Source organism: Acinetobacter halotolerans, assembly GCF_004208515.1.
GTDB lineage: Bacteria > Pseudomonadota > Gammaproteobacteria > Pseudomonadales > Moraxellaceae > Acinetobacter > Acinetobacter halotolerans.
The window spans coordinates 57,672-147,171 of record NZ_SGIM01000010.1 but is presented as its reverse complement, the minus strand read 5'-3'; the positions used below and the strand labels follow the sequence as shown (position 1 = coordinate 147,171).

General features: G+C 40.2%; 79 protein-coding genes, 1 tRNA gene and 1 riboswitch (1 of these 81 running past the window's edge). Of the genes, 42 read left to right on the top strand and 38 right to left on the bottom strand.

Translation table 11 applies throughout. The annotated features are described in order from the left end of the window. Positions 1-855: OmpA family protein (locus EXE30_RS12475; protein WP_130162666.1), on the bottom strand; the 855-nt coding region annotated here is incomplete at its 3' end. Between the two features lie 389 nt (positions 856-1,244). On the opposite strand from EXE30_RS12475, the gene EXE30_RS12470 reads away from it, so the two are divergent. From EXE30_RS12470 to EXE30_RS12460, 3 genes are all read left to right on the top strand, one after another. Next, a complete protein-coding gene (locus tag EXE30_RS12470; RefSeq protein WP_171457370.1) occupies positions 1,245-1,757 on the top strand; it encodes a GspH/FimT family pseudopilin in 513 nt (170 codons plus the stop codon). A 129-nt stretch (positions 1,758-1,886) separates the two neighbouring features. After that, positions 1,887-3,062, top strand: a complete 1,176-nt coding sequence (locus tag EXE30_RS12465) for a thiolase family protein (RefSeq protein ID WP_130162664.1) — start codon at positions 1,887-1,889, stop codon at positions 3,060-3,062. A gap of 135 nt (positions 3,063-3,197) precedes the next feature. Then, positions 3,198-3,644, top strand: a complete 447-nt coding sequence (locus EXE30_RS12460) for a VOC family protein (protein ID WP_130162663.1) — start codon at positions 3,198-3,200, stop codon at positions 3,642-3,644. 81 nt (positions 3,645-3,725) lie between these two features. On the opposite strand, the gene EXE30_RS12455 is transcribed toward EXE30_RS12460, so the two are convergent. The 5 genes from EXE30_RS12455 to EXE30_RS12435 all read right to left on the bottom strand — a co-directional run bounded on the left by EXE30_RS12455 (position 3,726) and on the right by EXE30_RS12435 (position 11,051). Further along, positions 3,726-4,211 carry a DUF934 domain-containing protein gene (locus EXE30_RS12455; protein ID WP_130162662.1) on the bottom strand — a complete coding sequence of 162 codons (486 nt, stop codon included), beginning with the start codon at positions 4,209-4,211 and terminating at the stop codon, positions 3,726-3,728. Further along, positions 4,204-5,847 carry a nitrite/sulfite reductase gene (locus tag EXE30_RS12450; protein WP_130162661.1) on the bottom strand — a complete coding sequence of 548 codons (1,644 nt, stop codon included), beginning with the start codon at positions 5,845-5,847 and terminating at the stop codon, positions 4,204-4,206. Before EXE30_RS12450 ends, EXE30_RS12455 begins: the two co-directional genes overlap by 8 nt. A 170-nt stretch (positions 5,848-6,017) precedes the next feature. After that, positions 6,018-8,423 (bottom strand): glucose/quinate/shikimate family membrane-bound PQQ-dependent dehydrogenase, encoded by a 2,406-nt coding sequence (locus EXE30_RS12445; RefSeq protein ID WP_130162660.1) that lies wholly within the window; start codon positions 8,421-8,423, stop codon positions 6,018-6,020. Between the two features lie 144 nt (positions 8,424-8,567). Further along, entirely contained in the window at positions 8,568-9,788 is a 1,221-nt protein-coding gene (locus EXE30_RS12440; protein WP_171457372.1) for a carbohydrate porin, read from the bottom strand. Between the two features lie 144 nt (positions 9,789-9,932). Further along, positions 9,933-11,051 (bottom strand): CaiB/BaiF CoA transferase family protein, encoded by a 1,119-nt coding sequence (locus tag EXE30_RS12435; RefSeq protein WP_130162658.1) that lies wholly within the window; start codon positions 11,049-11,051, stop codon positions 9,933-9,935. 213 nt (positions 11,052-11,264) lie between these two features. Between EXE30_RS12435 and EXE30_RS12430 the strand changes: the two genes are divergently transcribed. Then, positions 11,265-12,278 carry an AraC family transcriptional regulator gene (locus EXE30_RS12430; RefSeq protein ID WP_004669483.1) on the top strand — a complete coding sequence of 338 codons (1,014 nt, stop codon included), beginning with the start codon at positions 11,265-11,267 and terminating at the stop codon, positions 12,276-12,278. Positions 12,279-12,365: 87 nt separating this feature from the next. On the opposite strand, the gene EXE30_RS12425 is transcribed toward EXE30_RS12430, so the two are convergent. Beyond that, a complete protein-coding gene (locus EXE30_RS12425) occupies positions 12,366-12,914 on the bottom strand; it encodes a P-loop NTPase family protein (protein ID WP_130162657.1) in 549 nt (182 codons plus the stop codon). 173 nt (positions 12,915-13,087) lie between these two features. Here EXE30_RS12425 and EXE30_RS12420 point away from each other — a divergent pair, with 173 nt between their 5' ends. The 5 genes from EXE30_RS12420 (at position 13,088) to EXE30_RS12400 (ending at position 18,381) form a co-directional block, all read left to right on the top strand. Further along, positions 13,088-14,293 (top strand): acetyl-CoA C-acetyltransferase, encoded by a 1,206-nt coding sequence (locus EXE30_RS12420; protein WP_130162656.1) that lies wholly within the window; start codon positions 13,088-13,090, stop codon positions 14,291-14,293. A 146-nt stretch (positions 14,294-14,439) separates the two neighbouring features. Next, the gene (locus EXE30_RS12415) at positions 14,440-16,575 is read left to right on the top strand and encodes a 3-hydroxyacyl-CoA dehydrogenase NAD-binding domain-containing protein (RefSeq protein WP_130162655.1); all 2,136 of its coding nucleotides are present in this window, start codon (positions 14,440-14,442) and stop codon (positions 16,573-16,575) included. Between the two features lie 164 nt (positions 16,576-16,739). After that, positions 16,740-17,003, top strand: coding sequence for a hypothetical protein (locus EXE30_RS12410; protein WP_130162654.1), 264 nt, complete (start codon positions 16,740-16,742; stop codon positions 17,001-17,003). Between the two features lie 66 nt (positions 17,004-17,069). Further along, positions 17,070-17,924 carry a patatin-like phospholipase family protein gene (locus tag EXE30_RS12405; RefSeq protein ID WP_130162653.1) on the top strand — a complete coding sequence of 285 codons (855 nt, stop codon included), beginning with the start codon at positions 17,070-17,072 and terminating at the stop codon, positions 17,922-17,924. Positions 17,925-18,150: 226 nt separating this feature from the next. Further along, positions 18,151-18,381: a hypothetical protein gene (locus EXE30_RS12400; protein ID WP_130162652.1), complete on the top strand. Its 231-nt coding sequence runs from the start codon at positions 18,151-18,153 to the stop codon at positions 18,379-18,381. A 28-nt stretch (positions 18,382-18,409) separates the two neighbouring features. Here EXE30_RS12400 and EXE30_RS12395 read toward each other — a convergent pair whose 3' ends face one another. Both EXE30_RS12395 and EXE30_RS12390 read right to left on the bottom strand, forming a co-directional pair. Next, positions 18,410-18,850, bottom strand: coding sequence for a GNAT family N-acetyltransferase (locus EXE30_RS12395; RefSeq protein ID WP_130162651.1), 441 nt, complete (start codon positions 18,848-18,850; stop codon positions 18,410-18,412). Between the two features lie 11 nt (positions 18,851-18,861). Continuing rightward, positions 18,862-20,079, bottom strand: coding sequence for a class I SAM-dependent methyltransferase (locus tag EXE30_RS12390; RefSeq protein WP_130162650.1), 1,218 nt, complete (start codon positions 20,077-20,079; stop codon positions 18,862-18,864). Between the two features lie 100 nt (positions 20,080-20,179). Between EXE30_RS12390 and trhA the strand changes: the two genes are divergently transcribed. The 3 genes from trhA to lpxO all read left to right on the top strand — a co-directional run bounded on the left by trhA (position 20,180) and on the right by lpxO (position 23,339). Then, entirely contained in the window at positions 20,180-20,821 is a 642-nt protein-coding gene (gene trhA, locus EXE30_RS12385) for a PAQR family membrane homeostasis protein TrhA (RefSeq protein WP_130162649.1), read from the top strand. A gap of 122 nt (positions 20,822-20,943) precedes the next feature. Beyond that, positions 20,944-22,254, top strand: a complete 1,311-nt coding sequence (locus EXE30_RS12380; RefSeq protein WP_130162648.1) for an MFS transporter — start codon at positions 20,944-20,946, stop codon at positions 22,252-22,254. 179 nt (positions 22,255-22,433) lie between these two features. Next, on the top strand, positions 22,434-23,339 hold the full coding sequence (lpxO, locus tag EXE30_RS12375; RefSeq protein WP_130162647.1) for a lipid A hydroxylase LpxO: 906 nt from the start codon (positions 22,434-22,436) through the stop codon (positions 23,337-23,339). 59 nt (positions 23,340-23,398) lie between these two features. Here lpxO and EXE30_RS12370 read toward each other — a convergent pair whose 3' ends face one another. Then, on the bottom strand, positions 23,399-23,824 hold the full coding sequence (locus EXE30_RS12370) for a hypothetical protein (protein ID WP_130162646.1): 426 nt from the start codon (positions 23,822-23,824) through the stop codon (positions 23,399-23,401). A 144-nt stretch (positions 23,825-23,968) separates the two neighbouring features. Then, positions 23,969-26,698 carry a preprotein translocase subunit SecA gene (secA, locus tag EXE30_RS12365; RefSeq protein ID WP_130162645.1) on the bottom strand — a complete coding sequence of 910 codons (2,730 nt, stop codon included), beginning with the start codon at positions 26,696-26,698 and terminating at the stop codon, positions 23,969-23,971. A gap of 340 nt (positions 26,699-27,038) precedes the next feature. Between secA and EXE30_RS12360 the strand changes: the two genes are divergently transcribed. Together EXE30_RS12360 and EXE30_RS12350 are read left to right on the top strand one after the other, a co-directional pair. Next, positions 27,039-27,674: a peroxiredoxin gene (locus EXE30_RS12360; RefSeq protein ID WP_130162644.1), complete on the top strand. Its 636-nt coding sequence runs from the start codon at positions 27,039-27,041 to the stop codon at positions 27,672-27,674. Positions 27,675-27,920: 246 nt separating this feature from the next. Continuing rightward, a complete protein-coding gene (locus EXE30_RS12350; protein ID WP_130162642.1) occupies positions 27,921-28,490 on the top strand; it encodes a dual specificity protein phosphatase family protein in 570 nt (189 codons plus the stop codon). A gap of 32 nt (positions 28,491-28,522) precedes the next feature. On the opposite strand, the gene EXE30_RS12345 is transcribed toward EXE30_RS12350, so the two are convergent. The 4 genes from EXE30_RS12345 to trpA are packed head-to-tail and all read right to left on the bottom strand — an operon-like array spanning position 28,523 to position 32,539. Then, a complete protein-coding gene (locus EXE30_RS12345) occupies positions 28,523-29,563 on the bottom strand; it encodes an SPOR domain-containing protein (protein ID WP_130162641.1) in 1,041 nt (346 codons plus the stop codon). Continuing rightward, on the bottom strand, positions 29,554-30,840 hold the full coding sequence (gene folC, locus EXE30_RS12340; protein ID WP_130162640.1) for a bifunctional tetrahydrofolate synthase/dihydrofolate synthase: 1,287 nt from the start codon (positions 30,838-30,840) through the stop codon (positions 29,554-29,556). The genes EXE30_RS12345 and folC overlap by 10 nt, the downstream gene beginning before the upstream one ends. Beyond that, the gene (gene accD, locus EXE30_RS12335; RefSeq protein WP_130162639.1) at positions 30,837-31,739 is read right to left on the bottom strand and encodes an acetyl-CoA carboxylase, carboxyltransferase subunit beta; all 903 of its coding nucleotides are present in this window, start codon (positions 31,737-31,739) and stop codon (positions 30,837-30,839) included. The genes folC and accD overlap by 4 nt, the downstream gene beginning before the upstream one ends. Beyond that, positions 31,736-32,539 (bottom strand): tryptophan synthase subunit alpha, encoded by an 804-nt coding sequence (gene trpA / locus EXE30_RS12330; RefSeq protein WP_130162638.1) that lies wholly within the window; start codon positions 32,537-32,539, stop codon positions 31,736-31,738. The genes accD and trpA overlap by 4 nt, the downstream gene beginning before the upstream one ends. Positions 32,540-32,811: 272 nt before the next feature. Between trpA and EXE30_RS12325 the strand changes: the two genes are divergently transcribed. Next, the gene (locus tag EXE30_RS12325) at positions 32,812-34,143 is read left to right on the top strand and encodes a Na+/H+ antiporter NhaC family protein (RefSeq protein WP_130162637.1); all 1,332 of its coding nucleotides are present in this window, start codon (positions 32,812-32,814) and stop codon (positions 34,141-34,143) included. A 36-nt stretch (positions 34,144-34,179) separates the two neighbouring features. On the opposite strand, the gene EXE30_RS12320 is transcribed toward EXE30_RS12325, so the two are convergent. Further along, the gene (locus EXE30_RS12320; protein WP_130162636.1) at positions 34,180-35,202 is read right to left on the bottom strand and encodes an AraC family transcriptional regulator; all 1,023 of its coding nucleotides are present in this window, start codon (positions 35,200-35,202) and stop codon (positions 34,180-34,182) included. Positions 35,203-35,316: 114 nt separating this feature from the next. On the opposite strand from EXE30_RS12320, the gene EXE30_RS12315 reads away from it, so the two are divergent. Next, the gene (locus EXE30_RS12315; RefSeq protein ID WP_130162635.1) at positions 35,317-36,192 is read left to right on the top strand and encodes a metal-dependent hydrolase; all 876 of its coding nucleotides are present in this window, start codon (positions 35,317-35,319) and stop codon (positions 36,190-36,192) included. Positions 36,193-36,248: 56 nt separating this feature from the next. Here EXE30_RS12315 and EXE30_RS12310 read toward each other — a convergent pair whose 3' ends face one another. Continuing rightward, positions 36,249-37,244, bottom strand: a complete 996-nt coding sequence (locus tag EXE30_RS12310; protein ID WP_130162634.1) for a DUF2804 domain-containing protein — start codon at positions 37,242-37,244, stop codon at positions 36,249-36,251. A gap of 207 nt (positions 37,245-37,451) precedes the next feature. Here EXE30_RS12310 and EXE30_RS12305 point away from each other — a divergent pair, with 207 nt between their 5' ends. Continuing rightward, complete coding sequence (locus EXE30_RS12305; protein ID WP_130162633.1) at positions 37,452-39,227, top strand: bifunctional metallophosphatase/5'-nucleotidase; 1,776 nt, start codon at positions 37,452-37,454, stop codon at positions 39,225-39,227. Positions 39,228-39,290: 63 nt separating this feature from the next. On the opposite strand, the gene trpB is transcribed toward EXE30_RS12305, so the two are convergent. Together trpB and EXE30_RS12295 are read right to left on the bottom strand one after the other, a co-directional pair. Further along, the gene (gene trpB / locus EXE30_RS12300; RefSeq protein ID WP_130162632.1) at positions 39,291-40,535 is read right to left on the bottom strand and encodes a tryptophan synthase subunit beta; all 1,245 of its coding nucleotides are present in this window, start codon (positions 40,533-40,535) and stop codon (positions 39,291-39,293) included. Continuing rightward, the gene (locus tag EXE30_RS12295; RefSeq protein ID WP_130162631.1) at positions 40,516-41,175 is read right to left on the bottom strand and encodes a phosphoribosylanthranilate isomerase; all 660 of its coding nucleotides are present in this window, start codon (positions 41,173-41,175) and stop codon (positions 40,516-40,518) included. Before EXE30_RS12295 ends, trpB begins: the two co-directional genes overlap by 20 nt. Before the next feature lie 118 nt (positions 41,176-41,293). Next, a riboswitch (cobalamin riboswitch) is annotated at positions 41,294-41,506 on the top strand. A gap of 37 nt (positions 41,507-41,543) precedes the next feature. Between EXE30_RS12295 and EXE30_RS12290 the strand changes: the two genes are divergently transcribed. The 3 genes from EXE30_RS12290 to EXE30_RS12280 all read left to right on the top strand — a co-directional run bounded on the left by EXE30_RS12290 (position 41,544) and on the right by EXE30_RS12280 (position 44,786). Next, positions 41,544-43,367, top strand: coding sequence for a TonB-dependent receptor plug domain-containing protein (locus EXE30_RS12290; RefSeq protein ID WP_130162630.1), 1,824 nt, complete (start codon positions 41,544-41,546; stop codon positions 43,365-43,367). Positions 43,368-43,458: 91 nt separating this feature from the next. Beyond that, entirely contained in the window at positions 43,459-44,046 is a 588-nt protein-coding gene (locus tag EXE30_RS12285) for a cob(I)yrinic acid a,c-diamide adenosyltransferase (RefSeq protein WP_130162629.1), read from the top strand. 20 nt (positions 44,047-44,066) lie between these two features. Beyond that, a complete protein-coding gene (locus tag EXE30_RS12280; RefSeq protein WP_130162628.1) occupies positions 44,067-44,786 on the top strand; it encodes a glycerophosphodiester phosphodiesterase in 720 nt (239 codons plus the stop codon). A 30-nt stretch (positions 44,787-44,816) separates the two neighbouring features. Here EXE30_RS12280 and EXE30_RS12275 read toward each other — a convergent pair whose 3' ends face one another. Continuing rightward, a complete protein-coding gene (locus EXE30_RS12275) occupies positions 44,817-45,344 on the bottom strand; it encodes an META domain-containing protein (protein WP_130162627.1) in 528 nt (175 codons plus the stop codon). A 211-nt stretch (positions 45,345-45,555) separates the two neighbouring features. On the opposite strand from EXE30_RS12275, the gene EXE30_RS12270 reads away from it, so the two are divergent. The 3 genes from EXE30_RS12270 (at position 45,556) to EXE30_RS12260 (ending at position 48,991) form a co-directional block, all read left to right on the top strand. Then, positions 45,556-46,725 carry an acyl-CoA desaturase gene (locus EXE30_RS12270; protein WP_130162626.1) on the top strand — a complete coding sequence of 390 codons (1,170 nt, stop codon included), beginning with the start codon at positions 45,556-45,558 and terminating at the stop codon, positions 46,723-46,725. A gap of 146 nt (positions 46,726-46,871) precedes the next feature. Next, entirely contained in the window at positions 46,872-48,314 is a 1,443-nt protein-coding gene (locus tag EXE30_RS12265; protein WP_130162625.1) for a protein adenylyltransferase SelO, read from the top strand. A gap of 80 nt (positions 48,315-48,394) precedes the next feature. Next, complete coding sequence (locus EXE30_RS12260) at positions 48,395-48,991, top strand: L,D-transpeptidase family protein (RefSeq protein ID WP_130162624.1); 597 nt, start codon at positions 48,395-48,397, stop codon at positions 48,989-48,991. A 64-nt stretch (positions 48,992-49,055) separates the two neighbouring features. Here EXE30_RS12260 and EXE30_RS12255 read toward each other — a convergent pair whose 3' ends face one another. Both EXE30_RS12255 and baeS read right to left on the bottom strand, forming a co-directional pair. Further along, the gene (locus EXE30_RS12255) at positions 49,056-49,742 is read right to left on the bottom strand and encodes a response regulator (RefSeq protein ID WP_130162623.1); all 687 of its coding nucleotides are present in this window, start codon (positions 49,740-49,742) and stop codon (positions 49,056-49,058) included. A 46-nt stretch (positions 49,743-49,788) separates the two neighbouring features. Further along, positions 49,789-51,459, bottom strand: coding sequence for a sensor histidine kinase efflux regulator BaeS (gene baeS / locus EXE30_RS12250; RefSeq protein WP_130162622.1), 1,671 nt, complete (start codon positions 51,457-51,459; stop codon positions 49,789-49,791). A 130-nt stretch (positions 51,460-51,589) separates the two neighbouring features. Between baeS and EXE30_RS12245 the strand changes: the two genes are divergently transcribed. The 3 genes from EXE30_RS12245 (at position 51,590) to EXE30_RS12235 (ending at position 56,027) form a co-directional block, all read left to right on the top strand. After that, positions 51,590-51,958, top strand: coding sequence for a heavy-metal resistance (locus EXE30_RS12245; protein ID WP_130162621.1), 369 nt, complete (start codon positions 51,590-51,592; stop codon positions 51,956-51,958). Positions 51,959-52,282: 324 nt separating this feature from the next. Beyond that, a complete protein-coding gene (locus EXE30_RS12240) occupies positions 52,283-54,085 on the top strand; it encodes an acyl-CoA dehydrogenase C-terminal domain-containing protein (protein ID WP_130162620.1) in 1,803 nt (600 codons plus the stop codon). Between the two features lie 160 nt (positions 54,086-54,245). Beyond that, entirely contained in the window at positions 54,246-56,027 is a 1,782-nt protein-coding gene (locus EXE30_RS12235) for an acyl-CoA dehydrogenase C-terminal domain-containing protein (RefSeq protein ID WP_130162619.1), read from the top strand. Positions 56,028-56,111: 84 nt separating this feature from the next. On the opposite strand, the gene EXE30_RS12230 is transcribed toward EXE30_RS12235, so the two are convergent. Continuing rightward, positions 56,112-57,008, bottom strand: coding sequence for a LysR substrate-binding domain-containing protein (locus EXE30_RS12230; RefSeq protein WP_130162618.1), 897 nt, complete (start codon positions 57,006-57,008; stop codon positions 56,112-56,114). 105 nt (positions 57,009-57,113) lie between these two features. Here EXE30_RS12230 and EXE30_RS12225 point away from each other — a divergent pair, with 105 nt between their 5' ends. Next, positions 57,114-57,824 carry a glutathione S-transferase family protein gene (locus EXE30_RS12225; RefSeq protein ID WP_130162617.1) on the top strand — a complete coding sequence of 237 codons (711 nt, stop codon included), beginning with the start codon at positions 57,114-57,116 and terminating at the stop codon, positions 57,822-57,824. Between the two features lie 162 nt (positions 57,825-57,986). Here the strand turns inward: EXE30_RS12225 and EXE30_RS12220 are convergent, their stop codons facing one another. Together EXE30_RS12220 and EXE30_RS12215 are read right to left on the bottom strand one after the other, a co-directional pair. Continuing rightward, complete coding sequence (locus EXE30_RS12220) at positions 57,987-58,361, bottom strand: RcnB family protein (protein ID WP_130162616.1); 375 nt, start codon at positions 58,359-58,361, stop codon at positions 57,987-57,989. A gap of 152 nt (positions 58,362-58,513) precedes the next feature. After that, positions 58,514-59,005 carry an RcnB family protein gene (locus tag EXE30_RS12215; protein ID WP_130162615.1) on the bottom strand — a complete coding sequence of 164 codons (492 nt, stop codon included), beginning with the start codon at positions 59,003-59,005 and terminating at the stop codon, positions 58,514-58,516. A 229-nt stretch (positions 59,006-59,234) separates the two neighbouring features. Between EXE30_RS12215 and EXE30_RS12210 the strand changes: the two genes are divergently transcribed. Then, positions 59,235-59,681 (top strand): hypothetical protein, encoded by a 447-nt coding sequence (locus EXE30_RS12210; RefSeq protein WP_165382411.1) that lies wholly within the window; start codon positions 59,235-59,237, stop codon positions 59,679-59,681. A gap of 35 nt (positions 59,682-59,716) precedes the next feature. On the opposite strand, the gene EXE30_RS12205 is transcribed toward EXE30_RS12210, so the two are convergent. Further along, a complete protein-coding gene (locus EXE30_RS12205) occupies positions 59,717-61,180 on the bottom strand; it encodes a phospholipase D family protein (RefSeq protein ID WP_171457369.1) in 1,464 nt (487 codons plus the stop codon). 79 nt (positions 61,181-61,259) lie between these two features. Next, the gene (znuD, locus tag EXE30_RS12200; RefSeq protein ID WP_130162613.1) at positions 61,260-63,338 is read right to left on the bottom strand and encodes a zinc piracy TonB-dependent receptor ZnuD; all 2,079 of its coding nucleotides are present in this window, start codon (positions 63,336-63,338) and stop codon (positions 61,260-61,262) included. 135 nt (positions 63,339-63,473) lie between these two features. On the opposite strand from znuD, the gene EXE30_RS12195 reads away from it, so the two are divergent. The 4 genes from EXE30_RS12195 (at position 63,474) to EXE30_RS12180 (ending at position 67,353) form a co-directional block, all read left to right on the top strand. Beyond that, positions 63,474-64,241 (top strand): DUF4184 family protein, encoded by a 768-nt coding sequence (locus EXE30_RS12195; protein WP_171457368.1) that lies wholly within the window; start codon positions 63,474-63,476, stop codon positions 64,239-64,241. Positions 64,242-64,368: 127 nt separating this feature from the next. Continuing rightward, on the top strand, positions 64,369-66,147 hold the full coding sequence (gene aspS / locus EXE30_RS12190; RefSeq protein WP_130162611.1) for an aspartate--tRNA ligase: 1,779 nt from the start codon (positions 64,369-64,371) through the stop codon (positions 66,145-66,147). 106 nt (positions 66,148-66,253) lie between these two features. Continuing rightward, positions 66,254-66,475 (top strand): hypothetical protein, encoded by a 222-nt coding sequence (locus tag EXE30_RS12185; protein WP_130162610.1) that lies wholly within the window; start codon positions 66,254-66,256, stop codon positions 66,473-66,475. A gap of 5 nt (positions 66,476-66,480) precedes the next feature. After that, complete coding sequence (locus EXE30_RS12180) at positions 66,481-67,353, top strand: lysophospholipid acyltransferase family protein (RefSeq protein ID WP_130162609.1); 873 nt, start codon at positions 66,481-66,483, stop codon at positions 67,351-67,353. A 19-nt stretch (positions 67,354-67,372) separates the two neighbouring features. Here the strand turns inward: EXE30_RS12180 and EXE30_RS12175 are convergent, their stop codons facing one another. Further along, positions 67,373-68,185 carry a glycosyltransferase family 25 protein gene (locus EXE30_RS12175; protein WP_130162608.1) on the bottom strand — a complete coding sequence of 271 codons (813 nt, stop codon included), beginning with the start codon at positions 68,183-68,185 and terminating at the stop codon, positions 67,373-67,375. A gap of 283 nt (positions 68,186-68,468) precedes the next feature. Between EXE30_RS12175 and EXE30_RS12170 the strand changes: the two genes are divergently transcribed. The 3 genes from EXE30_RS12170 to EXE30_RS12160 all read left to right on the top strand — a co-directional run bounded on the left by EXE30_RS12170 (position 68,469) and on the right by EXE30_RS12160 (position 72,445). Beyond that, the gene (locus tag EXE30_RS12170; RefSeq protein ID WP_130162674.1) at positions 68,469-69,377 is read left to right on the top strand and encodes a glycosyltransferase family protein; all 909 of its coding nucleotides are present in this window, start codon (positions 68,469-68,471) and stop codon (positions 69,375-69,377) included. Between the two features lie 195 nt (positions 69,378-69,572). Continuing rightward, complete coding sequence (locus EXE30_RS12165; RefSeq protein WP_130162607.1) at positions 69,573-70,463, top strand: lipopolysaccharide biosynthesis protein; 891 nt, start codon at positions 69,573-69,575, stop codon at positions 70,461-70,463. Positions 70,464-70,519: 56 nt separating this feature from the next. After that, complete coding sequence (locus EXE30_RS12160; RefSeq protein ID WP_130162606.1) at positions 70,520-72,445, top strand: acyltransferase family protein; 1,926 nt, start codon at positions 70,520-70,522, stop codon at positions 72,443-72,445. A gap of 15 nt (positions 72,446-72,460) precedes the next feature. Here the strand turns inward: EXE30_RS12160 and EXE30_RS12155 are convergent, their stop codons facing one another. The 10 genes from EXE30_RS12155 to EXE30_RS12110 all read right to left on the bottom strand — a co-directional run bounded on the left by EXE30_RS12155 (position 72,461) and on the right by EXE30_RS12110 (position 83,624). Next, on the bottom strand, positions 72,461-73,372 hold the full coding sequence (locus tag EXE30_RS12155; protein WP_130162605.1) for a glycosyltransferase family 32 protein: 912 nt from the start codon (positions 73,370-73,372) through the stop codon (positions 72,461-72,463). 76 nt (positions 73,373-73,448) lie between these two features. Continuing rightward, positions 73,449-74,207: a glycosyltransferase family 25 protein gene (locus tag EXE30_RS12150; protein ID WP_130162604.1), complete on the bottom strand. Its 759-nt coding sequence runs from the start codon at positions 74,205-74,207 to the stop codon at positions 73,449-73,451. A gap of 14 nt (positions 74,208-74,221) precedes the next feature. After that, complete coding sequence (locus EXE30_RS12145) at positions 74,222-75,217, bottom strand: Stealth CR1 domain-containing protein (protein WP_130162603.1); 996 nt, start codon at positions 75,215-75,217, stop codon at positions 74,222-74,224. A gap of 35 nt (positions 75,218-75,252) precedes the next feature. Beyond that, positions 75,253-76,008 (bottom strand): glycosyltransferase, encoded by a 756-nt coding sequence (locus EXE30_RS12140; RefSeq protein ID WP_121928745.1) that lies wholly within the window; start codon positions 76,006-76,008, stop codon positions 75,253-75,255. A gap of 172 nt (positions 76,009-76,180) precedes the next feature. After that, on the bottom strand, positions 76,181-77,341 hold the full coding sequence (locus tag EXE30_RS12135) for a nucleotide sugar dehydrogenase (protein WP_130162602.1): 1,161 nt from the start codon (positions 77,339-77,341) through the stop codon (positions 76,181-76,183). A gap of 155 nt (positions 77,342-77,496) precedes the next feature. Then, a complete protein-coding gene (locus EXE30_RS12130) occupies positions 77,497-78,423 on the bottom strand; it encodes a branched-chain amino acid transaminase (RefSeq protein ID WP_130162601.1) in 927 nt (308 codons plus the stop codon). A 25-nt stretch (positions 78,424-78,448) separates the two neighbouring features. Next, positions 78,449-81,196 carry a bifunctional [glutamate--ammonia ligase]-adenylyl-L-tyrosine phosphorylase/[glutamate--ammonia-ligase] adenylyltransferase gene (gene glnE, locus EXE30_RS12125; RefSeq protein ID WP_130162600.1) on the bottom strand — a complete coding sequence of 916 codons (2,748 nt, stop codon included), beginning with the start codon at positions 81,194-81,196 and terminating at the stop codon, positions 78,449-78,451. A gap of 85 nt (positions 81,197-81,281) precedes the next feature. Next, positions 81,282-82,553 (bottom strand): sensor histidine kinase, encoded by a 1,272-nt coding sequence (locus EXE30_RS12120; RefSeq protein ID WP_130162599.1) that lies wholly within the window; start codon positions 82,551-82,553, stop codon positions 81,282-81,284. 347 nt (positions 82,554-82,900) lie between these two features. Further along, entirely contained in the window at positions 82,901-83,263 is a 363-nt protein-coding gene (locus tag EXE30_RS12115) for a hypothetical protein (RefSeq protein WP_130162598.1), read from the bottom strand. Between the two features lie 274 nt (positions 83,264-83,537). Beyond that, a tRNA-Leu gene (locus EXE30_RS12110) sits at positions 83,538-83,624 on the bottom strand. A gap of 180 nt (positions 83,625-83,804) precedes the next feature. Between EXE30_RS12110 and queA the strand changes: the two genes are divergently transcribed. The 7 genes from queA to secD form a co-directional block, all read left to right on the top strand. Next, the gene (gene queA / locus EXE30_RS12105; RefSeq protein WP_130162597.1) at positions 83,805-84,839 is read left to right on the top strand and encodes a tRNA preQ1(34) S-adenosylmethionine ribosyltransferase-isomerase QueA; all 1,035 of its coding nucleotides are present in this window, start codon (positions 83,805-83,807) and stop codon (positions 84,837-84,839) included. Positions 84,840-84,994: 155 nt separating this feature from the next. After that, positions 84,995-85,888, top strand: a complete 894-nt coding sequence (locus EXE30_RS12100) for a hypothetical protein (protein ID WP_228256123.1) — start codon at positions 84,995-84,997, stop codon at positions 85,886-85,888. Between the two features lie 105 nt (positions 85,889-85,993). Beyond that, positions 85,994-87,022: a hypothetical protein gene (locus EXE30_RS12095; RefSeq protein ID WP_130162595.1), complete on the top strand. Its 1,029-nt coding sequence runs from the start codon at positions 85,994-85,996 to the stop codon at positions 87,020-87,022. Positions 87,023-87,111: 89 nt separating this feature from the next. Beyond that, complete coding sequence (locus tag EXE30_RS12090; protein WP_121930655.1) at positions 87,112-87,681, top strand: LemA family protein; 570 nt, start codon at positions 87,112-87,114, stop codon at positions 87,679-87,681. A gap of 128 nt (positions 87,682-87,809) precedes the next feature. Next, positions 87,810-88,937 (top strand): tRNA guanosine(34) transglycosylase Tgt, encoded by a 1,128-nt coding sequence (tgt, locus tag EXE30_RS12085; RefSeq protein ID WP_130162594.1) that lies wholly within the window; start codon positions 87,810-87,812, stop codon positions 88,935-88,937. A 100-nt stretch (positions 88,938-89,037) separates the two neighbouring features. Continuing rightward, complete coding sequence (gene yajC, locus EXE30_RS12080; protein ID WP_005195282.1) at positions 89,038-89,367, top strand: preprotein translocase subunit YajC; 330 nt, start codon at positions 89,038-89,040, stop codon at positions 89,365-89,367. Between the two features lie 51 nt (positions 89,368-89,418). Then, positions 89,419-89,500: the start of a protein translocase subunit SecD gene (secD, locus tag EXE30_RS12075; protein WP_130162593.1), read on the top strand. The gene runs 1,820 nt beyond the window's last position; only the first 82 of its 1,902 coding nucleotides appear in the window; the start codon lies at positions 89,419-89,421; its stop codon lies beyond the right edge, outside the window.

Below are 89,500 nucleotides of genomic sequence, written 5' to 3'. Positions count from 1 at the left end.
TGATAAACGTTCGTTTAATGCACGTGGACCAGTGTTATCTGTGTGACCTTCAATACGAGCTGTCGCATTCGGGTACTCAGCTAATTTCTCTGCTACTTTCGCAATTTCAGACTTGTATTGTGGCTTGATGTCTGATTTGTTTGTATCAAAGAATACACGAAGTTCCATGTTAAGATCTTCGGTCAACTCTTGTGGCTGTGGAGCAACTGGAGTTGGTTCAACTGGAGCAACTTCTACGACTGGCGCAGCAGGCTTCAAGTGACCACCAAGAACTACGTTTAAACCAGCAAGTGCTGTATAGTTCCAGAAGTCTTCATCGATGTTATAAGTACCACGAGCTTCAGTACGAAGAGATAAAGCATCGTTCAAGCGCCAGAAAGCACCGATACCAGCATTACCCAAAGTACCTTCTTCTTTCAAACCACGACCATCACGACCTAACTGAGTGTCAGTTGCATCGGTGAACGAGTATTTGTAATGACCAGCACCTAATAAAACATAAGGTTTGATTTTGCTGTCATAGTTTTTAGTGATCAAATCAGAAGTAACATAGAAGTTACCGTTGAGTTGTTGTTGCTTATATTCAGAGTTAGCAGCAGCGCTATCAACGTCGCCTTTAACTTGGTTATATTCAACTTCAAAACCTAACCAAGGTGTTAATTCCACACCAATAGCAGCACCAACGAATAAATCGTCTTGTAATTCACCGCCGTTAGTTAAGTGCTTATCACCATTGTTGTGTTTAGTGTCTTGGAATGTGTAACCAAGCAATAATGGAGTAATTGTTACGCCCGCATTAGCAGCAGCTAAGGGAGCAGCAACAAGCATAGCAAGTGCGATACGACTCAATTTCATGGATATCCTCCAGAGATAACAATTGTTTGTTGTTCAAGCTCAGCCTATGATTTTTGGCCCCTGAGAACAAGGTATGTTCTACAGTATTTTTTTTAAGCTATTCACTTCACTTTGAATCATACAAACACTTGATGAATTTTCCAAGTGCTTGATAACCTTAACCTCGTAAATTATTGACAAATTTTCTTACAATTTCCGTTGTAGTTCAGTAATTTTTAATTCAAAGCTAAAGCCTAAATAGCTTATTGTTCACTCTTTCGATTTTAGCAGCCTTTGCTGTACGAAGTAATCATTAGTTTGTCTAAATACTAAACTTAACCGAATAAATACAAAGGTTACTTAACACTTTGTTAATAAAAAAATTACAGAAACATTATATGGGTCAAACAATGTTTAAAATTTTAGGTTTTACAATCAGTGAATTAATCACGTGTATCGCTATTCTTGCTCTTTTAGTCAGCCTTAGTCTGCCCCATTTTAATGACTTAATGATTTCAAATGAAGTTCATCAACTTAAAAGAACACTCACAATTCATATACAAAAATCAAAATCGGATGCACAAACTCTCCGAAGAAATGTGACGCTGTGCGCAAGTCAAGATTTGTTGACCTGTGATCGGGACTGGAATAAAGGATTTATAAGCTTCATAGATACAAATAACAATCGACAACGTGACCCCAGTGAAACCCTCCTCTATGCCATACCACTCAACTATAAATATGGAAGCTTAGACTGGAGAGGCACACTAAGAATCAATTCGATTACTTTCCAAGGCGATAGTGGGTTACCGAGAGGTTCAAATGGCAGTTTCTTTTATTGCGCCAATTCGCCTAAATATCATACTCGAATAAAATTAAGCCAAATGGGACACATTACCCCTGAACCTCTAGCCACGTGCTAAGAACTGTTCAGTCTAGCTTAAGCGATGTAAAACACTTTCTTCATTGCTTTTTTTTACTATACTGCATAGGTTTTGAACATTCTCTGCAAACGAATTATTTGCTACAAACTATAAGTCTGGAGACACATAATGACTGACATCGTAATTGTCAACGGCGCTCGTACAGCAATGGGCGGCTTCCAAGGTGCTTTATCAAGCGTAACTGCACCAGAATTAGGTGCAATCACAATTAAAGAAGCAATTGCTCGTTCAGGCCTACAACCAACTGATGTCGAAGAAGTCATCATGGGTTGCGTTTTACCAGCAGGCTTAAAACAAGGTCCTGCTCGCCAAGCAATGCGTAAAGCGGGTCTACCAGACTCTACAGGTGCAGTAACCATTAATAAGCTGTGTGGTTCTGGCATGAAAGCGGTTATGCAAGCAGCCGATATGATTAAAGCTGGCAGTGCAGAAATCGTGGTTGCAGGTGGTATGGAATCAATGACCAATGCACCGTATGTTTTACCGAAAGCGCGTGCGGGTTATCGCATGGGACATGGTGAAATTAAAGATCACATGTTCTTTGATGGCTTAGAAGATGCTGAAACTGGTCGTTTAATGGGATCATTTGCCCAAGATATGGCAAACCAGCGTAGTTACACTCGTGAGCAAATGGATGACTTTGCCATCCGTTCTTTGAAACGTGCTCAAAAAGCCATTACTGAAGGCTATTTCAAAGATGAAATCGTTGCCGTTACTGTATCAAGCCGCAAAGGTGATGTTGTGGTTGATCAAGATGAACAACCATTAAATGCAAAAATTGATAAAATTCCATCATTAAAACCAGCTTTTGCTAAAGACGGTACAATTACCGCTGCCAATGCTAGCTCAATTTCTGATGGCGCATCTGCTTTAGTATTAACATCAAGTGATGTTGCCGCTCAGCGTGGTTTACAACCTTTAGCAAAAATCGTAGCAACGGCTTCAAACTCTCAACATCCATCTGAATTTACCATTGCGCCAGTTGGAGCAATCGAAAAAGTCTTGAAAAAGGCAGGTTGGGATGCACAAGAAGTTGACCTTTGGGAAATCAATGAAGCGTTTGCGATGGTCACCATGTGCCCAATCGATGATTTCAAACTCGACGCAGAAAAAGTAAATATCAATGGTGGTGCATGTGCACTTGGTCACCCTGTGGGTTCTACAGGTTCGCGTATCATCCTGACACTGATCCATGCACTTAAACGCACTGGCGGTAAGAAAGGTGTTGCAGCACTTTGTATCGGTGGTGGTGAAGCAACGGCTGTAGCGATCGAATTGATCTAAGCTCTAAGCGATTCAATAAAAGATCCTGCTTAATGCAGGATCTTTTATTTTCAGAATTACAAAATAATAATCAACCAATCGTTAAATTCCCGCTATGTTATGCATTGTATAAAAAAACAACAATGGAGCTATCCCATGCAACTGAATCATTATTTAAATTTTCAAGGACAAACCGAACAAGCATTTAACTTTTACAAATCAGTTTTTGGTGGTGAATTTGCAATGATCAGCCGCTATGGTGACCTACCACCGGAAGAAGGTGTAACGTTGACTGAGGAGGAAAAAAACTCCATTCTCCATGTCTCTTTACCGATCAATGACTTTACAGTACTGATGGCTTCAGACGTCAATGATCAATTTTGTGCCCCAAATAGCGTATTCACACAAGGAAATAACCACTATATATCCATCAATTTAGATGCTGATGAAATTGATGAGGCTCAACGTTTATTTGACGCCCTGTCCGTCAATGGTCAAATTGAAATGCCATTAGAAAAGACCTTTTGGGGCGCATTGTATGGTGCTTTTACCGATCAATTTGGCGTGAAATGGATGGTGAACTGTCAACTTGATGCGGAATAACGATCCCGATCATGATGTCATTCAAATATTGCGCATAAAAAAAGCTGAACCGTAGTTCAGCTTTTTTATTTTTCAGACGACTTATGCACCAGTCTGATAACTTGCTTGTGGTACAGCCGTTGAAGCTTGATAAGGATTGGTAAAATCTTGAAGCCCAGCTGCTGCTTCATGAATATCTTTACCTTCTTTCACCACAAAGGTATCAAATCCAGAGCGTTTTAAATAATTTAAAACATCCTTAAAGATATCGCCCACCGCACGTAATTCACCTTGGTAACCTTGACGACGCAATAACGCAGCAAATGAATAACCACGACCATCGTTAAAGCCAGCAAACTCAATAAAAATGGCATCAAAATCATTTAATGGAAATTGATGCGTTTCAGGAGAATCATTCACAGTCAAATAAAGTGCTTTTTTACCTTGCACATTTTCCAATTGATCGATTTGTGCAGTTGTTACAATCACATCACCTTGAGGAATCACACCATCTTCAGTGATGACTTGATAAGTATTGTCGGCAATCGTGCCATCTTTAGAAAGCACTTGTAGCGTTGTATTAAGCATAAGCACGCTCCTTAAATGGTTGAATCCCAACACGGCGATAGGTATCGATAAAACGCTCACCTTCTGTACGTAGATCAAGATAAGTATTCAAAATCTCTTCAATCACATCAGGCACAACGTCAGCAGCGAATGATGGTCCTAAAATATCACCAATCGATGCATCATGATCCGCATGCCCACCTAAAGTGATTTGATAGAATTCTGCACCTTTTTTATCGACACCGAGGATTCCGATATTACCGACATGGTGATGACCACAGGCATTCATACAACCCGAAATATTCAGATCCAACTCACCTAAATTATAGACGGTATCTAGGTCTTCAAAACGGCGTGTGATTGCTTCTGAAATTGGAATCGATTTGGCATTAGCCAATGAACAAAAATCACCACCCGGACAGCAAATAATGTCCGTAATAAAACCAATATGCGCACGCGCCATATCGTTTTGGTCAAGTGTTTGCCACAATTCGAATAAATCTTTTTGGGGAACATCGACCAGTGAAATATTCTGTTCGTGTGTGGTACGGAACTCACCAAAAGTGTACTTATCCGCTAAATCTGCGATTAAGTTCATTTCTTCAGAAGTCACATCACCTGGTGCAATACCTGCCCGTTTCAAAGAAATCGTCACGATACGATAACCTTTAACCTTATGGGCATTGGTGTTGACGTTAAACCATTGTTTGAATTTTGGATACTCAGCAAACAATGCAGTAAAATCTTGGTCTTCTAAATCTTGATAATCAAATGGCGTAAATTCTTGATCCAATTTTTTCAAGATTTCAGGTTGAATCTTTAATGCTTCACGGGTGTGCTCAAATTCAGCTTCAACTTTTTGTGCAAATACTTCAGGCGTTAATGCTTTAACTAAGATTTTAATACGCGCTTTATACTTGTTATCACGTCGACCATGTAAGTTGTACACACGTAAGGTTGCCTCTAAATAAGCAATCAAATCTTCGCGTGGTAAAAATTCACGAATGACATTACCAATAATTGGTGTACGACCTAAACCACCACCAACCATGATTTTATAACCCATTTCGCCTGCTTCATTACGTACCAGATAAATACCAATATCGTGGAATGCAGTCGCCGCGCGATCTTTTTCTTCTAAAGCAGAAACAGCGATCTTGAATTTACGAGGTAAAAAGGCAAACTCAGGATGGAAAGTACTCCACTGGCGAATTAATTCACATGTCGGACGTGGATCAGCGACCTCACCTGCAACCACACCTGCAAATTGGTCAGTTGTGGTGTTACGGATACAGTTACCAGAGGTTTGAACAGCATGCATTTGCACAGTTGCAAGTTCAGCAAGAATATCAGGCACATTTTCTAATGCAGGCCAGTTCAACTGGATATTTTGACGTGTTGAGACGTGAGCATAACCACGATCATATTCAGTCGCAATTTCTGCAAGTTTACGTAACTGTTTAGAATTCATTAAGCCATACGGCACAGCGATACGCAGCATTGGCGCATAGCGTTGCACATATAAACCATTTTGCAAACGTAATGGACGGTACTCATCTTCAGTCAATTTTCCCGCTAAATAGCGTTCTGTTTGATCACGGAACTGAGCAACACGTTGATTAATCAATTGTTGATCGAAATCAGTATATAAATACATGGCGTACGGCTAGTAAATTCATGATAAAGGCGACTAGCATAACCAGCTTTCCTTCATCAACAAAATGCTTTTTTTGCATATTTAATAACTGTTTTATTGATAAGCCTATATGACGACCCACAAAAAAGCCCAGATGAATCTGGGCTTTCTTACATTATTTCTAAAAGTAGTTATTTTTTCTCTGGCAATGCATACGCAACGAGATAATCACCCATTTTGGTACCAAATGAACCATGTCCACCGGCCATAATCACCACGTATTGTTTGCCATTAATTTCATAGGTCATTGGCGTTGCTTGTCCACCCGCAGGTAAACGTGCTTCCCATAACTTATCACCATTACTGACATTAAATGCGCGAATGTAATTATCCTGTGTTGCAGCTACGAACATCACATTACCAGCCGTTGAAATTGGACCACCTAGTCCCGGTACACCAATTTTCATAGGTGGTAATTGGAACAATTGTGGCAAGCTGTCACGAACCGTACCAATCCGTTTCTTCCAAACAACATCATGAGTTTTTAAATCCACACCAGCAACAAAGCCCCAAGCCGGTTGCTTACATGGCAAGCCAAATGGAGATAGGAATGGACTAATATCAACGCCGTATGGTGTGCCATACATTGGCTGCATACCATGTTCAGTACCTGCACCACGCGCAACCGCTTGACGATTTGGGTCTGCTGGTATTAAACGACTGACAAATGGCAAACCAATTGGATTCATGACTGCAACCTGACGATCAGCATTCACAGACATACCGCCCCACTCAAATACACCCAAGTTACCAGGGAAAACTAAAGTGCCGTTTTCAGATGGCGGCGTATAAATACCGTCGTAATTCAGACGTTTAAACTTCACACGACACATGAGCTGATCAAACATAGTGGCGCCCCACATGTCTTTATCTGTTAATTTGTCTTTCGGCGCTAAATTAAAGTCAGAGAATGGCTGAGTTTTTGAGTAGAATTCACCCTTGGTTTGTGGACCCCATTTCACCGTTTGCGGTACTGGTTTCTCATTAATTGGAACAATCGCTTCACCAGTACGACGGTCTAAAACAAAGGCATTTCCTGTTTTAGTCAGAACATAAATCGCAGGCACGGTCTGACCAGATTTATCTTGAATATCAGCCAGCGAAGGTTGCGATGGTACATCCATATCCCACAAATCATGGTGTGTAGTTTGGAAATGCCAGACCAACTTACCTGTGGTTGCGTTAATTGCTAGCATTGAGTTGGCATAACGCTCTTTCAACTCGGTACGATCTCCACCCCAAATATCAGGCGTACCCACACCTGTCGGTACATAAACGATATCAAGTTTTGCGTCATAGGCAAGTGGTGCCCATGCATTCGGAGAGTTATGAACAAAAGTTCCGCCCTCACCTGGCAAGGCATTTGGATTTTCGGCACCCGTATCAAATGCCCACAGCAATTTGCCTGTGTTTACATCATAACCACGAATGACACCAGACGGTTCCTTATTCGAATGATTATCTGTCACAGAACCTGCGATCACGACGGTTGTACCGGATACAACACCTGGTGAAGTCGGGTTATATCCACCTGGATAGGCAAAAGGCATAAAGGCTTGTAAATCGACTTCACCATTATCACCAAAGTCAGAACATGCTTTACCTGTATCTGCATTGACCGCAACTAAACGACCATCATTCACAGGAACAAAGACTTTACGCGGACATTCAGTCGAGCTTGATTTTTTAGCCTGTAAGCTTGTTGCAAACTTGGTGGTATTATCCGCATCGTAGTACATCACGCCACGACAGGTTAAGTGTTGGAAGGTTTTATCCGATCTCAATTTTGGATCAAAGCGCCATTTTTCTTGACCTGTTGCAGGATCAATCGCAATCAAATGTTGATGTGGTGTACACATAAACAGATTATTACCAATTTTGATCGGTGTAACCTGATTGGTGGTTTCACCTGAATCATTTTCGGTTCTAAAATCACCTGTGCGGAAAGTCCAAGCAACTTTCAAATCTTTGACATTTTGATCATTAATTTGTGCAAGTGGAGAATAACGCTCACCACCTTGACTACGACCATACGCTGGCCAATCTTCAGGCGCAATCCCTTCAATCGCTTTTGCTTGTTCAGGTTGAGGCGTTTCGATCACACCATTAATTTCTTGTGGATCATTAAAGATCGAATACACCATCACCACAATAGCAATCGCCAAAGTAGATGATAACGCGACTTTACTTGAGGTGAGGTTATCAATTCCTCGCGTTACCGCAGGAACTAAAAGCCATAAGCCTAATATACCTAATATATCTAGACGTGGTGCTAATGCCCAAAAGTCCGTACCAACTTCCCAGACACCCCATATCACACTACCTAACATCAAAGCTGCATAAACCCATAAAGGTCCTGATGCGCGCTTATACAGTTGCACCGCTACGATGAGTAGCAACACCCCTGCGATAATATAATAAAAAGACCCGCCAATTGCTGCGAGCCAGATACCGCCAATCAGCAAGAACAACGCAATGAGGGCAATGATAATTACCGTCAATGTTCTAAGCCCCGATTTTGAAGCAGATTGATTCATACGATCACCTTGCATCTTTTGTATTTTGAGGTCCATCAACAAGATCATCAATCTTGCGAATGGTCGAGTTCAAATCACAACGAAAAACCTTGCAGATCTGATTTAAGATAAAAAGCAAATCTGCAAAATTTTTCGAATATAGAATTAGAAAATAGTTTGGAACTTAATACCGCCAACCCAAGTTTTATCGCCATTCTTCAATGCACCCACATGATGTACATATTGAATATTTGGTCGAATGGTCAGCCAGTTATTCGCATGAATGCCGTAATACAATTCAGTGTTGTATTCTTCATTCAATAAACTATTGTTTTTGTCATTTGCATGAATACGTGCAACACCCAGAGCAAGTTCATCTTGGGGGCGTTGATCAAGTAAACCTTTGTAAATCAAACCGACATTTTGCATGTCTTTGACTGAGTTGGTTTTAGAATCATGCACCGTGACATTGACGAAACCTGTTAGACCACGATCAGATTGGCCATCATGACGGGTTAACTGTTGTTTCGCAGTAAACCAACCACCCTGCTTATGTGAGGTTCGCGTTGGATTCGCAATTTCTTCTGCATCAGCGGTACTGTAGTAATAGCCAAAACGGTACTCACCAGCTAAAGCAAGTGCACCTAACTTTGGTGTCCAAACGAGTTCTGCGGGAATAATCGCGCCATGTGAGCCATCAGTACTTAAGTTGAAGCCCTTGCCGCGCTGTAAGTTTTCAGGGTTATATTCATATGCCCCAATTTGCGCATAAAGGTCAGGCTGTAAATTGTATTTCACACGCAATGCCCACTGGCTCACTGGCCAGTTATACCATTGGTCGCCAACCCAGTTACCGACTTGTGAGCCACATAGCGCTAAGTTTTGGAAATCACAATCAAAACTGTTGAAATCTGCACCTTCACCAAAACGACCCACCTTAATATCCAGTGCTTGATCTAAAAATTTCTTTTTGATCCACAATTCAGTTAAGCGCCAAGTTTGACCTCGCCCCCAAACTTCTTGTACTGAACTTAAATGCCCTTGTAAGCCATCTGCAGTTTGCGATAGAGACTGGCCATCACGATAAGTTAAAGTGAGTTGTGCTTCGGTATCTTCCCAACCTAAAATTTTATTTAGATCAAGATGTGTACCTAAGGCAAGTTGACCAGTATATTCACTACCATGACTAGAATGCTGTTTGGAGTCTAAAACTCTTGCGAATTCACCCGTGTAATCTGCAGAAAACTGATAACCCTGTTCTTGTAACGCCGTGCGTTGACCGTTCCAATCACCAAACATCCACTGGCCAGTTGGATCAAATGCTGCGGCTGCTTGAGTAGATTGTGTGAAAAGACTCAATGATAGAACGGATAAACAAGAAACAATCAAAGATTTAGAGATTGTCATGTTTACGTAACCTTTTATGTTATTGTCTATAAAAGGTTACTCCGATTTTTAAATAACAATTTATTCAAAATGTTAACAATCTGTACAATATTTTAACAATCAGTGATTAAATGCACATATTTTCTACCATTTACCTTCACCCAAGCCCTGACCAATAAAAGCGTACTGCATTTTTGAACGTGAAAATTGAATCGGACAGCCCAATTGAGGCTCTGTCTGTTCAGCATTTTCAGCCACTGGAACATCTACCACCCAACCGCGTTGTTGAGCAATCGGCGATACCAATGCCTCATCAAGACTGAGTACTGGCTCAACACAAATGTCGAGATTTTGGAATAGCTGCTGCCACGCTGCAAAATCTTGAGTCTTAAATTTTTCCTGTAGTGCCTGCTTTAATGCTTGGCGATCTTCGGGATCAAAGGATGCACCTTTTGCCATCAAAATAGGTAGCTCTAATGCTGCTGCTAAACCCGCCATAAACTGTGGTTCTAAACTGCCTACAGAAAAATAGCGACCATCTTTGGTTTCATAATAGTCATAGAAACTCGCACCGTTTAACATTCCAGCTTCAGGTGCTTGTGGCGTTTTCCCAGCAAGACTTGCTGAAGCCGCCATACTATTTAAACTCGCCACACAATCGGTCATGGAAATATCAATATATTGTCCTAAACCACTGCGCTGCCGCTCGACAACTGCGGCTAAGATTCCAATCACCGCATGTAAAGAACCACCTGCGACGTCAGCAATTTGAATCCCCATTGGCGGTGGTCCACTATCTTGGCGTCCACTATGACCTGAAATACCAGCCAGAGCTAAATAATTGATATCATGCCCTGCTCGATCCTTATATCCTCCCGTTTGACCATAGCCCGTGATCGAACAATAAATTAAACGTGGATTTATCTCTGCCAAGGTTTCATAATCCAGACCTAGACGGCGCATCACATCGGGACGGAACTGCTCAAGCACAATATCAAACTCAGAAATTTTATTTTTGATCAGTTCAATATTTGCCGCATCTTTCAAATCCAATGCAATCGATTGCTTATTTCGGTTGAGATAACTGTGTGCAGTGGCTTGACCATTGGCATAGGGTGGCATAATCCTCACAAGATCTGGACGCGTTGGAGATTCAACATGGATCACTTCTGCACCCATGTCTGCTAGATACATACTGGCAAATGGACCCGGTAATAATGTGGAAAAATCGAGGACTTTCAATCCCTTTAGTGCAGATGGCATAATAATTTTTACTCAATTTGTTCAAATTTTCTTTTATACTAGGTGTGGATAAACACAAAAACAATGTCATGTTCAGCCATTTACCTTGATAGTTTCGGCAATTTAACATGTACGCATTAGGCAATTATTTTTATTGTCAATTGCCCAATTTGATATTTTAGACGGTTATTTAGGTCAATTATCGTGAATAGTAAAGAAACTGAAGGATTCAATATGAGCCGTGATACGATCAGCATCCACTTCGTGAATGCGGCTTTAACAGGTGTAAAACGCCTAGGCATGGACGTTGAAACATTACTTTCACATGTCGGTATAGAGGCTGAACTGCTGCGACAACCCAAAGCACGGATCTCCCCAGAGCAATACACTCGCTTTGTCAAAATGTTATGGATGGTCACCCAAGACGAGCATGTTGGTTTCGATGTTCAACCACGTCGTTTGGGTACATTTGCCATCATGTGCCAATTAATAATTCACTCGAAGACACTTGGACAAGCACTTGAGCTGTCATCCCAATTCTACAAACTGTTTGGGGATGAATGGTCAGTAAGCTTAGAGCGCGATAAACATGAAGCGCGTTTGGTTCCACATATTCCTAAAGCATTAGACCCAGATCATTTCATCACTGAAAGTATGCTGATGATTTGGCATGGACTTGCCTCATGGTTGATTGAACGTCGTTTACCCTTAGAACGTGTTCATTTTGGTTATGAGCGTCCAAATCATGCCGATGAATATGATGCGCTGTTTTTTGCGCCTGTGATGCAGTTTGATGCGCCACGTACCGAAATTACTTTTGCTGCAGATTATCTTGATTTACCGATTCGTCAAGATGACAAAAGTTTAGAAGAATTCTTGAAAGCTGCGCCAGCTCAGTTATTGGTGAAATTCAAAAACACCAACTCGCTGACGTCACGTATTCGTGATGTGCTAAAAAGCCAAATTGGCGAGGAAATGCCAACACTCAATGATGTTGCGTCAATGTTGTATTTATCTCCACAAACCTTGCGTCGTCGTTTAGCAGCCGAAGGTAAGAGCTATCAAGGTGTGAAAGATGCATTACGTCGTGATGCTGCGATTCACTTATTGTTGACACCGAATCTCACTCTTGAAGATGTTGCTCAACAGGTCGGCTTTAGTGAAACCAGTACTTTCCACCGTGCCTTTAAGAAATGGACAGGTGTCACGCCGGGTTTATATCGCCAGTTACATGGACATCATTCTTAATCAATTTTATAGATAGCCTGAGAATATTCAGGCTATTTATTCTTCTGCGATTCACCACTGCTCTTTCCTTTTTGGATAAATAAGATGTCATTCCGACATATCCATAATCTGCTGTAAAAATACTGCCGCCTGCTTAGGTGAAGTTAAACGAATAAATCGAATATGCTGATATTTGGGATTTTGCATCATTTCTAAATATTTCTTTCGATTTTTGGCATGATGACTGATCATCCATAAGATGATGGAATCTTTAGATAGAAAACTTTTCCTAAAACTTTCTCGATTGTTAGAATTAGCCCATAATCTTTTTTGCGTAGCGGCTCGGATGATTGCTCGTTTTACTGAACGATAAAGATTTAAAGAAAATGAATAATCCAACCAAATAATCGTATCAATATACTTTAATTTTATATCTTGAGTCCGTGAATAGTTACCATCCAAAACCCATCCATCTTTTGCTTGGTCCATTTGCTTTTGCAATTTAGAAAAAAATTCATCATCTGATGTTTCTTGCCAATCATCCAACCAAAATAAGTCATCCATTTCGATAAGCATGAATCCTAGTTTTCGTGTTAACTGACGGGAAAACGTTGTTTTGCCAGAAGCAGTTGTTCCTACAACATTAATGAATTTCATCAAGATAATTATGTTGAATTATGGCTGTCTATTTTACTGAACAATTCACTTGCTAGACAATCCAATAAATTGGCGAAAAACATCAGATTTGCCAATGTTTATCATCATTGCACTGACATTTAAATTGAGTACACTCAATACACAACAATTTTAAGGTGACACAAGGAAAAGCTATGAGCGAGGCCTATATTATTGATGCCATTCGCACACCACGCGGAAAAGGAAAAAAAGACGGCTCACTGCATGAAGTCAAACCTATTACTTTACTCACAACATTACTCAATGAATTACAACAACGTCATCAACTCGATACCTCAAAAGTCGATGATATCGTTTTAGGTTGTGTAACCCCTATTGCTGACCAAGGCGGTGATATTGCCAAAACCGCAGCGATTGCAGCAGGTTGGAATGATGATGTTGCAGGTGTCCAAATCAACCGTTTCTGTGCGTCTGGTTTAGAAGCTGTAAATATGGCAGCACAAAAAGTACGTTCAGGTTGGGAAGATATTGTGGTTGCTGGTGGCGTTGAGTCAATGTCACGCATTCCAATGGGTTCAGATGGTGGTCCTTGGGCACTTGATCCTGAAACCAACTTAAAATCATCTTTTGTTCCTCAAGGTGTTGGCGCTGACCTAATCGCAACGCTTGATGGTTATAGCCGTGAAGACGTTGATGCTTTTGCTGTAGCTTCACAACAGAAAGCGGCAGCGGCACAAGCCAATGGATATTTTGATAAATCTGTAGTCCCTATCAAAGATCATTCAGGCGTAATGATCTTAGACAAAGACGAGTTCATTCGAGGCAACACCACCGTTGAAGGTTTGGCAAAACTGAATGCCAGCTTTGAAATGATGGGACAAATGGGTTTCGATGCAGTTGCACTACAGAAATATCCAGAAGCGCAAAAAATTAACCATGTGCATCACGCAGGGAACTCATCAGGTATCGTGGATGGTGCAGCAGTTGTATTGCTTGCTTCTGAAAAAGCAGTCAAAGAACAAGGCTTAAAACCTCGTGCCAAAGTACTTGCAACCGCATTGGTGGGTACAGATCCAACCATTATGCTGACTGGTCCTGCACCTGCTGCACGTAAAGCATTAGCCAAAGCTGGTTTAACCATAGATGACATTGACCTGTTTGAAGTAAATGAAGCTTTTGCCGCAGTGGTTATGCGTTTTATCACTGAACTTAAAGTTCCTGCTGAGAAAGTCAACGTTAATGGTGGTGCAATCGCAATGGGCCATCCATTGGGTGCAACTGGTGCAATGATCTTAGGCACTTTACTTGATGAATTAGAGCGTCAAGGCAAAAAACGTGGTCTGGCAACTTTATGTGTTGGTGGTGGTATGGGCATCGCTACGATTATCGAATTGGTATAAAAACTGGCTGCATTGATCTTGCCACGTTGAAAACATCTTCAAAAATGCACATTTACATATCGTAAACTGCGCTTTTTTCAGATATTTCCGCCTTGCAAGCCCTGCTTCGCCAGCGTTTTTAAGAAATAAATTTAGGACGATGATGTATGAGCGCTATTAAATACGAAAAAAACGCTGACAATATTGTAATTCTTACCCTTGATTCATCTGGTCAATCTGCCAATACCATGAATGCAGAGTTCCGTGATGCTTTAGATGAAGTGAGTCAAAAGCTCAAAGCTGAAACTGATCTCAAAGGTGTTATTTTCCGTTCAGCCAAGAAAACCTTCTTTGCTGGCGGCGATCTTGATGAACTGATTCAAGTTCAACCTGAACATGCCACTGAATTTTTCAACATGATTGAAAAGCTCAAAGGTGATTTACGCAGCATTGAAACGTTAGGTGTGCCTGTCGTTGCAGCTTTAAACGGCACTGCCCTCGGCGGTGGTTGGGAAATCGCTTTAGGTTGTCATTATCGTATTGCCATCAATGATCCGAAAACCAAATTCGGTTTACCTGAAGTGACCTTAGGCTTACTTCCGGGTGGTGGTGGTATTGTCCGTATGGTACGTCTACTCGGCTTACAAAATGCCTTTCCATTCCTCATGGAAGGTAAGCAATTTGGTGTAGATAAAGCAAAATCACTAGGCTTAGTACATGACACGGCTGAGAATGAACAAGAGCTGTTAGATAAGGCTATTGCTTGGGTTAAAGCCAATCCAAAGTCTCAACAACCCTTTGATGTGAAAGGCTACAAAATTCCTGGTGGTGATCCAAAGACTCCAGCTGTTGCTCAAGTACTTGCGATTGCGCCAGCCATGCTACGCGATAAAACCAAAGGCTGCTACCCTGCGCCTGAAGCAATCATGGCCGCGGCAGTTGAAGGGGCACAAGTCGATGTTGATACCGCTTTACGCATCGAGTCTCGCTACTTTTCCCAATTAACAATTGGTAATGTCGCCAAGAATATGATTGGTACATTTTGGCATGGTCTAAATGCGATTAAGTCCGGCGCAAGTCGTCCTGCCGATGTCGCAAAATGGCAAGCGAGCAAAGTCGGTGTACTTGGTGCAGGTATGATGGGGGCAGGTATTGCCTATTCAACCGCGATCAAAGGCACGCCTGTCGTACTCAAAGACGTATCAGTCGAAAATGCAGAAAAAGGCAAAGCTTATTCGCAGAAACTGTTGGATAAACGTGTTTCACAAGGTCGTATGACTGCAGAAAAACGTGATCAGGTTTTAGCATTGATTACCGCCACAGCAGATGCAGCAGACCTACAAGGCTGTGATTTGATTATTGAAGCAGTGTTTGAGAATCAAGCACTCAAAGCCAAAGTCACCCAAGAAGCTGAACAGTATTTGGCAGAAGGTGGTTTTTTTGCATCAAATACCTCGACATTACCTATCACAGGTTTAGCGCAAGCTAGCAAAGATGACAAAGCATTTATTGGCTTACACTTCTTTAGCCCAGTCGACAAAATGCAATTGGTTGAAATTATCAAAGGCAAAAACACATCTGCTGAGACTTTAGCGAAAGCCTATGACTTCGTTCAACAAATTGGCAAAATCCCAATTGTAGTAAATGACAGCCGTGGCTTCTTTACCAGTCGTGTGTTTGGTACGTTTATTCAAGAAGGTATGCGCTTACTGGCTGAGGGTGTACACCCTGCCAAAATTGAAATGGCGGCACTGAAAGCAGGTATGCCCGTTGGTCCACTCGCCATTCAGGATGAAGTGTCACTCACTTTGACTGAACACATTACCAATGAAACTCGTAAAGCACTGCAAGCCGAAGGTAAAGATCTACCAAAAACACCAGTGGATGATGTGGTACACAGCATGGTTCACGAGTTAGATCGTAAAGGTAAAGCTGCGGGTGCGGGTTTCTATGAATATCCTGAAAATGGCAAAAAACACCTATGGGATGGACTCAGCCGTTGGAGCAAAGACAATGACATTTCTGAACAAGAAATGATTGATCGCTTCTTGTTTGTTCAAGCACTTGATACTTTGCGTTGTTATGAAGAAGGCGTTTTGGAATCTGTGATTGATGCCAATGTCGGCTCGATTTTTGGAATTGGTTTTGCACCGTGGACTGGCGGCGCGATTCAGTTCTTAAATCAGAATGGTATTGAAAAATCATTGCAACGTGCTGAACAATTGGCTGCTCAATATGGTGAACGCTTCAATCCACCACAATTGTTGAAAGACAAAGCACAGAAGAAAGAAATTATCCAATAATTGATTTCTTTATAATAAGTTAAAGCCCATATCGCTCAGTATGATTGATATGGGCTTTTTACTACTCGACAAAATCCCTTCAAAACTTCTGCCTAATACATCACGAATTATGCTATAAATTCTCTTAATTCTGCCTTATTTTTTGTCCTTTGGAAATTTGTCTTATGTCTGAAAAATTGTGCCCAGAAACTTCACCTTGGGGGTGGAAAGCGCTGATTATTACGATCATTCTAAGCTTTGTTTTTATGGTTATTTTTTACTTAGCGATTACCAACGAACCTGACTATATGCCAAGTCACAAACAGACCAGTAGCCAGCAACATGCATTGAAAACAGCACCTGCAATGTCTCCAGAAGCATTAGAAGCGGCTAAAAAGAATGCACAAACAACAACAGTTGCTCCTGAACCAGAGCATCATCAGCACTAAAGTGCTATTGTCGAACATGATAAATCCGTGTTAAACAGGGATTTATCATGTTATTCGAGATTTTCAATGCTTCAACAAAATCGTCAGGCACTCGTCGTTGAAGGTGGCGGAATGCGTGGTGCATTTACCAGCGGTGTCTTAGATGCATTTTTACAGCAACAATTTAATCCTTTCGATTTATGTATTGGTGTTTCATCAGGCTCAACCAATGTTGCCAACTATCTTGCAGCCCAACACGGTCGCACATTAGAAATTTGTTTAGATCACTCCCTTCGTTCTGAATTTATCCATTATGGTCGCTTTTTCAAAGGCGGTGATTTACTTGATTTAAAATGGATGTGGGATGTGGTGGAAAAAGAGCATCCACTAAATCAAAGCCATCTATTTTCTAATCATCCAGAGTTTTATATGGTGCTGACCCATGCCATTTCAGGTGAAGCAACCTATATCAGAGCGTCTAGAGACAATATTCTTGATGGGTTAAGAGCATCTAGTTCTATTCCTGTGCTGACACGTCAGGCCGTTGAGGTCTTTGGTGAACCTTACTTTGACGGTGGTGTTGCAGATGCTTTGCCTGTGCATTGGGCAGCCAAACAAGATCATGTTTCCAAACTGATGGTATTACGAACACGCCCTAAAAATTATTATAAAGCCAGCAGTAAAGGCGATCAGTTTCTGGCTAAATATTTATTTAAACAACAACGTGGTTTTGCTCAAAGTCTACTAGCAAGAACCCAACGTTATAATGATGCAGTCAACTTCGTACGTTCTTCATCGGAACAAAAAATCCTCGAAATCTGCCCACCTGATTTAAAAAACATGGCAAGTCGACTTTCCAAAAATAAAGTAAAGATTCGCTATAGTTATGACGTCGGCGTCGAAACAGGTCTAAAAGCCATTGAAGACTGGCATTCTCTCTAGACCTGAAAATCTTCCAAGTTTATAAGCTAAACAAAAGAAACGATTAGATCGCTTCCATCATTAATCACCCCCACTTTGTGTTTCTTCTATCAGGAGGAACACAAACAATCGTGCAAGAAGTCTATTTAGGATGTTGCATAACAAAGCATAAACTTCTGCAAGTCATTCCCTTGTCAACGGATAGAAAAAAGGCGCAAAATCACATTTTTTATTTTTGGAATTTATTATGAGCAATCAACCATCGCCACAAAAAGATTCCAATGAAACGGTATTGGGATGGAAGTTTGTCATCATTGTTGGGGTATTAAGCACAATTTTTTTAAGCTTTTTCTATTTGGCCATGACCCAAGAGCCTGATTATATGCCTGGCGCGCAACGTAAGGCACAGCAACAGCAAGAGCTTTCTCAGGAAGCCTCTCCTGCAAGCTCTGAAGTGACTGCACAATCTAAACAATAATCAGATCGATAAATGCCAATCTTACCGGTTATACCTTTTCTGTGATTGGCATGATCATTTCAATATGTGGAATGCCACACTCATCATATTCATCGCCTTGTGCCACGAAACCTAATTTCTCATAAAATAAAGTAGCGTGCATTTGTGCAGAAAGCTGTAGAAATGGTCGATTTTGAGATTTGGCATAAGCAATCATTTCGAGCATGATCAATTGCCCTATACCGTGCCCTCGATATTCTTGCAAAACGGCAACCCGCCCTAAATGATGGTCAGGTAACAATCGAGCGGTGGCAATCGCTCGATCTTGTGCGTAAACGACAAAATGTTCTGAGAGTTGATCTTGTTCATCCCACTCATCCTGTTCAGAAATATTTTGTTCTCGGATAAATACCAGCTCACGAATATGTTTGGCATCATGCTGTAGTTGTAATTGATCCCATTGGCCATGTTTCACACAGAATAGATGCATTGCATTTTCCATTAGCACTTACAACCTACATTTTCGATAGGCATTTGATCACGCAACAACAATTCCAAACTTTGCTTTTCAATCCCATACATGGTTTTCAAGGCTTGAATTTGTTGCATAATTTTAGGGTCAGGTTGTTGAATATCTTTACGCTTGGTCGCCAAAATCATTTTATTTTTACTGGTATGTTCTAAAGAGACAAACTCAAATACTTTAGTTTCATAACCATACGCCTTAAGCAGCAAAGCTCGTAAAGTATCTGTGAGCATTTCCGCCTGTTGCCCTGCATGTATTCCAAACTGCAACATCGGTTGCAAGACTTCTGGACTTTTCAATTGTGGACGCAACTCTTTATGACAACATGGCGCACACATAATCATTGATGCATTGAGACGAATCCCAGTATGAATCGCAAAATCAGTGGCGATATCACAGGCATGTAGTGCGATCATGACATCAAGTTTTTCAGGTTGATAACTCCGAACGTCCCCCTCAAAGAAACCAAGATGATTAAAATCCACCTCATCAGCCACTTTCTGACAAAACTCAACCAAGTTTGAACGGAGTTCAACCCCAGTGATCAATGGTGTCTTGCCTTGTGCTTGCAAATAATCATACAAGGCAAACGTTAAATAACCTTTGCCTGAACCAAAATCGACAATATTCAGCGCTTGTTGTGAGGCATCAATTTGTTCATAGGCATTGGAAAAGATCTCAATAAACTTATTAATCTGTTTCCATTTCCGCGCCATGCTCGGAATAATTTGCCCTTTCTCATCGGTAATCCCCAAATGTGTTAAGAATGGACTTTGCTGCTGGACATAACGTTGTTTTTCACGATTGTGCTGATATTGCTCGACTTGGGTTTCTGATGCTTGTTTTTTTTGTGTATTTAACATGGCTTTCTTTTTATTTTTCTTGAGTTGTACGTCCTGATCAAGCGCAAATAAATTTGCCTGTTTGGATTGCGTTAATAATTCCGCAATTTTTTCTAAACCTTCAGGAATTATATAGTTCTTGGTTATATCTTGTGTGGTGTGATGATATAAACAAGATAAAGTCGCTTGCCCTTGTAGCTCAATCACACGAAAAGTGATTTTTTCTAATTGCGCCACTTCGCCTTTGTACTGACTGAGAATCAGGCGATCAAAGCTTTTATTTTCAATCGCTTGCTGTACCTCTATAAAAAACTGCTGTTCTTGTTCAAAAGAAAAATTCGGCGCAAACATAATGAAAACCTAACAAATAGAAACTAAATTTTAAAGCGTCTTACTTTAAAAGGGAAATTGCATTACGATACAGTCGTATTTTTATGCAAAGCATATTGCCATGAACATGAACTCCCTATTGGATTATGATCCAAAAGAAGAACGACTCAATGCCTATAGTCATGCTATTGGTGCAATATTCGCTTTAATTGCCTCGATCTTTCTCATTATCAAAGGTTACTATCTCCCTTTAGCTCAATGGATGAGTTTATGGATCTATGGTTTTAGTCTGGTGCTATTACTCCTTAGCTCCACGCTCTACCACTTCGCCCAAGACGAAAACAAACGATATTGGTATAAAAAACTAGATCATACGGCGATTTATTATCTCATCGCAGGGACATACACGCCTTTTTTAAGTATCGCGATCCCAACTGCAAAAGCAGATTACCTTCTGATCGCATTATGGGTTATCGCATTCATTGGAACACTATTTAAATTGGTGTTTATTCACCGTTTTCAGAAACTTTCGCTCGCAGCTTATCTGGTTATGGGCTGGCTCGCGATTTTATTAATGGATGATATGCGAGTCTATCTCTCTAAAGATGCCTTACAGCTATTGATTGCAGGTGGGCTTGCCTATACCGTCGGTACATTGTTTTATGCCTTAAAAAAGGTAAGATATACCCACGCAATTTGGCATGTTTTTGTGCTGTTAGGAGCAGGTTTACACTTTTTAGCGATCTACTGTTATGTACTTTAAAACGAGTCTATTGACGCTTAGGCCATAACATAAAGTTTGCTGAGTTAAATTCCGCATTTTAAAAGGAAGGTTCAAGACAATACATCAAATCCAGTCTTGAATGATGAGAATTAAGGTCTTGTATGTCGTCAAACTCTACAGCCGCCACCGCTGAAGCGGCAGGCAACTCGAAAGTACGGGTATTATTTGCCAGTCTTGTTGGTACCACGATTGAGTTTTTTGACTTTTATATCTACGCCACAGCCGCAGTTCTGGTTTTCCCCCATCTCTTTTTCCCTGAAAGTAGCGACGGTGCGGCAGTATTACAATCACTCGCAACTTTCGCACTTGCCTTTATTGCACGTCCGATTGGTGCTGCGATTTTCGGACATTTAGGTGACCGTATTGGCCGTAAAGCCACCTTAGTTGCTGCATTGCTTACCATGGGTATTTCTACCGTCTGTATCGGGTTACTTCCAACCTATGTACAAATTGGTATTGCTGCGCCGCTACTGCTCGCCTTATGTCGTTTAGGACAAGGTTTAGGTTTAGGTGGTGAATGGAGTGGTGCGGTTCTACTCGCCACTGAAAATGCCCCTGAAGGAAAACGTGCTTGGTATGGAATGTTCCCCCAATTGGGCGCACCAATAGGTTTTATTCTCGCAACAGGCTCATTCCTATTGCTCAACGCCTTTATGTCTGAACAAGCATTTATGGCATGGGGATGGCGTATTCCATTTATTGCAAGTGCTGTGCTGGTGTTGGTTGGCCTGTATATTCGTTTAAAACTACATGAAACGCCTGCATTCCAAAAAGTATTGGATAAGCAAAAAGAAGTAAATGTACCTTTTAAAGAAGTGATGACTAAACATTTCCCGATGTTGGTACTCGGTACAGTGGCTGCAATTTGTACATTTGTAGTGTTCTATCTTACTACCGTATTTGCACTCAACTGGGGAACCACAAAACTGGGTTATGCACGTGGTGAGTTTCTTCAGTTACAACTAGTCGCAACATTATGTTTTGCTGCATTTATCCCGATTGCAGCTATTCTTGCTGAGAAATTTGGTCGTAGAAAAACCTCCATCGCAGTCTGCATACTTTCTGCTTTATTTGGATTGTGTTTCGCCCCCTTACTCGATTCAGGCAATCCAATACTAGTATTCTTATTCTTATGTATTGGTCTATCTATCATGGGGCTCACCTACGGTCCAATCGGTACGATTTTATCTGAGCTTTTCCCGACTTCAGTTCGCTATACAGGTTCAGCATTGACCTTTAACTTAGCTGGAATTTTTGGTGCTTCATTTGCACCATATATTGCAACTAAACTGGCTGAAAGTTATGGGCTAGGTGCTGTTGGTTTATATCTCAGCTTAGCTTCAATTTTATCTCTAATCGCATTTTTATTGATGCGTGAGACCAAAAATGAAGATGTGAATAACCAAGTTTAATCACCGAAGTACACCTCCCTTACCCAAGGGAGGTTGTGAAAATACACCTCAAAACCCAGTGAATTAACACCCATTCATCACCTGATGCACCAATAGATAAAATTGATTTTATCGCAACATTCTACATAATATTTTTTATGCTAAAATGGCCGCCTCCCATTTTCTAGATGATTGCACTTATGTACGCAGTGATTATCGTTGCCGTATTTTTAGTCAGTTTTTTATATACTTATTATCGTGGCAAAGAGAGATTAAAAGCATCTCGACAATTATTCGACCATTCGACATTTTTAGCGCCCATCAATATGTTTATGACTGGTTTCTCTAAGTTACCAAATCAACCATTTTTTGATGTAGCGCAATTTCCTGAACTCAAACCATTACAAGATAATTGGCAAGTCATTCGGGAAGAAGCGATTCAACTTCAAAATCAAATCAAAGCATCTGAAAAAAATAATGATGCAGGTTTTAACACCTTCTTTAAACGTGGCTGGAAGCGTTTCTATTTAAAATGGTATCGAGATAGCCATCCATCCGCTCAGCAACTCTGCCCAAAAACAGTGGCATTACTGGAAGGCATCCCATCAGTTAAAGCCGCAATGTTTACCGAACTTCCATCTGGAAGCTATTTGGGGAAACATCGTGATCCGTACGCAGGTTCAGTTCGTTATCACTTGGGTTTAGTGACGCCCAATAGCGATGATTGCTTTATCGAAGTCGATCAGGAGCGCTATAGTTGGAGAGATGGCGAAGCCACTGTATTTGATGAAACCTATGTACATTGGGCACATAATAAAACCGATCAAACTCGGATCATCTTGTTCTGTGATATTGAACGTCCGATGAAATGGCGCTGGGCACAAAAATTTAATCACTGGTTTGGTCGTAATGTTATGTCAGCAGCTAGCTCACCCAACGATGATCAAGATAAAACCGGTTTTATTAACCGTATTTTCAAATATGGTTATGCTGTACACCACTATGGTCGTGGCTTAAAACAGCGTAATCGCCCGCTATACTATGCTTTGAAATGGTTAATGTTTGCGATCATTATTGGTTTGATCTTACTGCCAAGTTTTTTATGAGATAAGCACGCAATAAAAAAGAGATGCATCAGCATCTCTTTTTTATTGGAACAATAAAATCAATTTGTTTTTACAGTTTGAGCACTTGCTGTCTGTGGTGCTTGCGCACTCGCAGTTTGGGTTGCTGCATTTGCTGCTTGTACTGCAGCTTCACCAATTAAAGCAATTTTGGCTTTTTCTTGGCTCTTTTCAGAGAGCGCAGGATTTGATGCCACAATGCGATTGATATTGGCAGAATTTGCTGGCGCAATCGCAGCTGTTTGCAACACAATCGGACGATTACCTGTATCACCTAAAGTATAGCGAATACCTGTTCGTGGACTGATGACCGTGGTGACATCACGCTTAACCTGTGCTTGAGCAGAAGTCTCTCCTTTTGCTGCAGCCACTTTATCTACAGTTGTAGTTTGTGGAGCATCTGCTGCAAGTGCGAAACCCGATGCCGAAGCACTTGCCAAAATTAAAAGTTGTAATGCTTTTTTCATTGTCTTCCCGCTTTTAATATCAATTCAACGAAGAACTGTAAGTCTGATAATAAAACTACAAAGCTTGATTCGACTCAAGTAGTTTATCGTAAAAAAAGCAGAGTCTATGCTCTGCTTTTTTTAATAGCTAAACAAAACCTAAACTTAGATTTTGCCGTGACACTGCTTATATTTTAAACCAGAACCACAAGGACAAGGCGCATTACGACTTTCTGGAACTGGGAAATCTGCATGTGTTAGAACAGGCTCTTCAGACATCGTCACCTCACCCGTCAAACCATCAACATCATCATGTTCAAACGAAAGGCGCATCGATTCCGCTTGGCGTTGTTGCTGTGCTTCTAATTCTGCAAGCTCTTCAGCTGTCGGAACATGTACACGAGATAGATCGGTAACCACATCAGATTTGATCACACCCAACATATTCACGAATAAATTGAATGCTTCTTTTTTATATTCTTGCTCAGGGTTTTTCTGTGCATAACCACGTAAATGAATACCTTGACGCAAGTAATCCATCGCAGCTAAGTGCTCTTTCCAATGACGATCAAGTGAGTTCAACATAAAGTGACGCTCAAGCATGACCGCAGACTCTGCACCCATTTGCTCACGACGTTGAATATAACGTTTCACCACTTCATCAGAAATACGTGCAATCAAACCTTCTTCATCTAAACGACGATCTTGGTCTAACCACTCTTGCACTGGCAATTCAACACCTAGATCCGTACGTAAAGCAGTTTCTAAGCCTTCAATATCCCATTGATCATGTACAGATTCTGGTGGAATAAAGTTTGCAATCACGCCTTTAATCACATCACGATGCATCTCTTCAATATAATCTTGTAGGGAGCTTTCAGTGAGGACTTCATCACGCTGAGCATAAATAATCTTACGTTGCTCATTATTGACATCGTCATACTTCAATAAGTTCTTACGAATATCAAAGTTACGTGCTTCAACTTTACGTTGTGCATTTTCGATAGAACGGCTGACCATTTTGTGTTCAATGGCTTCATTTTCTTGTAAGCCCATCGCACGCATCATAGCAACCACACGATCACCCGCGAAGATACGCATCAAGTCATCTTCAAGCGATAAATAGAAGCGAGAAACACCAGGGTCACCTTGACGACCAGCACGACCACGCAACTGGTTATCGATACGACGAGATTCATGACGCTCAGAACCAATGATATGCAAACCACCAGAACTTAAAACGTCCTCATGGTCTTTTTCCCATTGTGCTTGTAAACGCGCTTCATCTTCTGGGGTTGGATTTTCGATTTTTGCCAGTTTGGCTTTCCAGTTACCACCCAGCAAGATATCAGTACCACGACCTGCCATGTTGGTGGCAATCGTGACTGCATTTGGACTACCTGCTTGTGCAATGATATCGGCTTCACGCTCATGTTGTTTTGCATTCAAAACTTCATGATGAATACCCGCTTGTAATAACTTAGAAGATAAAATTTCACTGGCTTCGATGGTTGCTGTACCGATCAGAATTGGGGCAACACCCTGCTGGCGAATATTGGCAATTTCTTCAATAATCGCACTATATTTACCATTACGATTTAAATAAATTAAGTCATTATGATCTTTACGCACCATTGGACGATGCGTTGGAATAATGATCACATCCAAACCATAAATTTCTTTCATTTCCGCTGCTTCTGTATCAGCAGTACCCGTCATACCGGATAGTTTTTTATACAGACGGAAATAGTTCTGGAATGTTGTCGTCGCTAAGGTTTGATTCTCAGGTTGAATTTCCATACCTTCTTTGGCTTCAACCGCTTGATGCAGACCTTCTGACCAACGGCGACCAGGCATGGTACGACCTGTACTTTCATCCACAATAATGACTTCTTCTTTCTGCGTTTGTGGATTAACCCCAATGATATAATGCACGTTCTTTTGATAGAGGTAATGTGCACGAATCGCAGCAGAAACATGATGTACCAAATTCAAATTGGTTGCTGAATATAAGCTCTCACCTTCAGCCAACAAGCCCATGCGGATCAGTTCATCTTCAACTGTTTCATAACCAATTTCGGTCATTTCAACTGAGCGTTGTTTTTCATCTACCCAAAAGTGCCCACCATCAGCCACTTTCTCTTCTTTCTGTGGACGTAACGTTGGTGGAATACTGTTTATTAACTGATAAAGATGCGATGAATCTTCACTTTGCCCAGAAATAATCAGCGGTGTACGTGCTTCATCAATCAAAATTGAGTCGACTTCATCGATAATCGCATAACTTAAACCACGTTGTTTTTTCTCTTGTAAAGAAAACACCATGTTGTCACGCAAATAATCAAAACCAAATTCGTTGTTGGTTCCGTAAGTAATATCGGCAATATAAGCTTGCGCTTTTTCATCAGGCATTTGCATGGAGTAAATCACGCCAATGCTTAACCCTAAAAACTCAAATAATGGACGGTTGAGTTCAGCATCACGTTGTGCCAAGTAATCATTCACAGTGATCACATGCACGCCATCGCCACTCAATGTATTGAGATAACATGCTAAGGTACCCATTAGGGTTTTACCCTCACCTGTACGCATCTCAGCGATTTTACCTTCATGTAAGGTAATACCACCGATGAGCTGTACATCATAATGACGCATGCCCATGACACGCTTTGCAGCTTCACGACAAACCGCAAATGCTTCAGGCAACAATTGGTCTAAACTTTCACCGTTTTTATAACGTTGTTTGAATTCTTGAGTTTTTGCAGATAGGTCTGCATCGTTAAGAACAGATACCGTCGGTTCAAGCGCGTTAATTCGTTCGACGATTTTACGCATACGTTTGAGCTCACGCTCATTTTTAGTACCGAAGATACCTCCGATCAGACTTGCCAACATGAAGAACTCTCTAATCCTGTTTGTTTAAATTTAAATAGGTGATTTTTTCTTAGCTGTTATTATGGAGTCAGAAATAAGAACTACAAGGGCTTTACATTCAAACAGGTAAAAAAATCTGCCCAACGATTCTGACATCACACAACTAAAGAGCGTTAATGTAGCAAATTTGCATTTAAGTTACACCGATTTAAATGTGAATTCCTGATCAATTTTTTAACAACATCACTCACCAATATCTAAAAACATCATAAACATATGAAAAAACAATAATTTTATTTATAAAACCGATACTGCATATTAAATAAACACTGAGCACTTAAAGTATGGATGGAGAATTGATATGACACTACGTTTAGGCGATATTGCCCCAAATTTCCAGCAACAATCAAGCGATGGAACAATTGATTTTTATGCGTTTTTAGCTGACAGTTGGGGTATTTTATTTTCACACCCAGCGGATTTTACGCCCGTTTGCACCACTGAACTTGGCTATACTGCCAAACTTAAAGATGAATTTGCAAAACGTGGAGTCAAAGCGATTGCACTTTCTGTGGATGATGTTGAATCTCATCAAAGCTGGATTCAAGACATTAATGAAACCCAAAATACAACAGTGAACTTCCCGATTATTGCAGATAAAGATCGTAAAGTTTCTGAGCTGTATGGGTTTATTCACCCCAATGCCAGTGAAACACTGACGGTACGCTCATTGATCATTATTGACCCAAATAAAAAAGTGCGTTTGATTATTACCTATCCTGCCTCTACAGGTCGGAACTTCAATGAGGTATTACGTGTGGTCGACTCATTACAGTTGACGGACAAACATAAAGTTGCAACACCAGCAAATTGGCAACAAGGTGAGGATGTGGTCATTATTCCATCGCTTAAAGATGAAGAGGAAATAAAACAACGTTTTCCTCAAGGCTATAAAGCGGTAAAGCCATATTTAAGATTAACACCCCAGCCTGAGTGAGGATAAAACGAGCAACGCTCGTTCCTGAGAAGCGGCTAAAGCTTCGCAAGAAGTTGAACAGCTATGTGTGAGTTAAAAGATAAGTAATACATGCTTTAATCGAAGTGCAAAACAAACGAAGTGCGGAGTCTTATAAGACTCATGCTCTGAGATTACGTAAAAAGTTACAATATCTAGCTCAACATACACTAAGTATTCAGCTAATTTGTGCGCATTATCCAGCCGAAGTTAATCCTTATCAGCAAGATGAAAAAAGCACTTATTACCGTTATTCTAATTTCTAGCTTAAACTTGGGTGGTTGTATGAAACACCCAAGTTTAAATGATGACCAACGCCCTCAAAACTGGGGGACACTCATTTCCAATACTCATAATTTTTATCAAATTAGCCCAGATATATTTCGTAGCGATCAACCAGATACTGATTTAATCGCCAGTTTGAAACAGCATCAGATTGGAACGGTGATCAACCTCAGAGCAAAAAATAAAGATGCCACTGTTCTCAATGATCAAGCCTTTAATCTTGTGCACATTCCAATTTATACATGGGCGATCAATCGTAATGACCTTTTACAGGCCATGCGTGCCATTCAAACAGCAAAACAACACAATCAAAAAGTCTTGGTACATTGCTATCATGGCTCTGATCGTACAGGCGCTACGATCGCAATGTATCGTATTATCTTCGAAAACTGGTCAATTGATGATGCAAAACAAGAAATGAAGCAAGGTGGCTACGGCTATCATGTCATTTGGAAGAATATTGATCAGTTGCTTAGCCCTGAAAATGTAAAATGGATTCAACAGCAACTGTAGAATCCATTTGAAAGAGACTAAGGGTGTTTCACTTAACGTTGATCAAGTGGCACCCAATCAATCACCCAAGCTGATTTCATATTTAAACTTTCATCTGCCGCAATTTTCTTACGCGCGGCATCGGCAGTTTCTCGATCCTTTGAAGGACCAACCATGATACGAATCCCTTTAGAGGTTGGGCTGGTTGTGACTTTGTAGCCCTTCGCACGTAATTTAGATACCACTGCATCAGCGTTGGCTTGGTTTGCAGCCAATGCCACCTGTACCATCCAGTTCTTATCGCCATTTTCCAAAAGCTCACGTGCCTTTTCAGCATCCGCTTTCTTCTTCGCGGCTTCTTCAGCTTTACGTTTTTCTTCAGCAGCTTTTTTCTCTGCTTCGGCTTTAAGTTTATCTTCGGCGGCTTTCTTCTCTGCTTCAGCTTTACGTTTTTCTTCAGCAGCTTTCTTCTCTGCTTCAGCTTTACGTTTTTCTTCAGCAGCTTTTTTCTCTGCTTCGGCTTTACGTTTTTCTTCAGTTAACTTATTGTCTGCTTCAATTTTACGTTTATCTTCAGCGGCTTTTTTCTCTGCTTCAGCTTTACGTTTTTCTTCCAACTTACGCTTTTCTTCTGCAAGTCGTTGTGCTTTGACTTTGTCATCCTCAATCAACTCTGGTGGAATATTATCCGAGCTTTCTTGTGCAGCATTTCGACGGGCATTAATTGCAGCATATTCCTCTGCGGCTTTACGTGCAGCAGCAGCTTCTGCTTCTTGTTGCATCTTTAAAAAATCAGCGGCAAGCGCTTCTTGTTCAGCAACAGCTTTCTCACGTGCATGACGCTGTTCTTCCAGCAACCGTTTTTCTGTTTCGATATCAACAGCCATTGGTTGCAATGACACCATTTCACTATCTTGAGCAGGCTGTGCAAGTTTTGGTTTAGACTCAGTTTGAGCACTGGGGTGTTCAATCTGAGCTTGTGTCTTGTCTTGTTCTATTTCTTCATTACCTTTAAGAAGTAATGCTGCCAATAAAACACCACCTCCAAGTAAAACAACGCCGCCCATCCAGCGTTGTTTGTTATTCATTGACATTGTTCTAAATACTCCCAGACCGCTTCTAAGGTATGAAACGAACCACAGACTAAAATCAGCTGATTGTTATTACATTTGTTCAGCGCAGTTTCAAAAGCTTGTTGGATACTGCCAAACTCATGTACCTGTTGACCGTGCAATGCATCATGTAACTGTTGCACTGGCGCGGCTCTAGGCACATCTAAATTAGCAATAAACCAATTTTTTACTGTTGTTTTTAGTAAATCAGTGACCGATGCAATGTCTTTATCTGCCAACATTGAAAATACTGCAACAACTTCTGTGTACTGTTTATTGTATTTTAGGAATTTTCGCAACTGCTTCAATAAAAATTCAACACCATGCGGATTGTGACCTGCATCGAAAACCACCGTTTTACCTTGAATCTGACGTATTTCAAAACGTCCCTGCAAAGCTGCTTGTTGGATTCCTTGTGCTATTGCTGTTTGGGATATTTCGATACCACTCAGGAGCACAGCAGCGACAGCCGTAGAAATATTATCAAGCGCTAACTGCCCGACTGGGAGCTGCAATGTCGTTCCTGATGATGCAAATGACCATGTTTGACCATCATCATTGAGCTGATAAAAATAATCTCGATTTAAAACAGACAAGTGAGCTTGAGTCTCAGTCACCTTATCTTGAACTGCTTGAGGTAGTTGTTGTTGTCCTGCAAAAATAACGGGGATATTTGGGCGAATAATGCCTGCTTTCTCAAACGCAATTTTTTCGATGCTATCACCAAGCCAGTCAGTATGATCTAAGCCAATATTGGTGATAACAGCAATGTCTGGATCGATGACATTGACCACATCAAGCCGCCCGCCCAAACCCACTTCGAGTACCCAAACATGACAGTGTTGCTGTTTAAAAATAACGAAAGCAGCCAAAGTGGTTGCTTCAAAGAAAGAGAGTGATAAACCACATTCACGGCGAGCTTGATCGACCAAAACAAAAGCATCAATCAAAGTTTGATCATCGACTTCCACACCAGCCAACTTCACACGCTCGTTGAAACGATAAATATGCGGTGACTGATAGAGACCAACTTTATAGCCTTGTGCATTTAAAATAGCGGCTAACGTGGTTGTGGTTGAACCTTTACCATTGGTACCCGCGACTGTAAATACTTTCGCATCTGGCTGCATCACACCTAACTTTTCAGCGACAGGGATGACGCGTTCTAGGCCTAAATCAATGCCTGTAACATGAACATGGCTCCAATAATCGAGCCATGTTGTTAATGTATCTTTTGAATGTGGGTCGTGCGGTTTCAAGGTAAATTCATCAGCTTTGCAACAAGTCGATATACAGTATCACGTAACGCATGACGGTGAACAATCTGATCGATTACCCCATGATCAAGCAAATATTCTGCTCGTTGGAAAGGTTCTTCCAGTTTTTCACGCACCGTTTGCTCAATCACACGTTTACCTGCGAAACCAATCATGGCCTTAGGCTCAGCAATATGTACATCACCCAGCATGGCCAATGATGCCGTTACGCCACCGTAAACCGGATGCGTCAATACCACTACATAAGGTACACGTGCTTCTTTCATTTTTTGAATCACAGCCGAGGTACGTGCCATTTGCATGAGGGACAACATCCCTTCTTGCATACGTGCACCACCCGAAGCAGCAAAACAAATCAAAGGTTGATGCAGTTCAATCGCGCGTTCAGCCGCTTGTACAAAGCGATCACCCACAACTGTACCCATTGAACCACCCATGAAATCAAATTCAAAAGCACAAGCAATTAAATCTAAACCTTTCAGAGAACCTTGCATGACCACGAGTGCTTCTGTTTCACCCGTTTTATCTTGTGCTTCACGCATACGATCTGGATAAGACTTTGTATCCACAAACTTCAATGGATCTTTGGCACTAAACTCTTGACCTAACTCAGTGTTGACTTGATCAAAAAACCAATTCAAACGATCACGCGCACGCATGCGTAAGTGTTCATCGCATTGTGGGCAAACATAAGCATTGAATGACATCGCAGTACGAGTAACCAGTGCATGACACTCAGGACACTCAATCGTTGGCTCAGTAAACGTCGCTTTGAATATCTGTTGTTGATCCGCGACCTGAATCCCAGGAACTTCACGCTCCGTCCAAGGGGTTGCAGGATGCAATACTTTCCCTGTTATGATTTCTACGTCTTGACTCATACTAACTCATCGAGCGCAGCTCGAAGCTCCTTCACTTTATTCACCGTCTGTTGCACAGCTTCATCGGCTGGCAATGTTGCAAAAGATTTAACGAAAGCACTGCCTACAATCACAGCGTCGGCAACTTGTCCCATGGCTTTTGCAGACGCTGCATCACTAATCCCAAAACCAACACCGACTGGCACATTAGTTTTAGATTTAATTTTTGCAATCCGCGCTGCTGCTTCTGAGGTATCTAATGTCGCTGCACCAGTCACACCTTTGAGTGACACATAGTAAACAAAGCCACTGGCTTGATTGACCACATGTTGAATACGCTGATCGGTCGAAGTTGGTGCAAGCAAGAAGATTTGATCCATCTCATTTTGTTTTAAGATGTCTCCCAACTGCTGTGATTCTTCTGGTGGCAAATCCACGAGAAGAACACCATCAACACCACAGTCTTTCGCATAAGCCGCAAACTTTTCATAACCAATCACTTCAACAGGGTTTAGATAACCCATTAAAACAACAGGTGTCGTTTGGTCTTGTTGACGAAATTCTTTGACCATATTCAACGCATCTAAGGTATTGGTTCCACCAGCCAAAGCACGCTCAGCGGCTAAGGCAATCACTGGACCATCTGCCATTGGATCTGAAAATGGTAGACCCAATTCAATAACATCAACGCCCGCTTCAACCATTTGGTGAAGTAATGGAACGGTTACCTGTGGATGCGGATCACCTGCCATCACATAAGAAACAAGCGCTTTACGTTGCTGAGATTTAAGCTGTTCAAAACGAGTGGCAAGACGTGACATAGGATTATGCTTTCCTTGATTTATGTTGAGGAGTTGTTTGTAGTCGTACAAAAAACACTGCATTGTAACGCTATTTTTTGTACATTGAACAGCGTTTGAGATGATTGCAGTGTTGATTATTGCCACCAACAACAGCCCTGATACATTTATCTATATTTTGGATTTTTTCTCAATGATCAAAGCTTCCTAATTTTAGTCCAATCCCACTACATTTTAGAAATTGGCCAAGCTCCTTTATACTATGCGCAATTTTTGAATGTTCTTTTGATTTTATGTCTTCCCACTCTCAGGAAAAAGTGCACAGTAATGCGCTTGCGTTGCTACCTCTATTGGTATTTTTGATCATCTTTCTAGGGAGTGGTATTTATCATTCAATGATTGGGACAGAATTTGCCTTTTATCAAATAAAAGCCCCTGTCGCTGCTGTTCCAGCAGTGATTCTTGCACTACTCCTCTACAAACAAAAACTCAATACTGCTATTGAAGATTTCCTACAGGGCGCAAGTCATCCTAACTTGATTTTGATGTTTATGGTGTTTATGTTGGCGGGCGCATTTGCCAGCGTTTCCAATACCATTGGCAGTGTCGATGCTACGGTTCAACTAGGGCTTTCATTGATTTCAGCAGAGTATGTTTTACCCATGCTGTTTATCATCTCCGCGTTTATTGCAACAGCAATGGGAACGTCAATGGGTACCATTGCAGCCTGTGCCCCGATTGCATTTGGCTTTTCTCAAGCAACCGATATTGCTCCTATTTATGCCATTGGTGCCGTGGTAGGTGGTGCAATGTTTGGTGATAACTTATCGATGATTTCAGACACGACTATTGCCGCGACACGCAGCCAAAATGTTGAATTAAGAGATAAATTCAGAGTCAACATCTGGATTGCTTTGCCTGCTGCATTGATCAGCTTGATTGTTTATGTTTCATTAAGCCAGCATGCCGAGGAGATTCAATCAAAGCCGTATGATTTATGGCTAATTCTGCCCTATCTAGCCATTTTCTTCCTCGCATTTAGTCGCTTACATGTACTTGCTGTTTTAATGATTGGTGTGGTTTTATCTGGGGTTATGGGGCTTATTGAAAAGCCAGAATTCAACCTGCTGCAATTGAATAATTCAATTTATAACGGTTTTGTGGGCATGTTTGAGGTGGCATTACTTTCCATGCTCCTTGGCGGACTGTCAGCTTTGATGCAAAAAGAAGGCGGTTTACAATGGTTAATCCAACGGATCTACGCGATTACTCGCTTATTTAAATTTGGAAGACAACGTGCAGGTGAATTAGGCATTAGTTTCCTTGTGGTCTTCTCAAATTTATTCGTTGCCAACAATACTGTTGCGATTATTTTATCGGGAGATATGGCACGTGAGGTCGCCAAAGAATACGGGGTTGATCCGAAACGTAGTGCCGCTTTACTTGATATTTTTTCTTGTGTAACCCAAGGGATTATCCCCTATGGCGCACAATTACTTCTTGCCTGCTCGATAGCCAAACTTTCGCCTATAGAATTGATTGGACATATCTACTATTGCTGGATTTTAGCTATCTTTGCGATACTGGCAATTGTATTTAATTATCCACGCTTAAGAACATCTTAAAAATTCATATGAGTCTCTTTAGTTTTGTTCTGAAAACTAAAGAGACTTTAAAAATTGCTTTGGTGTAAAACCTGTCCAACGCTTAAACGCACGCCCAAATGCGCTTTGATCCGCATAATTTAAACGTTCTGCAATCTCAGAAAATGACTTGCCTTGCTGCAAATAAAGCTTACTTTGCTCCAACCGATATTGATCTAAAATTTCCTGAAAATTCAATTGATAGGCTTTAAGCTGGCGCTGTAAAGTTCGTTCAGAACAATGCAACCGCTTGGCGACATAACGTTGCAAAACTTCTTCTTGCTGCAATAAACCTTGCTCAATATAACTTTGAATTTTCTGTTTAAATTGTTGTTGCTGTATTTCAACGGAACTGATGCTATTCAAGGATTGCTGTGCTTGACTCGATAAAACCTGATTGAGCTGTTGATCTGCTGCAATACTCTTGGCTTTTAAAATCTGATGAGGAAAGCGAATAGCGTATTGTCCAGCATGAACTTGTATTGAACATCCATAAAACTTTTCAAAATGATATAACGCAGTATGCGGCGCATAACCAAATTGAATCATTTGTGGTGGAATGAGCGTATCTTGTGCAATTGATTCGGCAATTTTAAAAATCAGCGCCAAGTTCAATTCATACATCTCACGATAATCAGGATACGAGGCATTCCATACAATTTGAATATAATCTGAAAATTGTTGTACATCGAGTTGTTCTAAATTGGTCTGTTTAAAAATCAGAGAATAATAACGCTGTAATAACTGTAACGCTTGCTGTAGATCTAAGCTGGTTGAAGCCAAATACCCCATTAAACCGAGATCTTGTAAATTGGCATGTTCAGCTAAAACAAGCGTAATTGGTCGGGTAAAATAAGGTTGAGCAGCGCGTAACAGTACGACATAACGCTCGACATCAAACTCTTGTTCATCTGGGTTTTCTAAACACGCAGCAAAATCCTGCCAAAGCTCAGGTGCAACAACTCCAGATAAATCAATGTGTTCTTGTTGTAAAACACGATTTAACAATCGTAAGTATCCAATAATTATTTTAACTGACATGCGCCAATCTCATCCTAATCTGTCGCTATTTGTATAAAACTTGGCTGTAACTGTCAAAACATTTCATCGAACTTTCGCCATACTGAGTACATTAAAAGAAAAGGAAGAGCACCGATGAATGCACATGTATCCTATCAGGTTGATCCAATCGTAAGAACGAACTTAGACTTCCACTTAAATGAAGCACCTCGTTTTTGGTTTGGAGGCGATCCGTTCCGTACCCGTATGTTTGACGCCTTGAGCCTCACATTTCCTGATGGTGAGCGCTATTTCATTGAATGTGTCCGCTTATTTCGTGACAAAATCAATGATCCTGAATTGCAGGAACGCGTCACGGACTTCATTCGTCAAGAAGCTCAACATGGGATTGCGCATGACAAAATGAACCAAGTCATGAAACAACAAGGTATGCCTGTTGATCAATTCACCCATCGTTTAAAGAAAATATTTAAATTTGAATTGAAGAATCGTTCTCCACAATACAATATTGCCATGACTGCCGCAGCAGAACATTTAACTGCACTGATGGCGGATACTTTCTATAGCCAAAAAGAAACCTTAGCGGATGCAGATCCTTTTGTTCGTGCCCTGTTTGCTTGGCATGCTATTGAAGAAATGGAACATCGTGATGTGGCATTTGATGTAATGCAACAAGTCGGCGAAGTGCCTGAGTTTACCCGTAAATCTGCATTGGTAATTACGACGGTATTAATGTTTGGATTTACCCTTTACCGTACCGACGTGATGCTAAAATGTGATGGTTTTAGTTTAAGACAACGTTTTGATATGGCGCGTAAAGGCTTACCTTGGTTCTTTGGTCGCAACGGTATTTTGACGGCAAAAAGAGCGCAATATAGCGACTGGTTTAAAAAAGACTTCCATCCAAATCAACACCCAATTATTCGTCAATACGATGTTTGGATTGATACTTTAGCCAAAACCAATGACCCAATTGCAGCGGGTGAAGCTTTTTGGCAAGCAGCAATATAAAATCTCATTAGCGCCTCCCTTTTTTTAAAGGGAGGTTTGGAAAGATTTCTCAATAATCACCACTTTGCATAGTGCTGTTCCAATAAACCATACTGATCACTCAACACCAGCAATTCACCATTTTCTTGCTCAATCGTGCCACTCACTTTGGCTTGCCATTGATTAAACTGACTTCCAATCAAACGTAAATTAATATTTTCAAAACGACACCACCCTGTTTGCACCAACAAGTTTAATCGGGCATCCAAAGAGCGAATTGACCAACACTTTTCATTCTGCTGTTCAAATAAAACATCCGTGAGTGGATATAAGCGACCATCGACCCACAAGGCATTTTCATTGCCAAAGCTTTCATTCACACCCGATGCAAGGTTAAGTCCAATACGACGATCTTGTTCATCACGGAACTGACAAGACAACCAAAACCAAGCCGTTTCAGGGCGTAAAAAACCACAGGTATCATCTAATGATGCAAGGCTTTGTGCATTAAATTTTATCTGTTGCTGTTTTGGACTTATAAAATAACCTTCAACCGCTAAGGTGGTTTGCTTTTGCGTATACGTCCAACCATTGATCCCAGTTGGACTACATAAACTCAGTGCATCAGTTCCCGCACAAAAGATACGCGCTTTAAGCTGAACTTCACCATGTCTGGTGATTTGGATATAACGCACACCATTGGTGTGTTTCATGTTAAAACAATAACCTGATTTTTTAAAATAGCTTTGACTAAATAGCGGTTGTTCATCCAGCTTGGTTTGATAGCCAAAAGGTTGAATTGCATTGCATTCAATCACTTGTTCAGCTTGATGATCATAGATATAAAAGAAAGCATGTCCAGCCCACGATAAATCAACGATTGCGACGCCGATACTGTAGTGCTCATGCTGTATACCGCAAAACTTGAATTTCTTATATTTTAACTGTTTACGCCAGCCTTTAAGTATCTGACCATACGGCGTTTTATAGATATAGTCATCGAGGTTAATTCCAGAGGGTACCTGATCAAAACGCCCATAACGTGGCTGACCATTGGCTTGTATCAAATCCATGATTTTTGATTCCGTGACCGCATGAGAGCATCCTGTCTATCATAGCCGCTAATTCATAATATTTACTCAAAACCGTTCACAATTTTTGAGCACATTTCAACTTCACTCGATCTTTATTTCATTCACATTAAAGTTCAATATTTCATCAAACATTCATACTGAGGTTTTATCTTTAAAAACAATCTTATACCACTTGATCAAAAAATCATGAAGACGCGAACTATTTTTAAAGTAAATGCACTGTGTGTAATGCTGTTGGCGCTAACCGCCTGTAATGATAATGATGATAATCAAGCACCTAAAACCGAACGAAAAAATCAAAGTATCAATGTTCTTGCCTTTAATGACTTTCATGGCAATTTAGAACCACCTAAACGCTTTATTGAAGCAGATGATCCACATGACCATAGTAAAACGGTACAAATACCTGTTGGTGGTGTCAGCTACTTTGCCGATGCAATCAAAAAATTACGGGCACAATATCCCAATAATGCTGTGGTCTCGGCTGGTGACTTAATTAGTGCTTCCCCATTAATCTCATCGTTATTCTTAGATGAACCGACCATTGAAGTAATGAATGATATTCAAATCGATTTTAATGCGGTGGGAAATCATGAGTTTGATCGTGGAACCGATGAACTTCGTCGTTTACAAAATGGTGGCTGTCAGCAATACACCAGTACTAAGCCATGTCAAATCAATCCAAACTTCACTGGGGCAAAGTTTAACTTCCTCGCTGCCAATGTTTCCATGAAAGCCGATCCAAACAAGACGCTTTTTCCTGCCTATAAAGTCAAAACTTATGGTGGCATCCCTGTTGCGTTTGTTGGGCTTACTTTAGAGGCAACTCCGAGCATCGTTTCTGCTGCTGGCATTACCGATGTCAACTTTCATGATGAAGCAGATACCGTCAATGCATTGATTCCTGAGTTAAAGAAACAAGGGATTGAAGCGATTGTGGTGGTGGTGCATGAAGGCGTTGCGCCAAGTACCAAATTCAACAAGAAAACCTGTGATGGGTTGAGTGGCCCATTAATCGATGTATTGGAACGCTTAGATCCTGCGGTTGATGTTGTGGTATCGGGTCATACACATCAATCTTATATCTGTGACTATGCAACCCAAAACCCACAAAAACCGTTCTTACTCACATCTGCTGGACAATATGGTACGGCCATTACCAATATCCAACTCGAACTAGATGGAAAAACAGGTGATGTGATCAAGAAAGACGCGACCCAAGTTCCCGTGCAAAGCGAAAGCTATACCTCTGGGACGACCACGGTCAGCTTAACGGATCTATACCAAAAGTTTAGTAAAACACCAAGTATCGAAGCGATATTAGATAAATACCGTCCAGCCGTTGCGACAATTTCCGGGCGTGTAGTTGGATCAGCAAGCACTGTTATTGATCGTAATCGTACTGAAAGTGGCGAAACCGCGCTGGGTAATTTGATTGCGGATGCTCAACAAGCGGCAGCACTTGTAGCCAGCAATCAAGGTTCGGATTTTACATTGATGAATGCGGGTGGTGTACGCGCAGACTTATTGATTAATAGTAGTAATCAAATTACCTTCGGTGATGTATTCAGCGTACAACCGTTTGGTAATTCGTTAGTCACCCTGAGTCTCACAGGCAAACAAATTCGTGAGCTATTAGAACAACAATGGTCTGGTGCCAATGCGGCAACCACTCGGATATTACAGCCGTCAAAAGAATTCAGTTATTCGTATAAACAAGATGCCACAGTATCTCCTCGCGCCAGCAATATCATGATTGCAGGACAAGCTTTGGTCGATACTCAAGTCTATCGCGTTACTGTGAATAGTTTTATTGCCGATGGTGGTGATAACTTCACTGTTTTAAAACAAGGGAAGAACCCAATCGGTGGCGGACAAGATATTGATGTTTTAGAGAAATACGTGACTCAAAACTCACCGCTTAATGCACCTGCGACAAATCGTATCAAGCTGATTCCATAATAGGTTTTAGACAATAAAAAACAGGGAAGCATTTGCTTCCCTGTTTTTTTATTCCGCTGAGATTTACATCTCAACCATTTCCACACCATCAATACGTGCAACAGTCATCAAGTCTTTATCACCGCGACCTGAAACAGTGGCGATAATGATTTGATCTTTAGACATCGTTGGCGCAAGTTTGGTGACATAGGCCATGGCATGAGAGCTTTCAAGCGCAGGAATAATCCCTTCGATCTTGGTTAAATCACGGAAACCTTGTAACGCTTCTTCATCATTGATCGGCACATATTCAACACGGTGCATATCTTTTAAGAAACTATGTTCTGGTCCTACACCTGGATAATCAAGACCTGCTGAAATACTATGTGTCTCAATGATCTGACCTTGTTCGTCAGACATCAAGTAAGTACGATTACCATGCAATACGCCCACATGACCTGCATTCAATGGTGCCGAATGCTTACCTGTTTCAATACCATAGCCTGCAGCTTCAACACCGTACATTTTCACATCTTGATCATTCAAGAATGGATAGAACAAGCCCATTGCATTTGAACCACCACCAACACAAGCCACCAAGGCATCAGGTAAACGCCCTGCTTGCTCTTGGATTTGACGGCGCGCTTCACGACCAATAATCGACTGGAAATCACGAACTAGCTGCGGATAGGGATGTGGACCCGCCACGGTACCAATCACGTAATAAGTGCTATCCACATTGGTGACCCAATCACGCATCGCTTCGTTCATGGCATCTTTCAATGTTTTTGAACCGCTTTGCACAGGCACAACCTTGGCACCAAGTAAACGCATGCGGTATACATTCATCGCTTGACGTTTAACGTCTTCCGCACCCATGAATACCACACACTCAAGGCCTAAACGCGCTGCAATCGTTGCCGTCGCAACGCCATGCTGACCAGCACCTGTTTCTGCAATGATACGTTTTTTACCTGATAGTTTTGCCAATAAGGCCTGACCAATGGTGTTATTGACCTTATGTGAACCTGTGTGATTTAAGTCTTCACGTTTCAAGTAAATCTGCGCACCGCCGAGCTGCTGTGACCATCGCTCTGCATGATAAAGTGGGCTAGGACGACCAACATAGAACGCAAGATCACGGTCAAATTCTGCCAAAAACTGTGCATCATTTTTCATACGACCATAAAGATTTTCTAAATCTTCAAGTGCAGCCATCAGCGTCTCTGACACAAAACGTCCACCATGAATACCAAAATGCCCTCGAGCATCTGGAAACTGGGTATAGTCAATTGTCTGATTTTTTTGACTAAGATTTTGCTGATCCACGTTGGACTCCTTGCATAAATTTTTCAATGAGTTGTTGGTCTTTTATACCTTTTGCGGACTCTACGCCTCCGCTGACATCCACAGCAAAAGCAGCTGTAGTATCAATAGCTTCACTCACATTTTCAGGGGTTAGTCCGCCTGCCAAAATTAGTGGAATATCAAGTTGTGGAAATTGATTCCAGTCAAAGCTATGCCCTGTTCCACCCTTTAGCTCAGGATGCCATGCATCTAATAAGACTGCACTAGCGCCCGCAGCTTGATAACGCTGAATTTCGGTCACAACATCGATATCTGGTTTTACCTGAATCGCCTTATACCAACGACGCTTGCAGTGTTGAGCAATCTGTTGGCATTGTTCAGGTGTTTCATCACCATGTAGTTGTAATACATCCAAAGGAACTGAATCAAGCACCGTTTGTATTTCTGCGGGGCTTGCATTCACAAACAAGCCCACCAATTGCACATACGGCGGAACGAGCACTGCTAATGATTGAGCTTGTTCAATGCTGACATGACGTGGACTCGGTGGGAAAAATACCAAACCGATCGCATCCGCACCAGCTTGCACAACAGCGTGAATATCTTGTGTTCGGGTAATTCCACAAATCTTGGCGCGAGTTCGCAGTTGGATTTGGCGCATGTCATGTCCAATTTTAAATGAATACTTTTAAACCATCGTATTGTAATGCAATTTGACCATCATAGGGCAAAGTTCATTCCGAAATGCGATTGTTTAAAAAACGTTAACACTTTATACTTTGATAAATTTTGCAACAAGTCTAAAGCAATTTCTTTTGCTTATAGGGAAGTTGGTGTAAGTCCAACACTGCCCTCGCAACGGTAACACCGTATTATTAATCTTAGCTCTACGCCAAATCACTGCATCTGAATGATGTGGGAAGATGATTAATAGCATCATCATTGTGATGATATAGTGAAGTCCGGAGACCTGCTTGTTGTTATCTTCTACGCAAACATTCACGAAGGGTGAATGTATGGAGCAACATCATGTCTACTACTTTTCAACCGACTCGTTTAGTTGGTGCTATCGCTATTGCGATGGGGTTTTCCTCTCCTGCTTTTGCTCAAGAACAAACAACTGATAAAATAGCTTCACTTGATACCATTGTTGTAACAGCATCTCGTACTGAACAGAAAATCAGTGAAGTACCTGCTCGAATTAACATTATCGAACCAAAAATCCTTGAGCAATCTCCAATTGCATCTTTACCACAACTATTACAAACAGACGCTTCGATCAATATGGTCCAAAGCGGTGGTTATGGGCAAACAGCATCAATTTTTCTACGTGGCGGCAAGTCAGAACAAACTCTTGTTCTAAGAGATGGTGTCCGTCTAAATTCAGCAACTTCAGGTGCAGCCTCTTTACCATTTATTGATACAACAGATATTAAACAAATTGAGGTTCTAAAAGGCCCAGCTTCTGTTTTATATGGTACAGATGCAATTTCTGGTGTAGTACAACTGATTTCAAAAACACCTGAAAAAACGGCTGCTTTTGTGACAGGTGAAATCGGTGAAGACAAAACTTACAAATCAGTAGTCGGAGCAGACCTATCCGAAAATGGTTTCTATGCACAAATTCGTGGTCAACGACTAGAAACAGATGGTACACCTGTAAAAGAAGTAAAAAATGCACCTAATGCCTCATTTGATCAAAAAGGTTACAGTGCAAAAGTTGGGCTAGATAAAGAACAATATGCTATGTCAGTTGATTATAGCGAGAACAAAGGTTATAGCGATTACGATAGCTACGGCAACCTGATTTCACAAAATTTTAAAAACGAAATCATTAATGTCAAAGGACGTTTCAACGTTCTCGAGAATTTAGCTCTACATGCCCGTTTCTCTCAATTTAAAGATGAAATAGATCAGAATAATTCAACTGATTTCGTACATAGCAAAACGCAAGAATCTGAAATCTTTGGCCAATGGGGCTTTACCCAAAATCAACAGATTTTGGTCGGTATAACACAAAGAAATATTGATGGTGATGTTCTTTCGTATGGCTCACCATATCAAGAAGATATTGATTCAACAGGTTATTATATCCAACACAAATATGACAAAGCTGGATTAAATACCCAAGTTGGTATCCGTGTTGAAGACAATGAAAAATTCGGTACACATACCGTTGCTCAAGGCTCTGTCCGTTATCAAGTTCTTCCATTAACTAGTATCTATGCAAATATTGGTTCTGCCTTTAAAGCACCAACACTGAATGATATGTATGCTTACGGCGGAAATCCCGATCTCAAACCAGAAGAAAGCTTTTCATATGAAATAGGTTTAGATCAAAAACTAGCCTACAATATTTCAACAGGTTTATCTCTCTATACCACTGAAGTCGATAATCTAATTGACTTTGATGGTGTTCTTAATCAAATGAGAAATCTTGATAAAGCTAAAATGGAAGGTAGTGAGCTTTATGTAAAATGGCAAGGTGAAAACCTTTTTACCAATTTAAGCTATAACTATGTACGTGCTAAAAATAAGAAAAATGATGAAGATTTAAGCCGTCGCCCTCGTCAGAATATTGCTTTGACTGCAGGTTGGACAGATGAACAATATACTTTCTCGACCACAATGCTTGCGAATGATGATTACGACAACAGTGCCTTTGACGATGTTCAAATCCCTGGACATTTCCGCGTAGACATGCATGGACAGTACAAATTAAATAAAAATGTCGATATCTTTGCGAACATTCAAAATGTAGGTGATTCAAAATATCGTACAGCATATGGTAGTGGCAGTTATTACATCAATGGCGGTCGCTTAGCTTCAGCAGGTGTCACATTCCGTTATTAATCTTGCGATAACATCATAAACATATTTTCTTAACTCCAGTTTCGAGGTAATGTCTTGACCGCATTGCCTCTTTTTTATTTTAGGAAATCCGATGGGACATCGTTTAAGTAAAATCTATACACGTACAGGTGATTCAGGCACAACAGGTTTAGGCGACGGTTCACGTGTTGCCAAAGATGACTTACGTATCACCGCTTTGGGGGATGTCGATGAACTCAATGCGACGATTGGCGTGCTTCGCGCACAAATTAGCGCGAGTCAAATCAGTGATAAACATCAATGGGACCAAAGCCTGAGCTTGATTCAACATTGGCTCTTTGATTTAGGCGGTGAAGTCTGCATTCCGAATTACCACCTACTTCAACCTGTTTGCATCGAATTTCTAGAAAAAGAAATTGATCGCATGAATGAATCCTTACCGATGCTGAAAGAGTTTATTTTACCGTCAGGTACTTTAGCGTGTAGCTATGCACACCAAGCACGTGCGGTATGTCGTCGTGCAGAACGCGCATTGATGTCAGTGCACGCGCGTGACCAGAATATTCAAGCAACAGCATTACAATTACTCAATCGTCTATCAGATTGGTTATTTGTCGCTTCTCGTGCGTTACAACGTGCTGAAGGTGGCAGTGAAGTGTTGTGGCAGAAAAATATTAATGACAGTATTGATCCAGAATAACCATATTAGGCAGCACATAAATGCGAATCATCGGTCATCGTGGAGCACGTGGTGAAGCACCAGAAAATACCTTAGGTGGGTTTCATTATCTGCATGGTCTTGGCGTTCGTGCTGTCGAATTTGATGTTCGACAACTTCAAGATGAGCAACTGGTTGTAATTCACGATGACAACTTTATTCGTACCACAGGCCTGTCGCAGCATGTCGAAAGCTGCAGCTTAGCTCAGGCTCAACAATTCGATCATCGCCATCTATGGCAAACTTGGGCTGAACCAGAATACACGCCGAGTTTAGTGCAAGTCATGGCATGCTTAACCGACTTCGAGCATATCGAAGTTGAAATCAAAGCGGTGCCTGATGAAGCTGCTGCGGAAAAGCTGATTATCCAGCTACACCAAGACCTTAAAGGATTTGAGCAAACGGCAATTATTACCAGCTTTGATGTCAAAATTTTAGCTGCATTACAACAGTATCAGAGTCATTTTAAACGTGGTTTATTGGTTGAGATTCCCATCGCTGAACATGCAATTGAATTGGCTCAGCAATATGGGTGTCATCAAATAGGTTGGAAAGATCAACTTGCAACAGATGAGATGATTAAACTCACTCACCAAGTAGATCTAAATGTCAGTGTTTGGACAGTCAACGATATAGAACGAGCTAAACATTTACAGCAGTTAGGTATCCATGGCTTAATTACTGATATTCCAAGCACCATGTTGCACCATTTATCCTTATAGAAATGGTGGAATAAATTCCACCATTTTCCTCTATTTTTTCTTTTGTGCCTGAATCAAACGCTGCCCTTTCGCATCTAGCAAATACAAATGAGTTCCATCAAATTGAAAACGCTGAACACGTTGAATGGCATCTAATAGATCAGCCTCTTGTGCCAATGCTTTATTACAACTCAAATGACCGGCTCTCACATCAAAATCAAGTTTACGCTGAGCAAAATCGAAGGTGTAGCCCCCATACATATTGTTGCAACCCGTATGCCCAGAAACACTCTTGCTAATTGAGTTCAGCGAAAAACTCGGGTATTGGTTAAAGAACAACGCACGCTTGTTCTGAATCATGGTAATTTGCCAATCAACATCTTGTATTCCATCTATACTCTTACGAACCTGCAAACTCGGTAATTGGTTACCATGTTTGGGTTGTAAGGTCTTGTTTTGCACTTGAGTTGGTTGACTTTGACAAGCGGCAAGCATCAAAACAGCAGAAAGTATTAAAGTTTTGTGAACATATGCCTTCAAAGCGTAAATGGGATTTTTCACGATAATTTGCTCAGACATTGATTTGTTTCACCTTTTAATAGATAAGCCGATGTGGTAAACGAATTCTGTTACGGTTCTTTCGATACAACTGTAGAATAATACTAGTGCTTATTGATTTGAGCATGTTAATATCAGGACTAAAATAGCAATATATCGTCATGATTGGTCTTGCTATCTCGTTTAGTTTTATTATCTTGTGTGAACAAGATTATTAGGAGCGCTGACGGATATGAATTCCGCCCCACTCAAAAAAGCACCCATTAACTGGACTGCTAGCATTACCTTAATTGGAACTCCAATTCTTGCTGCTATTTTAATCCCTTTATATGCTTATTATTATGATTTTAGTGTAAGTGCTTGGGTCAGTTTGTTTTTCCTTTTGGCTTTAAGTAGCTTAGGAATTACAGCAGGTTACCACCGTCTTTGGGCACACCGTGCTTATGATGCGGCATTACCACTCAAAATCTTACTGATGATTGGCGGTACTTTTGCAGTTCAAAACAGTATCTTGTTTTGGGCTTCAGGTCACCGTACTCATCATCGTCATGTCGATGACATTGATCAAGATCCGTATTCAATTAAACGCGGCTTTTGGTATGCTCATTTAGGCTGGATGATTCGTGATCACTCACCATCTGAACCTGACTATAAAAACGCACCCGATTTATTGAATGATAAACTGGTGATGTTCCAACACAAATACTATGTCCCACTAGTGATTGCTGTCCATGTTGGTGTCTTAGGGGGTATTGGTTGGGCTGTCGGCGACATTTGGGGTGTAGTTTTACTTGGTGGTTTACTACGTTTAATCATTAGCCATCATGTTACTTTCTTCATTAACTCACTATGCCACATGTGGGGCAAACGTCCTTATACCGATGAAAATACTGCACGTGACAATTTTGTCTTGGCTATTTTCACTTGGGGTGAGGGCTATCATAACTATCACCATATTTTCCAATACGATTATCGTAACGGCGTGAAATGGTGGCAGTATGACCCAACAAAATGGTTGATTTGGACCAGTTCTAAACTCGGTTTAGCCAAAAATTTACGTCGTATTCCAAGCTTTAATATCAAAAAAGCTGAGCTTGCAATGCGCTTTAAATATGCTGAGCAGGATTTGGCGATTTACGGTCATGATGTCAACACAGACATTACTCAAATGAAACAACGTATCGCACAAGAATATGATGCATTTACCCTAACTTTAAATGATTGGGCAAAGCTGAAAGAGCAAGAACTTCAAGCGAAAAAGGCGGCGATGGCTGAAAGAATCCATCAAATCGACCACAAGCTTAAAGTTGATTTCCAATTACTTGAACATCGCTTAAGTCATCATCGTGAATGTTTAGAAACATTAATGCGTAACATCAAAAAAACGCCTGTTTCTGAATAACTCAATGCTTTCTAAAATGGTCTCTTTAAGAGGCCATTTTTTATGCCTACGTGCATGTACAAGCTGCCGCCCTTACACTGCTTTAATCGCGACTCAAATCAAAATTTGCTATAGTCTTTGCTCTGCCCTTTCAAGATTTCTATCTTATGCATTTTAATCCACGTTATGCGTCTCTCGACTCCAAGCTTTATCATCAGCAACAGCCCACCCCATTACGTGGTGCGAAAGCAGGGCATTTCAATGCAGTCTTAGCTGACGAATTGCAATGGAGTGAAGAGGATAAAGCCAACTGGGTTGAGATTTGTAGTGGGCAAAAAACTTTTTCTGAATTCACCCCATTGGCCATGGTCTATGCAGGCCATCAGTTTGGACAGTGGGCTGGGCAGCTTGGAGATGGCCGTGGTTTGTTGATCGGGCAAATTTTAAATCAGCAAGGTCAAACCATAGACCTACACCTCAAAGGTGCGGGTGCGACCCCCTACTCTCGTATGGGCGATGGTCGCGCGGTACTACGTTCAGTGATTCGAGAGTATTTAGCGGGTCATGCACTCAATGCATTGGGTATCGCCTCAAGTCATGCGGTTGGTTTTACCACCTCGACCCAAGGGGTTCAACGTGAAACATTAGAGCTAGGTGCCATGTTATTACGCACCTCCGAATGTCATATTCGTCTCGGGCATTTTGAGTGGATCAATCAATACGCACCTGAGCTTTTGCCGGAATTCACACAAAAATGTATCGAATGGCATTATCCAGAATGTTTAAATGCTGAACAACCAATTCTCGCTTTTGCTCAAGCGGTGATTGATCGAACCGCGCTGATGATTGCCCAATGGCAACTCGTTGGTTTTGCACATGGCGTCATGAATACCGATAATCTAAACATTACTGGTTCAACGCTAGATTTTGGGCCTTATGGCTTTTTAGAACGCTTCCGACCAAACTGGATCAACAACCATTCTGACTATCAAGGACGATATACTTATCAAAACCAACCGAGTATTGGACATTGGAATCTTTGGAAATGGTTAAATACACTGATTCCATTGGCAAAGCCTGAAGATAAGGAACAATTCAAACATGATTTGGCGCAATGTTTAGAACAATATGAACCGACATTTTTACAATATTATGGTCAGGGTTTATGTCAAAAAATGGGACTACCCAATTTTCATAAAGACAGTTTAGATTGTAGTTTTGCTTTCCTCGGAATTTTGCAAACAGAGCAACTGGATTACACCCAAAGTTTTATTCGTTTACAGCAACACGACTACAAAGCTTTAAGAGATGATTGTATTCATGTGCAGCAGTTTGATGACTTCCTCACACGTTATCAAAACATTCGTCAGCATCAAGATACTGTTGAATTGGATCAGGCAATGCAACAAGTAAATCCACATTATGTTTTACGCAATCATATGGCGCAAAAAGCCATCGAACTGGCTGAACGTGGTGATTTTAGCGAAGTTGAACGTCTATTTAAACTGCTCAATCAACCTTATCAGAAGCAACCTGATTTAGAAACCGACCAAGATATCGCACCATTGCCAAATGATGTGCCTGAGGTTGTAGTGAGTTGTTCATCTTAATTCCGAACAATTTGGGTTCACTTGCGCCACTATCGTGGCTCAAGTGAGCTATTTATTTTATATAAATGAGGTTTGGATTCATGAAAGCTTGGCTGACGCTATGCGTTGTTATACTTATGATCATCATCGGCGTTGCGATTTATCATTATAAACAATATATCCCAAGCTCGATTTCACCACAGCAAACCCCTGTGCCCCAAGCACTTTCGAATGAAGAGATTCAGCAGCTTAAACAAAGCAAGCCAATTACCGAGATCGAAGTCTTTAAAGAAAAACGTCGTCTTCACCTTAAACACCATGATGAGATCGTACGTGATTACCCAATGCGTTTAGGCTTCGATCCAATTGGACATAAACAATTTGAAGGTGATGGAAAAACGCCTGAAGGTGATTACCGAATTGATTGGCGCAATCCACAAAGTGCTTTTTATAAATCCCTGCATATTTCTTACCCCAATCAAGCTGACCTTGCCTATGCACAACAACATGGTCAATCTGCGGGTGGCGATATTATGATTCACGGTACAGTCCCTAAAGATCGAACATCCATCCCTTCTAGCGCAACTTATATGCCGCAAGGCGATTGGACTTTAGGTTGTATCGCTGTACGCAATATTGATATGGATGAAATCTGGCAATTGGTGGATAACAATACCAAAATCAAAATTCATCCATAATTATTTAAAACTATCCACATTTTCTGTGGATAAACTTGTGGTTACCCACAGGATAAACTTTTATTTACTCATCAGGATATTCAAAACGATAGCCTACGCCATACACAGCTTGAATCCATTCATGACGATTCCCCGTTTCGGCAGCATCAGAGATTTTGCGTCGTAGATTCTTAATGTGACTATCAATCACACGGTCTGCCACATCAAAGCTATCAGGGTTGATATGATCCAACAACTGAGCACGTGAATACACCTGTCCTAAGTGCTCTAAAAACAGTTCCAATAAACGGAATTCTGTCGGGGTCAAAGTTAACGCTTTTTGTTGATACCAAATCCGTTGCTGTGCTTTATCAATACGGAATAAATCATTTTGCTCAGGCTCGGCTTTGCGTTCTAAACGGCGTAAAACCGCTTGCACACGTGCGACCAATTCTTTCGGGCTAAAAGGCTTACAAATATAATCATCCGCACCCATATTTAAGCCCAGTACCCGATCAATTTCTTCAGTACGGGCGGTCACCATAATGATTGGCAAATCTGACTGTTCACGCACTTTACGACAAATGGTCAAACCATCCATCCGCGGCACCATCAAATCCAAAATCATTAAGCTAGGTTTACGTTGCTGAAAGTGGTTATAAGCATCCTGACCATCATGAAACATGCTGACTTCAAAACCAGCTGCCTCTAAATAATCACGAACCAACTGTGCTAGTTCAACTTCATCTTCAACCAACATAATATGTTTCATGGTTTTCATCCTGTTCATCATCCTCAATCAAAAGAGGATCTCAAAGTTATTTCATTTGTTTTGGAAAAGTCAGTACACAACGCAATCCACCCAGTGGTGAATGATCGAAGGTCAACGAGCCACCCAATGCTTGCGCTAACTTACATGAAAGCGCCAAACCTAAACCAGTTCCACCTGTACTACGAGTACGCGAATCATCGACACGATAGAAACGCTCGCCTAAGCGTGCCAACTGCTCATCATTCACACCTAACGGACTATCATCCACATACAGTATCCATTGTTGCTCATTTTGTTGAGTGTGAATCTGTATTTTTCCACCCTGTTCGGTATAGCGGACACAATTTCCGAATAAATTGACGATAATCTGTTTAAAACGATCACGATCCAAAGATAAAAGAGCATCTTCGCCTACGTATGAAACTTCAAGCTGATGCTGCTCAAAAGTTGACTTAAAGTTATCAAGCTCTTGTAACACGATATCCCATGGATTTACCTCAGCAAAATAACATTTCAATTGTTGTGCTTCGGCTTGCGCTAAATCGGCTAAATCTTGGGTTAATTTCTTTAAACTCTCCACTTGTCGCATCATCGCAGCTAAGTGTTCGGGTGTCGATTTACGGATTCCATCTTGCATGGCTTCAATTTGGACTTGCAGCACGGCTAGCGGTGTTTTCAGTTCGTGTGAAGTATCCGCAACCCATTGACGACGAGACTGCTCATGCTGATGTAGAATATCTGCTAAATGGTTCAATTGATTGGACAAATCACCTAATTCATCATTTCGTTTAATCAACACTTGATGTTGATAATTACCTCTCGTTAATTCTAAAGTCGCTTTGAGCAATCGCTGAATTGGCTTTTTAAAATAAGTTGCCATCAACAAAGCAGCAACCATACTCGATAATACGGTTAAGACGTATACTAAAAATAAATAACGTTTTTGATTACTAAAGAAATTGATACTTGATGCATCATCTTGGTCCAATACGGGCTTTAAGCCAAGATAACCAACCACCTTTTGCTCAACCATAATCGGACGATATGAAATTTGATCTGTAGTTGGTTCGCCTACAATAAATTGATGTTTTTCATTGTATAAAGACAATCGAGAACTTAAGCCCAAGCGATCAGGAATCGACACAAAACGTTTTTTTCCCTGCTCATTTGAGTTATTGGATTTACGTTGCTGGGTATTGTCTGAATCTTCTTTCTTTAAACGAAACTGACTTGGACTTAGCGGAAAGCGTAAACCTTCAAACGGTTGATATTCTGAAGGTAAGTTTTGCTTTAGAACACTAAGCTCTTCTTCATTAAAAATCTGACGATTTCTTATTTCAGTATTGTTCTGAGTCAATGTAGGAGAAAGGTTTAATAAAGTATGCTCATTAAAATAGCGCTGTTGTAATGCAATGTCATATTGACGGCGCAACCACCATTGAGATAACCGGTCATAATCGTCAGGTGCCGCCGTCCCTTCAATCTGTAAAATTTGTGCCTGAACCGCATTGCCCCAATCATGATAAATCGTATATACATTGGCTAAATTGGCAATGAGTCGATCTAGCTTCTGCATTTCTACATCAGCAACATAACGTGCAAAGTTCTTTTGCATGGTCCAGTGCAAGACTCCCAAACTAATCGTCGCGATCAGCAAGGTGGTCAGTAGCACAGTCAGAAATAAACGTAAGGCTATCGGGACACGACGAACATTCAAAAGCTTAGTCTCAATATTGTTCTATTTATGGATTGTAACCAACATGGTCCAAAAAAACTCTCCATTGTTTCTTCATTTTTATTATCTAATCTTTAACAACCAAATCACAACCTCTTTGCTGGATAGAACAATGAACAAGACAAAAGTTGCATTTATAACCACACTACTCGGTTCTGTTTTTGTGTTAACTGCTTGTCAATCAACGCCACCACAAAAACCATCAATAGAAGCTGATCGCCATGCCCACCACAAACGTGAACTTACACCAGAACAACGCGCTGAGTGGCAAGCCAAACGTGAACAACGCCAAGAACATCGTGAACAAATGCGTCTTAAACACCAAGCAGAACGCGCTAAAATCACCCAAGCTTGCCAAGGAAAACGGATCGGTGAGCGCGTCAATGTTCAATTGAATAATCGTGTAATCGAGGGTACCTGCGAAGTTCGTTTCACACCTGATAAATCACAATTGAAACGTCAGCAAAATGCAACAACTTAAGCCCACAACCTCCATAGAAGGCGCTTTTAAGCGCCTTTTTTATCAATATAATTTAGTATAAAAATCATGCTTTATCGACTTTACACAGCTGCTTACGATTTTGCTCATAGAAATGAAGTAAAAAACCATAAAACCGCTACAATCTAATGGCTTGAGTAGGCGACCTAACAAACTTTGACTTAGCAGTCACTAAGAAATGACCTGCAAGAGCTTGTACCGAACTATAACTTGTTGCACGATTAGCGGTACAAAATGGTGCCGTTGGGCACATTTATCATTGACTAAGATTCTAACTCTGGTTTAACCAGTATTGAGGAACCCGCTATGCCACAATACAAAGCACCCTTACGTGATATGCAGTTCGTATTGCACGAATTATTAAATGCTGAAGCACACTACGCAAAACTTCCTGCATTTCAAGACACAGTAAGCCGTGAATTGGTTGATCAATATCTAGAAGCAGCGGCTGATTTTTGTGAGAATGAACTTTCTCCAATTAATCAAACAGGCGACCGTGAAGGTTGTACTTGGAATGATGGTGTTGTGACTACACCTACAGGCTTTAAAGAAGCGTATCAAAAATATATCGAATTAGGCTTCCCTTCTCTTTCTGCTGATGAAGAATTTGGCGGTCAAGCATTACCAAACTCTCTAGGAATTACAATTTCTGAGATGGTTGGTACAGCAAACTGGTCTTGGGGTATGTACCCAGGTCTTTCTCATGGTGCAGTTCGTACAATTGAACACCATGGTTCTGATGAGCAAAAAGCGACTTATATGCCAAACCTTGTATCAGGTGTTTGGACAGGTACAATGTGCTTAACAGAATCTCATGCTGGTTCAGACTTAGGTATTATTCGTACTAAAGCAGAACCAAATGATGATGGTAGCTATGCAATTTCTGGCGAGAAAATCTTTATCTCTGCTGGTGAACATGACATGGCTGACAATATCATCCATATCGTTCTTGCACGTTTACCAGGTGCACCTAAAGGCACTAAAGGGATTTCACTCTTCATCGTACCTAAGTTCCTTGTAAATGCTGACGGTTCAGTTGGCGAGCGCAACGCTGTACGTTGTGGTTCTATCGAACACAAAATGGGTATCCATGGTAACGCAACTTGCGTGATCAACTTTGATCAAGCAAAAGGTTACTTGATTGGACCAGAAAACCGCGGCCTAAACTGCATGTTCACATTCATGAACACTGCACGTATTGGTACGGCAGTTCAAGGTCTTGCTGCATCTGAAGGCTCTTTCCAAGGTGCTTTAGCATATGCGAAAGATCGTTTAGCAATGCGTTCACTTTCAGGTCCTAAAGCGCCTGAAAAAGAAGCAGATCCAATTATTGTTCACCCTGCTGTTCGTAACATGCTTTTAACGCAAAAAGCATTTGCTGAAGGTGGTCGTGCACTAGTTTACTTATTGGCTCAGTATGCAGATATCGTTGAAAAAGGCGAAACTGAAGAAGAGCGTAAGTTTGCTGACAACATCTTATCTTTGTTAACTCCAATTGCTAAAGCATTCTTAACTGAAACTGGTTCTGAATCTGCGAAGCACGGTGTACAAGTCTTTGGTGGTCACGGCTTCATTTCTGAACATGGTATGGAACAAATCGTACGTGATACACGTATCGCTTGCTTATACGAAGGTACAACTGAGATTCAAGCACTTGACTTGTTAGGTCGTAAAGTATTGCAAACTCAAGGCGCAATGCTTAAAGATTTCACTAAGATCATCCATAAATTTGTTGAAGCAAATAAAGACAATGCTGCGATGCAAGAATTCATTGCACCATTGGCTGCTGCAAACAAAGAGTGGGGCGATATCACCATGCAAATCGGTATGCGTGCAATGCAAAACCCTGATGAAGTTGGTGCTGCTGCGGTTGATTACTTATACTTCTCTGGTTATGTAACGCTGGCTTACTTATGGGCGCGCATGGCACTTGTTGCTCAAGAGAAATTAGCTGAAGGTTCAACAGAAGTTGATTTCTACAATGCGAAAGTCACGACAGCTCGCTTCTACTTCAAGAAGATCTTGCCACGTGTTCGCTCTCACGTAGATGTACTTTCAACTGGTGTTGAGCCATTGTTTGAACTTGATGCGGAACACTTCGCGTTCTAATCATAGATTAGAATGGGATGCAACGTTCATCACAAAAAAAGGACTGGTCAGTTTTGACCGTCCTTTTTTTGTTTAATCAGTGCTAAATTTATAGCATTGTTTTATTTCTTCGTTTTATTTGATCACTTTGCACATCACTTGTGCGTATAAGGGAACGATTATGCCAATTTACAACGCGCCTTTAGCAGACATGAAATTCATCTTAAATGATGTATTCAAAGCAGAACAATTTTGGCAGTCTAATGAGAAACTTGCTCATGTAGATGCTGCAACCGCTGAAGCAATTTTAGAAGAAATGGCTAAATTTGCTCAAAACGTCACTCACCCACTTAACCGTACAGGTGATGAAGAAGGCGCGCGCTGGGAAAATGGTGAAGTATTCACACCTGCAGGCTTTAAAGAAGCTTTCCGTCAATACGCTGAAGGCGGTTGGATTGGTTTAGGTGCTGAGGAAGAATGGGGCGGTCAAGCAATGCCAAAAATGCTGACCGTACTTTCTGATGAGATGTTATTTGCGACCAACCCATCATTCATGCTGTACCCATTGCTTTCTGTGGGTGCTGGTATGGCGTTAAACAGCTATGCATCGCAAGCGCAAAAAGAAACTTACTTACCTAAAATCTATTCTGGCGAATGGTCAGGTACTATGTGCTTAACAGAACCACATGCAGGTACTGATTTAGGTATTATCAAGACTAAAGCTGAACGTAACGAAGACGGTACTTATAACATCACAGGTACTAAAATCTTCATCACTGGCGGTGATAACGATTTAGCAGAAAATATCATTCACTTAGTTCTTGCAAAAACCCCTGATGCCCCTGCTGGCTCTCGCGGTATTTCTTTATTCATCGTACCAAAGTACCTTGTAAATGAAGATGGTTCTTTAGGCGAACGTAACCCAGTGGGTCCAGGTTCTATCGAACATAAAATGGGGATCAAAGCCTCTGCAACTTGTGTGATGAACTTTGACGGTGCCAAAGGTTACCTCGTTGGCAAAGAAAATGAAGGTCTTGCAGCAATGTTCGTGATGATGAACTACGAACGTTTATCGATGGGTATCCAAGGTCTTGGTGCTTCTGAATTTGCTTATCAAAATGCAGCACAATACGCGACTGACCGTTTACAAGGTCGTAGCGCTGCTGGTGTTCAATCTCCAAACAAACCTGCTGACAGCATCTTAGTACATGGTGATGTACGTCGTATGTTACTCAACGTACGTGCCAACAACGAAGCTTCTCGCGCATTTGCAGTCTATGTTGGTCAGCAACTGGATATCACTAAGTTCTCAACAGATGCAGAAGCAGTGAAGCAAGCCAACAACCGCGTTGCATTGTTGACACCAATTGCAAAAGCATACCTCACTGATACTGCGTTCCAAGCGACTTTAGATGCGCAAATGGTGTTTGGTGGTCACGGTTATATTCGTGAATGGGGTATGGAACAATGTATTCGCGATCTTCGTATTGCTCAAATCTATGAAGGGACCAACGGCGTTCAATCTCAAGACTTGATCGGACGTAAAACCATTAAATGTGGTGGTGCATTCATCACAGAATACATCTCTGAAATCCGTGACTTTGCAAATACCTTAGATGCTGATTTAAATTTCATTAAAGATGCCACTTTGGATGCAGCAACTGAAATTGAAGCAATCACGCAGTTCATCATTGAACAAGCAGCTGAAAATGTAGACTTCCCAAATGCTGCTGCGGTTGATTACTTACATGCAGTTGGTTTACTCAGCTTTGCTTATATGTTCGCTAAGATTGCTGCTGCAGCTAAAGACAAGTCTGGTGATTTCTACCAAAACAAACTTGCCTTAGCGCAATACTTTGTAACGCGTATCTTGCCTGAGTTAGAGTCTCGTATTAAGAAAATTGAAGCTGGTTCTGACTTGCTGATGAACTTCAGCGAAGACTACTTCACTAACCAAGCTTAATCACTGAAGTGAACAAAAAGCGTCTGAATATTCAGGCGCTTTTTTTATATTTAAATCAAATCAACGTTTGGGGTAAGTACAGCTTTATCTTTTTAACTTTTCAACGAGGAAATCAGCCGTAATATTGACACTAGGCAATAAACCGCGTCTCGTCAGCATCAACAAACTCGTAGTTACGCGACCTGCATACCACTCAGGTAAAACATTCACTAGGCTTCCATCAGACAATTCTTGTGTACAAAAAGCTTCGGGCAATAATGCGATCCCGATGCCTCGCTTAACAGCCCCTTTTAACACCTCGGTCTCATTTGCCATAAACCGAATATTCGGACGAACAGAACATTTCTCCCCTAAACGATGCTGAAAATGCCAAGGATTCATTTGCATATCAGACCATAACCCATCATGATTCACGAGATCTTGAGGTTTATATATTGGAGCTACTTTGGCTAAATAAGAAGGTGCTGCGATAGCGATAATATCCTCGTGGCTAAGTACCCGCTGAATCAAACCAGAGTCTGCCAAGCTTTGAAAATGGCTTCGTATCACGATATCAAAATTTTCACTCATAACATCAACATATCGATCAGTGACCTCTAACTGTATCAATAGTTTAGGATGTCGCTCTGCAAGTTCTGGTAAACAATCAGATAAAATATATTGTGCCACAGGGACAGAAGCACTTAATCGTACGATACCACTCGGCTCTTGCTGCTGCATCAATAAGTTTTCTTCAGCATAACGAAACTCATCTACTGCATTTTTTGCATGCTGGTAAAAGAGTTTTCCTGCTTCACTTAAAACAAAACTGCGTGAACTACGATGAATCAGTATTAAACCCAACTTCTGCTCTAATATTGCAACACGCTTACTTATGGTGGATTTAGGCAAATTGAGTTGTTTAGCCGCCGCAGAAAATCCTTGATGCTCTACAGCAACAACAAATAGAAAAACGTCATTTAAATTTTGTCTGAGTAACATACGTCAATGTCCATATATGTAGACAATAAGTTGCATAATACCTGACTATTCGAAACTTTCCCGCTATCTTAAGATAATTCTATCATCCACGATAGAGTCATTATCATGTCAAACTTAACCTTATTTTATGGTATTCCTTCAGGCTGTTCATTTGGTTCAATCGTTGCATTGGAATGGTCAGGATTGCCCTATCAACTCTGTAGAATCGAGATGCCATTACAGAGTGATACGCCTGAATATCGTCGCATTAACCCACTGGGCGAAACGCCCGCACTGATCTACGGTAATGGTAAAATTGTGACCGAAACGATGGCTATCTTGAACCATATAACAGCAAAAAGCTCAAATACAGCTTTTCATTATCAACAAGGGACCGAGGCATTTAATCTGTTTAATCAAAAACTCGCATTCTTGAATACCACCTTATTCAATGCGTTTGCTCCATTATGGTATGGCGTTGAATACACTATGCCAGAAGATTCTAAACAGGCACTCCAAGATTATGGAAAAGTATTAGTGGAAAAAGCATTCACTGCATTAGAAGCCTCTTTAACAAACCACACTTGGCTGATGGGAGACCAACTATCTTTTGCCGACGGTTACTACGCAGGGATAGCACGATGGTTAAAATATCATAATGTGATTGATATTCATCATTTTCCAAATTGCCATCGCATTTATCAACAGCTACAGTCTGATCCAGCAGTCAAATTTGCACATGCGATTGAACAGCAGCACCTCACTGAAAATGCTCAAAACTTTTTAGGGCATGTGTCACTTGAAGAAATCTATCGACAGTACCCTCACCTAAAATAATCTTTCATCCCAACCATAGAACTGCCGAAGTTATTTGATTGAAGCAGTTCTTTATATCAACCTCTAAAAAAGCAGCCTAAAACTTGTATAACATGCTTAACTTCAAGAGAATGAGTTCGCATAAAAAAAGCAGGCCAAAGCCTGCTTGAATTCAGTTTCTGTTTATGAAACTCGATACACACGATATTTAGAATCGACTAAAACATAATGCCCTTGTATCTTCATCCATTGATAACCACGTGGTGGCTGATATAAACGATGTTGACGATAATTCGATATTACATAGCGACTATTACGAAATTGCGATGGAATACGCTCACCACGTTTAAATGTAATACGTTGACCATAATGATTTCCGCGATCCGCATTTGACCAATGGGGTGGTTTACGTTGATCATGGCGATGGTCATAACGGTCGTAACGATTATCATAACGATCATTGTGATCATTTTTCCAACGGTTTGATGGCTCTGCAACTGCACATGCAGACATGCCTAGCATTAGAGTTGAAACAAGTAATACCAATGTCTTTTTCATTATTTGATCCTCTGTGTTTTGATCTAAATTCAGATTAAAAGAAACTCAAGGAGAAACCATGAATAAAACCAAGGACATTGCAAAGCTTTGTAATGATATCCAAGAAATTGTGGAGACCTATCAGCTGAGCTGATCTCCAGCACTTCTATTCATCAACGAATAATCTCAATGGTGAAGTTATCGTTGGTGACTAGAAAGTAACGCCCATCCACCATTACCCAATGTCGTCCTTTAGGTGGTTCTCGTAATGAATAATATCCCCAATCTCGAACCACATAACGCTCGCTGCGGAACTCACTCGGTAAGGCATTGCCAACCACAAAAGCATCGCGACTATAGCGGTGCTCCGTTTGAGTATCTGGATAGTACTCTATACGAACTCTTGGTTGCGGATAGCGGGGATAAGGATGACTATTTTGATAGGGCTGATAGTAATACCCTTTGGGTGGGGCTGTTGGGGTATAGCGCTGATTTGAAAATGCAAATGGGTCCTGAGCAGGCGCTTGATAAGACGGCGAAGTCTGCTGATAGGAACGACGCTCAGTCCCACTATAACCACCCCAAGCATTGTCTGCATACAACAGTGTAGGGAAACAACTGAATATACCTAAGAAAGCATAATGATAATATTTAGATTGCAGCATTGCCCTCTCCCCATATGAAGTGTCATTGTTTTATTTTAGAGCAAAAAACCACCAACATTTGTTACCATTTTATAGTTTTCGCATAGATTGAGGATGAAATAAGGAGGGATTTTATTTCTCTTTTTTATACATTGATTACTATAAGCCACACACTTCACCATCACCGATGAAAGTCTACCAAGCACAGGAATATGCTAGAATTCTTTTTTTACGTTTTGAGGCTATATCTGTGTCTGAAATGAATTTTGATCGTCTCTCTCAGTTTTTTTGCAAGGTTCCAAGCGTGCAAGAATCACGTATCGTTGCGCATGGTACAGATGGTCAACATGCATGGTGGTTTAAATTCAGCATTGATGTAGAGCATCCTTTGGCTTGGCAAACCGTTCAGGAACTGGGCCATGTACTGAATTATTTATCCACCAATGAGCGTTTACCGACACAATTTTTCCCAGTATCGCCCCCACCTTATATGAATGGGGAAGCCAAAGACTTTTTAGCTTGGGTGATTCAATGTAATCATGCAGACTTTACACCTGATGTCGTCTGTGACTGGTTAGAAGGTCGTTTGCCCAACCCTGTCGAGGATGAAACACAGTGGGCTATTAAAACTGATCTCAGCGAATTAGAAACGTTAAGCGATAAAGATTTGGATCAACTGATTCCGCCAAGTCCATAATTAAAAAGAGGCATTACGCCTCTTTTCTTTTTTCTTCAAAAAGTCGATAGCCCTGACCATTCCATAAAACGATACACCCAATATTTGGTTTTCGACTCGTCAGCATACTTTTTATAATCAAGCGTTACTTGACGACCATTGGCATTGTTCCAAGAAGAATCAAAATACTGTCCAGCATCCTTAAACACCTGCGCTTGAGTTGAACCAATCACACGCATATTGGTTTCAAGATTATAGTTTTTCAGATTGCGGGCCGTTAGGTTTGCAGAACCCAAAATCAACTCAGCTTGTTGGGAATTGTATTTCAACAGCATTTTACTGTGGCATTGCTCACCATGCGTATCACACCAGCGAATTGGAATACCAACCGCATTGAGTTCAGACGCCACTTGGCGATTTGGCATACCATTCTTTTGACGACCAAATGCATCTTTATTTGGATCAAGTACCATACGGATGCGAACACCACGCTGTTTTGCTTGCTTTAATGCTGAAATAATCTTCCGTTCAGACAAATAGAACATCGCGATATCCAAATGTTCATCTTGTTTGGCGGTGTTAATCATTTCCAATACCGCATCATAGATTGCTTTTTCAGTCAGCACCTGAATTTGAGGCAAGCTTTTATCTTCCGTTAGTCCCCCCATGATCACAATTGGGCTGCCCCCTTGCGACATTTGCGCAACCGCCTGTTCAGTTTGTAGCATATCAATTGCTGTTGCACCATCCACCACTAACGCCACATTGCTATGATGTGAACTTCCATCGTGCGGATTTGCAGAAGTCACTAGACTTTTCCAACCAGCCTCAGTATCTACCACTAAGGTTTTACGATGATTGGCTTTAAAATTAAACAATGCTAGATAACTGCGAAGTGTGATCTTCTGCTCACCAAATGGATTTTTTAGCCAGCCTTTTTGTGGATTATTGCCTACATCTTGACAACAGATATACCAAAACCCCGACCACAGCGGATTCGATGCACGTAATGGTTTTAAATCGGTTTCAATGACTTCAATGTGAGCTTGACGAAGTTGATCATAATGCTTTGGAGCAAGACCACCATACACTGAATTAATGGGATCGGTAATCACTACAATTTGAATATTTGGATTTTGCTGACGTTTGAGCAGCAATGCATCAGTCAACTGTTGCATTAATGGAATCTGCTTAATTTTGGATGCGCCAACTTCTTGATTAAAAAGAAACATGTCCAAAACAATGGTGCTTCTCGCATCTTCAATCAATTGAAACACTTCTTTAAAAATCTGTTGATCCACTTGTTGCTGACCATCGCCATCAATATAAGTTTGATCGGCTAAAAACCTCACATTGGCATGACGTAGTTGACCAGTAAAATCCAACCCTTTCGGGAGTGGTTTTACAGTGTGGTAAATCGCCGAAGCAATATACCCAATCACCAGAATGCTCAATATGACTGCCATGTAACGCCGACCTGACCAGTTTAATTTTTGATGGATTCGTTGGAAGATACGCATATAAACAAAAAAAGCTCTAGCCTAATGGTTTAAGGCTAGAGCTTATGCTTTGATTTTTCAATAAGATTTAAGTGAAAAATTAGAAGCTGAAATTTACACCTACAGTAAAGTTACGACCAACTTGTGGAATGGTTGAAAGGAATGATGCATGTTGATAAATCTGATCATCTAACAGGTTATTTGCATTGAGGAAAACTCGATAGTCGCCCATGCTGCTGTATTGACCTGAATACGCCACACCAAGATTCAACATATTATAACTTTGTGTATCTGTTTCATACGCTGAAATTTTATCTTGCTGGAACACATGGTAGTACTCAGCAGAACCGCTAAAGCCATCACCAAAGTCTGCATTAACTTTTGTTCCTAAACGTCCAGCAGGAACACGAGGCGCATTTTCGTTGTCAATTTTACCACGCACATAGTCACCAAATAAGCTGACTTTATAGATTGGTGAAATTTGATAACCTGCTTCTGCCTCAGCACCGTAGAAACGCGCTTTGTCTTGTGTATATTCAACCAAACGGAAATCTTCGTAACGATCTAAAGTTTGTGCAAAGATGTAATCATCAAACCAGTTATGGTAGACGTGTACATGGTAATCAAAGGTGTTATTGTCAAAATGGAAACCAAGCTCAACGTTATTTGACTTCTCTTTCTTCAACTGATCATTACCCAGTTCGAAGGTATTGGTCGCAAAGTGTTTGCCATTTGCATACAGCTCTTGTGCTAATGGTAGACGTTGTTGATGCGATGCAACAAAAGACAATTTGTAGTCTGGTGCAAATTCCCAGTTGGCCGCACCTGAAAATGAATAGGCTGAGCCATCAAAATCTTTCTTGCTTGAATCATCAATATCAATTTTTTGTTGTTCAGCGCGCGCAGCCAGCTCAACATGCACATCATTAAATTGAGCATGTTCTAAGGCAAATACACTCCATTTCTTGGTGGTATTTGGCACCAAGAACGCTTCTTCGCCCGTTAATGTGAGTTTTTGATGACCATACTGAGTACCAATCACCCCTTCCCATGCACCTAGTGGGTTATGAACCAGCTCTAAGCGGCCATCATAACCTTTATTTTTAAAGCGGGTTGCAATGATATCTTCTTCGATTTCATCATGGCGATAATCGGTATAGCTCGCTTGAGCACGTAGCTTTTTAAAACCTGCAAAAGGGTCATCTAATTCAGTACGAACATCATAACGTTCTGACTTTAAATCAATCCATGGACCGCCATGTGCATGTTCATGCTCATGATCGTCATGCCCGTGGTCGTCATCATGATCACCATGCCCATGATCATGATCTCCACAATGTAAGTGAGGTCGACCACTTAGATGTGCATCACAACTCTCATATTCATGATTATGTCCAGGTAAGCCATATTTGTCTTGACGATTGCTGTATGAAATACCCGTAAAACCTCGATCATAGATCCAAGATAAACCGACATTTACGGTTTGACCTTCCGCAAAAGTATTGTCGACTCGACGCTCCTTTTCACCTTCATGAAAGTAATTAGGGGCAATATAGTCATTTGCTTCGCGCTTGAGTCCTTCAACACGCAAAGCGACTTGATCGCCTAAACCGACTGTCACACCTGCACTTGCAAGTTTTTCATCGCTGCCCGTGTTGTAACGTAAGCCAACATTTCCTTCATAGCCTTTTTCTGGCATTTTCGTTGGGATTTTGCTATCCGTTACATTGACTAAACCACCGACGGTGCCAGCGCCAAATAATAATGTTGATGGCCCACGAATCACTTCAACCTGCGAGGCTAATGCAGGATCTACAGTCACAGCATGGTCGGGTGATAGCGTTGAAACGTCAATATTTTCAGATGAATTTTGCAACACTTTAACACGTGCGCCATCTTGCCCACGAATTACAGGGCGACTTGAACCTGCACCAAACTGATTAGAATAAATTCCAACCTCATTGGCTAATGCATCCCCAATCGTAACCGCACCTTGCGCTAAAGTTTTTTGATCAACCACCGTATCTGCAACTGCAAAATCCTGTGAAGTTTGCTCAAGCGGATGCGCTTTAATTCGTATTGTTTCTAATGTTTTAACTTGCTCATTTTCTGCGGCAAATGATGAAACTGATGCAGCAGCTAATATTGATAAAGTCAGAATACTTTTTGAAAATGACATACCGTGTCTCGGATCAGCTCAAATATTAATTGTTATACTATAACATTTCACTTAATTTGCAATAAAAAACATAGCGGAAAAAAACATTTGCTACACTGTCGCTCCATGATTTTAAAAAACTCGTTTTCTAACGACATGCCTTTTACCCTGTCTCATGCAGTTCTTGCGCCACCATTATCAAAAATCAGTAAAGGTCATTTGCCCATCGCAGCTTTAGCCATCGGCTGCATGACACCAGATCTTTATCGTTTATTTACACAAGAAAATATTGCACTGACCCATCAATGGAGCGGCATTTTATTTCCAAATCTTCCACTTGGGTTATTCTTTTGCATCCTGTGGTATTTACTTTATCGCCCAGTGATCTACCGTCTGTTCGCGATCCAAGATCCTTTACATATCCACTCATTTGACCGTTTTGTTGCCTTTAGTTTGATGAGTTGTTTTGCAATCATCATCGGAACTGCAACACATTTGATTTGGGATGGCCTCACCCATTTAGATTTCCGTACTTTTGCATTCGAAACAATACTTGCTCAGCAAATCTCATTGTTTGGCTTTAACTACCCATTACATTTCGTTTTACAGATTGGCTCATCCATCATTGCACTCCCTTTTATCTTTAGGATGTGTCTGAGCTATTTCCAAAAATATAAGCAAGACACGATTATTCCAAAAGAGTTTAAAGTTTTTGTATGGAGCAGCTTGATCATTTCAAGTATTGGTGGCCTGTTATCACTCTGGGATTATAACCGTCATATCGCATCCGAGATTTGGATGAAAGAGCCTTATTTTTTCATCGGCAAATCAATCAATGAATTTACTCACACAGCACTAATAATCTTCACACTGTCTTGCTTATTATTGTTATTTTTAGATCGAAAATCACCTCAGCACTTTTGAAGTGCCAATAAACCCGCTTAAGACTTGAGACAATCCGCTCAACAAGGCATAATCTCCCTCTTCATTGGTGCTGCGCTGTTTACGCATTCACCTTTACAGCCAATATAGTTTGGATAAATAATTCAATATGATGCGCACTCATTACTGTGGCTCTTTAACTGAAGCCCAAATCGATCAAACCGTAACTTTATGTGGTTGGGTTCATCGTCGCCGTGACCATGGCGGTGTGATTTTCCTTGATATGCGCGACCGCGATGGTCTCGTGCAAGTGGTCATTGACCCTGATACCCCAGAAGCATTCGCAACTGCGGATAAAGCACGTTCAGAATTTGTTTTAAAAATTACTGGTCGCGTTCGTCGCCGCTATGAAGGCACTGAAAATGCCAATATGGTGAGTGGTCAAATTGAAGTTTTAGGCAAAGATATTGAAGTGCTTGCTGCTTCAGAAACGCCGCCTTTCCCTTTGAATGATGAAAATACCAATATTTCTGAAGAAATCCGTTTGAAATATCGTTTCTTGGATATTCGTCGTCCAGAAATGTTAGATCGTTTACGCTTCCGTTCTAAATTAACCAACTTAATTCGTAACTATTTCGAAGACAATGGTTTCTTGGACGTTGAAACACCGATTCTCACCCGTGCAACACCAGAAGGTGCGCGTGACTATCTCGTTCCTAGTCGTGTTTCAAATGGTAGTTTTTACGCTCTGCCACAATCACCACAATTGTTTAAACAATTACTGATGGTGGGTGGTATTGATCGTTACTATCAAATCGCAAAATGTTTCCGTGATGAAGACTTGCGTGCTGATCGTCAGCCTGAATTTACTCAAATCGACGTTGAAACATCGTTCATGAGTGACGATGACATCATGGATTTGATGGAAGTATTAACAGTGAAGATGTTCGATGAACTTCTTGGTGTTAAGTTCGATAAATTCCAACGTATGACCTATGCGGATGCAATGCGTGATTATGCGTCAGACAAACCTGATATGCGTATTCCGTTGAAACTCATCGATGTTGCTGATCTGATGCAAGAAGTTGAGTTCAAAGTGTTCGCTGGACCTGCTAAAGACCCTAAAGGTCGCATCGTTGCTTTACGTGTTCCGGGCGCTGCATCATTACCACGTAGTGCGATTGATGAATATACCAAATTCGTCGGCATCTACGGTGCGAAAGGTTTGGCGTATATCAAAGTCAATGAATTGGCAAAAGGTATTGAAGGTCTTCAATCTCCAATCGTTAAATTCATCGAGCCAATCGTACTTGAACTGTTAGAACGTGTCGGCGCTCAAGATGGCGATATCGTGTTCTTTGGTGCGGATAAAGCTAAAGTCGTCAATGATGCGATGGGTGCTCTTCGTGTCAAGATCGGTCATGACTTGAATCTTGCGACGTGTGAGTGGGCTCCTCTTTGGGTTGTAGACTTCCCAATGTTTGAAGAAACGGATGATGGTAAATGGACCTCGGTTCACCATCCATTCACATTACCAAAATCAAGTGTTGAAGAAGTGAAGAACAACCCAGGTGCTGCACTCTCGGTTGCTTACGACATGGTACTCAACGGTACTGAAGTCGGTGGTGGTTCATTGCGTATTTATAACTTAGAAATGCAAAAAGCGATCTTTGAAGCTTTAGGTATCTCTGATGAAGAAGCAGAAGAAAAATTCAGCTTCTTACTCAATGCATTACGTTATGGCGCGCCTCCACATGGTGGTTTGGCATTTGGTTTAGATCGTCTAGTGATGTTAATGACAGGCGCTTCTTCTATTCGTGATGTGATTGCATTCCCGAAAACTAAAACTGCTGAATGTCCATTGACTCAAGCACCTGCACCAGTCGAAGCAAATCAATTGCGTGATTTGGGTATTCGTTTACGCGAACAACAAAAGAAAGAAGCTTAAGACCTTAAGCAAAGAAGAGGCGCTGTTTACAGCGCCTTTTTTGTAAATTGAGATTGATTCTCTTTAATGGCATAATAAACTAGTTTTTTATCGAAGGTATCAGCCCATGGCCATGCGTCCAGATGTGCGTCGACACACAATTGTCCTTATTGTGTTTTCACTTGCGCAATGGTTTCTTATGCGTTACATCTTGTCGAATGAACTCTTCAATATGACCACCTATCAACGAATTTTATATTTTTGCGTCAGCAGTCTAGCTGGTGCGCTAGTGATTTTTGCCGCACTGATTTATATGGTGCTCAAAGGCAATGCAGATAAACAAGACTAATTCAAATGTCCTTTTACAGCACCCTTCTTCGTCTTCTACCTTTGCCATTTTTGCGTAGCATTGCAAAAGTGGCAGCATACTTGATCAATCAAAATCCAAATAAAAGTATGTTATGGAAAACGCGAATCAATCTTGGATTAGCCTATCCTGAATTAACTCCTGAACAACAAGAACAACTGGCTCGAGAAAGTGTGGTCAAACAATGTCTAAGCTATATCGAATCAGGAAAATGTTGGGCTATGCCGCCTGAGTGGAGTATTCAGCAGATTCGTGCTGTGCATAATTTAGATGTCTTAACCGATGCACTCAATAATCCCAAGGGTGCATTGATCATCACACCGCATCTTGGTACATGGGAAATGATGAATGCTTGGGTACATCAGTACGGTATTCCAACCATTATGTACAAACCCATGAAAGATAGTGGCTTTAATTCCTTTGCTCTCCATGCGCGCCAAAGATTGAATGCAACACTTGTCCCTACTGATGCTAATGGTGTCAAGGCGTTGTTTAAAAACCTCAAACAAGGGGGCTTTAGTGTCATTCTACCCGACCATGTCCCACAACCTTCTGGCGGAGTCGTGGTTCCGTTTTTCGGTATCCCATGCTTGACCAGTACCCTTGCCAGTAAAATGGCGCAAAAAACCCAATGTCGTTTAGTTGGGTTGAGTTGCTTCCGTCGTGAAGATGGCGAAGGTTTTGAGGTGTATTGTGATGATCTAAATGATCCTCAACTTTATGATCGAGATATCGAGATTGCAACGACAGCATTAAATAAAGCAGTTGAACAGATGATCAACCGCTTTCCTGCAGAATACATGTGGGGGTATAAACGGTTTAGAGGGGAAAATGCATCAGATGAACTGTACAAAAAATAAGTCCCTCAACTCAAAATGATTATTTAAACTTAACTTTTGTGAGTCTTTTCCCTTTCAACATTAAAACAAACTCCCTCAACAATTTAATTATTTGTGCCGAAAGCCTCAGTCCTTCTCGTTGTATTTTTTGAATAAAATTAAGCTTGGGTTTAATTTGATATTCATACTCACCTTTACGAATATTCCTATCCTGCTCTAAAAAGCTCGGAAAATTAACATGTTGCCCTAGAAGGTGATCTTGGATGCAAAGTGCGGGCAGCATCTGATATACATGATCAGGAAACGTCATCATATAATCTTTAAAAACAATATGATCTACAGGAATCAACTTCTCGTAATTTGTTAATAAACATAGTAAGTCACGGGCTGATTGCTGGGATAGAATATAGCCACCACACCCCATATGTACGGTCTTTAATAAAGATAATTTACGCTTTGAAGGCAAACTTTTAAAAGAAGACTCTACCCCCACTTTAGGATAAAAAGCTTCCAACTTAATAATTGAACACCCCTCAGGAATCCAATCACTTTTAGTTAAGAAAATAATAGCTTCTTCCCCTAGATGTATATCATCTTCAAAAATTGCAATATAACTCAGATTTTCATCAATCGTCTTTTTCCACAATGCCGCATGACTTAATAAACAGGCAATTTCACTTTTTGCTAACTCTGTTTTTGTAATATCTACATTCAGATCCTTGGCAACCTGTTCCATCGTGTCTGGTGTAACTGCATCAAAAAAACTGAATTCAATTGATTGTTTTTCGAATATAGACGAAATATGATCGCGACGCTGATTAGCATACGTAAGGCTAATCACAAAATTTTTCATAGTATAATCTTCACCAACCACAACGGGTCACAATATAATAAGATAGTAAATCTAAAGTATTATTCATATTATATATTGTAAATTCAACAACAAAGTGCATCTCATTTGTATTCCATAAAAAACGATTTCAAGTGTTCATTCTAATTTCTTTCAATACATATCAAGGCTAGTCATGTTGAAAATATAGACTTACAATGATAGCTTTAATTCGTCAAACAGTGCATTTTAGAGATTCATTTCTACATACTGCATTGATTTATATATTATGAAGTGTATTGCAGATATGAATAGTGAAGTAATTAAAGTATTTGTGGGTTGTGATCCCAACAATTGTGATTTAGAACAAATGATGGTTTTAGATTACAGCATTCGAAAACACACCCAACACCCTGTTGAAATTGTTTGGATGCAATTGAGCCATGACCCTGACAGTCCATGGTACAGTAATCAAGAAACTCAAGAAGGTTGGCATACTGAAAAATGGGCAACTCCATTCTCTGGTTTCCGCTGGGCTATCCCTGAGTCATCAAATTTTGAAGGGCGATCAATCTATATGGATGCTGATGTCATCGTACTCTGTGATATAGCTGAATTATGGTCCCATCCGATGAATAATGAGGCAATCGTCATCGCCAAAGGCGGTAAAAGTACAGCTCGACTTTGTACATGTGTTTGGGATTGTGAAAAAGCGAAACAACATTTACCTGCATTAAAAGAATTACAAGCAGATCCTGAGGGGCATAAAAAGCTGATGCAGCTCATCAAAGAAAAGCCTGAACTCGTTCAACCTTATCAAGATTCATACAACAATATTGATGGCGAAGGTCTCCCGATTGAGCAAATTAAAATTTTGCATTACTCTGATATGGGTACACAGTTTAGTCATAAATATGCCTTACCTCGCCTTGAAGCATCTGGGCAAAAGCATTGGTTTGATGGGAAGATCATGCCACATCCGAGACAAGATTTAACTGAATTATTTGATCAATACTATCAGGAGGCGTTGGATCATGGCTTTAAACTGGAAAATTATCTTGTAGAACCTTATGGAACATTTCAAAAGGCAACACAAGTCAATTATCACGGTAACAAGGTAACTCGCCCTGAAGATGAAAAGAACTGGTTCAATCGTTCAATCAAATACCTTAAATCTGCATTTAGAGACAAGAAAAGATTTTCTTTAGATGATTAGATCTTGATAACTTTTTTAAACCGACACTATTCCTCCGCTGATGATGGATGGCTTAGTGTCGTATTCTTATTGGAATATTCCATACTGATTTTAACTCACTGATCATTCTTGATATTAATGATATAATACAATTAGTTTGTTCATCATGGTCTACCACCATTTCTATGGCGATAAACTTATTACTGAGTACCTTCAATGCAACAGTTTTTTTTTAATCACATCACCAAAAATATTTTAAAATTCCTATATAAGTCTTTTCATTCCAAAGCATATAAGCATAATCGCCGTTATTGGCCATACTACAAAACGATCCGCAATGATGAGGGCGACCTAGAACAATTATTCTTTAATAAGAGATTGATTGCTGACCATACCCAGCCATTTAAGAGTGACAAAAAAACTTGTGTATTAGTTGCCACAGGGCCATCAATCAAAGAAATAGATCACCGTTTTTTTTCCAATCCAGATTATGACTACATAGGTGTCAATGGTGCTATCTCGCTCGATTACATTCACTTTAAATATTATGTGATTATCGATTTTAATTTTACGACTAAGCGATTTGATCTAGTATTAAAAGTTCTTGAAAGTAATTGTATTTTTTTTACGACGCCACGTTGTCTAGATATTATTTTAAAAAGAATTGATCCTAGTCAAATCAAGTGTCAGATCAAAATAATAGAGACGATTTTCCAAGACAAAACAGTAGAACCATTTATGGGCAAAAAACAGAAGATCGACCCAGAAAAATCATATTTCCACTTATATGGACAATTTGGTTTCTCGACCAATATATTCAATGCAGTCTTTGACTATTTAACAGTTCCGTATGTTGCATTACAAGTTGCATATGCTATTGGTTTCAAAGAAATTTATATCGCTGGGCTAGATATGAACAATTTCTCACAACCACGTTTTTATGAAAATAGCGAAAATAAGCAACCCACAATGCTAGACCAATATTTACATTTAATCTTTCCAGCATTTGATGCCGCTGCCCAATTTTTTACAGAACAAAATATTCAGGTTTATAACCTTTCACCACAGAGTGCCATAAAGTCTTTTAAAAAAATCGATACAATCTAGTGCCCCCTCTAAACCAATAACCCATATAATTACCTTTTTTTAGAAATCATTGTTGCATGAGCGTCAAAAATTTTCGGACTGATATTAATGGATTAAGGGCTTATGCGGTAATTTTAGTCGTACTTTTTCACTTCCAAATCTTTGGTTTTTCAGCAGGATATCTTGGGGTTGATATCTTTTTTGTCATTTCAGGTTACCTGATGACAAAAATAATTATTGAAAAACTGCATCAGCAGCAGCTTTCTTTTACAGATTTTTACCTTGCTCGAATTGTACGGATATTTCCTGCTCTTCTATTCCTTATTGTATTTCTGACCATACTTGGTTGGTTCATTTTCATTCCAGAAGACTTTAAGAGTTTTGCAAAAGATGCCAGGTACAGTCTAACGTTTCTATCAAATGAGCTTTATTATCGTCAAGCTGGAGATTACTTTGCTGCTGATACTCATGATAAAGCCTTACTTCACACTTGGTCTCTTTCGGTTGAATGGCAGTTTTATCTTTTATTCCCTCTCATACTCTTTATTTATGCAAAGTTCGATAGAAAATTAAAATATATTGGTATATTCCTAGGTCTCCTCTTTATCATTTCGCTTTCATTTTCTACTTTAATGACGGCTAAAGATACAATGTATGGATTCTTTAAGCTGACAACGCGTGCATGGGAGTTAGTTGCCGGCGGGCTTGTGTATTACTACTTTAATAATAAACGACTCACAATCCCCCTACAAAAACTCAGTGAGGGATTTGGTTTTATCTTTATTCTTGTTAGTTTGGTACTATACGATCAAAATACAGATTGGCCGGGTTTTTTAGCATTGCTACCTGTGATTGGTACAATGCTCATCTTAATAGCAAACCGTCAAGATTCAATTTTTACTCAAGCAAAAATCATCCAAAACATTGGTAGTGCCTCTTATTCCATCTATTTATGGCACTGGCCTGTGTTCTTTTTATTGAATTATTTCTTTATTAAATTAAATTTTATTAGCTTAAGCACCTCCCTCCTACTCTCTTTTCTACTAGGATGGTTAAGTTATAAATACATCGAAAGTAGTCGAAAACCTCTACAGAGGCTGCAGAAAAGATATATTTATTTATTGTTTATATCAGTCCTCCTCTTACTGTATCCAATCTATAAACATATTGAAGAAAATGGTCTTGCAAATCGGGGGGAAGCTAGCATTTCCTCTAATATAGATAAAATGCAAATGCCAAGTGTTGAAAATGGATGGTGTTTTTACAATATTAAAGATAATCATAGTCTTAAGGTGAGTCCACAAGGTTTTGAGTGCTCAATTGCCTCAAAACAGCAAAACGCAAAATCGGCACTGTTATTTGGCGATTCATTTGCAGGTCACAACAGCCCTTTTTGGGATCAAATTGGAAAAAAACTCAACTTAGATATACAAGCGATTACGACAAACTGGTGTTACCCAAGTCTTAATAAAGAATTTACAGGTGACAAACAATCCAAAGCATATCAACAGTGTTTACTGAATCGTGAATATTTGTCTAAACATATAGATCAATATGATGTCTTGATTTTTGCGGGCCGTTGGTCAGATATCGTAAAACAAAATCAGCAGAATGGTTTTGCTGAATTACTTAAAGTCGCTGAAAAGCATCAAAAAAAGGTCATCGTGATGTCTGAACCTTATGCTTTTAATAAAAATATTAGCCTACTTTTTAAAAGAGCAATGTGGTTGCATAGAGACCTCAGCTTACAAAGTTATATGAACAACCCCAAAGCGACTGAACAAAAACGAGCAACAAAAATCATTAATGACATCGTCAACAAACATCCAAATACGATACTGTTAACCCAACAAGAGCTGTTTAGACCTAATCAAATGGCTACAAACAAAATCCCATATTCTCTGGATGGCCGACATATCTCTATTATAGGTTCGCTTGCTTCCGCCCAATATTTTGAACAACAAGCAAAATATGAAACCTTAAAACAATTTATTTTGGATTAGCCTTATGACAGCATATTAAATGTCAATTAAAGAACCTTCGAAATACATACCTTTATTATAAAACTGGCATAAATAGTTACGTTCTTTCCCTGCCAGTTTTATCAATTTCGGGTATTCATCTGCTGGATAATTAATTGCCATATTGATTAATATTTTTTCTTTAACCCATCTATTTTTGACTTGGTAATAGAATGCATTTTCATCACAATCAATCAAAGTAATACTAGGGAAGTTTTTTCTCATAATTTTTTGGCAAGCAACATATGCAACTAAATACTCTAAATTACTGATCTGTTGAAAAATATCCTTTGTATTCGATTCTGTTGTTTTAATATTCTGTATATATTTTTTGGGTGTCTGTTGGATTGCTAAATATAATTCATCATACCACTGTTTAAAGAAAAGATTATTCCCAACACTAGCCAATAACCAGTTCTCTAAAACTGGATAGCTTAAATTAATTGTATTTTTCCTTCTATAATATGCAAAGTTCTCTGTCTTATTTTTCTGCATAATATCGGATATCCAATCTAGGCTATCATACAAAATGATACTGGCATCTAACCAAATACCACCATGACGATACATTAGATCAAATCTAAGTAAATCAGCTTTTTGCTGAGCCGTTGCATTTTCAAGCAGACTAAAGTCAATTTGGCTATATTGGTTGACATTATCAGGATTGAGCACGAAAACCTCATAATTAGGATTTTTCTCGCGCATCCGATTAATACACTTCTCAACGAACCCTGGAATATCATTTTCCCAATACATCCATATTTTTTTCGGTAATAAAATATTTTTTTCACTAGGATTGAACGTCAACATACCTGCATAATTATCAATTTTTTTATTCTTATGTCGAATTTTATTAGAATACATCACATAAAATTTTGCCAAATAAAATAACTTTTTAAAAATTTTCATAAATATTACTCAGCTATAAACAAAATAACTTTAGTCATAACCGCTCACTAAAGTCATTCTTAAAGATCATTTACTATCAAGATATCAAATGCTTAATCGCATAGAAGCGGTCACGCCACATTCTTTTCTGTTTCTTAAAACCATGTGACGCACTACGGTTTTCTAAATCTTTGCGTTTGATACCCTGAGTCGCAACAGTACCTAAAATATCACTGTCTAGACCCGCAGGCTGCACAAAGGGTTGCCACACACCCAAGCCTTTACCGTTTTTACTTAACCAACTTTGGAAGAATATATCGACAGGGACTTGCATCATTTTACCCAATCGGACGAACTCTTCTGCACCTTTTCTTGACCACACCAATCCCACGCCACGAATAGGAAAGTAATAGGCATGCCATAATGAATAATCTTGAATTTGAACAATATCTTTTGCTAATTTCTTTTTCTTTGCTGCAATATTGACCACATACCAATCCAGTTCTTTATGCTGATCAAGGTAGTTTAACAGTGAGTCTAGATTTTGTTTAAAGTTCGGCAAAACATCGATATCATCTTCTAGTACTACGAGATAATCTGCATCAGTTTCCAAAAATTTTTCAGCACAACCATAATGACTGAGATAACAACCAAGCTCCGAACTAATCAGGCTACGCCCTAAAATTTGCTGGGCGGCATCATCATCATAATTCTCAAACTCTGATAACGCTTTGCCTCGACCATCGTATGCAGGGAAACGGCTAAACCCCCAGCTTTCTTGATTTAATTGAGCTGTTGCACTAGCTAAGCGTTGATCACTACCCTCAAGATTGATCAGATAAGTCACGACTTTCATATGAGATCTCTACCTTATACTGCGATACTTGCCTGAATCTGATTTGGCAAAACATCTTTAAACTTGTCGATCAATGCAGAGCGTACTTTTTGCTCAGCATTTTGCTCTAACTGATCTAAACTTTGGATACAGCCAAACTGCGTTTCGCTATGTGTCAGTTGATCGATAAATCGCTGAATATCACGATCATCTTTTAAATAAGCAATTTCAATGTCATCTTTTAGAATCGTTTGATTTGACAAAATAGCTAAATGGTTTGACAAACCTACTGGTAAAAACTGATCGATATGTCTAAATCTAAAGCTAATTTGCTTTTCTAAAATACTCGGATACTGTTGAAAATACTGAGTTAAAATCGTTTTATTTAAAATATGCGGACGATGATGTATTTCATAGTATTTAGTTAAACCAACCAGATCTGCACTTAACATTTGTGCAATTGAATACTTTGGTTGTGCGATTTTTCCCATTTTTTCTTGGAGGAATCGACGAATAAGATACTTCATTTTTTTTATAAAGTTATTTTGCCAATGACCATAGATCACCATACGTTCAGCATCTAAAAAATCATGAATATTAGAGGGACTATTAAAAAAGAAATCATCATTTAAATAAATAAAATGCTCTGATAGTCCTCGAATATTCCATAGCATGGTTTCAATGCTTAATGAATTAAACGTCGGCAGTGCAGACTCATGACCTTCGAATAGTTCTGTATGATCAATGATCCTAATTTTGTCTTTTTCACAGAGATTTTGTTGTTCAAATTGATCTAACCATTGTGGCGACTGTTGATCTGTCACCACATAGATTTTTCCACAATACGGCACATATTTTAGAATTGACGCAATACAAAAATAAATTTCATCATTACTGGCAAAACGAGTGGCTTCGATCGCATTGGAGGCAGCAGATTGATTTATAAATTGCTGACGCTTATGTTTTAAGTTGAGATCTTGACCATCAACCCAAGCAATTACGATATCAATAGGTTGTATTGAATCTTTCATAAATCAAGCTCTTTTAATCCATATCGCGGTCGCAATTACTGCCAAGCGTCTTTAATCCAATCTGAAGGCAACACATAGCGATACCATTTTCCACCACCACCATTGACTGCGTCAGGCGGGTTAATCTCACCATGGAAAATAATAATTTTTGCGCCTTTCGGTTTCACTGGCGGCTGGAAATAAGCAAAAGGAACGTTTCTCAAACAATGATACTTGTAGCTTTTACACCATTCTTTATTCCAGTAACTTAACTTACCCTCTTTATGTACATACCAAGATAAGTATTCTTGCTCATTTCGGAATTTTTCACGTATCTCATCGAAGTTTTCACGGAAATAAGGCAAGATTCCAGAAAATGTACCCAATTTAAAGCGATAAACCGAACTATTTCCGGTTACTCGCCAAGGTCGTTTCCAATCATGGATAATTAAGAACTCGCCCTTTTCCTGAAAGAAACCATCCATATTATCAACAATCACCACGTCTAAATCCAAAAACAATGCATTGCCTTTGAGACCATATAGATCAGGTTCAAAAGTGGAAAGTTTGTTCCAACCACGCTCAGGCGCACCTGCTGGCAAATCTAAAGAAGGAATCGGAAAACACTGAACATTTGGGTCAATACCTTCAGTACGATCAGTGAGACAAACCATTTTAAAAGGTAAAGTCAGGTGACGTTTGACCATGTTATACAAACGATTGACGTATTCAGCACCGTATTTGGTTCCCCATTTCATACACAAAATGATATTTTCTTCGTGTGTTGCTGAATTTTGTTGAGTGTCGACCATCTGATAACCCTAATACCTGAGATAATATTTTTACTTTGATTCTTGATGATACAAAGTCTTAAATAGTATGCACCGAATGTTAAGCTATCTTAGCATAGGCATGATTAAATTGATTATTATAAATTCGTCAAACGACTAGCATTATTTAGACGCTGCTTTACTAGACTGAACACTAGTTCACCCCAAACAAGTCTCTACTATAAATTTTCTCCATGACATCACTAAACATCGAAACCATACGATTTACAATAATAAGGTCAGATGCCGATTTGAACTTTTGTAAACTGGGTTCAACAGAATGTCCCATGTATTCTTTCACTGCCAAAGTTGGCTCATAGATCACAATTTTTATGCCAGCATCTGCCAATCCCTGCAAGACATCATGGACTGCGGATTCTCTGAAATTATCAGAATTTGCTTTCATGGTCAGCCGATAAACGCCAACACTGGTCACACCACGACTCAAAATATCCTCAATAATTGCCTGTTTACGGGTTTGGTTAGAACGAATAATCGCTGAAATCAACTCTTGTGGCGTATCATGATAATTGGCCAACAACTGTTTGGTATCCTTCGGCAAACAATAGCCGCCATAACCGAAAGATGGATTGTTATAGTGATCACCAATACGCTGATCCAAACCAACACCTGTAACAATATCTAAAGCACTCAACTTATTCTTCAAACAATAGGTATCGAGTTCATTAAAGAAAGCCACTCGCATCGCCAAATAAGTATTCGAAAACAGTTTAATCGCTTCCGCTTCGGTCGAATCCACACAAAGCAACACAGCGTCTTTTTTAATCGTTGCTTTAAGATACAACTTGGCGATTTTCTCAGCACGCTTAGATTTTTCACCGACAATGATCCGTGACGGATAAAGATTATCCTGTAAGGCCTGTCCTTCTCTTAAGAACTCTGGTGAAAAAAGTAAGTTCTTCAAATTTAGCTTTTTCGAGATTTCAGCGGTATAACCTACGGGTACTGTAGATTTGATCACCATGAGCGCTTTGGGATTGATGCTTTGAATATCCGTGATCACTGTTTCAATACTCGATGTATCAAAGTAATTGGTGTCTGGATTGTAATTGGTGGGTGTGGCAATAATAATCAACTTTGCATGCTGATAAGCCAATTCTTTATCACATGTGGCTTCTAGATGAGCCTCAGATAAATAACTTTGGATACAGGTATCGCTAATCGGTGAAACTTTTTGATTGATGTGCTTAACCCTTGTTTGATCAATATCTAATACCATAACGTCATGTTGTTTAGAAAATAACAAGGCATTTGATAAGCCTACATAGCCTGCTCCAACCACCGTAATTTTCATTGTTTCTCTTTTTTTAATTGTGCTTAGAGATCAACGTAGCCGAGTTAAATGAAAGATTGATGATGCTTTGATTGCAATCTGTTGACAGCTCAATCATAAAATTCTAGGCAATAAAAAAGCGAAGCCTGAGCTTCGCTTAATCGACTGGTTTATGCTTATTTAATATAAGTCAACCAATGCGCATATTTATCATTACGGCCTTGAACAGCATCAAAGAAAGTCTTTTGAATTTCAGTGGTGATCGGACCACGTGAACCACAACCGATTTCACGGTCATCATATTCACGGATTGGGGTTACTTCAGCAGCTGTACCAGTGAAGAAAGCTTCATCAGCAATATAGAATTCATCACGGGTAATACGACGCTCAACGATCTCATAACCAAGATCTTTAGCAATGGTCATCACTGTTTGACGGGTAATCCCTTCAAGTGCGCCACCAGCCAAATCAGGGGTATGTAACACGCCATCTTTGATCAAGAAAACGTTCTCACCTGCGCCTTGGCAAACGAAACCTTGTGGATCAAGTAACATTGCTTCGTCATAACCTGCACGGGCAACTTCTTGGTGTGCCAAGATTGACACTGTATAGTTACCACAAGCTTTTGCTTTACACATGGTCACGTTTGGATGGTGATGGGTAAACGACGAAGTTTTTACACGAATACCGCGCGCCATCGCCTCTTCACCAAGATACGCACCCCAGCCCCAAGCAGCAACCGCAGCATGAACAGTATTATCCGTTGCAGCGATACCTAATTTTTCAGAACCAATCCAAATCAATGGACGTAGATAGCATGATGCAAGTTTGTTTTCACGAACGACATCAATTTGTGCTTGTTCCAAAGTCGCTTGATCAAATGGAACATTCATTTGATAAATTTTTGCTGAATTTAATAAGCGTTTAGTATGATCTTGCAAACGGAAGATTGCTGTACCATTCGGAGTTTCATAAGCACGAACCCCCTCAAACACACCCATACTATAATGTAGCGTATGTGTTAAGACGTGAATCTTTGCATCACGCCAATCAACCATTTTTCCATCTTGCCAAATAAAACCATCACGATCAGCCAAACTCATCGCACATACTCCATTTTTTTCACTATTATTCACTTTCCAATGCTATTGCAGTTGGATCAACTAATCTTTGCCATAACTTGCAAACGATCTCGCGGGTATCGTGCCAATCCGCAGCATTGACTTGCATCGATTGATTTGCAAGCGCTAGACGGTGACTCTCAGCTCGTTCACGGAGGTAAGCTTGTATTAATGCTGTGGCATCTTCACTGGATAAGCAGCCTGCTTTAGCAGCATCCTCTAAAATTCTCACATTGTCGGAAAAATGGGCGAGATCTGTATTCGTCCCACTCCATGCAAGCACTGCATACTGTGCCATAAATTCAATGTCAACGATACCACCCGCATCCTGTTTTAAATGAAAAATGCCATGTTTTTTTTGCTCAGAAGATGAACCCAAATGATCTTTCATTTTTTGGCGCATTTTGATCACTTCTTCACGAACTACGTTTTCATCTCGAACTTGAGTGAGGATTTTGCACCGGACCTCTTCAAAGTGCTGGCATAGCTGCAAATCACCTGCAATCGAACGAGCACGCACCAAAGCTTGATGCTCCCATAACCATGCATGTTTTTGTTGATATTGCTCAAAGGCTTTCAGGCTAGTGACCAACATCCCAGCCTCACCTGAAGGCCTTAGACGAGTATCAATTTCATAGACACGTCCATCCAAAGTTTGCGTGGTCATGAGTGACATAAATTTCTGTGCTACACGAATCGCAAACTCAGCACCACTAATACGCTTTCTGCCATCCGTTTCGCTTTGTTCTTCAAAGGCATGAATAAACACCAAATCCAAGTCAGAGGCATAACCCAGTTCAATTCCGCCGAGCTTGCCATAGCCAATCACAGTGAAGCCTTTTACATCTAGACTGCAACGCTGTCCATTGCTCCCCATCGGATAACCATGTCGTTGCGCAACCGCTTCATAGGCCAGATTCAAGGTTGCTTGTACGCTGACCTCCGCGATATCGGTTAGGGCATCTGAAACTTTCATCAATGGACTTTCAGCCAATACATCACTAGCAGCCACGGTTAAAACGTTGCTCTTTTTGAATAAACGCAACACACGCATTTGATCTTCAACTTGATCAATCTCGATACGCAGTAATTGCTGGCGTAGAGAATCCTCTAAGTCTTTACGTAAGGGTAAACCAAAGTCCATCGACAAGAATTCATCGAGCAATACTGGATATTGTGCTAACTCCTCACAAATCCACGGACTCACCGTTGCCATTTTCACCAAGCGTTGCAAAGCACCACGGCTTTCCATCAACATAACCAAATACACAGTACGGCGCAGTACCGACTCAACCAAAGGCATCAAACGTAACAACGCCATTTGCGGCTGATCAGACTGTAAAATCGCTTCAATCAAATGTGGCCAAAACTTCTTTAAGCGTTCGAGTGCACTTGCAGGAATTTTCTTTAAAGCTTGCCCATGCCAGAAGTTCTGAATCAGTTTTTGTGCATCATCATCCAATACCGTATTGAGCTGCTGTTCCAACTGCTCAAAATCATCAACCGGTTCAGAAAATTCGTTTTCTTGAATCAATTGTTTAAATTGGACTTTAACCTTATCGCGCTTCTGATTCAGAACATTTAAAAATGATGACCAATCCGCAAAGCCCAAAGTGTCCAACATGCGTTGTCTAAGTTCAGGCTCAGTTGGTAAAGATTGTGTTTGCTGATCATTGAGTGCTTGGATCGCATGTTCGACGCGTCTTAGAAATAGATATGCATCTTCAAGATCCGACACCGCCTGTTGATCCAATAGTTCCGCCTGAGCCAAATGCTGCAAATTGACCAAGCATTGGCGATCGTGCAACTCTCGTCTTGATCCACCATAAATTAACTGGAACACCTGTACGATAAACTCAATTTCACGAATCCCCCCGGCACCGAGCTTAATATCATCCTCGATATTACGGCGCATCACCTCACGCTCGATCATGGCTTTCATTTCACGCATCGCAGCAAATGCAGAATAATCAACATAACGACGGAACACAAAAGGGCGTGCCATCGCCATTAAATCGGCACCCTCTTTTCCACCAGTAATTACCCGCGCTTTAATCCATGCATAGCGTTCCCATTCCCGACCATGCTGACTTAAATATTTTTCTAAACCTATGTGGCTAATGGCCAGTGCGGAACCATCTCCCCACGGACGTAACCGCATATCCACGCGAAACACAAAACCCTCAGCGCTAATGTGATCAAGTAAGTAAATGAGTTTCTGTCCCCATAAAATACAAAACTGTTGCACATCAATACACTTACGACCATTGGTTTCACCTTGTTCATCAAAGGCAAAAATCAAATCAATGTCGCTAGAAAGGTTGAGTTCCTGTGCACCAAGCTTACCCATACCGATGACAATCAGATCTTGCACCTGACCAGAATAACCGATCGGTTCACCATGCTTGGCAATCAAAGGTGCACGTGCAAAGGCTTTCGCAGCACAAATACTGGCATCTGCAAAGTCGGAAAGCTCACGAGTCAGCGTAACCACATCCGTCAGCTGATTGGCATCTTGCCAAATCCATCGAAACATCAATTTGGCACGTAAAATACGAAGCGTTTTCATCCATGCTTGTTCATCACTGATCTCTGCAACGGCAGCTTGAACCTTTTGAAAAATACTTTCTGTCGAGAGCGCGCAAAGGAATTGATCTTCGGCATAATCTTGTTCTAATTGTATTGGGTATAAATTTAAAACTTGTTCAGCATACTGACTGGCAACTAAGGTTTTTTGTAGCTGTTCTGCATTCATATAAAAAAGCTCGACTAATGTCATCTTAATGAGGTCTGTAGACCTTTCTAGTTATATCAGTTACATGCTTATCTTTAAAATCTCTTTAGACCAATTTTTCTTGGCTTTTATGCTGTTCGATGCATGAATCTACGTGTTCACGTGCAGCAGGTAAAAGGACGGTAAATTGAGTACCTCCGCCTTCCTTCGAGCTCGCACTAATTTCACCAAGATTCATTTCCACGAACCGTTTACACAAGGCAAGTCCCAAACCAGCGCCTTTCTCCCCAGCTGTCCCTTTTAAACTAACGGTAATGCGGGGTTGAAATAAATCTTTTATTTGTGCTTGAGTCATACCCAAACCCGTGTCTTTAACACAAATTTCCACATGGTCACCCTTGCTTTGCGCTCGAATAAAGACTTTTCCAGCACTATCCACGTCAGTAAATTTCAAGGCATTTGAAACCAAGTTCTGAATCACAGAGGTGATCATATTCATATCGGCATATACAGTTAAGTTTTCATCGACTTCATTGACCAATTCAATATGCTTTTTCAAAGCCAATGTTTTTAAGATATCAGTGACAATATTGGTAATTTGCCGCAACTTAAAATTAATCGGGTGATAAACAAAACGACCACCCTCTGCCATTGCCCAATTCAATAAGCTTTCCAATAAGTTATAAGTTGATTGAGATGTTTCATGGAGATAGTCAGCGATATTTTGAATACTTGATTCATCTAAGGTATCGCGTTCTTTTGCCAGTATTTCAGAAAAGCCAAGTAAGCCATGAAATGGAGCACGTAAGTCATGTGAAATGATCGAAAAGAATTTGGTTTTACTTACGTTCAACGCCGCTTCTTGTTCGTATAATTCTTTTAATTCATCATGGCTAAATTTCAATTCAAGCTGTTGCATAAAATTAACGCAGTGTGCTTGTAAAAGTTGCTTTTGCAATTCACTAAACGCTTGTGCATCCTCATCAAATAACACCACGTAACCCAAAGAGGTTTGATCAGGATGTCTGAGATGCAGTGCAATCGCACTTTGAACTTTACGTTTAAATACGTTCAAGAAAGCCAGTAAAGTCGGATATCGGGGATGTTGATGATCGATCAGATCATCATTGACAAATAAAGTATTAAGACTTTTTGCAATCGTAGTAGAATCAACTGCTTGTAATTTTTCAGGACAACGGTGCCAAAGATAAGGCTCTTGGTGAAAAGAAAGCAATGCGGTACTGGCCTGCATCAATTTACAATTGAATTGCAGAAATTGTTCAATTAAGTTCTGTTCAGTGTTTAGACCTAAAGACAAAGAAATCTTACAAGCACTTAACTTCTCGGCCTGCTGTAATTCTAATAATTGAATAGCCATGCCCGCCTCTCGAATATTATCATTATACGGTTGCTTACGTTTTATTAGGAAAATGTGACAACTATCACCTAGTATTAACAAAGTTTAACATAAAAGGCAATAAATGCTTCTCATTATTTCGAAACAAAACGTGAAATTTCATCAAATATTAACATAAATATTTGATGAAACAGGAACTAAATAGACGAAAGCTTTTGCGAGGACAAAGCAGAAAACAAATGTAATCAATAACAAAAAAAAGCAGCCATAAATCACTGCTCTTTGTCAGGATTACTGTCTTAAATGTTCTTCACAAGAAGATATAGAAAGAATGAAATTTATCAAGTCATTAGAAGATAAAAGTCTTTTTAGGCAAAGTTATAGTAAAGCGCGGTGCCATAATCGTAAAAACTCACCTTATTTCCCTGACATGCAATCGAATAATAACGACCGCTTCCATAATGATACCCCTCGTAACAACCAGCAGATTTTTGTTTTATCGAGATGTATTCACCATGCCCGTAGTCATAAAGACGATATTCACCGTCATTAAACCGCCCCTCAAAATAGGTATTTCGATCATAATCAAAAAACTTTATGCACGCTTTATCAGCATGACCTGAAATTCGAGGATAACAAGACTGAGTATAATCATAGATATTGCGTTTTGTGTTATTGGTTTCTAGCTTTAGTACTGCCAAAGCAAGTGCAGCTCTTTGATACGGCTTCATTATTTATCCTTTTCATAGGATCTGCTGACATTACACAAATACTGACGACTCAAGGGTTTTAGACTTAAGCAATCCTAAACAGTACGAGGCATAACATAATGAACGATTAAAATGACAACAGATCCTGATTATTCTTCAAAAAATTTACGCCTATGGCTATAAAGTAACCATGACCTAAACTAGAGTAAAAATTAAACAAGCTTCTTAGACTAACATTTTTAATCGCCACAAAAAAACCCCAAGCCTTTAATACCAGCTTGGGGTCTTTGAATCTTGGTCCCGAGGGTCGGACTCGAACCGACACGTCATCTCTGACAGCGGATTTTGAGTCCGCCGCGTCTACCAATTTCACCACCTCGGGAAGAGTGCGATGCTTTGTGTTGCGTATCATAACCTGTTTGATTTTATTGTCAAACCCCATCCATCACTTATTGCTCACTTTTAAATCATTCAGATATTTTTTTAGCTATAAACATCAAGCTCAGCGAAAAAACACAAAAAAGACTATACTACGCCCAATTTTTTGCAATGTTTTAGATGTATGCAACTCTCCGACTTTTCTTTTGATCTTCCAGATGAACTTATCGCTCGCTACCCATTAGAAAGCCGTAGCGCATCACGCTTATTGCATATCGATGCACAAGGTCAATATCACGACCATGCTTTTACCGATATTTTAGATTTATTGGAAGATGGTGATTTACTGGTTCTGAATGACACTAAAGTCATGAAAGCACGATTAAAAGGAAAACGTGCCACTGGCGGTGCTATCGAAGTTTTGGTTGAACGTATGTTGGATACGCATACAGCACATTGCCATATCAAATCGAGCAACTCACCTAAAGCAGGCGCAGAACTGTATATTGGTGAAGATGCAGTTCCTGTGACCGTACAAGGTCGCCACGAAAATCTATTTGTGGTGAAATTTTCACAGCCAATTTTGTCGGTGTTGGATCAATACGGTCAGTTACCGATTCCACCTTATTTCAATCGTGAAGCTGAAGAGATTGATACTGAACGTTATCAAACGGTTTTTCATGATCCTGAAAAAATCGCCAGTGTAGCTGCTCCGACTGCAAGCTTACATTTCGACCAAGATTTGTTAGCAAAATTGGCAGCAAAAGGCATTCAAAAAACTTTTGTCACTTTGCATGTTGGTGCGGGAACCTTCATGCCAGTTCGCACCACAGACATTAGTAACCATATTATGCACAGTGAATGGTGTGATGTACCGCAAGCGACGATTGATTTAATTTTAGCAACCAAAGCACGAGGCAATAAAGTGATTTCCGTTGGCACAACTGCGACACGTGCCTTAGAAAGTGCAGCGCAAGCAAATGGTGGTAAAATTGCAGCGTGGACAGGTGACACTCAAATCTTTATCTACCCAGGTTATCAGTTCTGCATGGTGGATCGTTTGATTACTAATTTCCATTTACCTGAGTCCACGCTATTGATGCTTGTTTCCGCCCTATCAAATCGGAATAATATTTTGGCGGCATATCAGCATGCCGTTGAACAACGCTATCGCTTCTTTAGCTATGGCGATGCGATGTTGATTGATCAACTCGCATAAATATCACTCATAGGCTAAATCATGGTTTAGCCTATTTTTTCAGAATGATTATCTAAAAAACTATGCCATTCATATCCAATAAAATTAAAAAAACTTTTCAAAATCAATCTACTCATAATCAGTCGACCTTAAAAAATATTGAGGCCATTCGCCAATTGCTAGAGAAACAACCCTCACCAGAACTTTTAATTAATACCTTAAAACACTGGGATGGCGAGCAAAACCTGTATATCAAGAATTACCTATACTGGACAATGTGCACGCTGAGTCTGATTTTTTTATTGGCAGGCCTTTTGTTCTCGGCCTACTATCTAATTGTTTGTGTTGTTCTGTTTAGTATTGGTGTGCGTTATCGTATTCCGACAACTGAATTAGACAGCCTAAAAGAACAATTAAGAATCTATGTTCTGGAACAGACCTATCAGGTTAAGTTTCATCATGATGACATCCCCGTAAATCCTACTTTACGAGATCATCCTTTATTTCAATTAGGTGATACAGAAAATACTGTTAAAATATTGCTAGATGGACAATTAGTGATTAAGCAAAAAACATATCATTATTCTGTTTTTAACTATCACTATACCTATCAAACAAGAATAACCGATGATCAAGGCAAAGAATTCTATGAAACGACCCATTGTGATCTGTGGGGCGTACTGATGGAGAATTTTCCATTCAAAGGCATCAGCATCTCAGCTCACTATAAACATCAATGTCATCTAGGTATAGAGTGGAAATCTAGTGATATTCTCTTTAATAAAAAGCATCAGCAAACTGGCGTAAATGAATATGAGCTTGTTAAGTTTTTAACGCCAGAAAGAGTATTGTCATTGGATAAAATGATGCAGACTTTTTATGGAGATTTTTATGTACACCCACAAACTAGTGTGATGTGCTGGCTATTCAATGAATCCCCTTTAGCGGAGAATAATTATTTATTTCAGGCAATCACGGTTAATAAACTTGCTGAAACACTCGAACAACTTAAAATGCCAAAACTTCAACGTTTACAAGAAGCACTCACCAGTTTGCTCAAGACTCTCTAATTCCATCTATACTGATTAAAATAGCCCACAAGGCACTTCTTAGTTTCTGAAATTTAAAGCATAATCTATACCTCATCAATCTAATATAATGAATTGATCATCGCCATGCCGATCGACACTGTACAACAAGCATTCCATATAAGACGTAAAAAAAACGCTCAAGTTTTTCGCAATATTGCTCGGCTTTGGGATATTGGAAATAAATCAACAACCGATCAAGAACTGCTCGATAAACTACATCCTTGGGGTGAAGCGCATAGCTTGCATTTCTTTAATATACTGCCCCTACTCCTTGCGATTATCAGTGCATGCTGTTTGGTCTTCGGCTATTTTATTCATCCGCACATTCAATTTATTTGGAGCTTTTTAGGCGCATTTCTTTCTGGATTTTTAGCCTATTTGCTTTATGAACCGAAACAGCCCTTGATACAAGTAACAGAATATCTAGAACAGCGCTTGATGACCCTACGTTATCATTTAAACTTCCAACAACTCCCTGCTTATCTCCCAATTCAGGCGCAGCCAACACTGGTGATCAGTCGACTGAAACAATTTTTTCCATTGTTTCATCGGGGCACGGAATCTAATGACATTACGCAATACGCCTCCACGACATGGCATGATGGTGTCACTGAACATCAGGTGTTGATCTTCCAATATCATTATGTCAGCGAACTGCCCATTCTCAGCAATGGTGATAAGAATCAACAGATCAGTAAAGAAATACATAAAGACTTATGGGGCGCATTTATTTTTCAAATGCCTGCTTTAGGGATTGCAGTCAGTAACCAACGCTCTCGTTTTTTTGAACCGTATGCTCATGCGTGGGAAAGTAGTGATATTTCAGTCAATCGTAATCTTAAAATTTTTGGGCGAAGCCAACATGAACTCGCTAAAAGCATTAGCCCAAGCATGACCTTAAAATTACATGATTTTTTTCAACATTTTAAAGGCGATTTAATCTATCATCATCAAGAGCAAATTCTTTGTTATGTTGGTGAACAAAACCTATTACAAACAACGAGTAAGCGCGATCAAATCAATGATATTCCAGCACTACGTGGGCATCTTCGTACCATGACCATGCCTCAATATCAAAGATTTCAAGAATTGATGCTCAATTTAATTAAATAACTCATCCTAGCCCTGATCCACCACTAAAACGGCATAAGGGATGAGGAACGATAAAAGTTATACTCGGTAAATAATAAAGGGGAATGGCAATGACAGGTTTACTCATTTTCTTGGGGATTTTTGTTGTACTCATCGTTTGGGGGATTCATATCCGCAATACGATCGTGCGGTATTTCAATGCCACCAAACGTGCTTGGGCAGAAGTTGCCAATTTTGAGCGCCAAAAAGTCAAAACACTGGAAGCGCTCGAAGATACGCTAAGTAAATATACGGTCTTTGAGAAATCGACCTTAGAGCAAGTGACTGCTTTACGTCAGCAGATTATGAATCTCAATATTAATGATACCGATATTGCCAAGTTACAGCACATCGAAAAATTAAATAGCGATTTGATGCGTAGTTTAAATGTTGTGGTTGAAAATTACCCAGAGCTGAAGGCAGATACGCTATACAGCAAGATGATGGATGATATTCAAGAACTGAATGAAAATGTCGGTGCAGCGATTACCATCTTTAACCGCAATGTCGAATTGTTTAATAATCACATTCAAGTTTTTCCAAACAATTTGGTCAATACCATCACTTTATCAAAGAAAGCGATTCGCCCTTTCCGTGATCCCGTGATTGATCGTAATTTTGACTATAAACCGAATTTTTAACGCCAGCTACATTTAGTAGTAGAACTGCGCGCCATAATCAAGGAAAATAGCCGTTTTTGATCAGCGAACTGTTTTTTCGCCTCCTAGTACTCCCTTAAAGGGTACTTCGATCTTGCTCGGGTTATGACATGAAATTTGAAAAATTAGGCCAGTCGGGACGCGCCCGTCGTGGTCGACTCACTTTAGAACATGGTGTGGTTGAAACCCCAGTGTTTATGCCAGTCGGTACTTATGGTACGGTTAAAGGCATGTTGCCTCGTGATCTTGAAGAAATTCAAGCACAAATTATCCTCGGCAATACTTTCCATTTATATTTACGTCCTGGCTTAGAAGTGATTAAAGAGCATGGCGGTCTACATGAGTTTATCAAATGGGATAAACCTATTTTGACTGACTCCGGCGGCTTCCAAGTATTTAGCTTGGGTGCAATGCGTAAAATTAAAGAAGAAGGTGTGACTTTCCGCTCTCCGATTGACGGATCAAAAGTTTTCTTGTCTCCTGAAATTTCGATGGAAATTCAACAAGTCCTCAATTCAGATATTGTCATGATCTTTGATGAGTGCACACCTTATCCTGCAACCCATGAAGAAGCACAAAAATCTTTGCAGCTTTCTTTACGTTGGGCCAAGCGTTGTAAAACCCACCATCATGATGAACTTAAGAATAAAAATGCCCTATTCGGCATTATTCAAGGTGGGATGTACGAAGATCTACGTGATGAATCACTCACTGGCTTGTTAGACATTGGTTTTGATGGCTATGCGATTGGTGGTTTATCTGTCGGTGAGCCAAAAGATGAAATGATCAAGGTGCTTGATTATTTACCTAATAAAATGCCAGAGGACAAACCACGTTACCTCATGGGTGTCGGTAAGCCTGAAGACATCGTGGAAGCGGTTCGTCGCGGTGTTGATATGTTTGACTGCGTGATGCCGACACGTAATGCACGTAATGGGCATTATTTTGTCACTGATGGTTTGGTCAGAATTCGTAATAGTCGATATCGCCATGATCAAGGTCCTTTAGACCCACATTGTGATTGTTACACTTGTAAAAACTTTAGTCGTGCCTATTTATATCATTTAGAGAAGTGTGGAGAAATGTTGGCATCGATGCTCGGCACAATTCATAACCTCCGTTACTACCAACGCCTGACGCAAGGGATGCGTGATGCACTGGATAACGATACATTTGATGCGTATGTACAGGACTTTTATGCACGTCGCGGATTAGAAGTTCCACCTTGTCCAAATTAATTCATCTGGATTTGCACGCAAAGCCAAGACAAGGTACATTGCAAAACGAATTGGAACTTATTGTCAATTTTTTGACCTTTTTAAACTTTAGGAAATCAAAATGAGCTTTTTCATTTCTACTGCCCACGCTGCTGAGGCTGCTCAACAAGGACCAAGCTTAATGGCTAACATATTGATGATCGCTGTATTTGTTGCGATCTTTTATTTCTTAATCTGGCGTCCTCAAGCAAAACGTGCCAAAGAGCATCGTAGTTTGGTTGATAGTCTTGGTGTGGGTAGTGAAATCGTATTTGCTGGCGGCTTAATGGGCAAAATCATTCGCTTAGATGGTGACTTTGCAACTGTTGAACTGAGCCGTGGTGTAGAAGTTAAAATTCAACGTGCAAGTGTTATTTCAGTGTTACCTGAAGGCACACTCAATAACCTTTAATCATAAAATAGTCGTGCCTCAGCACGACTTTTTCATTTAAGAAGAAAGCGAATGCGTTACCCTGCATGGAAATATTTACTGATCATCGTGGTATTTGTGATCAGTACGTTATATGCACTTCCAAGTCTGTACC

Bases quoted from the DNA above. Each gene is read 5' to 3' on its own strand.
- EXE30_RS12470 (WP_171457370.1), top strand. From the start codon at position 1,245: ATGTTTAAAATTTTAGGTTTTACAATCAGTGAATTAATCACGTGTATC.
- EXE30_RS12465 (WP_130162664.1), top strand. From the start codon at position 1,887: ATGACTGACATCGTAATTGTCAACGGCGCTCGTACAGCAATGGGCGGC.
- EXE30_RS12460 (WP_130162663.1), top strand. From the start codon at position 3,198: ATGCAACTGAATCATTATTTAAATTTTCAAGGACAAACCGAACAAGCA.
- EXE30_RS12455 (WP_130162662.1), bottom strand. From the start codon at position 4,211: ATGCTTAATACAACGCTACAAGTGCTTTCTAAAGATGGCACGATTGCC.
- EXE30_RS12450 (WP_130162661.1), bottom strand. From the start codon at position 5,847: ATGTATTTATATACTGATTTCGATCAACAATTGATTAATCAACGTGTT.
- EXE30_RS12445 (WP_130162660.1), bottom strand. From the start codon at position 8,423: ATGAATCAATCTGCTTCAAAATCGGGGCTTAGAACATTGACGGTAATT.
- EXE30_RS12435 (WP_130162658.1), bottom strand. From the start codon at position 11,051: ATGCCATCTGCACTAAAGGGATTGAAAGTCCTCGATTTTTCCACATTA.
- EXE30_RS12430 (WP_004669483.1), top strand. From the start codon at position 11,265: ATGAGCCGTGATACGATCAGCATCCACTTCGTGAATGCGGCTTTAACA.
- EXE30_RS12425 (WP_130162657.1), bottom strand. From the start codon at position 12,914: ATGAAATTCATTAATGTTGTAGGAACAACTGCTTCTGGCAAAACAACG.
- EXE30_RS12420 (WP_130162656.1), top strand. From the start codon at position 13,088: ATGAGCGAGGCCTATATTATTGATGCCATTCGCACACCACGCGGAAAA.
- EXE30_RS12415 (WP_130162655.1), top strand. From the start codon at position 14,440: ATGAGCGCTATTAAATACGAAAAAAACGCTGACAATATTGTAATTCTT.
- EXE30_RS12410 (WP_130162654.1), top strand. From the start codon at position 16,740: ATGTCTGAAAAATTGTGCCCAGAAACTTCACCTTGGGGGTGGAAAGCG.
- EXE30_RS12405 (WP_130162653.1), top strand. From the start codon at position 17,070: ATGCTTCAACAAAATCGTCAGGCACTCGTCGTTGAAGGTGGCGGAATG.
- EXE30_RS12400 (WP_130162652.1), top strand. From the start codon at position 18,151: ATGAGCAATCAACCATCGCCACAAAAAGATTCCAATGAAACGGTATTG.
- EXE30_RS12395 (WP_130162651.1), bottom strand. From the start codon at position 18,850: ATGCATCTATTCTGTGTGAAACATGGCCAATGGGATCAATTACAACTA.
- EXE30_RS12390 (WP_130162650.1), bottom strand. From the start codon at position 20,079: ATGTTTGCGCCGAATTTTTCTTTTGAACAAGAACAGCAGTTTTTTATA.
- trhA (WP_130162649.1), top strand. From the start codon at position 20,180: ATGAACATGAACTCCCTATTGGATTATGATCCAAAAGAAGAACGACTC.
- EXE30_RS12380 (WP_130162648.1), top strand. From the start codon at position 20,944: ATGTCGTCAAACTCTACAGCCGCCACCGCTGAAGCGGCAGGCAACTCG.
- lpxO (WP_130162647.1), top strand. From the start codon at position 22,434: ATGTACGCAGTGATTATCGTTGCCGTATTTTTAGTCAGTTTTTTATAT.
- EXE30_RS12370 (WP_130162646.1), bottom strand. From the start codon at position 23,824: ATGAAAAAAGCATTACAACTTTTAATTTTGGCAAGTGCTTCGGCATCG.
- secA (WP_130162645.1), bottom strand. From the start codon at position 26,698: ATGTTGGCAAGTCTGATCGGAGGTATCTTCGGTACTAAAAATGAGCGT.
- EXE30_RS12360 (WP_130162644.1), top strand. From the start codon at position 27,039: ATGACACTACGTTTAGGCGATATTGCCCCAAATTTCCAGCAACAATCA.
- EXE30_RS12350 (WP_130162642.1), top strand. From the start codon at position 27,921: ATGAAAAAAGCACTTATTACCGTTATTCTAATTTCTAGCTTAAACTTG.
- EXE30_RS12345 (WP_130162641.1), bottom strand. From the start codon at position 29,563: ATGTCAATGAATAACAAACAACGCTGGATGGGCGGCGTTGTTTTACTT.
- accD (WP_130162639.1), bottom strand. From the start codon at position 31,739: ATGAGTCAAGACGTAGAAATCATAACAGGGAAAGTATTGCATCCTGCA.
- trpA (WP_130162638.1), bottom strand. From the start codon at position 32,539: ATGTCACGTCTTGCCACTCGTTTTGAACAGCTTAAATCTCAGCAACGT.
- EXE30_RS12325 (WP_130162637.1), top strand. From the start codon at position 32,812: ATGTCTTCCCACTCTCAGGAAAAAGTGCACAGTAATGCGCTTGCGTTG.
- EXE30_RS12320 (WP_130162636.1), bottom strand. From the start codon at position 35,202: ATGTCAGTTAAAATAATTATTGGATACTTACGATTGTTAAATCGTGTT.
- EXE30_RS12315 (WP_130162635.1), top strand. From the start codon at position 35,317: ATGAATGCACATGTATCCTATCAGGTTGATCCAATCGTAAGAACGAAC.
- EXE30_RS12310 (WP_130162634.1), bottom strand. From the start codon at position 37,244: ATGGATTTGATACAAGCCAATGGTCAGCCACGTTATGGGCGTTTTGAT.
- EXE30_RS12305 (WP_130162633.1), top strand. From the start codon at position 37,452: ATGAAGACGCGAACTATTTTTAAAGTAAATGCACTGTGTGTAATGCTG.
- EXE30_RS12295 (WP_130162631.1), bottom strand. From the start codon at position 41,175: ATGCGCCAAATCCAACTGCGAACTCGCGCCAAGATTTGTGGAATTACC.
- EXE30_RS12290 (WP_130162630.1), top strand. From the start codon at position 41,544: ATGTCTACTACTTTTCAACCGACTCGTTTAGTTGGTGCTATCGCTATT.
- EXE30_RS12285 (WP_130162629.1), top strand. From the start codon at position 43,459: ATGGGACATCGTTTAAGTAAAATCTATACACGTACAGGTGATTCAGGC.
- EXE30_RS12280 (WP_130162628.1), top strand. From the start codon at position 44,067: ATGCGAATCATCGGTCATCGTGGAGCACGTGGTGAAGCACCAGAAAAT.
- EXE30_RS12275 (WP_130162627.1), bottom strand. From the start codon at position 45,344: ATGTCTGAGCAAATTATCGTGAAAAATCCCATTTACGCTTTGAAGGCA.
- EXE30_RS12270 (WP_130162626.1), top strand. From the start codon at position 45,556: ATGAATTCCGCCCCACTCAAAAAAGCACCCATTAACTGGACTGCTAGC.
- EXE30_RS12265 (WP_130162625.1), top strand. From the start codon at position 46,872: ATGCATTTTAATCCACGTTATGCGTCTCTCGACTCCAAGCTTTATCAT.
- EXE30_RS12260 (WP_130162624.1), top strand. From the start codon at position 48,395: ATGAAAGCTTGGCTGACGCTATGCGTTGTTATACTTATGATCATCATC.
- EXE30_RS12255 (WP_130162623.1), bottom strand. From the start codon at position 49,742: ATGAAACATATTATGTTGGTTGAAGATGAAGTTGAACTAGCACAGTTG.
- EXE30_RS12245 (WP_130162621.1), top strand. From the start codon at position 51,590: ATGAACAAGACAAAAGTTGCATTTATAACCACACTACTCGGTTCTGTT.
- EXE30_RS12240 (WP_130162620.1), top strand. From the start codon at position 52,283: ATGCCACAATACAAAGCACCCTTACGTGATATGCAGTTCGTATTGCAC.
- EXE30_RS12235 (WP_130162619.1), top strand. From the start codon at position 54,246: ATGCCAATTTACAACGCGCCTTTAGCAGACATGAAATTCATCTTAAAT.
- EXE30_RS12230 (WP_130162618.1), bottom strand. From the start codon at position 57,008: ATGTTACTCAGACAAAATTTAAATGACGTTTTTCTATTTGTTGTTGCT.
- EXE30_RS12225 (WP_130162617.1), top strand. From the start codon at position 57,114: ATGTCAAACTTAACCTTATTTTATGGTATTCCTTCAGGCTGTTCATTT.
- EXE30_RS12220 (WP_130162616.1), bottom strand. From the start codon at position 58,361: ATGAAAAAGACATTGGTATTACTTGTTTCAACTCTAATGCTAGGCATG.
- EXE30_RS12215 (WP_130162615.1), bottom strand. From the start codon at position 59,005: ATGCTGCAATCTAAATATTATCATTATGCTTTCTTAGGTATATTCAGT.
- EXE30_RS12205 (WP_171457369.1), bottom strand. From the start codon at position 61,180: ATGCGTATCTTCCAACGAATCCATCAAAAATTAAACTGGTCAGGTCGG.
- znuD (WP_130162613.1), bottom strand. From the start codon at position 63,338: ATGTCATTTTCAAAAAGTATTCTGACTTTATCAATATTAGCTGCTGCA.
- EXE30_RS12195 (WP_171457368.1), top strand. From the start codon at position 63,474: ATGCCTTTTACCCTGTCTCATGCAGTTCTTGCGCCACCATTATCAAAA.
- aspS (WP_130162611.1), top strand. From the start codon at position 64,369: ATGATGCGCACTCATTACTGTGGCTCTTTAACTGAAGCCCAAATCGAT.
- EXE30_RS12185 (WP_130162610.1), top strand. From the start codon at position 66,254: ATGGCCATGCGTCCAGATGTGCGTCGACACACAATTGTCCTTATTGTG.
- EXE30_RS12180 (WP_130162609.1), top strand. From the start codon at position 66,481: ATGTCCTTTTACAGCACCCTTCTTCGTCTTCTACCTTTGCCATTTTTG.
- EXE30_RS12175 (WP_130162608.1), bottom strand. From the start codon at position 68,185: ATGAAAAATTTTGTGATTAGCCTTACGTATGCTAATCAGCGTCGCGAT.
- EXE30_RS12170 (WP_130162674.1), top strand. From the start codon at position 68,469: ATGAATAGTGAAGTAATTAAAGTATTTGTGGGTTGTGATCCCAACAAT.
- EXE30_RS12165 (WP_130162607.1), top strand. From the start codon at position 69,573: ATGCAACAGTTTTTTTTTAATCACATCACCAAAAATATTTTAAAATTC.
- EXE30_RS12160 (WP_130162606.1), top strand. From the start codon at position 70,520: ATGAGCGTCAAAAATTTTCGGACTGATATTAATGGATTAAGGGCTTAT.
- EXE30_RS12155 (WP_130162605.1), bottom strand. From the start codon at position 73,372: ATGAAAATTTTTAAAAAGTTATTTTATTTGGCAAAATTTTATGTGATG.
- EXE30_RS12150 (WP_130162604.1), bottom strand. From the start codon at position 74,207: ATGAAAGTCGTGACTTATCTGATCAATCTTGAGGGTAGTGATCAACGC.
- EXE30_RS12145 (WP_130162603.1), bottom strand. From the start codon at position 75,217: ATGAAAGATTCAATACAACCTATTGATATCGTAATTGCTTGGGTTGAT.
- EXE30_RS12140 (WP_121928745.1), bottom strand. From the start codon at position 76,008: ATGGTCGACACTCAACAAAATTCAGCAACACACGAAGAAAATATCATT.
- EXE30_RS12135 (WP_130162602.1), bottom strand. From the start codon at position 77,341: ATGAAAATTACGGTGGTTGGAGCAGGCTATGTAGGCTTATCAAATGCC.
- EXE30_RS12130 (WP_130162601.1), bottom strand. From the start codon at position 78,423: ATGAGTTTGGCTGATCGTGATGGTTTTATTTGGCAAGATGGAAAAATG.
- glnE (WP_130162600.1), bottom strand. From the start codon at position 81,196: ATGAATGCAGAACAGCTACAAAAAACCTTAGTTGCCAGTCAGTATGCT.
- EXE30_RS12120 (WP_130162599.1), bottom strand. From the start codon at position 82,553: ATGGCTATTCAATTATTAGAATTACAGCAGGCCGAGAAGTTAAGTGCT.
- EXE30_RS12115 (WP_130162598.1), bottom strand. From the start codon at position 83,263: ATGAAGCCGTATCAAAGAGCTGCACTTGCTTTGGCAGTACTAAAGCTA.
- queA (WP_130162597.1), top strand. From the start codon at position 83,805: ATGCAACTCTCCGACTTTTCTTTTGATCTTCCAGATGAACTTATCGCT.
- EXE30_RS12095 (WP_130162595.1), top strand. From the start codon at position 85,994: ATGCCGATCGACACTGTACAACAAGCATTCCATATAAGACGTAAAAAA.
- EXE30_RS12090 (WP_121930655.1), top strand. From the start codon at position 87,112: ATGACAGGTTTACTCATTTTCTTGGGGATTTTTGTTGTACTCATCGTT.
- tgt (WP_130162594.1), top strand. From the start codon at position 87,810: ATGAAATTTGAAAAATTAGGCCAGTCGGGACGCGCCCGTCGTGGTCGA.
- yajC (WP_005195282.1), top strand. From the start codon at position 89,038: ATGAGCTTTTTCATTTCTACTGCCCACGCTGCTGAGGCTGCTCAACAA.